The sequence below is a fragment of the Cellulophaga baltica genome (assembly GCF_900102165.1).
GTDB lineage: Bacteria > Bacteroidota > Bacteroidia > Flavobacteriales > Flavobacteriaceae > Cellulophaga > Cellulophaga baltica.
In genome coordinates this window covers 344,936-460,278 of sequence record NZ_FNBD01000003.1, presented here as the reverse complement: position 1 = coordinate 460,278, position 115,343 = coordinate 344,936, and the positions used below count along the sequence as shown (strand labels likewise).

The 115,343-nt window shown below is 34.0% G+C and carries 98 protein-coding genes (2 of these 98 running past the window's edge); 74 read left to right on the top strand and 24 right to left on the bottom strand.

Translation table 11 applies throughout. From position 1 onward, the window contains the following. The 15 genes from rfbB to purD form a co-directional block, all read left to right on the top strand. On the top strand, nt 1-886 hold the 3' portion of the coding sequence (gene rfbB / locus BLQ19_RS07730; protein WP_074537937.1) for a dTDP-glucose 4,6-dehydratase. The gene continues 125 nt to the left of window position 1, outside the view; 886 of the gene's 1,011 nt are visible here — the last part of the coding sequence; its start codon lies off the left edge, out of view; the stop codon is at nt 884-886. A gap of 4 nt (nt 887-890) precedes the next feature. Continuing rightward, nucleotides 891-1,748, top strand: coding sequence for a glucose-1-phosphate thymidylyltransferase RfbA (gene rfbA, locus BLQ19_RS07725; protein ID WP_074537936.1), 858 nt, complete (start codon nt 891-893; stop codon nt 1,746-1,748). A 4-nt stretch (nt 1,749-1,752) separates the two neighbouring features. Continuing rightward, nucleotides 1,753-2,298, top strand: coding sequence for a dTDP-4-dehydrorhamnose 3,5-epimerase (rfbC, locus tag BLQ19_RS07720; RefSeq protein ID WP_074537935.1), 546 nt, complete (start codon nt 1,753-1,755; stop codon nt 2,296-2,298). Then, complete coding sequence (gene rfbD, locus BLQ19_RS07715; protein ID WP_074537934.1) at nt 2,295-3,086, top strand: dTDP-4-dehydrorhamnose reductase; 792 nt, start codon at nt 2,295-2,297, stop codon at nt 3,084-3,086. The genes rfbC and rfbD overlap by 4 nt, the downstream gene beginning before the upstream one ends. Nucleotides 3,087-3,095: 9 nt before the next feature. After that, nucleotides 3,096-4,340, top strand: a complete 1,245-nt coding sequence (locus tag BLQ19_RS07710; RefSeq protein ID WP_074537933.1) for an oligosaccharide flippase family protein — start codon at nt 3,096-3,098, stop codon at nt 4,338-4,340. Between the two features lie 16 nt (nt 4,341-4,356). After that, on the top strand, nt 4,357-5,454 hold the full coding sequence (locus BLQ19_RS07705) for a polysaccharide pyruvyl transferase family protein (protein WP_175444411.1): 1,098 nt from the start codon (nt 4,357-4,359) through the stop codon (nt 5,452-5,454). 586 nt (nt 5,455-6,040) lie between these two features. Next, on the top strand, nt 6,041-6,775 hold the full coding sequence (locus BLQ19_RS21025; RefSeq protein ID WP_139150218.1) for a hypothetical protein: 735 nt from the start codon (nt 6,041-6,043) through the stop codon (nt 6,773-6,775). Next, on the top strand, nt 6,772-7,725 hold the full coding sequence (locus BLQ19_RS07695) for a hypothetical protein (RefSeq protein ID WP_074537930.1): 954 nt from the start codon (nt 6,772-6,774) through the stop codon (nt 7,723-7,725). The genes BLQ19_RS21025 and BLQ19_RS07695 overlap by 4 nt, the downstream gene beginning before the upstream one ends. Next, on the top strand, nt 7,722-8,963 hold the full coding sequence (locus tag BLQ19_RS07690) for an O-antigen ligase family protein (RefSeq protein ID WP_139150217.1): 1,242 nt from the start codon (nt 7,722-7,724) through the stop codon (nt 8,961-8,963). Before BLQ19_RS07695 ends, BLQ19_RS07690 begins: the two co-directional genes overlap by 4 nt. Before the next feature lie 9 nt (nt 8,964-8,972). After that, nucleotides 8,973-9,518, top strand: a complete 546-nt coding sequence (locus BLQ19_RS07685; protein ID WP_034660477.1) for an acyltransferase — start codon at nt 8,973-8,975, stop codon at nt 9,516-9,518. 2 nt (nt 9,519-9,520) lie between these two features. Beyond that, entirely contained in the window at nt 9,521-10,588 is a 1,068-nt protein-coding gene (locus BLQ19_RS07680; protein ID WP_074537928.1) for a glycosyltransferase family 4 protein, read from the top strand. Then, nucleotides 10,589-11,362, top strand: coding sequence for a glycosyltransferase family 2 protein (locus BLQ19_RS07675; protein ID WP_074537927.1), 774 nt, complete (start codon nt 10,589-10,591; stop codon nt 11,360-11,362). 128 nt (nt 11,363-11,490) lie between these two features. Continuing rightward, complete coding sequence (locus tag BLQ19_RS07670) at nt 11,491-12,537, top strand: MraY family glycosyltransferase (RefSeq protein ID WP_226989954.1); 1,047 nt, start codon at nt 11,491-11,493, stop codon at nt 12,535-12,537. Further along, nucleotides 12,534-13,514, top strand: coding sequence for a UDP-glucuronic acid decarboxylase family protein (locus BLQ19_RS07665; protein ID WP_029447424.1), 981 nt, complete (start codon nt 12,534-12,536; stop codon nt 13,512-13,514). Before BLQ19_RS07670 ends, BLQ19_RS07665 begins: the two co-directional genes overlap by 4 nt. 75 nt (nt 13,515-13,589) lie before the next feature. Next, entirely contained in the window at nt 13,590-14,861 is a 1,272-nt protein-coding gene (gene purD, locus BLQ19_RS07660; protein ID WP_074537926.1) for a phosphoribosylamine--glycine ligase, read from the top strand. Nucleotides 14,862-14,914: 53 nt separating this feature from the next. Here purD and BLQ19_RS07655 read toward each other — a convergent pair whose 3' ends face one another. After that, nucleotides 14,915-15,136: a DUF6341 family protein gene (locus BLQ19_RS07655; protein ID WP_074537966.1), complete on the bottom strand. Its 222-nt coding sequence runs from the start codon at nt 15,134-15,136 to the stop codon at nt 14,915-14,917. Between the two features lie 39 nt (nt 15,137-15,175). Between BLQ19_RS07655 and BLQ19_RS07650 the strand changes: the two genes are divergently transcribed. The 3 genes from BLQ19_RS07650 to BLQ19_RS07640 are packed head-to-tail and all read left to right on the top strand — an operon-like array spanning nt 15,176 to nt 17,796. After that, the gene (locus BLQ19_RS07650) at nt 15,176-16,108 is read left to right on the top strand and encodes a DUF6427 family protein (protein ID WP_074537925.1); all 933 of its coding nucleotides are present in this window, start codon (nt 15,176-15,178) and stop codon (nt 16,106-16,108) included. Nucleotides 16,109-16,141: 33 nt separating this feature from the next. Then, nucleotides 16,142-16,744: a DUF4254 domain-containing protein gene (locus BLQ19_RS07645; protein ID WP_074537924.1), complete on the top strand. Its 603-nt coding sequence runs from the start codon at nt 16,142-16,144 to the stop codon at nt 16,742-16,744. 14 nt (nt 16,745-16,758) lie between these two features. Next, complete coding sequence (locus tag BLQ19_RS07640; RefSeq protein ID WP_074537923.1) at nt 16,759-17,796, top strand: glycosyltransferase family 9 protein; 1,038 nt, start codon at nt 16,759-16,761, stop codon at nt 17,794-17,796. On the opposite strand, the gene BLQ19_RS07635 is transcribed toward BLQ19_RS07640, so the two are convergent. Next, nucleotides 17,793-18,407 (bottom strand): TetR/AcrR family transcriptional regulator, encoded by a 615-nt coding sequence (locus BLQ19_RS07635; protein ID WP_029447428.1) that lies wholly within the window; start codon nt 18,405-18,407, stop codon nt 17,793-17,795. The two genes, BLQ19_RS07640 and BLQ19_RS07635, sit on opposite strands and share 4 nt — an antisense overlap. Before the next feature lie 271 nt (nt 18,408-18,678). Here BLQ19_RS07635 and BLQ19_RS07630 point away from each other — a divergent pair, with 271 nt between their 5' ends. From BLQ19_RS07630 to BLQ19_RS07605, 6 genes are all read left to right on the top strand, one after another. Further along, nucleotides 18,679-19,377, top strand: coding sequence for a TIGR04282 family arsenosugar biosynthesis glycosyltransferase (locus BLQ19_RS07630; protein ID WP_074537922.1), 699 nt, complete (start codon nt 18,679-18,681; stop codon nt 19,375-19,377). Between the two features lie 99 nt (nt 19,378-19,476). Continuing rightward, the gene (locus tag BLQ19_RS07625; RefSeq protein WP_074537965.1) at nt 19,477-22,695 is read left to right on the top strand and encodes a SusC/RagA family TonB-linked outer membrane protein; all 3,219 of its coding nucleotides are present in this window, start codon (nt 19,477-19,479) and stop codon (nt 22,693-22,695) included. A gap of 5 nt (nt 22,696-22,700) precedes the next feature. Next, nucleotides 22,701-24,152 carry a SusD/RagB family nutrient-binding outer membrane lipoprotein gene (locus BLQ19_RS07620; protein ID WP_074537921.1) on the top strand — a complete coding sequence of 484 codons (1,452 nt, stop codon included), beginning with the start codon at nt 22,701-22,703 and terminating at the stop codon, nt 24,150-24,152. A gap of 4 nt (nt 24,153-24,156) precedes the next feature. Then, complete coding sequence (locus tag BLQ19_RS07615; RefSeq protein WP_074537920.1) at nt 24,157-25,212, top strand: nucleoside hydrolase; 1,056 nt, start codon at nt 24,157-24,159, stop codon at nt 25,210-25,212. A 1-nt stretch (nt 25,213) separates the two neighbouring features. Continuing rightward, nucleotides 25,214-26,200, top strand: a complete 987-nt coding sequence (locus BLQ19_RS07610) for a phosphotransferase (RefSeq protein WP_074537919.1) — start codon at nt 25,214-25,216, stop codon at nt 26,198-26,200. Between the two features lie 243 nt (nt 26,201-26,443). Beyond that, nucleotides 26,444-27,226 (top strand): patatin-like phospholipase family protein, encoded by a 783-nt coding sequence (locus tag BLQ19_RS07605; RefSeq protein WP_025616226.1) that lies wholly within the window; start codon nt 26,444-26,446, stop codon nt 27,224-27,226. A gap of 62 nt (nt 27,227-27,288) precedes the next feature. On the opposite strand, the gene BLQ19_RS07600 is transcribed toward BLQ19_RS07605, so the two are convergent. Further along, complete coding sequence (locus BLQ19_RS07600) at nt 27,289-28,338, bottom strand: ferredoxin--NADP reductase (RefSeq protein WP_025616227.1); 1,050 nt, start codon at nt 28,336-28,338, stop codon at nt 27,289-27,291. 130 nt (nt 28,339-28,468) lie between these two features. Between BLQ19_RS07600 and BLQ19_RS07595 the strand changes: the two genes are divergently transcribed. From BLQ19_RS07595 to BLQ19_RS07465, 29 genes are all read left to right on the top strand, one after another. After that, on the top strand, nt 28,469-28,807 hold the full coding sequence (locus tag BLQ19_RS07595) for a PadR family transcriptional regulator (RefSeq protein ID WP_024482279.1): 339 nt from the start codon (nt 28,469-28,471) through the stop codon (nt 28,805-28,807). A 10-nt stretch (nt 28,808-28,817) separates the two neighbouring features. Next, on the top strand, nt 28,818-29,447 hold the full coding sequence (locus tag BLQ19_RS07590) for a hypothetical protein (protein WP_074537918.1): 630 nt from the start codon (nt 28,818-28,820) through the stop codon (nt 29,445-29,447). A gap of 1 nt (nt 29,448) precedes the next feature. Then, on the top strand, nt 29,449-30,120 hold the full coding sequence (locus BLQ19_RS07585) for a hypothetical protein (RefSeq protein WP_074537917.1): 672 nt from the start codon (nt 29,449-29,451) through the stop codon (nt 30,118-30,120). Between the two features lies 1 nt (nt 30,121). Further along, nucleotides 30,122-30,814: a hypothetical protein gene (locus BLQ19_RS07580; protein ID WP_074537916.1), complete on the top strand. Its 693-nt coding sequence runs from the start codon at nt 30,122-30,124 to the stop codon at nt 30,812-30,814. A gap of 44 nt (nt 30,815-30,858) precedes the next feature. Next, nucleotides 30,859-32,331, top strand: a complete 1,473-nt coding sequence (locus tag BLQ19_RS07575) for a DUF5687 family protein (protein ID WP_074537915.1) — start codon at nt 30,859-30,861, stop codon at nt 32,329-32,331. 25 nt (nt 32,332-32,356) lie between these two features. Then, complete coding sequence (locus BLQ19_RS07570) at nt 32,357-33,052, top strand: ABC transporter ATP-binding protein (protein WP_074537914.1); 696 nt, start codon at nt 32,357-32,359, stop codon at nt 33,050-33,052. 397 nt (nt 33,053-33,449) lie between these two features. Next, entirely contained in the window at nt 33,450-33,923 is a 474-nt protein-coding gene (locus tag BLQ19_RS07565; RefSeq protein ID WP_139150216.1) for a hypothetical protein, read from the top strand. Beyond that, on the top strand, nt 33,898-34,200 hold the full coding sequence (locus tag BLQ19_RS07560) for a hypothetical protein (protein ID WP_024482286.1): 303 nt from the start codon (nt 33,898-33,900) through the stop codon (nt 34,198-34,200). Before BLQ19_RS07565 ends, BLQ19_RS07560 begins: the two co-directional genes overlap by 26 nt. 346 nt (nt 34,201-34,546) lie before the next feature. Beyond that, on the top strand, nt 34,547-37,102 hold the full coding sequence (gene porW, locus BLQ19_RS07555; protein ID WP_074537912.1) for a type IX secretion system periplasmic lipoprotein PorW/SprE: 2,556 nt from the start codon (nt 34,547-34,549) through the stop codon (nt 37,100-37,102). A gap of 3 nt (nt 37,103-37,105) precedes the next feature. Next, on the top strand, nt 37,106-37,531 hold the full coding sequence (locus tag BLQ19_RS07550) for a bactofilin family protein (RefSeq protein ID WP_024482288.1): 426 nt from the start codon (nt 37,106-37,108) through the stop codon (nt 37,529-37,531). After that, on the top strand, nt 37,509-37,736 hold the full coding sequence (locus tag BLQ19_RS07545) for an AtpZ/AtpI family protein (RefSeq protein ID WP_013550338.1): 228 nt from the start codon (nt 37,509-37,511) through the stop codon (nt 37,734-37,736). Before BLQ19_RS07550 ends, BLQ19_RS07545 begins: the two co-directional genes overlap by 23 nt. Nucleotides 37,737-37,740: 4 nt before the next feature. After that, a complete protein-coding gene (locus BLQ19_RS21770; protein ID WP_367888687.1) occupies nt 37,741-38,118 on the top strand; it encodes a DUF6168 family protein in 378 nt (125 codons plus the stop codon). A 93-nt stretch (nt 38,119-38,211) separates the two neighbouring features. Next, entirely contained in the window at nt 38,212-39,408 is a 1,197-nt protein-coding gene (gene atpB, locus BLQ19_RS07540) for a F0F1 ATP synthase subunit A (protein WP_074537911.1), read from the top strand. A gap of 39 nt (nt 39,409-39,447) precedes the next feature. After that, nucleotides 39,448-39,639, top strand: a complete 192-nt coding sequence (gene atpE, locus BLQ19_RS07535; protein ID WP_024482291.1) for an ATP synthase F0 subunit C — start codon at nt 39,448-39,450, stop codon at nt 39,637-39,639. Nucleotides 39,640-39,732: 93 nt separating this feature from the next. Next, nucleotides 39,733-40,230 carry a F0F1 ATP synthase subunit B gene (locus tag BLQ19_RS07530; protein ID WP_024482292.1) on the top strand — a complete coding sequence of 166 codons (498 nt, stop codon included), beginning with the start codon at nt 39,733-39,735 and terminating at the stop codon, nt 40,228-40,230. Between the two features lie 4 nt (nt 40,231-40,234). Beyond that, on the top strand, nt 40,235-40,774 hold the full coding sequence (gene atpH / locus BLQ19_RS07525) for an ATP synthase F1 subunit delta (RefSeq protein ID WP_074537910.1): 540 nt from the start codon (nt 40,235-40,237) through the stop codon (nt 40,772-40,774). Nucleotides 40,775-40,830: 56 nt separating this feature from the next. After that, nucleotides 40,831-42,411: a F0F1 ATP synthase subunit alpha gene (atpA, locus tag BLQ19_RS07520; RefSeq protein ID WP_024482294.1), complete on the top strand. Its 1,581-nt coding sequence runs from the start codon at nt 40,831-40,833 to the stop codon at nt 42,409-42,411. An 87-nt stretch (nt 42,412-42,498) separates the two neighbouring features. Then, on the top strand, nt 42,499-43,362 hold the full coding sequence (gene atpG, locus BLQ19_RS07515) for an ATP synthase F1 subunit gamma (protein WP_074537909.1): 864 nt from the start codon (nt 42,499-42,501) through the stop codon (nt 43,360-43,362). A 189-nt stretch (nt 43,363-43,551) separates the two neighbouring features. Next, nucleotides 43,552-44,385: an alpha/beta fold hydrolase gene (locus BLQ19_RS07510; RefSeq protein WP_074537908.1), complete on the top strand. Its 834-nt coding sequence runs from the start codon at nt 43,552-43,554 to the stop codon at nt 44,383-44,385. A gap of 6 nt (nt 44,386-44,391) precedes the next feature. Then, nucleotides 44,392-44,727, top strand: a complete 336-nt coding sequence (locus BLQ19_RS07505; RefSeq protein WP_254788276.1) for an RNA polymerase sigma factor — start codon at nt 44,392-44,394, stop codon at nt 44,725-44,727. Next, nucleotides 44,682-44,891, top strand: coding sequence for an RNA polymerase sigma factor (locus tag BLQ19_RS21765; protein ID WP_367888689.1), 210 nt, complete (start codon nt 44,682-44,684; stop codon nt 44,889-44,891). Before BLQ19_RS07505 ends, BLQ19_RS21765 begins: the two co-directional genes overlap by 46 nt. Next, nucleotides 44,878-45,432 (top strand): hypothetical protein, encoded by a 555-nt coding sequence (locus tag BLQ19_RS07500; RefSeq protein WP_074537907.1) that lies wholly within the window; start codon nt 44,878-44,880, stop codon nt 45,430-45,432. Before BLQ19_RS21765 ends, BLQ19_RS07500 begins: the two co-directional genes overlap by 14 nt. 97 nt (nt 45,433-45,529) lie before the next feature. Then, on the top strand, nt 45,530-46,048 hold the full coding sequence (locus BLQ19_RS07495; RefSeq protein WP_074537906.1) for a hypothetical protein: 519 nt from the start codon (nt 45,530-45,532) through the stop codon (nt 46,046-46,048). Between the two features lie 50 nt (nt 46,049-46,098). After that, nucleotides 46,099-47,565, top strand: coding sequence for a lipopolysaccharide biosynthesis protein (locus tag BLQ19_RS07490; RefSeq protein WP_074537905.1), 1,467 nt, complete (start codon nt 46,099-46,101; stop codon nt 47,563-47,565). 33 nt (nt 47,566-47,598) lie between these two features. Then, a complete protein-coding gene (gene dut / locus BLQ19_RS07485) occupies nt 47,599-48,033 on the top strand; it encodes a dUTP diphosphatase (RefSeq protein ID WP_025616241.1) in 435 nt (144 codons plus the stop codon). Nucleotides 48,034-48,151: 118 nt separating this feature from the next. Then, the gene (locus tag BLQ19_RS07480) at nt 48,152-49,168 is read left to right on the top strand and encodes a sugar nucleotidyltransferase (RefSeq protein WP_024482301.1); all 1,017 of its coding nucleotides are present in this window, start codon (nt 48,152-48,154) and stop codon (nt 49,166-49,168) included. Nucleotides 49,169-49,233: 65 nt separating this feature from the next. Then, nucleotides 49,234-50,181 (top strand): tetratricopeptide repeat protein, encoded by a 948-nt coding sequence (locus BLQ19_RS07475; protein ID WP_074537904.1) that lies wholly within the window; start codon nt 49,234-49,236, stop codon nt 50,179-50,181. 6 nt (nt 50,182-50,187) lie between these two features. Next, on the top strand, nt 50,188-50,958 hold the full coding sequence (gene lolB1 / locus BLQ19_RS07470; RefSeq protein WP_074537903.1) for a lipoprotein insertase outer membrane protein LolB1: 771 nt from the start codon (nt 50,188-50,190) through the stop codon (nt 50,956-50,958). Nucleotides 50,959-50,960: 2 nt separating this feature from the next. Then, complete coding sequence (locus BLQ19_RS07465) at nt 50,961-52,193, top strand: murein hydrolase activator EnvC family protein (protein ID WP_074537902.1); 1,233 nt, start codon at nt 50,961-50,963, stop codon at nt 52,191-52,193. Nucleotides 52,194-52,237: 44 nt separating this feature from the next. Here the strand turns inward: BLQ19_RS07465 and BLQ19_RS07460 are convergent, their stop codons facing one another. Together BLQ19_RS07460 and BLQ19_RS07455 are read right to left on the bottom strand one after the other, a co-directional pair. Beyond that, nucleotides 52,238-52,765 (bottom strand): acyl-CoA thioesterase, encoded by a 528-nt coding sequence (locus BLQ19_RS07460; protein ID WP_025616246.1) that lies wholly within the window; start codon nt 52,763-52,765, stop codon nt 52,238-52,240. Nucleotides 52,766-52,822: 57 nt separating this feature from the next. Further along, a complete protein-coding gene (locus tag BLQ19_RS07455) occupies nt 52,823-53,773 on the bottom strand; it encodes an HU domain-containing protein (RefSeq protein WP_074537901.1) in 951 nt (316 codons plus the stop codon). 104 nt (nt 53,774-53,877) lie between these two features. Here BLQ19_RS07455 and dprA point away from each other — a divergent pair, with 104 nt between their 5' ends. From dprA to BLQ19_RS07440, 3 genes are all read left to right on the top strand, one after another. Continuing rightward, nucleotides 53,878-54,981, top strand: a complete 1,104-nt coding sequence (gene dprA, locus BLQ19_RS07450) for a DNA-processing protein DprA (protein ID WP_074537900.1) — start codon at nt 53,878-53,880, stop codon at nt 54,979-54,981. A 40-nt stretch (nt 54,982-55,021) separates the two neighbouring features. Beyond that, nucleotides 55,022-55,585 (top strand): Crp/Fnr family transcriptional regulator, encoded by a 564-nt coding sequence (locus BLQ19_RS07445; RefSeq protein ID WP_074537899.1) that lies wholly within the window; start codon nt 55,022-55,024, stop codon nt 55,583-55,585. 67 nt (nt 55,586-55,652) lie between these two features. After that, nucleotides 55,653-55,979 (top strand): DMT family transporter, encoded by a 327-nt coding sequence (locus BLQ19_RS07440; protein WP_074537898.1) that lies wholly within the window; start codon nt 55,653-55,655, stop codon nt 55,977-55,979. Between the two features lie 367 nt (nt 55,980-56,346). Here BLQ19_RS07440 and trpS read toward each other — a convergent pair whose 3' ends face one another. Next, a complete protein-coding gene (trpS, locus tag BLQ19_RS07435; RefSeq protein WP_074537964.1) occupies nt 56,347-57,315 on the bottom strand; it encodes a tryptophan--tRNA ligase in 969 nt (322 codons plus the stop codon). 71 nt (nt 57,316-57,386) lie between these two features. Here trpS and BLQ19_RS07430 point away from each other — a divergent pair, with 71 nt between their 5' ends. Together BLQ19_RS07430 and BLQ19_RS07425 are read left to right on the top strand one after the other, a co-directional pair. Then, complete coding sequence (locus tag BLQ19_RS07430; RefSeq protein ID WP_074537897.1) at nt 57,387-58,133, top strand: lysophospholipid acyltransferase family protein; 747 nt, start codon at nt 57,387-57,389, stop codon at nt 58,131-58,133. A 1-nt stretch (nt 58,134) separates the two neighbouring features. Continuing rightward, nucleotides 58,135-59,016 carry an ExbD/TolR family protein gene (locus BLQ19_RS07425; protein ID WP_074537896.1) on the top strand — a complete coding sequence of 294 codons (882 nt, stop codon included), beginning with the start codon at nt 58,135-58,137 and terminating at the stop codon, nt 59,014-59,016. A gap of 5 nt (nt 59,017-59,021) precedes the next feature. Here BLQ19_RS07425 and BLQ19_RS07420 read toward each other — a convergent pair whose 3' ends face one another. From BLQ19_RS07420 to recA, 4 genes are all read right to left on the bottom strand, one after another. Continuing rightward, nucleotides 59,022-60,533, bottom strand: a complete 1,512-nt coding sequence (locus BLQ19_RS07420) for a porin family protein (RefSeq protein ID WP_074537895.1) — start codon at nt 60,531-60,533, stop codon at nt 59,022-59,024. 46 nt (nt 60,534-60,579) lie between these two features. Then, nucleotides 60,580-61,116 (bottom strand): RNA polymerase sigma factor, encoded by a 537-nt coding sequence (locus BLQ19_RS07415; RefSeq protein ID WP_024482314.1) that lies wholly within the window; start codon nt 61,114-61,116, stop codon nt 60,580-60,582. Between the two features lie 36 nt (nt 61,117-61,152). Further along, nucleotides 61,153-61,572, bottom strand: coding sequence for a hypothetical protein (locus BLQ19_RS07410; protein ID WP_024482315.1), 420 nt, complete (start codon nt 61,570-61,572; stop codon nt 61,153-61,155). 86 nt (nt 61,573-61,658) lie between these two features. Continuing rightward, nucleotides 61,659-62,666: a recombinase RecA gene (gene recA / locus BLQ19_RS07405; protein WP_024482316.1), complete on the bottom strand. Its 1,008-nt coding sequence runs from the start codon at nt 62,664-62,666 to the stop codon at nt 61,659-61,661. Nucleotides 62,667-63,015: 349 nt separating this feature from the next. Between recA and trhO the strand changes: the two genes are divergently transcribed. From trhO to BLQ19_RS21760, 7 genes are all read left to right on the top strand, one after another. Next, nucleotides 63,016-64,047, top strand: a complete 1,032-nt coding sequence (gene trhO, locus BLQ19_RS07400; RefSeq protein ID WP_029450380.1) for an oxygen-dependent tRNA uridine(34) hydroxylase TrhO — start codon at nt 63,016-63,018, stop codon at nt 64,045-64,047. Between the two features lie 225 nt (nt 64,048-64,272). Next, the gene (locus tag BLQ19_RS07395; RefSeq protein WP_029447466.1) at nt 64,273-65,679 is read left to right on the top strand and encodes a PSP1 domain-containing protein; all 1,407 of its coding nucleotides are present in this window, start codon (nt 64,273-64,275) and stop codon (nt 65,677-65,679) included. Then, nucleotides 65,672-66,154, top strand: coding sequence for a gliding motility lipoprotein GldH (locus tag BLQ19_RS07390; protein WP_024482319.1), 483 nt, complete (start codon nt 65,672-65,674; stop codon nt 66,152-66,154). The genes BLQ19_RS07395 and BLQ19_RS07390 overlap by 8 nt, the downstream gene beginning before the upstream one ends. A gap of 7 nt (nt 66,155-66,161) precedes the next feature. After that, a complete protein-coding gene (locus tag BLQ19_RS07385; protein ID WP_074537894.1) occupies nt 66,162-68,510 on the top strand; it encodes a penicillin-binding protein 1A in 2,349 nt (782 codons plus the stop codon). Between the two features lie 103 nt (nt 68,511-68,613). Next, a complete protein-coding gene (locus BLQ19_RS07380; RefSeq protein ID WP_025616258.1) occupies nt 68,614-69,315 on the top strand; it encodes a CoA transferase subunit A in 702 nt (233 codons plus the stop codon). Nucleotides 69,316-69,343: 28 nt separating this feature from the next. Next, nucleotides 69,344-69,997 carry a 3-oxoacid CoA-transferase subunit B gene (locus BLQ19_RS07375; RefSeq protein ID WP_074537893.1) on the top strand — a complete coding sequence of 218 codons (654 nt, stop codon included), beginning with the start codon at nt 69,344-69,346 and terminating at the stop codon, nt 69,995-69,997. A 656-nt stretch (nt 69,998-70,653) separates the two neighbouring features. Next, nucleotides 70,654-70,824 (top strand): DUF6747 family protein, encoded by a 171-nt coding sequence (locus BLQ19_RS21760; RefSeq protein WP_306413743.1) that lies wholly within the window; start codon nt 70,654-70,656, stop codon nt 70,822-70,824. A 73-nt stretch (nt 70,825-70,897) separates the two neighbouring features. On the opposite strand, the gene BLQ19_RS07370 is transcribed toward BLQ19_RS21760, so the two are convergent. The 3 genes from BLQ19_RS07370 to BLQ19_RS07360 all read right to left on the bottom strand — a co-directional run bounded on the left by BLQ19_RS07370 (nt 70,898) and on the right by BLQ19_RS07360 (nt 74,828). Next, nucleotides 70,898-71,884, bottom strand: a complete 987-nt coding sequence (locus tag BLQ19_RS07370) for a DUF4837 family protein (RefSeq protein ID WP_029447470.1) — start codon at nt 71,882-71,884, stop codon at nt 70,898-70,900. Between the two features lie 14 nt (nt 71,885-71,898). After that, nucleotides 71,899-73,521: a LysM peptidoglycan-binding domain-containing protein gene (locus BLQ19_RS07365; RefSeq protein ID WP_025616261.1), complete on the bottom strand. Its 1,623-nt coding sequence runs from the start codon at nt 73,519-73,521 to the stop codon at nt 71,899-71,901. 119 nt (nt 73,522-73,640) lie between these two features. Continuing rightward, nucleotides 73,641-74,828 carry a phosphoglycerate kinase gene (locus tag BLQ19_RS07360; protein WP_074537892.1) on the bottom strand — a complete coding sequence of 396 codons (1,188 nt, stop codon included), beginning with the start codon at nt 74,826-74,828 and terminating at the stop codon, nt 73,641-73,643. Between the two features lie 217 nt (nt 74,829-75,045). Here BLQ19_RS07360 and BLQ19_RS07355 point away from each other — a divergent pair, with 217 nt between their 5' ends. Both BLQ19_RS07355 and BLQ19_RS07350 read left to right on the top strand, forming a co-directional pair. After that, nucleotides 75,046-76,203, top strand: coding sequence for a DNA polymerase III subunit (locus BLQ19_RS07355; protein ID WP_025616263.1), 1,158 nt, complete (start codon nt 75,046-75,048; stop codon nt 76,201-76,203). Nucleotides 76,204-76,216: 13 nt separating this feature from the next. Then, nucleotides 76,217-76,612 (top strand): DoxX family protein, encoded by a 396-nt coding sequence (locus tag BLQ19_RS07350; protein WP_175444410.1) that lies wholly within the window; start codon nt 76,217-76,219, stop codon nt 76,610-76,612. Nucleotides 76,613-76,661: 49 nt separating this feature from the next. On the opposite strand, the gene BLQ19_RS07345 is transcribed toward BLQ19_RS07350, so the two are convergent. The 6 genes from BLQ19_RS07345 to yiaA form a co-directional block, all read right to left on the bottom strand. Then, nucleotides 76,662-77,168, bottom strand: coding sequence for an OmpH/Skp family outer membrane protein (locus tag BLQ19_RS07345; RefSeq protein ID WP_025616265.1), 507 nt, complete (start codon nt 77,166-77,168; stop codon nt 76,662-76,664). Between the two features lie 107 nt (nt 77,169-77,275). Then, nucleotides 77,276-77,557: a GNAT family N-acetyltransferase gene (locus BLQ19_RS07340; protein ID WP_074537891.1), complete on the bottom strand. Its 282-nt coding sequence runs from the start codon at nt 77,555-77,557 to the stop codon at nt 77,276-77,278. 325 nt (nt 77,558-77,882) lie between these two features. Beyond that, on the bottom strand, nt 77,883-78,560 hold the full coding sequence (locus tag BLQ19_RS07335) for a hypothetical protein (protein ID WP_074537890.1): 678 nt from the start codon (nt 78,558-78,560) through the stop codon (nt 77,883-77,885). 54 nt (nt 78,561-78,614) lie between these two features. Further along, on the bottom strand, nt 78,615-79,001 hold the full coding sequence (locus BLQ19_RS07330) for a hypothetical protein (RefSeq protein ID WP_074537889.1): 387 nt from the start codon (nt 78,999-79,001) through the stop codon (nt 78,615-78,617). A gap of 8 nt (nt 79,002-79,009) precedes the next feature. After that, nucleotides 79,010-80,194 carry a hypothetical protein gene (locus BLQ19_RS07325; RefSeq protein WP_074537888.1) on the bottom strand — a complete coding sequence of 395 codons (1,185 nt, stop codon included), beginning with the start codon at nt 80,192-80,194 and terminating at the stop codon, nt 79,010-79,012. A gap of 251 nt (nt 80,195-80,445) precedes the next feature. Continuing rightward, complete coding sequence (gene yiaA / locus BLQ19_RS07320) at nt 80,446-80,913, bottom strand: inner membrane protein YiaA (RefSeq protein WP_024482334.1); 468 nt, start codon at nt 80,911-80,913, stop codon at nt 80,446-80,448. 181 nt (nt 80,914-81,094) lie between these two features. Here yiaA and BLQ19_RS07315 point away from each other — a divergent pair, with 181 nt between their 5' ends. After that, complete coding sequence (locus BLQ19_RS07315; RefSeq protein WP_074537887.1) at nt 81,095-82,591, top strand: hypothetical protein; 1,497 nt, start codon at nt 81,095-81,097, stop codon at nt 82,589-82,591. Nucleotides 82,592-82,873: 282 nt separating this feature from the next. Here BLQ19_RS07315 and BLQ19_RS07310 read toward each other — a convergent pair whose 3' ends face one another. From BLQ19_RS07310 to BLQ19_RS07295, 4 genes are all read right to left on the bottom strand, one after another. Beyond that, nucleotides 82,874-83,698 (bottom strand): class I SAM-dependent methyltransferase, encoded by an 825-nt coding sequence (locus tag BLQ19_RS07310; RefSeq protein WP_024482336.1) that lies wholly within the window; start codon nt 83,696-83,698, stop codon nt 82,874-82,876. A 939-nt stretch (nt 83,699-84,637) separates the two neighbouring features. Next, a complete protein-coding gene (mnmG, locus tag BLQ19_RS07305; protein WP_074537886.1) occupies nt 84,638-86,506 on the bottom strand; it encodes a tRNA uridine-5-carboxymethylaminomethyl(34) synthesis enzyme MnmG in 1,869 nt (622 codons plus the stop codon). Between the two features lie 8 nt (nt 86,507-86,514). Continuing rightward, nucleotides 86,515-86,934 (bottom strand): rRNA maturation RNase YbeY, encoded by a 420-nt coding sequence (ybeY, locus tag BLQ19_RS07300; protein ID WP_074537885.1) that lies wholly within the window; start codon nt 86,932-86,934, stop codon nt 86,515-86,517. Further along, entirely contained in the window at nt 86,927-90,424 is a 3,498-nt protein-coding gene (locus BLQ19_RS07295) for a synaptonemal complex protein 1 (RefSeq protein WP_074537884.1), read from the bottom strand. Before BLQ19_RS07295 ends, ybeY begins: the two co-directional genes overlap by 8 nt. A 220-nt stretch (nt 90,425-90,644) precedes the next feature. Between BLQ19_RS07295 and gltX the strand changes: the two genes are divergently transcribed. Both gltX and BLQ19_RS07285 read left to right on the top strand, forming a co-directional pair. Beyond that, entirely contained in the window at nt 90,645-92,144 is a 1,500-nt protein-coding gene (gltX, locus tag BLQ19_RS07290; RefSeq protein WP_074537883.1) for a glutamate--tRNA ligase, read from the top strand. Nucleotides 92,145-92,217: 73 nt separating this feature from the next. Continuing rightward, the gene (locus tag BLQ19_RS07285) at nt 92,218-93,162 is read left to right on the top strand and encodes an SPFH domain-containing protein (protein ID WP_024482341.1); all 945 of its coding nucleotides are present in this window, start codon (nt 92,218-92,220) and stop codon (nt 93,160-93,162) included. 243 nt (nt 93,163-93,405) lie between these two features. Here the strand turns inward: BLQ19_RS07285 and BLQ19_RS07280 are convergent, their stop codons facing one another. Beyond that, on the bottom strand, nt 93,406-95,088 hold the full coding sequence (locus BLQ19_RS07280; RefSeq protein ID WP_074537882.1) for a glutamine--tRNA ligase/YqeY domain fusion protein: 1,683 nt from the start codon (nt 95,086-95,088) through the stop codon (nt 93,406-93,408). A 262-nt stretch (nt 95,089-95,350) separates the two neighbouring features. Here BLQ19_RS07280 and BLQ19_RS07275 point away from each other — a divergent pair, with 262 nt between their 5' ends. The 4 genes from BLQ19_RS07275 to BLQ19_RS07260 all read left to right on the top strand — a co-directional run. Then, nucleotides 95,351-97,609, top strand: coding sequence for a T9SS type B sorting domain-containing protein (locus BLQ19_RS07275; protein ID WP_083332213.1), 2,259 nt, complete (start codon nt 95,351-95,353; stop codon nt 97,607-97,609). A 34-nt stretch (nt 97,610-97,643) separates the two neighbouring features. Beyond that, nucleotides 97,644-99,986, top strand: coding sequence for a PorP/SprF family type IX secretion system membrane protein (locus BLQ19_RS07270; protein WP_074537880.1), 2,343 nt, complete (start codon nt 97,644-97,646; stop codon nt 99,984-99,986). Nucleotides 99,987-100,324: 338 nt separating this feature from the next. Further along, a complete protein-coding gene (locus BLQ19_RS07265; RefSeq protein ID WP_074537879.1) occupies nt 100,325-114,904 on the top strand; it encodes a T9SS type B sorting domain-containing protein in 14,580 nt (4,859 codons plus the stop codon). Nucleotides 114,905-114,924: 20 nt separating this feature from the next. Next, nucleotides 114,925-115,343 carry the 5' end (the start) of a PorP/SprF family type IX secretion system membrane protein gene (locus BLQ19_RS07260; protein ID WP_024482347.1) on the top strand. The gene runs 532 nt beyond the window's last position, so 419 of the gene's 951 nt are visible here — the first part of the coding sequence; it begins with the start codon at nt 114,925-114,927; the stop codon falls past the right edge of the window.

Genomic DNA, 115,343 nt, shown 5'->3' with positions numbered 1-115,343 from the left:
AAATCTAAGTGAAGTTAAAAATGAAACTAGATACAAATTTATACAAGGCTCTATTTGTGATATCAAATTAGTAGAATCAGTTTTTAATGATTTTAATATCCAAAGTATTATTCATTTTGCAGCTGAGTCTCATGTTGACAATTCAATTTCAAGTCCTTATAATTTTATCAAAACTAACATAGAAGGTACATTCGTTTTATTAGAAGCAGCAAAGAAATACTGGCTAAATTCATCCAATAATCGTAATATAGAATATAAAAACTCAAGGTTCCATCATATTTCTACGGATGAAGTCTATGGCTCTTTAGAGAATGATGGCTATTTCACAGAAGACACTCCGTACGCTCCAAACAGTCCTTATAGCGCCTCTAAGGCTTCTTCTGACTTCTTAGTTAGAAGTTATTACCACACATACGGATTGCCTGTTATAACCACCAATTGTTCCAATAACTATGGCCCAAAGCAACATGATGAAAAACTAATCCCTACCATAATAAGGAAAGCAATTAGAAATGAACCCATTCCTATCTATGGAAAGGGAGACAACATTAGAGATTGGCTATATGTCTTGGATCATTGCAGTGGAATTGAACGAACATTTAGAGAGGGTAATCTGGGCGAAACTTACGTCATCGGTGGAAATAATGAATTTTCAAATATAGACATTGCTAAAAAAATATGCAGTTTATTAGACGAAGTTAAGCCGAAAAAGATTGGATCTTATAAAGATCAAATTTCATTTGTTACGGATCGCTTGGGTCATGACTTTAGATATGCTATAGATGCCAAAAAAATAAAACGCGAATTAGGATGGACGCCTCAATTAAGCATGGATGAGGGTTTAAAAACCACGATATGTTGGTACCTTAATAAGTATAACAAGTAACTTTATGAAAGGGATAATTCTAGCTGGTGGCTCAGGAACACGCTTACATCCATTAACAATTACTGTAAGCAAACAGCTTATGCCTGTTTACAACAAGCCGATGATTTATTATCCCTTGGCAACACTAATGTCTGCTGGGATAAAGGATATTTTAATTATAACAACTCCACAGGACGAAAATCTATTCAAAAAACTTTTGAAAGATGGATCTCAATTAGGATGTAAATTCTCCTACGCTGTTCAGGAAAAACCTAATGGCCTAGCGGAAGCTTTTATTATTGGAGAAGAATTTATCAAAAATGACAGTGTTGCCTTAATTTTAGGGGACAATATTTTTTACGGCTCTGGTTTTGCTAAATTATTACAATCCAATACCAAACCTAAAGGCGGTATTATTTATGCATATCACGTTAATGATCCTGAAAGATATGGAGTAGTAGATTTTGATGATTCCGGAAAAGCAATTTCCATTGAAGAAAAACCCATAAAACCAAAATCCAATTATGCCATACCAGGTATCTATTTCTACGATAATGATGTTATAGAAATTGCAAAAAATATTAAACCAAGCAAACGAGGCGAATTAGAAATTACCGATATTAACAAAGTGTACCTAGAAAAAGAGCTTTTAAAGGTTAGTGTATTAGATTCTGGAACAGCTTGGCTAGATACTGGTACATTCTCTTCCTTAATGCAAGCTTCGCAATTTGTTGAAGTGATTGAGGAACGCCAAGGGTTAAAAGTTGGAGCCATCGAAGAGGTGGCTTTTAAAATGGGTTATATCACAATAAAAGAACTCCATATCTTAGCAGAACCCCTGTTAAAAAGTGGCTATGGTGAATATTTATTAAAACAGAAATAGCAATTTGAAAATAACAGAAACATTTATTAAGGGATGCTTTATCATTCAGCCTAAAATTTACGAGGATAATCGTGGCTTATTTTTTGAATCATTCAAGGAAAATGATCTTGAAATAGCTGTAGGAAAATCTATAAATTTCGTGCAGGATAATCAATCTACTTCAAAAAAAGGAACCCTCAGAGGATTACATTTTCAAAAGGGCGAATTTGCGCAATCAAAACTTGTGAATGTTCCCTATGGGGAGGTTTTAGATGTAGTTGTTGATATTCGTACAGAAAGCGCCACATACGGTAAATATTTTAAAATAAAATTATCATCAAAAAACCATACTAGTTTATATGTGCCAAGAGGTTTAGCTCATGGTTTTTTATCTTTACAGGAAAACACCGTATTCAACTATAAATGCGATAATTATTACCATAACGAATCAGAGGGAGGAATTTTATATAACGATTTAGAATTAGGAATTGACTGGGAGCATGACAATGAAAATTTAATTATTTCAGAAAAAGATCGTGGCCTCCCAAGCTTTAAAAATTTGTTGTTATGATTAACATTTTGGTTACTGGAGCATCTGGACAACTAGGCAAGACATTGAACGACGTTAAGCTTGAATACCCAAAATTAGATTTTGTATTTCTGGATTCAAAGCAATTAGATATTACTGATAACCTAAGTATTGAAAAAGCTTTTACACTAGCTAATTTTGACTTTTGTATTAATTGCGCAGCATACACTAATGTAGAACAATCGGAGAAGACTCCTGAGAATGCATTTAAAGTAAATGCAGAAGGTGTCAAGAATTTAGCCCTGGCATGTAAAGAAAATAATACTACTCTCATTCATATTTCAACAGATTATGTATTTGATGGCAAAAAATCAGAGCCTTATACTATAGAAGATACTCCAAATCCTATCAATGAATATGGAAAATCTAAGCTAGCTGGAGAAAAATATATTCAGGAAATATTAGATAGATATTACATTATAAGAACATCATGGCTGTATAGTAAAATTCATGGTAAAAATTTCTATAAAACGATTCTAGAAAAAGCAAAAAAAGGAGACCTTATAAAAGTAACAGATAGGCAGATTGGATGCCCCACTGATACTATTAATTTGTCTAAATTTATATTAGGACTAATAATTAATCATTCTAGTAAATTTGGAATGTTCCACTACACTGACAATAAACCTTTGACCTGGTATGGTTTTGCTCTTAAAATTTTAGGATCAAATAAACTAGATGAGAGCACAACACTTGTGAAGACTAATAAATATCGTAGTTTTGCTAAAAGGCCAAAAAACTCGTGTCTTACCACAACATTGATCGAGTAAAAAAAATAAATGAAAAAGAAAAATATTCTAAATCAGAATTTTAATATATTCAAAAATTTTGGATACTTATCATTTATACAAATTTTTAATCTAATTTTTCCCCTAATTCTATATCCCTATATAATAAGAATAATTGGTGCTGAAAATTATGGAGAAATTTTATATGTTCAAAGTATTGCCATATACCTATCTTTGGTCGTAAATTTTGGCTTTAATATTTATGGTACAAATGAAATATCAAAAGGAGATACATCAGAAGATATCTCAAAAATTATAAGTAACATTTTCACTTGTCAAATTATTTTCTACTGTATAACATTACTAATACTAATTTTAATTGGTTGTATTTCTCAAATGGAAATAATGTTTTTCTTTTTAGCTAGTTATTTATGCCTAAATGAAATTATGATTCCAGTATGGTACTTCCAAGGAAAGGAAAATATGAAGTATATCGCAATATGCTCTTTCATATCTAAATTAACTGCTTTAATTTTTATTTTCATACTTGTAAATGATAGCACGGATAACCTATATATTTTACTTAGCTACGCAATTGGATCTATAGTATGTGGGATGTTTGCTTTGTTTAAAATATTCAAAATTGACAAAAATAAAATACACATCCCAAAATATGAAGATATCAAAAAAGTTCTGATAGATAGCTTCCCTTTATTTGTATCACATTCCTTAGGAGGATTAACACTTAAGAGCAACGCGTTATTTATAGGAGCTTTGATAGGCAAAAAAGAATTAGCTTATTATGATTTAGCAGAAAAATTAGTTAATCTGTTATCTATATTCTTTCAGAATTTCTCGAATGCCATTTTTCCTAATGTAGCAAAAACAAAAAATCAAAAATTAACTAGAACAGCACTGAAAATAGCTTTAATTTCTTCTGTTTTTATAATTATAATAACAAATATAATATCAGAAGATCTTATAACAATAATAGGAGGTATAGATATGTTACCATCAATTGAAATCTTATATCTAATAAGCTTCACCTTAATATTTAGAGCGGTTGGCCCTATAATAAGCACCTCCATAATGGTCGTTAATAACCTAGGAAACAAACTAGGCACAAGCTTTGTATTCGGTTCTATTGTATATTTTTCTGGTATATTAATATTATATTTATGCAATGAATTTACCGTACCTTACTTAATTTACAATTTAACAATATCGTTAGCTTTTGTAGTCATTTTTAGAATTTATTATTGCATTAAAAATGGATTGTCAAAATGGATTATTTAGGATAAAATTTTTGAAAATGCAAACAAAAAAAATTACTCTAGTTGGATACTATGGATATGATAACTTAGGAGATGACATTATGTTAGATTGTATCTTAAAGGAGATTGCTAATCAAATACCAAACATTAAGGTTGAAATTATTTGTAAGAATTCAGAAAACCTAAGTTCAATACTTAGCAAATACGAATATGTAAATCATATCGAATTTAAATCAAAAAATAAATTTCAAAATTTCAAAATCTATATAAAATCCATTAGAAACTCTGACATTACTATTTGGGGTGGAGGGACCTGTTTTTCTGATGAGGATGGTATTGGAAATTTCAAATATTTTATATTTAATATATTATTAAACAAACCATTTGCATACTTGGGCATCGGGATTGGAAATTTAAATAAAGTTCGTTCAAAAATTAAAACGAAAATACTTTTCAAAACAATGTTATTTGCTACAATTAGAGATAACACCTCTTATAAATTTGCGAAAAGAAAGTATATTCAAAAAAACATATTTCTAACAAGTGATCTTTCTTATTTATTCAAAATCTCAAATAAAAGAATTGAAAAACCATATATTCTCATAAGTTTTAGAGATTTGCGTAATTTTTATTCCAGTTCAGAAATCGAAAAGCGGCATACAAACATATTAAACTTTGTTAGTGAAATTGCAATAAAAGAAAACTTGCAAGTTCTATTTCTACCGATAGATTCCGTAAAAGATAGCGCTATAAATGAGAGAAATTCTATTTACTTTAGTAATAATTATTCAATAAAATCAGAATATATTTTAGACAATAAACTTAATTCAAAAATAAATTATATCCAGAATGCCAAATATAATTTTTCAGAAAGATTACATAGTTTAGTCATATCTAAGTTTTGTCATTTAAATTGTGTCGGTTTAAGTTACAGTCCAAAGATTGATAGATTTTTTGAGGAAATCGATTCAAAATCATATATACCTTATGATAAAGAAATGAATCAAAAAGAAATTGAAAAAGCTTTTTCTTATGTTCCTGAAATAAGTAACCTAGAAGAAATTGAAAAAAAAACAAAAACAGCAAAGCAGAATATCTCATATCTAAAAAAGTTCATATATGCTGAAGAAACCTAGTTATTTAGAATGGGGGTTTTTTTTTCTACATTTAATTTGCTTGTTATTCGGTTTTGGACTAGCAAGTTATGTAATAATATTTTGCACGTCTATATATTGCTTATTTGCCATACTAAAAAGAAGCTATTTCTCACTATATCTATTATTGATTTTCGGAAGTTATCACTCAATGTTCAACAACATTTATACAAGTGACATTTTCGGGATTAATATCATTTATATATTAATAGTTACTTACTTTTTTACAACTTTAATATATTTTAAATTTAACATCAAAACTATTTTAATAAGTACACCTTTTATTTTTATGTATTTATTAAATTTAATATTTGGATTTTATTATAAATATTCCGTAAACTGGTATTTAAATGAATTATTTTCGTTTACTTGTTTATCAATATTTATAATTAACATCTTTAACCTCTCCTACGAAAAATTTCAAAAGATAATAAACATATTAGCTAATTATGTTCTATATTTCTACCCTTTATTTACATTTTTTTCAATAATTTCCGCGAACGAGGAAAATTTATACTTTGATGAATTTGAGAAATTTTATTATGTATCTATAATACCAATAATGTTTATGAAGTTTAAGAATAAAAAAATTCTTATCCCATTTCATATATTAGTCTTTATACTCAAGTCTCAATTTACATACACCAGCAGTTTAAATATAATTTTACTAGTTATCTCTGCACTAACACTTTTCTTTTTAAGTAATTTTAATATTGCAAGAAAATTTATATTCATTCTTCTAATAAGTTTATTATCTATTTTAGTCTACAACTACAGTAGTCCACTCACAAAATTTAAAGTATTTCAAGCTCAAGAAGCCATTGCTAAGATCATCGAAGGAGATGTGACTATGGTTCCAAAATCACCAAGAGTAAGAGTATTAGAATTCATGATATCATTTAATAATTTAAAAGAAGAAAACATAATTGTGGTATTAGTTGGCAAAGGTTTCGGAAGTTATATAGACGACAACAGAACTCAGTACTTTAAAAAGTTTAAAACACCATTAAATGATGATGATTATTCCAAAGAAGAGGTAGATAGTTTAAAATTTAAAAAAGGGCATGGCGGTATTCCATATATACCAATAAAAATGGGGATTTTTGGAATGATCCTATTTGTCTCAATTTTTACAACTGGATTAACTCTAATTAGAAATAAAGAATTTTCTTGGTTAGCCATAGGAGCTCCATTCTACATAGTAACAACATTTTCATTTGGTCTGAAAAATTTTATTTTTGTTGGCATACTAGTAGGAATTATCTTAGCTTTAAGATTTAGAAATAATCAATTAATCTCGTGAAACAAAAAATAACTATAGTTGATTTATTGGCCGAAAAAGGACATATTCTATTTGTTAAAAGGTTAATTGAAATTCTTCAAGAAGACTACGATGTTCGAATTATTAGCTCTAATTCTTACTGCAAGAAACTAAAAGCAAATAATTTCATAGGGATAAGCGATAAGCTGTTTCTAAAAACCAACAAATATTCTTATGTATTGCGGCAGTTAAAAATTATTAAAATGGCGACTAAAAACATTGAGACAAATTCAATTATTTTAGTTACTAGTTTTGAAAATATATCATTCAGTATTGGTTGGAATATCAAATCATTCGCTTTTATTCATAACAATCTTGATAAAAAAGGAATTAGTCTCTTTTTCTTTAAAAAAATAAAGAAGAAAATAAAATTCTGTGTTTTTGAAAAATATATTTCTGATTATTTACAAAAGCAATGTCAGCAGTCTAGAATAAAGGTAATACCGCATACTATAAATTCTAAAAAAATTGATATTAGTAAGAACTCTGAAGAAAATTCATCTTACGTCTTTGCCGTTAATGTTGATACTACAACCGAAGAGTTTCGTGAATTTTCAGAATATTTTGCAAAACAGTCTATTAAAATATTTGTAAAAAGTAAGAAAAAATTTATTGACAATAAATTTTTAACTATAAAAACATATTATGAGAATTATGAAGAAATGATATCAAATTCATTATTTGTCGTTTTAGACATTAATTATAATTACAGAGTAAGTGGTGTTTTTTACGAATGCATGTATCTTAACAAAAAAATATTTTTTATTAATTCAAATGGAATGTTCTCTACTGTAATGAAAAATAAATATTCTGAAAATTGTTTAAAAAATTATCGTAATGTCGGGACAAATAAAGCTAATAATAAAAAATTTCTAGACCTACACAACGATAAAAAATTATTGTCAATTTTCAAAAATGAAATTAAATTGTGAAAAAAAATATAATTATAATTGTTCTGATTTTACAATTAATCTTATGTATTCTGCCTATTTTACCACATGGGATAATATCTATTTGCTTAATTGCTTATAGTATAGGGGTTATAATATTATATTTGAAATCTCCAGAGGTTAATGTTTCAAAAAAAGATATCAAATATCTTTTTTCTCAAATTAGTTTTTATATTTTATTTTGTTTCTCAATTTTTTACTCTGAAAACATTACTACGTCCTTTAGAATAATTCAACATTCAATTTTACTATTAATTTTTCCCTTTCTCAGTGTTTTTGGACATTCAATCTCTAAAAAAAGGATATTTCTTTTAGGAATTTCTTTTGTAGTCTCCTCTTTGGTGCTTGCAATATACATTTGCGTTTATTTAATGTTAAATTATAATATCAGTTATATACTTTCAGGATCATTAGTTTATCATGTAATTAAAGCAAATAAATTAATATTTGAAATTCACCCCATTTATACCTCGGTGTTCTTTCTAATCGCCATATTATTAATACTAAATTATTTAATCACCGTTAGATTTGCTCTAAAAAAAAGTTTAATCGCAATTTTACCCATCACAATTTTCAGTTTAACCATTTTACTTTTAGCATCAAAAACAATAGTTTTTCTTGCGCTTATGACTTTAATAACTCTTTTTTTTTTAGATAAAAGGATATCCAAAATTCATAGAATTAGCTTAATAAGTTCACTAACATTGCTAATAATACTTGCTTCATTATCATTTAAAACTTTGAACAATAGAATTTCAGATTTTACTGAATACCTTACTACCAATAATAGAGTGGAAAAAAATCTAGAAAATTCTACAAATATCAGAGCAAACTTGTTTGTCTGTTCGAAAGATTTAATATATAACGAATTTTTGCTAGGGTATGGAATAGGGGATGTTCAGGCGGAGCTTGATAAATGCTTAGATTATTATGAAATTAAATCAAAAATAGTAAGTGCACACAATTTTTATTTGCGATTAGCTTTGAGTGCTGGAGTCCTATGTTCAATTCTGTTTATTTATTCCTTATTTTTCAACCTCAAAATCGCAATAATACAAAAGAGTATAATTTCAATTATAATACTATCAATTTTTATTTGTTTATGTTTGTTTGAAGACTATTTATTAAGAGCTTATGGTGTAACTCTTTACTCCGTATTTGTACATTTTTTATATTTGTCTGATAAAAATTGTAATAATTTCTTTCTTAGCGAAGAATAAATATTAAAAATGCTTAAAAAGTTTCTAAAATTTCCATTTTACTTCTTCATAAAATATGTTCCTAATCATATTATAAATAAGATTCCATCTTATTCAATAAGAAATTTTTATTATCGCTATATATATAAAATAAAAATTGGCAAGGGAAGCAGTATTCATCTTGGCGTTTTTTTAAATAGAAATGATATAATAATTGGAAACAACACAACTATTAATAGAAATTGTTATTTGGACGGCAGAGATAAGTTGACAATTGGAAATAACGTCTCTATTTCTCCAGACGTGCAAATCATAACTGCAACACATGACCATAATAGTGAAACATTTAAATATATTACCCTGCCAGTAGAAATAAAAGATTTTGTTTGGATAGGCACAAGAGCCATCATTTTACCCGGAATAATTTTAGGAAGGGGTGCTATAGTTGCAACCGGAGCTGTTGTAACTAAAAACGTCCCAGACAATACTATTGTTGGAGGTGTTCCAGCTAAAATTATAGGTAAAAGAAATTCGAATTTAAATTACACTTGCAATTGGAAACCTCCCTTTTATTAAATATGAAAAAAATTTTGATAGTTGATTTCAATGGAACAGCTCCTATTTATACTCATTACTTCTCCCAAGGATTATCTAAATCAAATTGGGACGTAAAAATATTAGGCTATAGAAACAGTGAACACTTAAATTTTTCTAGCACACTTACACCATATATAGGAACTCAAATTTTTGGCAAGTCTATAAATTATCTAATCAATTGGATTTATTTATTGAAAATCTGTAAAAAATATGATATTATAAATATCCAATGGTTTCAAATGTTAAACAAAACTGGATTAGAATTATATTTAATTAGAATCTTAAAGTTTTTAAATCCAAACATTTACTATACAGTTCACAATATTTACCCTCACAATTGTATAAATAAAAAATTGGTAAAGAGATATAATAGATTATACCAAATTATTGACAATTTTTTGATTCATACTCAAAAAAGTAAAAAACAAATTCAAGATATTGTCAACACAAAAAAAAAATATGTGAATATAAATCATGGTTATTTTTATAATGAATTTAGTGAAGATAAAAAAGAATTTTCACAGATTAAATTGCTAATGATCGGGTATATTTCAAAATATAAAGGAATTACAGATGCTATAAAGGTTATTTCAATTTTAAAAAAAGATAATTATAATGTAATACTTTCCATCAAAGGACTCTGCAATAATGATAATGATTATCTAAATGAAATACACGAATTAATCACTGAATTAGATTTAGAAGAAAATGTACTAATTGAAAATAAATTTATTACCACCACTGAACTTGTACAAGCATATCAATCCGCAACATTTAGCATAATGCCCTATAAAAAAATCGAACAAAGTGGAGTTCTCTTTACTTCATTAGGGCTAGGAACCCCTGTAGTGGCGTATGATATAGGGGGGTTATCAGATATTATTATTAGTGGGCACAATGGTTATCTAGCAAGACAAAATGACATTGATGATTTAAGTAAAGGAATAATTAAGTGTTTAAATAATTACGAAATGATTAAAATAAATTTAAGTAAAGGTTCTAAAAATAATCTTTGGGTTTTAAATGGCTCAATACTAAACGATATATAAATGAGCCCTATTGTTTCAATAATTACACCTGTCTATAATTCCGAAGAACATTTAAGACATTGCTTAGAATCTGTAATGTCTCAAAAATATGTTAATTGGGAACATATACTTGTTGATGATTGTTCTACAGATCAAAGCGCTGAGATAATTGAGCAATATTCTAGACGTGATTTCAGAATAAAATATATAAAGCTTGACTCTAATAGCGGTGCAGGTGTTGCAAGAAATACTGCAATGAAAAATGCCACTGGTCGTTTTATAGCTTTTTTAGATTCAGATGATTATTGGGATGAAAATAAGTTGTCAAAACAAATTACCTACATGTTAGATAATAAATACGCTTTTACATATACAGATTACTTTATTGTAGAAAAAAACAATCCTAATCCCAAATATATTATACAATCACCAAAAAAAATTGACTATAATAAAATGCTCAATAATGACTATATTGGATGTTTGACGGCAATTTACGACAAAGAATTATTAGGCTTAAATTTAATGCCAGACATAAGAAAAAGACAAGATTGGGTTTTATGGCTTAGACTACTTCAAAAATGCGATTACGCACATGCAATTAATGAACCGTTAGCAAATTATAGAATTGGCAATTCATCATTGAGTAATAATAAATTTAAACTTCTTAAGCACAATTTTAATGTTTACCATAAAGAATTAAAAATGTCTTTCTTGAAATCAGTTTTTATGATGATCAATTTTTTAATTCATTATTTCTATTTTAAATTAACATCAAAGAAAGTTCTACAGAATTAGAGTACATTAGCACAAATATTTAAATTTTGCATTTTCTAGAATCAGCCATAATATTATTTATAGGAGCCTTCCTTTTGACTTATTTGACGATACCAAAGATTATCAAAGTTGTTGAATACAAAAGGTTAATGGATCACCCTAATCATAGGAGTTCTCATAAAGGCCGAACTCCAACCCTAGGTGGTGTTGCATTTTTCTACACCCTAATTTTTGCTTTATTTTTCATAAAAAATTGGAATGATTATGACGAAGGTATGTTCATAATCCCCGGTCTTACGATTCTCTTTATTGTTGGATTAAAAGATGACTTAGTTGTTTTAGGACCTCTTTCGAAATTAATAGCTCAAGGGCTTGCCGTCTCTTTTGTATTAGCTAACGAAGGTTTTGTCATACATTCCTTAAATGGTTTTTTAAATATAAATGAAATCCCTTATTTTCTTTATTTAGCTATTGGAGGCTTTATGATGATTACCATTATTAATTCCTACAATCTTATTGATGGTATTGATGGTTTGGCTTCAATTGTAGGAATTGTTATTCTAGTGATATATACCACCATTTTCTATTTATCTGGAGAGCACTACTACGCCCTAATAGCATTGACCCTGAATGCGAGCTTAATGGCCTTTTTTGGGTATAATATATCCGGAGACAGGAAAATTTTCATGGGGGATACAGGCTCTCTTATCGTTGGTTTTATCATAAGTGTTTTAACCTTAAAATTTCTTTCTCTTACTCCTCAGGATTATACCGAGTTACCATTTCTCTTAGAAAACGCTCCACTAATTGCGATTTCTATATTAATAGTACCCCTTTTTGATACGGCTAGAGTATTTGCAATACGTCTAGCGAATAAAAGAGGGCCCTTTTCTCCAGACAGAAATCATACGCACCATGTATTAATTGATTATTGGGGCTTAAGTCATAAGCAAGCCAGTTTTCTAATTGGTTGTTTCAATTTAATTTTTGTAATGCTTTTTATTGTTTTAGGGAGTACTGCTAAAAATATAGGCATGGTGATTATGTTAGTTAGCGTAGTAGTAATTTTAGGCTATGTATTTTTCAGATATAACTACAACTTTTCCACTTTAAAGCAAAAGATAAAGATTAAGCAAAAAGTTAATAACATTAAGACTAAAATGGAGAGCCCAAAAAAGAAGAAAAAAAACCCATGAAAAGAGTACTAATTACAGGAGCAGCAGGGTTTTTAGGATCTCATTTATGTGATCGCTTTATAAAAGACGGTTATTATGTCATTGGCATGGATAATCTAATTACTGGTGATTTAAAAAATATAGAACACCTGTTTCACTTAAAACAATTTGAATTTCATCATCATGATGTGTGCAATTTTGTTCATGTTAGCGGTGAATTAGATTTTATATTACATTTCGCATCGCCCGCTAGTCCAATAGATTATTTAAAGATTCCTATTCAGACACTTAAAGTAAGCTCTGTTGGAACATTAAATTTATTAGGTTTAGCAAAACAAAAAAATGCAAGAATTCTGGTGGCATCTACTTCTGAAATATATGGCGACCCGCTAGTACACCCTCAGAATGAGGAATACTATGGTAATGTAAGCTCTATAGGTCCACGTGGCGTATATGACGAAGCAAAACGCTTTATGGAGTCGCTAACTATGGCTTACCACAGATACCATGGCTTAGACACGCGTATTGTCCGTATTTTTAACACCTACGGCCCAAGAATGCGATTAAATGACGGACGTGTAGTTCCTGCCTTTATGGGGCAAGCACTACGAGGGGAAGATATCACCGTATTCGGAGATGGTTCTCAGACACGTTCTTTCTGCTATATAGATGATCAAGTAGAAGGTATTTATCGTTTACTAATGAGTGATTGTTCAGATCCTGTGAATATTGGCAATCCACATGAAACCACCATTTTAGAATTTGCACAAGAAATTATTAAACTTACTGGTACTCAGCAAAAAATTATTTTTAAGCCCTTACCACAAGATGATCCTTTGCAACGCCAACCTGATATCACTAAAGCCAAAGAAATCTTGGATTGGGAACCTAAAGTTCATAGAACAGAAGGCCTTAAAATAGTTTTTGATTATTTTAAATCATTATCACCTGACGAACTTCAGAAAAAAGAACATAGAGATTTCTCTAGTAAAGCGTAGGGAATATATTTATCCTATAAAATTACTGGTATTATTCGTCTTCAATAGGTATTTTTGCCCAAACCTTCTAGTAGTATGAACATTCTTATTCTTGGAGCAGGTGGCCGTGAACACACCCTTGCTTGGAAACTAAAACAAAGTCCAAAATTATCTAATCTTTTTGTTGCACCTGGTAATGCAGGTACTGCAGCCATTGCTACAAACCTCAACATTGGCGTCAATGATTTTGAAGCTATCAAAACGGCTGTTCTTACCAAAAAGATAGAAATGGTTATTGTAGGCCCTGAAGATCCATTAGTGAATGGTGTTCATGATTTCTTTTTAAATGATAATGATTTAAAAAATATTCCTGTTATAGGCCCTCAAAAGGCTGCTGCAACTTTAGAAGGAAGTAAAGATTTTGCAAAAGAATTTATGATGCGTCATAACATTCCTACTGCAGCATATGAGAGCTTTACCGCTGAGAGTCTTGAAAAAGGCTATACTTTTTTAGAAAGTTTAAATCCTCCTTATGTTTTAAAAGCAGATGGTCTAGCCGCCGGAAAAGGTGTTGTAATTTTGAACAACTTACAAGACGCTAAAGAGGAACTTAAATCTATGCTAGTGGATGCTAAATTTGGTACTGCCAGTACCACTGTGGTTATAGAAGAGTTCTTGGACGGCATAGAATTAAGTGTTTTTGTTTTAACGGATGGCGAAAATTACAAAGTATTACCTACTGCAAAAGACTATAAACGCATAGGAGAAGGAGACACTGGACTCAATACGGGCGGTATGGGTGCTATTTCGCCTGTTCCTTTCGCTAGTGAGGCATTTATGGACAAGATACATAAGCAAGTAGTCATCCCTACCGTAGAAGGCCTTAAAAAGGATAATTTGCCTTACAAAGGATTTATCTTTATTGGATTGATTAAAGTTGATGATAATCCTAAGGTTATTGAATACAATGTTCGTTTAGGAGATCCGGAGACCGAAGTTGTTATTCCAAGGTTAAAAAATGATTTGGTAGAAGTTTTACAGGCAGTTGCCAATCAAACTTTGAACGAAATAGATTTACAGGTTGATGAGCGTACTGCCACAACTGTAATGGCTGTTTCAGGCGGATACCCTGAAGCCTACGAAAAAGGAAAAGAAATAACTGGATTTGAAATGATTAAAGAGGCTACCGTTTTTCATGCAGGTACCACTTTAATAGATGGAAAAGTACTAACTTCTGGAGGCCGCGTATTAGCGGTTACCGCTTTTGGATCGGACTTTAAAGAAGCTTTAAAATTATCGTATCAAAATATAGAAAAATTGAACTTTGAAAAGATGAACTATAGAAAAGATCTAGGTTTTGATCTGTAGTTTCTAAAGTTTAAACATAAAAAAAAGCCCTTTTAAAGGGCTTTTTTTAGTTCTTACAAGTAAGAATGACCTGTAACGTCTTTACGTTCTTCACCAGAATCGTTATATTTTTTCAATTGTAACATCCAATATACAAAGGCTACAGTGCCAATAACCATGAAAATCCAATTCAATGTACTAGCACCCCACCAGCTATGCATAAAACGCAATGCATCAAGAGGTATAAACAATACATTTACAAATAAATCTTCAATCGCTCTAAAAAATGATTCCATCTTAATTATATTTACCATGCAAAAATATAAAAACCCAAGATGATTTCAAGCATTTTTGGAAAAACAAAACCAATAAATTACATCTTAATACTTTCTTTTCTGTTTGTATTCTACTGGTTTACTGTTTTCATCCTTTATTCTATTCCTTATAATTCTAACACTATCCTACTGCAAATAGTAGCTTTAGGGGTCTTACTGTTTGATATATTCATTATAAATTTTATCGTAAAACGCAATAAAATAACGGCAGATCACTCCTACACTATTCTTTTTTTTACCTTATTAATTTTAATATTTCCAGAGACATTACTGGATAACTACAGTATTATATGCTCGTTTTTTCTTTTAATTGCCTTAAGGAGGCTATTAAGTATAAAATCGCTTAAGGCTATAAAAATAAAACTATTTGATGCCTCCATGTGGGTAGCTATTGCCAGTTTATTTTATGATTGGGCCATTTTATTCTTAATCCTCGTCTATATCACCATTTACTTATACAACCCTAAAAACATAAGAAACTGGATTATTCCCTTCATTGGTGTAGCTACCGTGTTTTTAATAGCATCGGCAGTCTTTATCTTAATAGACCAACCCGAATATATTCTTAATCATTATAAATTTACGGTCAGCACCACTTCCGAATACCTATTAGAATGGCGGCATAGTTTACGGTTATTAACCTACATTTTTGCCATACTTTTCTTAATTGTTCTAATGTTTATTAAATTAAGTAGCTGTGGTCAAGGGAGAATTAATACCATGCGACTTATCAATATATTTTTCTTAATAGGGATTACCATTACTCTGCTTAATTCTAATCATGAGATATCTCCAATATTAATGACCTTCTTTCCTGCCACTGTTTTTATGTCTAATTACATTGAAACGATAAAAAAGCCCAATATTAAAGAGATTGCATTGATTGCGAGTATAATTATACCTTTTATCATCTTGTTGATACGGTTTATTTAAGTCAAATAGTATCTTTGCAAGAAAGCGTAATTTATGTTTAGCGAATTTGCATTCAAAATCTTCGAGGAAAGTATAGCCAAATATCATGTAAAGGATGATGTGTATCAATCTTTTGAAAATCCGTATCCAAAGGATGATATTGCCCACCTTCTTTATCGAAAAAATTGGATTGATACCGTACAATGGCATTATGAAGATATAATTCGCGATCCCAATATAGATCCAGATGCGGCCTTAGTTTTAAAACGTAAAATTGATGCTAGTAACCAAGATAGAACAGATCTTGTGGAATATATTGATAGTTATTTTTTAAATAAATACCAATCGGTTTCTATAAAAGATGGTGCTACAATTAATACCGAAAGTCCGGCTTGGGCTATAGATCGTCTGTCAATTTTAGCCTTGAAAGTTTACCATATGAAAGAGGAAGCCAATAGAGTTGGTGCTTCTGCAGCATATTTACAAAAATGTGGAGATAAACTAACTATCCTTTTAGAACAGCAAAAAGATTTGTCTACCGCTATTGATCAATTGTTAACTGATATTGAACACGGTGAAAAATACATGAAAGTCTATAAACAGATGAAAATGTATAATGATGATGAGATGAATCCTATTCTTCGCGGCAAGAAATAAATTAGGCACCCCTTATGACACCTACCAAACATATTTTGGTCATACGATTATCTGCTATGGGAGATGTTGCTATGACAATACCTGTATTACTAGCAATACAAGAGCAGTATCCGGAACTAAAAATAAGTATTCTTACCAGAGCTTTTTTTAAACCAATGTTTTCTCAACTATCCAATGTTTCTGTTATTGAAGCAGATGTAAAAGGAAAACATAAGGGAATGATTGGCTTGTACCGTTTGCACAAAGAATTAAAAACACTAGAAATAGATGCTATTGCAGATCTACATAATGTTTTAAGAAGCAATATTCTAAGGCAGTATTTTAAGACTAGTAAAATCCCATTCATACAAATTGATAAAGGCAGAGCAGAAAAGAAGGCCTTAGTAGCCAAAACAAATAAAAAATTCGCACCCTTACCCTCTACGCATCAACGCTATGCTACCGTTTTTGAGAAACTAGGATATCCCTTAAATTTAGAAGAATCAAAACTCCTAAAAAAAGAATCCCTTAAAGAAAATACGCAAAAAGTAGTAGGTATTGGAACTAAAACGTGGATTGGAATAGCGCCATTTGCTGCTTTTACAGGTAAAATGTACCCTATTGCTTCTATGGAAAAAGTGGTTTCAGAATTGAATAAGACCAATAGGTATAAAATATTACTTTTTGGCGGAGGCGCTAAGGAAAAAGAAGTACTTTCTAAGTGGGAACATAATTACGATAATGCTGTTAATATCGCTGGCAAGATCGATTTGAGTCAAGAACTTGCTGTTATATCTCAGTTAGATATTATGATAGCTATGGATAGCGGTAATGCACATTTAGCTGCAATGTACGGCATACCAACCCTAACCTTATGGGGCGTGACGCATCCTTATGCTGGTTTCTATCCTTTTAGACAAAAAGAAAATAACGCCCTGTTATCAGATAAGGAAAAATATCCACAGATACCTACTTCAATTTACGGTAACAAAGTACCAAGCGGGTATAATAAGGTTATGGAAACCATCACTCCTGAAATGGTATTAAATAAAATAGAGGAAATTTTACACTAAGCTGTTTGCTTATTTGCCATCGCTCTAAAGAAAAATTTCACTTGTTGCATATAACGGTATCTTAATGCCGTTGCACTTCCTTCTACCATCATGGTTCTTATTCCTATATAAGAAGAGATAATATAGCTAGCAGCACCTTCACAGTCTACATGACGATCTACAAAACCATTGAACTTACCTCTTTGTAAGGCTGATACTAGATTAACTTCCCAAATTTTTAAAGTATCATTTAAATACTTCATAATTTCAGGATTTTTACCATTGAATTCTGTAATGAAATTACTCAATACAAAACCATAATCATTCTCATTATGTTCTGCCATTTGTAAGGATTCATCCAAACAAGAAGAAATTAAATCTAATGGGTTGTCATGACCTTCTATAGGCTCGATCAACATACTGTAGATTTTCCTAACAACCAATTGCTGCAAGATGCTGATAAAAAAATCTTCTTTTGATTTAAAGTGATAATAGAATGCACCTTTAGAAAGGCTAAGTTCTTTTAATATTTCGTCGACACTTGTATTGTAATATCCTTTTCTATAAAACAACTCAAGCCCTGTAACTTGCATTTTGTGCATGGTAGCCATGCGTTTTAAACTCTTTTCCATAAGATTTGGGTTTTTGGGTAAACAGACTGTAGGGTCTAATACAAAGATATTAAGTAGCTTTAATAATTATAAATATGAGAGGTAAGTGGATAGAAAATTACGGTATAACACCAAAACCTGTCGATAAATGAACAATTTTGTAAATTTACCAAACCCATTAGTCGGTTTTATCGTAATTACACCGATGGATAGTTTTAAAAGTTAGGTACATTTACAATAAAAAAACCATCATAAATTAAGTTTCTAAGCATTTCATCGACCAACCCGAAGAATGACACCAAATAACAACAAAACAGTCTTATTCGTTTTTTCTCTTTCTGCTACTATTGAAGCAGAGAGAAAACCGTTGTTTGGTGCTCATAAAAAGAACACTTCTAAGGAATTTTTTAAGCTTTTAAATAAAAAAACTCGCCAGGTAGCTCAAAATAGTGGCGTTGATGTTCTTTGGATAGATGAAACACAGCAACAAGGAGATTCTTTTAATGAACGGTATGCTAATGCCTATCAGTCCTTATTTGATCAAGGATATGAAAAAGTTATTTCTATAGGTAACGATACTCCTAATCTTACTACGCAGCATATTACAAATGCCATAAAAAGGCTTTCGCAGCAGCAACTTGTTTTTGGCCCCTCTAAAGATGGTGGTGTATATCTTTTAGGCTATTCTAAAAATACTTTTGATAAAGCAGCCTTTAAAAAATTCTCTTGGCTCACAAGCAAGGTTTCTAATGAAATAAAGGATTTCGCGATTCAAAACAATGTTTCTTTTTCGGTTTTAGAGACCTTGGAAGATATTGATTCAAAAAAAAATGCACTAGAATTTGCATATACTCATCTTAATTTTAGTATAAGTACCTACATATTGTTTCATTTAGCTACGGTTAAAACGAAATACGATAACAATACCAAAGCCTTAAGAACAAATATATTACTTCATAATTTTTTATTAAGAGGACCTCCTTCCCTATAGTTTTTCAGATTCATAAAAATCAACATAAAAAATCTGTCTAGCATCATGCTAGATTGGCGGCCTTATGTAACTATCTCATCCAACTTATATAAAACTATTATGAAAATAGCACTTATAGCTGTATTTCAGTTATTTGCCATAAGCGTATTTGCACAAACAAATACGTATCAATCTATTGTGGTTGATACTGATAATCTACCCGTACCTTTTGTTACGGTTCATCAGGTAGCAACAAATAATTACACTACTACTTCAGATGACGGAACCTTCCGTTTAGAAACTACTACAGATACTTTTGTTATCCACATTTCATCCATAGGATACAAAAGTCAAACCATTAACATTACTAGTGGTAATTTTCCTCAAAAAATACTATTAGAAACAGATACCGAACAATTAAATGAAATTGTAGTAACTGCTTTAGGTATAGAAAGAGAAAAGCAGTCTTTAGTATCAGCAGTAACAACTGTTGCTCCAGAAAAATTAACAGATGTTACCTTAACCAACGTGGTAAATAGTCTTGCGGGTCAAGTTGCCGGGGTACAAATAACCAATGGCTCATCGGGCGTAGGATCTTCTTCCAGAATAGTAATTCGTGGAGAAAACTCTTTAAGCGGTAGCAACCAGCCTCTATTTGTGGTAGATGGTGTTCCTATCAGTAATGAGCAAATAACGAGTAACTTAGTAAATAATGGGGCCTTGCAGGAAGTAGATTTTGGTAATGGAGGCTCTGAAATTAGTCCTGATGATATTGCGTCTATCTCTATATTAAAAGGAGCTGGATCTGCCGCCTTGTACGGAGCTAGAGCAGCAAACGGAGTCGTAGTTATTACCACTAAAAGAGGAAAAAACAAAAAAGGCTTTGGTGTTACAACGAGTAGCTCTTTAACTGTTGAAACATTATTAACACAACCTGATTACCAAAACGTATATGGTGGTGGTTCTAATGGTGCATATTCTTTTCAGAATGGCGCTGGAGCTGGAGTCAACGATGGTGGTTTAAGTAGTTATGGTCCAAAATTAAATGAAGGGCTATTAATCAATCAATTTGATAGTCCCTCTACAGATATTAACGGTAATTTAGTGCGTGCCGGTGATGTACTTGCAAGAACTTTTGCAGATGGCTCCTACACACCTATCACGGCCACACCATGGGTGTCTAACCCTGATAACGTGCGTAACTTTTTTGAAACCGGAATAACCAAACAAAATAACATCGCCGTAAATTCTTCTGGGGAAAATGGCAGTAGCCGTTTATCTTACAGTAATCTTAGAAATGAAGGGATTATTCCAAACACAGATTTAGATAGAGATGGTATTTCACTCAGCGTACATCAAATTTTAAGTGATAAACTTAACGTTAATGCTTTTGTAAACTACATAAATACCAGAAGTGGTAATCGCCCAAACTTAGGTTATGGATATGAAAATCCGCTATATGGTTTTAATTGGACCGGCAGGCAAGCAAATGTAGCGTCCTTAAAAGACTATTGGCAAGCCGGCCAAACCAATGTTCAGCATTTTGATATTAATTACAATTGGTTGACTAATCCATATTTAACCGTTTTTGAAAACACCAATAGCTTTAATAAAAACCGTTTTTTAGGAAACGCTTCCGCCATTTATAACATAACGAATAAGCTTGATGTGACGGTACGTGCAGGTATAGACACCTATAATGACAAAAGAGAGTTTAGGCGTGCCGTAAGTACCAATGCAAACCCTGATGGTTCATTTAGAGAAGACAATGTTTATTTTAGAGAATTGAATACGGACATCTTACTATCGTATAAAGACATCATCAATGATGATTGGAAGTATACCGTTGCTGCCGGTGCCAACCGTTTTGATCAAGACATTAAATACAGTTTTACCGAAGCCTCACAATTAGCCATTCCAGATATCTATACCCTAGCTAATTCTAAATCTGCCTTAGTTGCAGAGAGCAACTTATTTACAAAAAGGATAAATAGTATCTATGGAACAGGAAACTTATCCTACAAAAATTCCTTGTATTTTGATTTTACCTATCGTAATGATTGGAGTAGCACATTACCAGAAAATAGCAACTCTTTTGGTTATTACTCTGCAGGGTTCAGTTATGTAGTAAGTAATATGTTTACCATGCCAGAGGCAATCACTTTTTTAAACTTAAGATTTAGTGCGGCTAGTGTTGGTAATGATACAGACCCCTACCAAAACAAACAGAACTTTCTACTAAATCAAAATTATGGTGCAGATTTTAGGGTAACCAATGAAAATGTACTGAAAAACGCTAACCTAAAACCGGAAAGATTAAATGCGTTTGAAACAGGTTTAGAAGCTTGGTTTTTAGATGGAAGGCTACAAATAGATCTTGCGGGATACCAAAATACAAGTGTAGATCAAATTATATCTAGACCTATATCACAAGCTAGTGGTTTTGGAAATTTTAACGTTAATGGTGGCAAAGTCCGTACTAGGGGTTTTGAAGCCTTAGTAAGCGGAACTATTATAAAGAATGCCGATTTCCAATGGCAAAGTTCTGCCAATTTCTCTACTTCTAAAAGTATAGTCACAGAACTTCCTGAAGGCGTAGACCAATTTGTGACTGGAACAGCAAACATCTTCTCTGGTGGTGGTGGTTCTAACACCGTATTTTATATTGCTCGTGAAAATGGCCGCGTTGGTGATATGTACGGAACAGGTTTTGTAGAGGTTGATGGCCAAGTGGTTCACGATTCCAACGGGTTCCCTATTCAGGATCCTAACCTACGACTATTAGGAAATTATAATGCCGATTTTCAAATTGGATTCAATAATAAATTCTCTTTTAAAAATTTAGATTTCACCTTTTTGTTTGATTGGAGGCAAGGCGGTACCATTGTTTCTAGAACAAAAGCCTTAGGTAGCACTTCTGGTGTTTTAAAAGAAACACTTGAAGGCAGGGAAACCGGTATTGTTGGTGCTGGTGTGGTTAACGTAGGTACTGCAGATACGCCACAATATGTAGCGAATACTACAGTTGTTTCTGCCCAAGATTACAACAACACTTTCTTTGATCGTGGTAATGAAGCCAGTGCTTTGTATGATGCTTCTTATGTAAAATTAAGACAGGTAAGCATCTACTACAATTTTCCTGATCAATTGGTAAACGCTATTGGTTTTAATAACATAAAGCTAGGATTAGTAGGAAGCAATTTATTGTTATTTACTGAAAACCCTCATTTTGATCCTGAATTAAATGCACTACAAGAACAAAGTATTACCTACGGGGTAGAAGATTTTTCATATCCGTCTACAAGAAGCTTTGGTATTAGTCTAAAAACTGAATTTTAAGAAAAATGAAAAATTATATAAAGCTACTTTTAGCACTATTGGTATCTGGCACCGTTATTACGGCGTGTACGGATGATTTTAATGAAATAAATGAAAACAATAATAATCCAGAAACGGTAAGTCCACAATTTTTATTAACGAATGTACTATCTGTTTCATCAGATTTAAATGCCTACGAACAAGGGTTTAGACAGTCTAATTATTTAGCTCAGTTCTCGGCAAGTATAGAATTTGAACGTATAGATCGTTATGAAATGGGCTCCAATAGCGAATACTGGAATTCAATTTTCGGATTACTTTCAGATATTCAATCTATAAAAGCCTCTGCAGCCTCCAATGAAGCCTACAATGCGGTAGGTGATATTATGCAAAGTTATTTATTCTCACAACTCACAGATTTATGGAATGACGTACCTTATACAGAAGCTTTAGGAGCTTTAGATGGTGCATTTTTACCAAAGTACGATACACAAGAGAGTATCTATACCGATTCACAAACAGGGATTATTGCCGTGCTACAGAAATCGGTTGCTACCTTAGAAAATAGCAACGCCACTATTGAAGGTGATGTGCTGTTTAACGGCGATTTAACCAAGTGGGTAAAATTTGCTAACTCTTTACAAGTGCGTTACCTATTGCGTATTAGCAAAAGGAGTATTGATTTTAGCGCACTCCAAGCCTTAGCAGATTCTGGAAACCTAATGCAATCAAATGCAGATAATGCCGTAGTGCCTTATTTAAGTTCTGCCCCCAATCAGTTTCCTTTATTCAACGCCTCATCGGGTACGTATAATGAACACCGCATGACCGCAACAGTAGACTCTATTCTGAAATCCTGGAATGATCCACGCATGATGGTACTTTACAGTGCTTCTCCTGCTACTAGCAGCAATACAACACCAGAATATAATGGCTTAGTAAATGGGCAGTCTACAAACACCATTGCAAGTAGTGGCGTAGATTTAAATAACATTTCTTTATTTGGAAGTATTTTCCGCGATGCGCCAGATGGTGTAGATGCACAATACATGCAATACTCAGAAACACAATTTGCCTTGGCAGAAGCTGTTGCTAGAGGTTTTATCTCTGGAGATGTCAATACCTATTATGAAAACGCTATAACGGCAAGTTTTGATTATTACAACACTGTTGTACCTGCAGATTATTTTACAAGACCTGAAATAGCGTTAGATGGGAGTGAAACTGATCTTACTAAGATACTAGCTCAGAAATGGTTTAGTCTAATTTCTGTTGGGCACGAAGCTTGGTTCAATGTACGAAGAACAGGTATACCTAATTTAAAAGCAGGACCCGATAATTTTAATGAAGGAAAATATCCCGTTCGGTATTTATATCCAGAATCAGAACAAGCTTCAAACAATGCAAATTATCAAGAGGCATCGTCAAGAATTGGCGGAGACAATATAAACAGTAAAGGTTGGTGGGAAAAAGAATAAACTTATGAGAAATAAAATTAATCTAATCGGTATTTTATTAGTGGTTACAATGTTCAGTGCTTGTAATTCTGAGAAAAAGAAGGACGTTAAAGCAACAGAGCCTATTAAAACAGAAACCCAAACAGTAGAAAAGATTGAAGGCAAAAAAATGGTGTGGATTGATGCTGACTTAGCCGTTGGCAAGAAAAACATCAATAGACCTGGCTATTCTGATGTTGATGATGGCTATGCTGTATTGCAATTATTAAATGCTGAAAATGTAGAAATAAAAGGGATGAGTACCGTTTTTGGCAATACCAATATTGAAAATGCGTTTAGCATAGGAAATTATATTAACCAAGAGTTTATGGAACAGAAAATTTCTGTCTTTAAAGGTTCGGGAGTACCTATTGACCTCAACAATGTAGAAACAAATGATGCTGTAGAGGCTTTAGCAAGTGCTCTTAAAAAAAACCCTATGACCATTTTAGCCATAGGTCCTGCTACAAACATTGGTCTCTTAATGTTGAAATATCCAGAACTGAAATCTGAAATCATAGAAGTAGTTTTAGTGGCGGGTCGTAGAACTCCAAATGATATTTTTAATATTGGAACAAAAGGTGTTAAGGCTAAAGATTTGAATTTTGATTTAGACAATGCTGCATTTCAGGTCCTTTTAGATTATAAAGTGCCCGTAGTATTATGTCCGTTTGAAATTTCCAGTAAAGTTTGGATTGAACAACAAGATTTAGATACGCTCAAAACCTACAACACGCCTATGAATTGGTTGGCGACAGCATCGCAACCTTGGCTAGAACAATGGAAAACTCAAGGAGCAACAGGGTTTAACCCTTTTGACGCTTTGGCAAGTCATTATATTATAGCACCAGAAGATATTGTTTCTGAGCCTTTACTAGCACGTTTAGAACTGCATCTTGATGATACCCTAAACGAAAATGACAAACAAGTATTCAAACAATACCTACTTTGTGATGACACCAAAGGAACCCCTGTAAAATATTGCTTTGATGTGGTACCTGATTACCATCAAAAATTAATAGCTAGTTATAAAAATAAGTAAGGTGATAAAACTCAATAATACTATAGCAGCATTAAGTTCATACCTTCATTCAAAGGAATGGCTTTATGAAGATGAAACTATTCTCTCTGCAGAAAAGCCAGGAGATGGTAATATGAATTTTACACTGCGGATTACCACCAACAGAAGGTCATTTATCATCAAACAAAGTCGGGAATATGTGGAAAAGTACCCACAAGTTGCAGCACCTTCTGAACGCGTTTTACGGGAAGCAGAATTTTATAAACTAGCCGGAACCGTACCTCAGCTTAAATTAATGATGCCTAACGTTATTGGTTTAGATCAAGAAAACAGCATTATGCTAATGGATGATTTAGGAAAAGGCCTAGACTACTCTTATCTCTATGAGGACGGGAAGGTTATTCCTGAAGCAGATCTACTAACGGTTATCTATTTTATTGCAAAATTACATACCTCTATAAATTCTGAAACTACAGCCCAAAGAATATCGAACAAAAATATGCGCGAGTTAAACCATGAGCATATTTTTAAATATCCGTACTTAGAGGAAAACGGAATTAATTTAGATGATATTTTACCTGGCCTACAGCAAGAGGCAGATCTTTTAAAACAAGATGATAAATTAAAAAAAGCCGTCCTTGCCTTAGGCAAACTATATTTAGCTGATGGCAGTGTATTGTTGCATGGCGATTACTTTCCTGGCAGCTGGCTCAAAAGAGCTTCTGGAGTACGCATAATAGATCCCGAGTTTTGCTTTTTTGGAATACCAGAATTTGAAATTGGAGTTACTATTGCACATTTAAAAATGGCAGATCAACCAGAAGAGTTAATTAAAAAAGCCCTAAGACATTATAAAAATTCATGCAGCTTAGATGAAGAGTTATGCCACAAATTTGTAGCGGTAGAAATCATAAGAAGAATTATTGGTCTAGCGCAATTACCCTTACAAATACCGCTAAAAAAACGAGTTGAATTATTAAAAGAGGCACGAAAAACAATTGTCAACTAGATAAATAAAAATTTTCCTATCAGCACTCCAAAACCAACTGATTAGTTGGTTTTGGCATGCTACAAAAATGCTCATCTACATACATACTTCTCCGAGCACCTGTATTTCATCGATGAACCACCTATTTTCTTCAGATAAATGGAAAACTCCGTATGTAACAAACCAAACGGTCTGAAAAAATTGAGTCTTTAACGGCTATTTTATAGTAAATTTGAACGAAGTGCTTTCAAATTATAGCTATTTATGACCAAAGAATTGTCAAGTAATCAATCAATCGGACTTGTATTATCAGGTGGAGGTGTAAGAGGCATGGCGCACATTGGACTTATTAAAGCCATGAAAGAATTTGACATAGAAGCAAAGTACGTTACAGGGAGTAGCGTAGGCGCCTTAGTAGGTGCTTTATATGCCAATGGAAACTCTATTGATGATATGCTTAGTTTTTTTAAAACGACCCCCTTATTCAATTATCAGTTTTTAACTATCGCAAAGGCCGGCTTCATGGATACGGATAAATACATTCGCTTCTTTAAAGCATATTTCCCAGAAGACACCTTTGAAGCTTTAGGAAAAGAATTACATATTGTAGCAACGAATATTCAAGATGGTGATGCGGAATTTTTTTCTACAGGAGAATTAATTAGACCATTATTAGCCTCTGCTGCGTTACCGCCTGTATTTAGCCCAATTGAAATAAATGGGCAATTATATGCAGATGGTGGAATCATGAATAATTTTCCATCAGAACCCTTATATGACAAATGTGATTATATCATTGGCAGTAATGTTTCGATCGTGAGCAAGCTTGAAAAAAAAGACCTAAAAAACTCTTATCAATTAACAGGTAGAGTAACGGGTTTGATGATTTATGCTGCTTCAAAAGCCAAGCTAAAATCATGTAATTTGTTATTTGAATCTTCAGAATTGGAACATATTGGCATGTTAGACCGTAAGGCCATCGAGAAAGCCTATACACTAGGGTATGATCATGCATGTAGGCAATTTGAAGCGCTAGTTAAAGCATAAAAAAACAGGAATAAAATGCAAGCATTCCTATTCCTGTTCACTAAACTTTTACAACTTAAAAGCTATACATCATCAAAATCTACTTTCAGTGTTGCTGTTAATGGATGCGCTTGGCAAGTAAGGATTAAGCCTTCTGCAATTTCACCATCAGTTAATATTTGATTCTTTACCATCTCTGCTTTTCCTTCTGTCACACGAGCAATACAACTACTGCAAACCCCGCCTTGACAAGAATAAGGAGCATCTATATTTTCTTTAAGTACCGCATCTAAAACTAACATTTTTTTGTCCATTGAGAACGAAAATGTTTCATCATCAACCACCACCTCTACCTTAGTAGCACCATCTAAGCTTTCCGCCATAGTATCTACGGTTTCTGAAGCTGTAAAAAGTTCAAAATGAATTTTATCTTTAGCAATGTTTGCGGTTTGCAAGGTTTCTGAAACCAAATCGATCATTTCTTCTGGCCCACATAAGTAGAAAGCATCAAATGAAGTATCTTTAAATTTATTCTTAACAATATAATTTACAGTAGAGCCTTCTATTCTACCAAAAAGAGCACCCTCTTGATTAACTCTACTAAACACATGTTGTACAAAAAACCGATTTGCATACTGTTTTTGTAAAGCCTCTAGTTCTTTAGAAAACATAACCTCATCCGTATTTTGGTTTCCATACACCAACACAAAGGTGCTATTAAGGTGACTCTTTAATACGGTCTCCGCAATACTCATAATAGGTGTAATTCCACTACCCGCCACAAAACCAGCAACATGCTTAGCAGCATTGCTAGGCTGAAATATAAAACGACCTTCCGGAGGCATTACCTCTAAAACATCGCCCACTTTTATTTTATCATTCGCATATACCGAAAAGGTACCATCTGTTATCTTTTTAACACCTACGGTTATTTTTCCTGATGCCGGAACAGAAGATATCGAATAAGCTCTTCTAACTTCAACACCATTTATTTCCTTACTAATAGTAATATATTGACCCGCACTAAAAGTAAAGGTATCTTTTAATTCATCTGGAATAGCAAAAGTAATCGCTACAGAACTCGCAGTTAAGGGCTGTACATTAGAAACTTTTAAAGAATGAAAATCGCTCATGGATATTAATTTTCTGTAAAATTAAGCAAAGGCGAAACCATATAAAACTGAAAAAGCGTAAAATAACATGCATAAGAATCTTATACATAAGAAAATTATGTATATTTGAAGTTAAAGGAAGTAATATAAAATGGGGAATTCAAAATTGTACAAAGGGAGTTTAAATACCATCATCTTAAAACTTTTAGATGAGCAAGGTAAGATGTATGGCTATGAAATTACGCAGAAAGTAAAAGCTCTTACCAAAGGGGAACTGAATATTACAGAAGGAGCACTCTATCCGGCATTGCATAAATTAGAAGCTGAAGGCCTACTAGACGTAGAGGTCGCAAAAGTTGATAATAGATTACGCAAATATTATAAACTCACCGAACTTGGTGAAAAAGAAACCGTAAATAGATTAGCCGATCTAGAAGAGTTTATACGAAGCATGCAAAATTTGGTAAACCCAGACTGGAATATCACTTAACAGTTTTGTTGTGAAATTAGAAAAGCAAGAAATACAATTCATAAATACCTACCTCCAAAACTCAGAAATTGAGTTTACGGATGTAAGAATGGAAATGGTTGATCATGTTGCCTCTGAGGTTGAAAATAAAATGAAAAGTGAAGATTTAGATTTCTACCATGCTTTCAAGAATTACATGATGCTGTATAAAAAAGAACATCAAAAAGCTAACATCGAATTTAAGAAGGTAACAGATAAAAGAATACTAAAAGAAATCATATCCTTTTACCAAACACCAGCGACTATACTCCTATTAATTACCATGTTTAGTTTCTTAAAAATAGTAGGCTTTAATTATGATCTAAATTATTTTTTAAAATTTGGACCTGCAATTATTTTAATCGGCCTAACAATCTATTATTTCAGTATTCGCTTTTATTTAGGCAGAAAAGAACGCTATTCAGGTATAGAAAGATTGAGTATTATACTAAACTTATTTATACAGATGCATCAATTTTTACTCTACTCTTTAACCGAATTTGAAACGAATAGTAATTTAAATATTCTATTGCTCTCATTTGATTGCACTCTAGTCTACTTAATTATCGCACTCATAAATAAGTATAACCTAAAATACACCACTCTTTATAAAAAAATATAATATGAATTACTTAAGAGAAGATCAACTTTTAAACATAGAAACTTACTTGAATCAAAAAGACCTGACTCAAATTGATTTGAGAAATGAAGTTTTAGACCATATAGCCAATGGTATAGAAACCAAAATGGACTCTGAAAATCGCTCTTTTGAAGAAGCTTTTAGTAAAGAAGTAATAACATGGAATAAAGAATTAGGTAATTACTCAAGTTGGTGGCTGGGAATTGCGTGGATTGGCCCAAAAATCATGATGAAAAAATGTGTGGAAATTCTAAAACACTTTTATTTCAAGATGCTTCTTTTCACTTTATTAAGTACTCTAATCTTGTATTTGCTCTTACAATTTGTTGGCGACGTCTTGGCTTTTAGCAATATTGATAAACTATTTGGACTATTATTTTTCGCAAGCAGTATGATCTTATGTTACTTTGGATATCAAATTAACACCACTAAATATAAAACTTCATTTAGTTTTTTATTTAATAGGCATTACTTTCCTTTTATTTTGTTTTACTTAGTAATTAATCCATTTGTTCTTGAAACCCATTCTATTTTTAAAGAAGATAAAATTAACATTATGGTACTAGCCCACAATACTCTCGCTGTTTCCAATATGGCATTTTCTTATTTTCTATTAAAATCACATATGCAAGTCAAAAAAATAAAAATGGCCTAGCATGAATAAATTAACTGAAGAACAAATACAAGAGCTTTATACATTTACACACGATCATTTTGTGTATCACTTTGACCTACAAACAGAATTAGTAGACCATTTAGCTAACGGAATAGAAGTTTTACTTCTACAACATCCAAACTTGTCGTTTAATGAAGCACTACAAATGGAGTTTAAAAAATTTGGTGTGTTTGGTTTTCAAGAGGTAGTTGAAGAACGCCGAAAAGCCTTGAATAAAAAATACTTGAAAATTATTTTTAATTTTTATAAGGCATACTTTACAATACCTAAAATTATGCTTACTGTAATTCTGACGATACTACTTTATACAACACTTAGTAGTTTTACTCCAAACTACCAACATTCAATAATTATGGTTTTATACTTAAGCTTTTTTGCAATTGCGTTTATAAGACTTACAAAGTATAATACAATCCTAAAAAAGAAAAAACACAAATGGATGTTAGAAGAAATATTACTTACTCAGATGGGATTATTTAGCTTATTTCAATTACCCATCCATATTTTAAATATGCCAGTTGAAATTGAAAGTTCACACTTCTTAGGCTTAATGAGCTTTTTTAATGTGTCCATTATAATTCTATTTTATGTGATGGTATTTCAAATACCATCAAAAGCAGAAGATTTACTAGAAAAAACTTATCCTGAATATAAAATGACAAAAACCTTGTAACATTTAAAGGTATTATAGTACTTACATAACATAAATACACCATCATGTTCAAACATTTTATAACACTACAATGGAAATCATTCTTTAGAGCGGCTTCTTTAAAAAGTAGTATCGCCATTAAAATTCTAATGGGTTTTGCCGCTGTATACATGACAGCAATCTTTATTGGAATGGGTATTGGTGCCTACTTTGTTATTGAAGACATGAACATTGGTGATCCTTTTGATGTCATCAACAAATTCATAATTTACTATTTAATTGTAGATCTTGTTTTCCGGTACATGCTTCAAAAAATGCCTGTAACCAATATAAAACCACTACTCTACCTCCCTTTTAAGAAAAGCCAAGTGGTTAATTTTTCGCTTGCAAAAACAATAGTATCTTATTTTAATTGGTCTCATGCGTTCTTTTTCATCCCTCTTTCTATAATTCTATTGACTAAAGGATATTCTGCAACTGGAATTATTGGTTGGCATCTAGCCCTAATCGCTATTATCTATTGCAACAATTTCATCAATGTTCTCGTAAACAACAAGGATAGTATTTTTTATCCATTGGTGGGATTAATGGCGGTTTTAGGATTATTTCAATATTTACAATGGTTTGATATAACGACGTATACTGCACCATTTTTCAATGCGCTCTGCACCTTACCATGGATTTCTATTATTCTTTGGTTGCTAGCCTTTGGCTTATACTATGCCGCCTTCAACTATTTTAAAAAGAACTTATACTTAGATGCAGGATTGCAGACCAAGCAAACCATCGCTAAAACAGAAGATTTAAGTTGGTTGAATAGATTTGGGAATTTAGGCACCTTCTTAAAGAACGACATCAAACTAATAAAAAGAAATAAACGCTCTAAAATGGCGGTGATTACGAGTTTCTTTTTCATATTCTACGGATTCCTATTTTTCACAGGAACTATAGAAGCGTATGATGGTCCAATCTGGCGCATATTTGCAGGTATTTTCATCTCAGGCGGATTCCTTTTTAGTTTCGGGCAATTTGTACCCAGTTGGGACAGTTCTTATTACCCCCTAATGATGTCACAAAACATTAAATACAAAGAATACCTAAATTCTAAATGGTATTTGATGGTGATTGCCACTATTATTAGCACCATCATTGCCTCTTTCTATTTGTACTTTGGTTTAGATGCTTATTTGGCTGTACTTGTCGGGGCCATTTATAATATAGGCGTAAATTCTTATGTAGTTCTACTAGGCGGTGCCTATACAAGGACTCCAATAGATTTAACCTCTGCAAAAAAAGCTTTTGGAGACAAACAGTCATTTAATTTAAAAACAGTAATGCTTACCATGCCTAAGCTTCTACTGCCCCTACTTATTTACGGAATAGGACATTATCTAATTAGTCCTACAGCAGGGTACATCTTTGTAGCTATGGCTGGTGTCTTAGGATTTGCTTTTAAAGGATTTGTCTTTAAAAAGATAGAAAAAATATACAAAAAGGAAAAATATAAAACGTTGTTAGCCTACAAACAAGTAAGCTAATTATAAAACTAAATACCACAACCGCATGATAACAGTACAAAACTTAACCAAGACCTACGGGAAGAATACCGTTTTAAATATACCCTCATTAGAAATTCCTAAAGGTCAGAGTTTTGGACTGGTAGGAAATAATGGTGCTGGTAAAACAACCTTATTTAGTTTATTATTGGACCTAATTCAGCCAACAACGGGGCATATTAATAACAATGGTGTGCAAGTAAATACAAGTGAAGATTGGAAACCCTTTACCACCGCTTTTATTGATGAAACGTTTCTAATTGGTTATTTGACTGCAGAAGAATATTTCTACTTTATTGGGGAACTAAGAGGCCAGAACAAAGCAGATGTCAATGCACTACTTTCTAATTTTCAAGACTTTTTTCATGGGGAAATTCTAGGGCAGACAAAATACTTGCGCGATCTATCTAAAGGGAATCAGAAAAAAGCAGGAATTGTAGCTTCTTTCATAGGAAATCCTGAAGTAGTAATATTAGATGAACCCTTTGCGAACCTAGATCCAACCACACAGATACGTTTAAAAGGTATTATAAAAGATTTGGCCGCAAACAATAATGTAACGGTTTTAGTTTCTAGTCACGACCTAATTCATGTCACCGAAGTTTGCGAACGTATTGTAGTATTAAACAAAGGAGAACTGGTCAAAGATATTGAAACTTCTGAAGCGACTTTGATGGAATTGGAGCTGTTTTTCGCTGGATAAGCGCTTAATTTTTGGTTTTTAATTTACTACAATTGTTAAGAACTACACTTTAACGATAAAAAAAGCCGTTAACAAAATTTTAGCATCTTAAAATATAGATAATCAGGTGCTTATGTATTTAATCTATAATTAATTTAAAACCAACAACTTTCAGATGAACTACAAAGTAGATAAAAATATTAACAGGCTGTAGTTAAAAAAACCTAATATCATTACCGAGATAAAATAGTTTGAAGTCGGTGCAATTTATAGTTTGCACCCTCACTAAAAAACTATTTTATTATGAAAACTTCAAGAACATTTTTATTAGCTTTAGCCATTGTAACCTTATCATTAGCATCATGTACAAATGACACTAGCGAGAATAGTGATGATAATATATACGAACAACAGGCATATGAAAGAACTGAAATCAAGATGGGAGACGTTTAATCTAAACATATGGAAAGCAATGGGTATTATTTTATGCGCATTGCTTCCTTTTGTTCATGACATCATTACTACTAGTTCTGGGGAATTACAAATATGGATTCCCAATTTAGGGATAGTTGAGGGAATAACAGATAATGATGGCCTTTTTTTAGGCTATTCCGCATACCGTATATTTTTAGCTTTAGTTGGAATGCAACTCAGTTCTTTTATTGCGTGGTTTCTTGTTTTAGATTTTTCTAAAGGTAAATCTTACAGATTTGTTTTCATATTTCCTACGGTAATAAATGGCTATCAATTACTGCTTATGGTATTTAATCTACGTCAAACATCATTAAATAACTGGAATTATAAAATTTTTATCTTACTTTTGGTGGGAGTATTGTTGATACTCAATTTTTACTTAACCACCAAAAATGCCAAAACCCAAACAAAAAATTAAATCTCTGAGTACTGACTTCGTGACCTTTATGAAGTTTATCTCTAGTGAGATTAACCAAACCCTACTTAGTTTCTCTACGGTTGACCTACACCCGTCTATAGATGTAAATGATGCTGTTGAGAAGTTTAAGAAGTCTACCGCCTCTATAGAAGATTTTTGCAAGAGCTATATTCTTTCTAAAATGAATAATGATAAATCTTTTGAAGTGAATCATGATATGCTTTATGCTCAAGTTAGAATGCTAAAAAGGTCTCTTCAAAAGCAGACCAATAATTAAATATCTACTTTCTTCCGCCTATTTTAGGATTATTTTTTTCTTTTTCATTACCGTTTATCGATAAAATATTTAAATCTAGAAAACAAACCAATCAGTTGGTGTATGTTTTAGCGCCAATACCATAATATTACCCACCTATCGATTTTAAAGTCAAAATCCTCGATAAATAGCAAATATTTGCCTTACTAAACCCTAAAAAAATCAGTTTACAAACCACTTAGTTTGTGAAATTCGATATTTTTGGCCTGATTCATTTCTATCTATTAAAAAATAAAGCGTCTTTTATCGATGAACTACATAATAATACGCATCTTTTTAAGTTTAGTAGTTAGATAAACTTAGAATATTGAAGCTTCAGTTTAAACTTATTGCCGCTCTTGTTTTTGGAGGCGTGCTTTTCAATGCATGTTCCACGAAGAAAGATGCTTTTGTAAACCGTAATTGGCACGCACTAAATACCAAGTACAATGTTTTGTACAATGGTAATATTGCTTTTGAAGAAGGTAGAGAAGAACTCAACGCCTCTTACCAAGATAATTACTGGGAGGTTTTGCCTATAGAACGCATTACCATTCGCGAAGAAATTATTTTAGATTCAGAAAATAAGAATCCTAAATTTGAAATTGCGGAAGAAAAAGCCACGAAAGCCATACAGAAGCACAGTATGGAAATAAAGGATACAGAACGTAATCCGCAAACCGACGAGGCTTTTCTTCTACTTGGAAAAACACGTTATTTTGAACAACGTTTTCTTCCGGCCCTTGAAGCCTTCAACTACATCCTAAGAAAATACCCAAAAAGCGATAAGCTCAATGAAGCTGCAATTTGGCGTGAAAAAGTTAATATTCGTTTAGAAAATGATGAACTAGCTTTAAAAAATTTAAAAAGGCTATTTAAGTTTGAGGTTCTAGAAGACCAAGAATATGCAGATGCTAAAGCAATGATGGCACAAGCCTACATCAATCTAAGTAAAATTGATACGGCAATTCAGAATCTAAAAGTCGCCTCTTCGTACACTAAAAAAAATCCTGAAAAAGGACGCTATTACTACATTATAGGGCAACTTTACAATCAATTGGGTTATAAAGATAGTGCCAATTATGCTTTTGATAAGATAATACACTTAAATCGTAAGTCTCCACGTGAGTACATGATCAATGCACACCTTCAGAAGATAAATAATACCCAACTTACTCCTGAAAACAACTTAGAGATTTATGAATACTTGACTGGTTTAGAAGAAGACCGTGAAAACAGACCTTTCTTAGATAAGATTTTTCGTCAAGTTGCCGAGTTTCATTTAGAAAATAAATCCGATAGTTTAGCCATAGCCTATTTCAATAAATCATTGAGAGCTACACAAAATAAGCCACAACTAAATGCGTTAAATTACGAAAATCTTGGAGAGTACAATTTTGATAGAAATGATTACAAAATTGCTGGTGCTTATTATGACAGTACCCTTGTAAACTTACCCGAGAATACTAAAAAATTCCGCGCTATAAAGAAAAAGCTAGACAACCTAGAAGATGTTATTTATTATGAGGACGTAGTTCAGTATGCTGATAGTGTTATTAACATATACCAAATGCCAAAAGAAAAGCAATTAGTTTACTTTGGCGCCTATATAAAAGACTTAAAAGAGAAAGATTCCCTAGCTGCTAAAAAAGAAATTGAACGTCAAAATAGAGGCATCAGTGCTTTTGCAGAGACAAAAGCCGGCAAACAAAACAAAGGCAAGTTTTATTTTTACAACATTACTAGTTTAGGGTACGGTAAAACAGATTTTAGAACCCGTTGGGGCGATCGTACGTTAGAAGATAACTGGCGCTGGTTAGATAAAGGGAAAACTACTATCTCTGAAGAAGAGTTAGTAGCAGATAATGCAGCTACCGGAACAACCGGACTTACAGAAGAGCAAAAATATTCCATAGATTTCTATATGGATCAGATCCCTACAGAGGTTACGGTTATAGATAGTTTAAAAACAGAACGAAATTTATCCAATTACCAATTAGGTTTAATTTATAAAGAAAAATTTAAAGAAAATCTTTTAGCATCGGGTAAATTAGAAACGGTATTGAAATCTAATCCTGAAGAACGTTTAATACTGCCTTCTAAATACAATTTGTATAAAATATATGAAGAATCTGGTAGTCCGCTTATGGCTCAGATGAAAGAAAACATTATTACCAACCACCCAGATTCTCGCTATGCAGAGATTTTACTAAATCCTAATGCGGTATTAGAAGGAGACACAGATAGCCCTGATGCTAAATATGCCGAATTATATAAGCGATTTACCAATCAGGAATATTTGCAAGTAATTACGGGTGCACAGGAAAATATTACGAAGTTTACAGGAGATCCTATTGTGCCTAAATTAGAAATGCTGAAAGCAAATGCAATCGGTAGAATTCAAGGTTATGACGCTTTTGAGGAAGCTTTAAATTATGTTGCCTTAAACTACCCTAACAATCCTGAAGGCAAAAAAGCAAAAGAAATTATCGCCGATCAATTGCCTAAATTAGCTCCTAAGGAATTCTTACAACCCAATCCTGCTAAAAAAGCAGAAAACTGGAAGTTAGTATTCCCATTTAAAATGGACGCAACAGAACCCGTTGCTAAACTAAAAGCAGCATTAGAAAAAGCTATAAAAGATTTAAAATATAGAAATACGGTATCTCTTGATATGTACAATTTAGAGAATAAGTTTGTTGTTGTACACGGATTTAAAACTGAAGAATACGCTCTTGGGTTTGCTGAATTAATAAAAAACAATAAAGACTATAGAATAGCGGATGAGAATTTCGTAATTTTATCTTCGAACTACAAAATTATTCAGGTTCATAAAAATTTAACGGCTTACAAAACACACACAGTAACAATCCCAAAACCGTAGAACATGTTTTCAGACAATAAAAAGCAAAAACCTAAAACAATGACAGAACTAGGAGGACAACCAAACAGAATTGAAAAAAACACTCGTATTAAAGGAGACATTATTTCTGAAGCAGATTTCAGAATTGATGGTAAGTTAGATGGGAATGTAAAAACTTCTGGAAAAGTTGTTATTGGTAAAGATGGCTATATCCACGGAAAAGTGGAATGCGTAAATGCAGATATTGAAGGAAGCTTCAATGGTGAGCTTTTAGTATCTGATCTTTTATCTTTAAAGTCCTCTGCCGTTATAGAAGGTGTAGTTTCTGTAGCAAAACTAGCTGTAGAACCAGGCGCAACATTTAATGCCGCTTGTACTATGGGAGGTGGTAAATTACCTTCTCAAAACAAAACAGCTAATACTGCAAATGGAACCGCAAAAGCCTCGTAAAAAAATTAACAAGGGTTTACAAACTGCAACAAAACTTTCAGGAATAGGGATCCAAATGGGCCTTACCATTTATTTAGGAAACTTATTAGGTTCTTGGCTAGACGAAAAATACGCAACAAATTATTTAGAAATTTCTATCACACTTGTTGCTATCTTTGTATCTATGTATTCCATGATACGTCAAGCCAATAACCTTAACAAATAAAGTTTTGCTAAAATCTATTTTACAATACATCATTGTATTTACCTTATTATTTCTAGTGGGTACATATACCCACTTAGCCATTCTAGACAACTCAATTCCTTTTCCTTTAGGGAAAATGTATCTCTTTCATTATCTCTTCTCCTTAGGCATCTGTATACTCTTTGCCTATCTTGCTTTTTCAGATATCCTAAAAGAACAATTAGGATTAATATACCTAGCTGCACTTTTTTTAAAGCTAATTTTCTTTGCCATAGTATTTAAAAGCGCTGTTTTTAGCGAGACAGTTATACCCCGCATAGACCGGTTTTCAATGTTGATTCCTCTTATTCTATTTCTATTCGTAGAGGTACTATATATCTCAAAAATTCTAAAGAAAATCTAGTTGAATAATTATTACACTAAATTTATTTGATTTTTATTTTTAATAACTACCTTTGCGCAAAATTTTAGGAAGTCAATTTTCGAAATATTTATAATGAATATAGCATCAAAATACATTAGTAGAGTAGCTTTATTAATTATCCTTACATTCTCATTACAAGGGTTTTCCATGTCTGATCCAGAAAAGGAAGCGCATGTGGAGGCTACAGAAGGTAAGATAAACACTAAAGAGGGGATTGACAATTATATCAAGCATCACCTTAAAGATTCTCATGATTTTCACTTGTATTCGTATACAAATGATGCTGGGGAGGGAAAACATATTGGTTTTCCACTACCTGTAATCTTATGGTCAAGTAATGGATTAGTTACTTTTATGTCATCAGAATTTCATCATGATGATAACGGTCAAGTTATCGTAAATCGCGGTGGTTCTAAATTCACTAAACTTCACAGTGTTATTTATGAGTTAGACGCTAATGCAACAGCCATTAGCTTCGATGAACACCATCACCCAGAAAACGCGCATAAACCTTTAGACTTTTCAATCACTAAAAGTGTTTTCGGAATGTTATTAGCTGGTTTGTTAATGATTTTAGGTTTTAGAGCATTAGCTAGCGGTTATAAGAAAAGCCCAATCCCAACCGGATTCGCTCGCGTATTAGAGCCGTTGGTATTATATGTACGCGACGAAATAGCAAGACCAAACATTGGCGAGAAGAATTACCGTAAATTTATGGGCTTTTTATTAACGGTCTTTTTCTTTATTTGGGTATTAAACTTATTAGGCTTAACACCACTAGGATTTAACGTTACAGGGCAAATTGCCGTAACAGTTTGTTTGGCTTTATTTACCTTCTTAATCGTTCAATTTAACGGAAATAAAGAATACTGGAAGCATATTTTCTGGATGCCAGGCGTTCCTGTATTAATGAAAATAGCTTTGATACCTGTTGAATTGCTAGGTATTTTAACTAAACCATTTTCATTATTTGTACGTTTATTTGCAAACATTACCGCGGGTCACTCTGTCGTAATGGGTATTGCAGCATTGATGATCTTATTAAAAGCACAGTTTGGAACTGTTGGAGCAACAGGTATATCTGTCTTCCTTACACTATTCTTAACAGTTATAGAATTATTAGTAGCCTTTTTACAGGCGTATATTTTCACGATGTTATCGTCGCTATTTATTGGTATGGCGGTAGCAGAACATGATCACGAACACGAGCATGATGCTCATGGCCATGAAGTTGCCGATACAGAAGACGTAAGAGCAGATTTTATTTAACGAGAGTTTATTTTTTAATTTAATATAAATCAATTTAGTATGTACAATTTAATTGGAGCAGGATTAATCGTAATCGGTGGTGGTATCGGTTTAGGGATGATTGGTGGTAAAGCAATGGAAGGTATTGCTCGTCAACCTGAAGCAGCTGGTAAAATCCAAACTGCGATGATCATTATCGGAGCATTATTAGAAGGTTTAGCATTCGGTGCTTTACTTTTAGGTAAAAACTAATTTCCGATCAAAGCAAATTGAAGCACAGTACTAACGGTTGGTTATTACTGTGCTTTAAAAAGTAAACTAATAAATAACACAGAATAACATCGTATGGATATTTTTAACGATTTTCCAATAGGCTTATTTTTCATGCAAGCTTTTATCCTATTAATCTTAATTGCATTAATGGTTAAATTTGCTTGGAAACCAATTTTAAATTCTTTGAACGAAAGAGAAACTGGTATTGCTGATGCACTTGCTGCTGCTGAAAAAGCCAAAAAAGAAATGCAAAACATTACTGCTGATAGTGAGCGTTTATTACAAGAAGCTCGTGCTGAAAGAGAATCAATGATTAAAGATGCGCGTGAGATTAAAGATAAAATGCTAGCTGATGCTAAAGATCAAGCAAAAGCAGAAGGTGATAAAATGCTAGCCAATGCTCAAGAAGCAATTCTTAGTGAGAAAAAAGCAGCAGTTGCAGATATTAAAAATCAAGTAGCTACTTTATCTGTAGAAATTGCAGAAAAAGTAATTAAAGAACAATTAGCTAACAAAGACAAGCAATTACAATTGGTTGAGAATATGTTAGGTGATATCAAATTAAACTAGAAGCATGAGCGAATCTAGAGCTGCAATACGTTACGCAAAGGCTACCTTAGACCAGGCTATTGATAATAAAGCCTTAGAAGCTATGGAAGCAGACATGCGTTCTATTGTTGATACCATAAGCGAAAGCAAAGAGCTATCTGATGCTTTAAGCAGTCCTATTGTTAATAGTGCTGATAAAAAGAATATCTTGCTAGCGGTTTTCAAAGACACTAATGCAATTACAAAAGGCCTTATTGGTGTTTTAGTAGACAATAAAAGAATTTCGTTATTAAACGAAGTTGCTTTAAAGTATCTTATTATTAATGAAGATTTAAAAGGACAAGGTGTTGCGTTTGTAACTACTGCTGTGCCTTTAACAGCCGATTTAGAAAAAAAGATCCTTGATAAAGTAATAGAATTAACTGGAAAAAAAGTGGTACTTAAAAGCACTATCGACGAAAAAATTCTAGGAGGTTTTGTTTTACGCGTAGGTGATTTACAGTACGATGCAAGCATCGCTAGTAAATTAGGAAATTTAAAAAGAGAATTTACAAACAGTTTATAATTATAATAACGTAGTCGCCGGTGTAAATTTGCGCTACAACTTATATCATTAATAACATGGCAGGAGTAAAAGCCGCTGAAGTATCAGCAATATTAAAACAGCAATTATCAGGATTTGAAGCTACAGCCTCTTTAGACGAAGTAGGTACAGTTTTACAAATTGGTGATGGTATTGCAAGAGTTTACGGATTATCTAACGTACAATATGGTGAGTTAGTAGAATTTGAAGGCGGGTTACAAGGTATCGTTCTTAACTTGGAAGAAGACAACGTTGGTGTTGTACTTTTAAGTCCTTCTAGAGACATCAAAGAAGGTACTGTAGTTAAAAGAACTCAGACTATTGCTTCTATTGAAGTTGGTGAAGGTATTGTTGGCCGTGTTGTAAATACATTAGGAAAACCAATTGACGGTAAAGGCGCTATTGCTGGTGAACTATACAAATTACCTTTAGAGCGTAAAGCTCCAGGTGTTGTTTACCGTCAACCCGTTACAGAACCATTACAAACAGGTATTAAAGCAATTGATGCTATGATTCCTGTAGGTAGAGGACAACGTGAGTTGGTTATTGGTGACCGTCAAACAGGTAAAACTACGGTTTGTATTGACGCTATCTTAAATCAAAAAGAATTTTACGATGCTGGGAAACCGGTATATTGTATATATGTTGCTATAGGTCAAAAAGCATCTACAGTAGCAAACATTGCACAAACATTAGAAGACAACGGAGCTTTAGCCTATACTACTATTGTAGCGGCTAACGCATCAGACCCTGCTTCTATGCAAGTTTACGCACCATTTGCAGGAGCTGCAATTGGAGAGTACTTTAGAGACACTGGTAGACCAGCTTTAATTATCTATGATGATTTATCTAAACAAGCGGTTGCCTACAGAGAAATTTCTCTTTTATTAAGAAGACCACCAGGACGTGAAGCGTATCCAGGTGACGTTTTCTACCTACACTCTCGTTTATTAGAGCGTTCTGCAAAAATCATTGCAAATGATGCTATTGCGAAAGACATGAATGATTTACCAGATGCGTTAAAGCCTATCGTAAAAGGTGGTGGTTCTTTAACTGCATTACCAATTATTGAAACACAAGCAGGTGATGTTTCTGCATATATCCCAACAAACGTAATTTCTATTACTGATGGACAGATATTCTTAGAGCAAGATTTATTCAACCAAGGAGTACGTCCAGCAATTAACGTAGGTATATCTGTATCTCGTGTTGGTGGTAACGCCCAGATTAAATCAATGAAAAAAGTCGCAGGTACTTTAAAACTAGATCAAGCACAGTTCCGTGAATTAGAAGCGTTTGCTAAGTTTGGTTCAGATTTAGATGCTGCCACATTAAACGTTATTGAAAAAGGACGTCGTAATGTTGAGATCTTAAAACAAGCACAAAACGATCCTTTTACAGTTGAAGATCAAGTTGCTATTATCTATGCAGGTTCTAAAAACTTATTAAGAGATGTTCCTGTAGAGAAAATTAAAGAGTTTGAGCGTGATTTTATTGAGTTTTTAAATGCAAAACATAGAGACACTTTAGATTCTTTAAAAGCAGGTAAATTAACAGATGAAGTTATCGATGTATTAACTTCAGTTTGTAAAGATTTATCAGCGAAATATAAAAAATAATTTTAGGTATTAAGTACTCAGTATTCAGTACAAAGCGATTCTGAACTAACACAATCACCTTGTACTGAATATTACATACTAAGAAATATGGCAAACTTAAAAGAAATACGTAACAGGATAGCATCAGTTTCTTCAACAATGCAGATTACCAGTGCCATGAAAATGGTATCTGCTGCAAAATTGAAAAAAGCACAAGATGCCATTACTGCAATGCGTCCTTATTCAGATAAGCTTACTGAACTTTTACAAAGTTTAAGTGCTAGTCTTGAAGGTGATGCTGGTAGTGTATATGCACAAAACCGTGAGGTAAATAAAGTATTGGTAGTGGCTATAACTTCAAACAGAGGTTTATGTGGCGCTTTCAACACTAACATTATCAAGCAGAGTATGCTTTTAGCGAACCAAACATATGCAGGTAAGCAAGTAGAATTTATGGCTATCGGAAAGAAAGCCAATGATATTCTTAAAAAGAAATATACTGTTATTGAAAATCATAGCTCAGTTTACGAAGATTTAACTTTTGAAGCTGTTTCTGCAATTGCTGAAGAATTAATGGCATTATTTACGAATGGCACTTACGATAAGATTGAGATTGTGTATAACAAGTTCAAAAATGCAGCTACTCAAATTGTAATGACCGAACAATTTTTACCAATTGTTCCGGTATCAGGAGAAGCGGCTACAACGGCAGCTGATTATGTATATGAGCCTTCTAAGTTTGAAATTGTAGAGCAATTAATTCCTAAGTCTTTAAAAACACAATTATATAAAGGGGTAAGAGATTCTTTTGCTAGTGAGCATGGAGCGCGTATGACAGCAATGCATAAAGCTACAGATAATGCTACTGAATTAAGAAATCAATTAAAACTGACGTACAACAAAGCCAGACAAGCTGCAATTACTAATGAAATATTAGAAATTGTTGGTGGTGCGGAAGCGTTAAGCAATTAGACGGAACAATAGTGAAGTCAAATTTAACTATATAGACATCCTAAAAACACTGTCTATCAGAACAAACAAACACTTATAGAAAACCTCGCTTTTAGCGGGGTTTTTTTATACCCTAAAAATAAATACTATAAAATGATGTAACATTTTTAAACAAATGAATCTAAAGGGTACTTAACTAAAACTATCACAATGAAATTAAAATTATTAGTTGCCGTTTTCGCTCTCAATTTAAACATAAGCTTAAATGCTCAAGAATACCCATTTCAAGTGGAGGTTTCAGGAAAAGGAGAACCGATCTTGTTATTTTCAGGATTTACTTGTACAGGAGCCGTTTGGAACGATGTTATTAAAGACCTGTCTAAAAATTACGAATGCCATGTATTCACCTTTGCAGGTTTTGGTGATGTGCCCGCTATAAAGACTCCATGGCTAGCTGAAATTAAGAATGGCGTTTCTAAATACATTATAGCTAAAAAATTGAAAAAACCCACCGCAATTGGTCATAGTCTTGGTGGCACCTTAGCCCTTTGGATGGCTTCAGAAAAGGATTATTTTTCTATAATCATTTTAATTGATGCCTTGGCCTCTACCGGAGCCTTAATGATCCCCAACTTTAAAAGTGAATTTATCACCTACGACAATCCATATAATGCTCAGCTCTTAAAAATGAACGCTGAAGAATTTTCTACCATGGCAAAACAGATGGCACAGGGAATGACTATGAATACCGAGAAAAGACAACAAATTGTAGAATGGATGGTACAAGCAGATAGAAATACTTATGTTAATGGCTATACCGATTTACTGAAGCTAGACTTAAGGGAAACTATCGCCACTGTAAAAACTCCAATTACAATTTTAGCCGCAACACAACCTTACGACGAAGATACCTTTAAACAAACATATCAAGCGCAATACAAAAACTTAGAGGACTATACTATAAAATTTGCACCTGACTCAGCCCACTTCATTATGTTTGACCAGCCCGAATGGTTAATAAAAGAAATAAAGCTGGCCTTATAATCTCCTATGACGCATTTAGAGGACCATTTTAAAGCTATTTACCAAGATAACCACCCTAAGGTATACCGAATGTGTTTAGGGTACGCCTCCGGTGATCAAATGCTCGCTGGTGATTTTTGCCAAGAAGTATTTATTAAAGTCTGGGAGCACCTACCTTCCTTCAGGAATGATGCTTCAATCTCTACGTGGATTTATAGAATAACCGTGAATACCTGCTTGGTAAGTTTGAGAAAAAAAAGGAATATCCCATTGTCCAAAATACTGGGTACGGTAGGAATTCAAAATCCTGAAAATGAATTACAAGACAAGGAAAAAAATTTCAAACACTCTATCAATGTATAGACCAACTCAGCAAAGACAATAAAAGCATCATTCTATTAGAATTGGAAGGAATACCGCAAAAAGAAATTGATAGCATCATGGGAATAAGCCACGAAGCCATTAGAATCCGAATTCACCGAATAAAAAATGAATTAACTAAATGTGTACAAAATGACAACATTTGAGGAACTAAAAACACAGCGGGCCGAGCAAGATATTATAGCCACCCCTAGCCAAGGACATGAAGCCATTTTGAAAAAGGTGAATTTCATAAAGAAAAAACAAAAACTAACCAATGGAATATTAACGACTACAGTAATTATACTTGTAGCGTTCTTCATATATATAGCAGCATATAATCAAAGTATGACAGCTATAGGCCTGGCCTTAATGATTACAGCATTAGTAATAAGAATACTAATTGAGCTGATAAGTACCAAAAAAATAAGAAGCTTAGAAATCGCCGCAAAAGCAAGTGCATATAAGAAAAATGTAGCCTTATATTATCAAGAGCGCAAAAAAATACATTTTATATGGACTCCTATTTTAATAGTGGTTTACATACTGGGCTTTGTGCTTCTATTACCTTCTTTTAAAGAAAATTTATCTCCGGGATTTTTTCTTTACATAACAATTTCATTTCCCATTATAATGACTGTTTTAAGCACATTTATATACAAGAAAATAAATTTTGAACTTAATCTATTGCAGCAATTGAAGCAGTAAGGTCCAAAAGAATTTAATACTGAAAATTTTAATTCCTTAACCAATTGGCATCACTTTTGAATATATTCGTGTCATAAGATAATTTAAACTGTTAGAAATGAAAAACTTAGTATACATCTATTTCATTGCATTACTTGGACTTGGAAGCTGTGCATCACAAAAGAACATGGAAGCAAAACCTCCCTTTGTTATTGATCATCCCACTTCTCAAAAATGGGTTAGAGGTAAAGAAGAAAGTGCTACTGGAATTGACGTTGTATTACCAATCACGCAGATAATGGATGAAAATGTATCTTTTCAGCACCTCTATTTTAGAGGACACGTAACCACAGTAAAAAAAGAAATTATTGATGGCAAACAATTTGTAAGTGCTAAAATTACGATCAAGAAAATTCCAAGGCCCGATATTATTATGCATGCAGATCCAAGGAAAGAAGTAGGCAACCAACCTCCGCACTTAAAGAAAGAGCCTATAGCCGAATACCCTTATGAGTTAGACAATGATGAGGCGGTACTTTCTTATATAGAAAATGACGGTAAAAAAGTTAAATACACTAAAATTAGTAAGATTAAAGAAAAACAGCCCTTACTATATTCTAGCAAACCAAGGAACTAACTTTGTAGAGAGCGTTTAAATACCTACTTTTAACGCCTAATTTTCAACGGTTGAATGCATTTAAAAAACTTTTTAAACAGACCTTTGTATATGGGCTGGCAACAGTGCTACCCAGAATGCTATCGTTTATCTTGGTGCCGATATATACTGGAGTAATGCCCGACCCGGCATTATATGGTAGAATATCTGTTATTTTTTCTTGGATTGCCATTTTTAACGTGTTTCTAGCCTACGGAATGGAAACATCATTTTTTAGATTTTTCTATAAGGCTGAAGATAAAAATAAAGTGATTTCCACGTCACTGATTTCTATTCTTGCGTCTACCACCCTATTTTTTGTAGTTGCCTATATTTTTAGAAACTATTTTGCGGCTTGGAGTGATATTGATGTAACCTACATCAAATATGCTATTTACATTTTAGCCTTAGATGCTTTAGTAATTATCCCATTTTCATGGTTACGCGCCACCGAAAAATCGATGCGGTATGCCATCATAAAAATTGTAAATGTTGCCATAAATTTAGGACTGAATGTCTTCTTTCTAATTTACCTTCCAACAATCGTAGAACAAAATCCGTCTAGTGCATTAGCCTGGATGTATAAACCGGACTTTCAGATTTCCTATATTTTCATTTCAAACTTAATTGCTAGTGCTTTTACTTTAGTGGTAATGTTAGAACTCTACTTTAAAAACAACTATATATTTGACAAAGAGCTCTGGCGAAAAATGATGAAATACGCTTGGCCAATATTAATTGCCGGAATTGCATTTACCATTAATGAAGTTTTTGATCGTATTTTATTAGAAAGTTTACTGCCGGAAAACATAGCCGAATCAGAAGTAGGTAAGTACTCTGCCTGTTATAAGTTAGCTGTTTTCATGACACTATTTGCTACAGGTTTTAGATTGGGTATAGAACCTTTCTTCTTCAGCCATTCAAATTCTGAAAACCCACAAAAAGCATATGCACAAATCACCAACTACTTTGTAATACTAGGAAGTATAATCTTACTTGGCGTAATCGTATTTGCAGACGTATTAAAAGTACTTATCGTACAAAATGAAGCCTATTGGGAAGCAATGCCTGCTGTACCTTTATTAATTCTAGCAAGTTTCTTTTTAGGTATTTATCATAATTTATCGGTTTGGTACAAAGTAACAGACAAAACCCGCTATGGGGCTTTTATATCGGTAATCGGCGCTATCATTACCCTACTCATAAATTTCATCGCTATTCCCTATTGGGGCTATATGGCATCAGCACTGGCAACTGTAATGGCCTATGGCACGATGATGGTCTTATCTTATTGGATTGGAAAAAAACATTATCCAATTCCGTATAATATGCGAAAAATTCTATTTTATCTTGGGCTATCTATTCTTCTGTCTATTGTATCATTTTATATCTTTGACCAAAATTTAATTATTGGAATAATTTTACTCCTAATTTTTCTTGGTTTAGTATATAAGTTAGAGAATGAAAAGATTAGACAAATAATTTCAAACAAAAAATAGCTCTAAAAAAATAATTACATCCAAATACTTAAAATGGAAATAAAAATACTTAATAAATCTAATCACGAGTTGCCGCATTATGAAACTGGGGCCTCTGCAGGTATGGATCTTCGTGCTTTTGTACCAGAAGCCATTACTATTGCTCCTTTAGAACGTACAATTGTAAAAACGGGATTATTTATAGAACTCCCTGTTGGTTATGAAGCGCAAGTTAGACCACGAAGTGGGTTGGCTGCAAAAAAAGGAATAACTGTTTTAAACGCGCCTGGTACCATTGATGCAGATTATAGAGGAGAAATAGGTGTCATACTCGTTAATCTTTCCAATGAAGCATTTACCGTAGAAAATGGGGAGCGTATTGCACAATTAGTTATTGCTAAACATGAGCGCGCCACATGGACACTTGCTGAAGAATTATCTGAAACCAAGCGTGGTGAAGGTGGGTTTGGAAGTACTGGCGTAAAATAAGCCGTAGCTTACGGTAGAATATTTAGACGAAGCACCCGTTATCACTTTAAGTATTACATAAATAAAATATTAACTAAAAAATAAAATTCTTTTGTCTAAAAGGATTTAATATAGGATTATGAAAATTATTGTTCCCATGGCTGGTCGTGGATCACGACTCAGGCCACATAGTTTAACAGTTCCAAAACCATTAATTCCGGTAGCCGGAAAACCAATAGTACACCGTTTAGTGTCTGACATTGTTGGTGTATTAAATCAGCCTATAGAAGAAATTGCGTTTATTCTGGGAGATCCTGCTTTCTTTGGCGATGATGTTGTAGAAAGTTTAAAAGCATTGGCTGTAGAATTAGGTGCTAAACCAAGTATTTATCGTCAATTAGACCCAAAAGGTACAGGTCACGCCATTATGTGTGCAGAACCTTCATTAAGTGGACCCGCGGTAATTGCTTATGCAGATACACTCATCCGTGCAGATTTTGATTTAGACAAAGAAGCCGATAGTGTTATTTGGACCAAAAGAGTAGAAAACCCATCTGCCTATGGTGTAGTTAATCTTAATGACAAAGACGAAATCGTAGAATTGGTTGAGAAACCAGAAACCTTTGTAAGTGATCAAGCTGTTATTGGAATTTATTACTTTAAAGATGTAGCCGTTCTTAAGAACGAATTGCAGTATGTTTTAGATCACAATATCATTAATGGTGGTGAATACCAAATTAATGACGGTATTAAGCGTATGATGGCTGATGGCAAAGTGTTTAAAACAGGTACGGTAACAGAATGGATGGATTGTGGAAACAAAGCTGTAACGATAGAAACCAACCAACGTATGTTAGGTTTTCTTGAAAAAGATGGCGAACCACTAGTTGCTGCATCTGCTACTTTAGAAAATGCAAATATCATAGCACCTTGCTTTATAGGCGAAAATGTAGTGCTAAAAAATACTACTGTTGGTCCGTTTGTTTCTATTGGAAACAATACGGTTATTGAAAACTCAACTGTTAAGAATAGCTTAATACAGACCAATACTAAAATTTCAAATGCTAACTTAGACAATGCTATGATAGGAAATCATGTTGTCTTTAATGGCAATTTTGAATCGATAAGTATTGGTGATTATTCGGTATTAGAATAATTGCATTAAAAATAAACAACACTAGCCTTCTCTTGAACACGGAAGGCTAGCTTGTACTAAAACATATGAAAAGAAAGTTTTTGCTTACTTATGGTATTATAGGGATTTTTATGATCTCGAACCTAAGTATTGCGCAAAAACAAATAGATAGCGTAGAAGAAAACGCTGAGCTATTCCTTGAAGAATACTCCGATGATTTTCAAGAAAAATTCTTTGAAGGCCTTAAACAAAAAGGCATTGAAAATTATGACAAAGCCATACATCTATTCTTAGATTGTAAAAATATAGATCCTAAAGCTGAAGCTGTAGATCATGAACTTGCACAAGTATTTCGTGAGACAAAACAATTGGACTTTGCTCAAGAACATGCCATTAATGCCTTAAATAGTGACCCCGAAAACTATTGGTATTTACAGAATCTAGTGCGTATATTACAATTGAGAAGTGATGGTATCAGCTCGGTAGAATCTCAAATACCGTATGACAATCTTGCCCTCAAGAAGAATTTAGCGCTTGTGTATTATCAAATGGAAACTTACAATAGTGCTCTAACCATTTTAAATTCTTTAAAAGCATCAAAATTCACAGAAAACCTCTATTCAAAAATTAAAGCAGGCATAAAAGTTCAAGAGGAAAATAGCGAAACTTATAGTTACAGTACTACCGTTTCTAATAATACGAGAAACACAGAAAGTGGATCTATTGAGCATTATAAAAATTATATTTCTAATTTAATACGAAGTAAAAATTATATCATTCTAGACACCATCTCCAAAGAAGCATTGCAAAATTATCCTGCACAACCTTACTTCTATTACGCCAGAGGCTTAGCTTTAAACCATAAAAAAAGGTATAGAGAGGCTATTGCTGTATTGGAAGAATCTCTAGATTATATGCTAGATGACATCAGCTTATCTAACAAAATAAATAAAGAACTCTCTGTTGCCTATAATGGAATTAATAATACGGTTAAGGCAAACATGTATCTCAGAAAAATTAAACCCGGATTTTAAAACAAAATAAGCGTGTTAAAAAAAATAATATTTAGTATTTCAATTCTCTTCGTGGTTTCATGTAAATCGACAAAAATAGTAACAGGTGGTGCTATTGATGAAAGTCTGAGCTCAAAAGCAATCATCAAGGCGCATTATGCCAATGCTTTAGATTTTGAAACAATTTCGGGTAAAATGAAAATAGATTACGAAGATAAAAATGCGTCACAGGGATTCAGTGTTAGTCTTCGTATGGAAAAAGACAAGGCTATATGGATAAGTGCACCTCTAGGTATAGTAAAGGCATACATCACCCCAAAAAGAGTCTCTTTTTATAATAAGCTTGATAATACCTATTTTGATGGTGACTTCTCTTACTTAAGCAAATTATTGGGTACCGAATTAGATTTTGAAAAAGTACAGAGTTTGCTTTTAGGCCAAGCTATTTTGGATTTACGCGATGCTAAATATGATGTAAATGTGGCTAATGAAAATTACCAACTACAGCCTAAAAAAGCGTTAGAGTTATATAAAATCTTATTTCAAATAGAACCAAAATACTTTAGAGTTAGTAAAGAGCAAATTTCACAACCAAAGGAAGAACGTTTGCTGCAAATAAACTACACAAATTACCAGGAGATTGACAAAAAAATAATCCCTAATGAAATTGTCATTTCTGCTGCAATGGATGGTAATGAAAGCCTAATTGAAATTGAATACAAAAACATTGAGTTTGATCGTAGTTTAAAATTTCCTTACGATATACCAAACGGTTTTAAAGAGATTAGCTTAGATTAATTATGAGTTCAATTAAAACATATCTACCCTTTTTTGTTTTCATAGCGCTCTTACTCTGTGGCTTACAGGCAACTTATTCTCAAACCACAGAACAGAAGAACTTAGAAGCCAAGCGTGAAAGGCTTCAAAATGAAATCCGAGAAATAAACCGCCTTCTCTATGCCGAGAAGAAGGAAAAAGGAAATGTTTTAGATCAAATGAATGCGTTAGATAAGAAAATATCTGTACGCCAACAATTGATAAGAGTTACCAATGAACAATCTAATTTGCTAAACAGACAATTAAACGCAAACGTCAGAAATATTTCTAAACTAAAGAATGAACTAACAACGCTAAAAGAAGACTACGCATTGATGATTCAGAAGTCGTATCAGAACAAATCTAAACAGAGTAGACTAATGTTCTTACTTTCTTCAGAAAGTTTCTTCCAGGGCTTTAAACGGCTTCAGTACATGAAGCAATACACCAAGTTTAGAAAAGAACAAGGAGAACAGATTCTTTCAAAAACGGAAGAGCTTAATATTTTGAATGAAACACTCATTGCTCAGCGCAAAACAAAAGATCTTTTAATTGCTGAAAACACTGCCGCAAAAAAAGAGTTAGAAGTAGAAAAGAAAACTCAAGATGTACTTTTGAGTACCATTCGAAAAAATGAAAGCAAGTATACGGCTACAATTAAACAGAAAGAAAAAGAAGCCCGTAAAATTGACAGACAAATAGAGGGCTTGATAAAAAGCGCTATTGTTAGTTCTAATAAGAAAGCGGGAAACACAACCAAATCAGATAAATTTGTTTTAACGCCTGAGGCTACTGTCATTGCTAATAATTTCTCTTCAAATAAAGGAAAACTTATTTGGCCCGTAGAAAAAGGAATAAAAAGCATTGGGTTTGGGGTCTATAATGATGCGGTATATCCAGGAATAAAACACCAAAACAATGGTGTTATCATCGCAACTGATCAAGGCGCTAAAGCACGTGCCATATTTGAAGGAGAAGTTATAGCTGTCATTAGTGTGCCTGGTGGTAATAAAGGAGTGCAAATAAAGCATGGTAACTACATAAGTACTTATTACAATTTATCTTCCGTCTACGTTACAAAAGGAGATCATATAAAAGCAAAAGCTGAACTTGGCGAAGTTTTTACAAACACGAGTAGCAATCAAACGCTGTTGAAGTTTTATTTGTATCAGGATACCTCAAGACTCAACCCGGAAGAATGGATTTATAAGCTTTAAAAACAAGGCATAAAAAAAACCTCAACAAGTGAGGCTATTTTTTATTATTTAGTTGTTTCATCCGCTAAAAATAATGCTTTGAGTTCTGTAGCATCATGTGGTTTCATCTTACCCGCCAATACTAGGCTTAGTTGTTTTCTTCGTAATGCCGCCGCAAAACGATCTTTTTCTAAGTCGGTTTCCGGAAGTAATTGTGGCACCTCTGTTGGTTTCCCTGTATCATCTACAGCAACAAAGGTATAGATAGCATCATTAGCTTTAGATTTAGTCCCTGTAAAGCGGTCTTCCATCCAAACATCTATATACACCTCCATAGACGTCTTAAACGCTCTAGAAACAGCAGCCTCTACAGTTACAACACTCCCAACAGGGACAGATTGATTAAATGCTACGTGATTTACAGATGCAGTTACTGTAATTCTTCGGCTATGACGTCTTGCTGCAATACTTGCGGCACGATCCATTCTAGCTAATAATTCACCACCAAACAGATTATTTAAAGGGTTAGTTTCGCTAGGCAAAACCAAATCGGTTAAAATTGTTCTAGATTCACGAGGAGTCTTAGGCGTCATATCTTATTTTTTTGGCGAAGATACGTTCTTTAAATTGGCTTAAAAAACAGAATAATTTTATTCTTGAAACAACCAAGCATCACTAGATTCTGTCTGCTTGATTTTTCTCAAATAATTGATGGCATCGTTAGCTTCAGAAAAACTATCAAAAGCAACAACATGGAAACCAAACTTGTTTACCCCAATATAATTTGCATTATAGCCTTTAGATTGTAACTGCTCTATTTTCTTATCCGCATTTTCTTTCACCTTAAATGCACCCGCTACAATATGGTATTGTGTAGCTGCAATTGGAGCTTTAAATGATGCATGTAAGTTTACAACAGGCAATTCTAGTGGAGAAGCATCAAAGAAGGTAGCTTCCTCTATTTTTTTAGATACTTGCTTTTGAGCATCTTGTTGCACTAGCTGATCTATATTCTGATTTTCTTTATAAAAACGCAATCCAGATAAACCTAAAGATATTCCAAAGAATATAACTGCTGCATATTTCAGATAAGGTCTGAAAGAATGTTTAGCTCTTTGTTCCGGAGTGATGATAAACGGAATTTCTTCTTCTAATTTTACAACTTCTTCTTTTAGTACTTCTCTAGTAATTTTACCAGAAACACAAGAAGACAAACCAAATGAGGTCGTTAAGAAATTTACTTTTTCAAAAGGTTCAAATTGAATCTTAGCTTCTTTATTTAACCAAAGCTTACCAATATTCCCTAAGAATAAACGCTCACCTCTTTGCAATTGAGTTTTCCAATTTTTACCAATTGTTGCTAACTCCGTTAACATGGTCTCATAACTTGCCTTTTCAATATCGGCAACATAAGAAACCAACAAACCATCATTAGATATAAGCAATTCATTAAATGAAATAAACTTAGACGGCGGGTAAAATGTGTGGGTGTCTTGATCAATATAAGCAGATTTAGTCTGACTTAAAAATGCTCCAAACTCAGGTACTATAACGCAATTATACCTGTAAAGTAATTCCTCAATATGGTGTTCTAATCTCATCGTGGCAAAGATTGCAAAAAAACAAGCGGCAGAAAACCCCTTAGATTACTTTTTATTAACATTTTAAAAGATGTACCTTGTAAAGCTATAAATACATATTACAAATGACTGATAGTGAGCTAATTTCATTATTAAAATTACAGCGAATTCCTAATATTGGTGATGTTACAGCCAAAAAATTAATTTCACATTGTGGTAATCCTGATGCTGTTTTTGAAGAAAAAAATCAAAACTTATTAAAAATTGATGGTATTGGCACGCACACTATCAAGCACTTAAGGGAAAAAATATACCAAGAAGAGGCAGAAGCTGAATTTCTATTTGTAAAAAATGAAAATATTACCCCAATATACTTTCAAGAGCAAAACTACCCTAATTATTTAAAGCATTGTATTGATAGTCCCATTCTACTTTTTGAAAAAGGTAAAATAAATTTAGCCGATCGAAAAATCATAGGCATCGTTGGCACAAGAAACATTACAAGCTATGGTACTTCATTTTGCGAAAAGCTTATAGAAGATATAGCGCCTCTAAATCCTATAATTGTAAGTGGCTTTGCATATGGTGTAGATATTTGTGTTCAAAAAGCCGCCATTAAACATGGCTTACAAACTATTGGCTGTTTAGCGCACGGTCTAAACCAAATATATCCAAAAGTACATGCCAAATATATTTCTGACGTAGAAAAAAATGGTGGTTTCTATACGGAGTTTTGGTCTACAAGTAATCCGGAGCGAGAAAATTTCTTAAAAAGAAATAGAATTGTGGCCGGTATGAGTGAAGCAACTATTGTTATAGAATCTGCCGAAAAAGGAGGAAGTCTAGTAACCGCAGATATTGCCCACAGCTACAACCGTGATGTGTTTGCTGTCCCTGGTCGTGCTGGTGACAAATACAGCACAGGTTGCAATACGCTTATCAAACAACAAAAAGCACAAATGCTTACCTCTGCAGCAGATTTAATCTATAATTTAGGTTGGGAATTAAAAGATAAAAAAGCAACAACGGTTCAAAAACAGTTATTTGTTGATTTGGATGATACAGAACAAGCAATACACAGTTATTTATTAAAAGAAGGCAAGCAAGTATTAGACCTCATCGCTTTAACCTGCAACATTCCTATTTTCAAAGCCTCTTCTACCCTACTGAACATGGAAATGAAAGGCGTCATCAGACCGTTACCCGGTAAGCTATTTGAAGCGCTCTAATGACGAATCATCAATAGAAATAAATACCACGCATACACGCATGAGCTTAGAAGAAATAATAGACCAAATTTACCATTTGCAGGGTCCCTCTAAAAAGCAATTAATGGCTATTTTCGAAGAAGAAACCTATCCTAAGTCTCATATTTTAATAAGAGCCCAAAAAATAGAGCCTAAACTTTATTTTATAAAAAAAGGAATTGTCCGGGGATATTCAGAATTTGAGACCGGTGACATTACCTTTTGGTTCGGGAAGGAAGGTAACCCGATCCTTTCTATGAAAAGCTACGTAGAAAATAAAAAGGGATATGAAAATATTGAACTTTTAGAACCAAGTACGGTCTACAGCGCAGATAGCTACACCCTAAAATTATTATTCAAAAAAGACATTGCTATTGCCAATTGGGGAAGAATACTGGCAGAGCAAGAACTTATCAAAACAGAAGAAAGACTTATATCAAGACAATTGAGAACAGCAACGGAACGCTACCAAGAGTTAATTAGTAATGAGCCCGATTTGATTAAAAGAGTACCCTTAAATCATATAGCTTCTTATTTAGGCATCACCCAAGTTAGTTTAAGTAGAATCAGAGCTGCTTTGAAATAAATTGTTTTTTATCATTTGTAAAGTATTAAGCCAATCATTCTATCGAATTTTGCAAAAAATAAATACGATGAATTGGATTTTATTAGTCATAGCGGGCCTATTCGAAATAGCTTTTGCTTTTTGTTTAGGGAAAACGAAAGATACTACTGGCGCAGAAATGTATTGGTGGTATGTAGGATTTTTAATTTGTGCTACAACCAGCTTCTTATTGCTTATTTATAGCATCCGCAGCTTACCTATAGGAACTGCATATGCGGTCTGGACTGGAATAGGAGCCGTAGGAACGGTACTTATTGGCATACTCATATTTAAAGAACCTGCTAATTTCTGGAGAATATTCTTTATTTCTACTCTTATTATCTCTATTGTAGGCCTAAAGGCTGTCGCTAAATAAAACTATATATATCCGCGTCAATAACTATTGGGAAATTACAGAAGACATGACGTACAAGGATCAACAAGAACTTATGTCTTCTAAAGATCATGGATATTGAAAAACGATAAACAACTTGCGCTCCTCACCAAAAAAACTATACTAATGAGTCGTTTTTCCTTTTCTGAAGATTAAAATACACCCTTCACTTACAGACCACATAGTTTGTTCCTGTAATAAAATATGAGCCACCAGCATTAAACAGTGCTGTTCATCGACAAAATACATGCGAAAATCTGAAATATGGGGGCCTTTCGAAATTCTACAAAACCAAAAAACCGACTCATGAGTCGGTTTTTATATTTTAAGCAAAAAAGAGCAAAATGTATTAGTATCCTACTTTTTCTCTTACACGGCCTAACACTTCTTTCGCAATTTTACGCGCTTTCTCTGCTCCGATTTCTAATGCTTTATCTATTTCATCGGTATGATTCATGTAATAATCAAACTTCTCACGAGCCTCACTAAATTTAGCTACAATTACTTCATACAAGGCTTGTTTTGCATGCCCATAGCCATAATTACCATTTAGGTAATTGGCACGCATTTCTGCAATTTGCTCTTCACTTGCCAATATCTTATACAGCGCAAACACATTATCCGTATCAGGATCCTTCGGGTCTTCCATAGGTGTACTATCCGTTTGGATTCCCATAATTTGTTTACGCAACTTTTTATCTGTTTGAAAAAGATTAATTAAATTTCCCTTACTCTTACTCATTTTTGCACCATCTGTACCTGGGATATACATGGTTTCTTCTTGAATCTTACCTTCTGGCAATACAAAAGTTTCTCCCATTTGCGCATGGAAACGAGACGCCACATCCCGTGTCATTTCTATATGTTGCAATTGATCTTTACCTACGGGAACAATGTTGGCATCATACAACAAAATATCTGCCGCCATTAGCATAGGATAAGAAAACAAACCGGCATTCACATCATCCAAACGATCTGCTTTATCTTTAAAAGAATGTGCCAAAGTTAAACGTTGGTATGGAAAAAAACAGCTTAGATACCATGATAATTCTGCTGTTTGAGGAATAGCACTTTGTTTGTAAAATACCGTTTTAGATATATCTAAACCAAAAGCCAGCCAAGTTGCAGCCACTGCATAGGTATTATACCTTAATTCTTCCCCATTTTTTATCTGAGTAAGAGAATGCATGTCCGCAATAAATAGAAAAGATTCATTTTTTGGGTCATTTGCCATTTCAATAGCTGGCATAACTGCTCCTAAAATATTTCCTAAATGTGGAGTTCCTGTACTTTGTATTCCTGTTAAAATTCGCGCCATTTCTTGTAAAAAATTATCCTGCAAAGATAAAACAAATAGTATAACCTCGTAAAATTGTTACTTTTGAATTTATGATTTCATTTTCGCAAAAAATAGGAAGTGTACTATACCAAATTTGGTTCTACATTCTAGTAGCAATTCCCATCATTATTTTACTACCTGTGTTGGTAGTATTATCAGCCTCAGAAAAGTGGTATCCTCAGTTTTTTTGGGTAGCACGTAATATTTGGGCCAATTTTATTTTATACGGAATGGGTTGTATTCCTAAAATAAAGCGAGAAGAAAAGCTCGTAAAAGGAAAAAGTTATATGTTGGTAGCTAACCATACGAGTATGTTAGACATCATGATGATGCTTAAGGTTAGTCCTAATCCTTTTGTGTTTGTAGGTAAAAAAGAATTGGTAAAAATTCCTTTATTTGGATTTTTCTATAAGCGTGTTTGTATTCTGGTAGATCGCGGTGACAGCAAGAGTAGAACGGCAGTATACAGAAGAGCACAAAAGCGACTGAGCCAGGGATTGAGTATCTGCATATTTCCAGAAGGTGGTGTTCCAGACGAACATATTATTTTAGATAGCTTTAAGGATGGCGCTTTTAAAATGGCAATTGCACATAAAATTCCGGTAGTGCCTATGACTTTTTATAACAACAAAACCCGTTTACCATTTACCATCACGAAAGGAAAACCGGGAATGAGTAAAGTTACCGTGCATCACTTCTTTAAAACCGAAAACCTAGACGAAGCCCATAAGGCAAGTTTACGAGACGAAGTTAGAACGGTTATTTTAAATGAATTAACAATTTCTGCTAACAAATAAAATGAACAACAAGTTTTTCCTTTGCTTTCTAATCCTTTTAGGGATAAAACTCCAAGCACAAAATAACAAGCCAGAAATTGTCTTAATAGAATGTATTTACACTAATTATTCTGATGACGGTATTGCATTGAAACAATTAATTTCAAATTTTGAAAATCAGCTACTGGAAGAAAAAATACTCGCAGACTCTAGTGGGTCTAGCTATAGGAGGATTATTAAACAAATGGCGAATGACACTTTTCTCTCTAACCATTTTTTTTCGAATTTTTCTGATGAATGGGAAAAAGTCGGAAACTCTTTTGACAGACTAAACAAGAACTGCCGTAATACTATTCTAAAAGAAAATTTACTACCTTTTGAATTAAAAGTTAGCGACTTAATCACAAAAAAAAACATACAAAGCTCATCTGATATTGCCCAGATAATGCTGCAGGTCTTTTCAGATAAAGATTTAGAATTAGAGTATATTAAATTAAACCTATTTCTTTTTATGGCAACAGCTGCCACCACTAATACTAATGGATCAGATAAGCTATTACCTCCTATTTATGATGCGGAGAAGGCATTTCAAATAGCCATAAATAGCGACAATGAAATTTTTATTTCTAAGCACCTGGTTTCAATAAGTCAACTAAGCGAGTTATTGAGAACTTATGTAGTAAAAAACACCTCAAATTCTACCATTCTCCTTAATTACAATAAGAACACAACTTATGGAGATTACATGAAATTACAACAAGTTATTCTAAGCAATATAGAGGCGATAAAACATGAATACGCTTTAGAAACTTATAGTCTCAACTATGAAGCATTAAGCATTAATGAAAAAGATAAAGTAGATACAATGTATCCATTACATGTTATTGCAATAGAAATTAAATAAAACTTCTAAAATCTAAAACTCACACCACTATATACGCCCACGGAGAAAGGTTGAAAATCTCCTGCAGTATTAGAAAAGGTATTTAGTTGATATTTAAAAACAGGTTCTAGGTTAAAAAGGAGCTTTTGTGTAAGCTTATAATTAAACCCGAATCCGAAATTTGTACTAAAATTAATGTCGTTGATATTGTTTGCCTCCCCTACTTCCGTAGTTTGATCTCCTGAATTTAAAAACACATCATTATTCAACAAGAATAAAGAGCTTACACCTCCAATTACATTAATCCCGAAGCGTTTGTCCAATAAAGCATAGTTCAACTCTAAGGGCACTTCTAAATAACCAAACTGCTGTGATAAATCGCCATTTAAACTCGGAGACTTTGCCGTAACATCACTTGCTACAAATCCTGCTTTAGAATCAAGATTCAATTCGCTCTGAACCACAATATTTTTCGAAGTTGTTTTATAATCTATATTAGCTATTTGCACTGTTGCAGCACCATTTACAGAAGAACTAAATTCAATTTGATTGGTGTTATACCCATAATCTACTTTATGAACCCCAGATCTTACTTTTAATCTTTTTGTTACTTCATAAGCAACAGCTACGCCATAACTTAAATTTACATTACCCGTCTTAGAATTAGAAATAAAAGCGGAATGTATCGGAGATCCCTCCCCTAAACCATTAAAATAAACAGGCGCAATACTAGGGCTCACAGACCATTTATTTGCTTTATGTTCTGCTACAAGCACTTCCTCATCTTCTATTTCATCAAAAATAGACTTCTTCTTTCCTTTAGGATTATTTGCTTCTTTTTCCACGCTAGGCGTTATAGCAGCAACGTCACCCCTACTTTCATGAACGTTTGCATCTGTATGTTTCTCACGAAGATGAGAATTATTTTGATTCTTCGTATTATTCGCAATACCCACTGCATTTTGAGTTGTACCACTAGATGTATTTTTAGCTACACTACCTAAGTTTGAAGCCTTTCCACCTGCACCGCGATTATTTTCTTGTTGATGATTCTCTGCCCGTTTAGTTGAAGCTTCTGCGTAAGACCTAGTTGCGTTTGGAGCATAATTCCCAGCCCCTGTCGCTTTCTTTACCTTAGTACGTGTTTCATCACCCGCTACATAAGAAGGTACCGCAGAAGAATTGTTTTCTTTTACCGCTTCCGTATCAAAAACTTCCTGGTTCGTAGTACCAGAAGTTTCTACTACTGGTGATTCTCCTGTTTTTTCAATAAGCTCCTTAGAATGTTCTTCTACTGGTTGTTCAATATCTACCACAGGAACACTATCTATCTCATTTGAAAACGGATTTATTACATACAGCAATAGTAATGATGCCGCAGCAATGCCTCCCAGTTTCCACCACCACACCGGAATTAATTTGCGTGATTTCTTTTGATCAAGAGATGCTTCAATAGCGGTCCAGACTTTATCATCAGGAACTTCATCAAAATCTCTGAACTGTTCACGAAACAATTCATCTAAATTCTTTTTACTCATTTCTTACTAATTATCTTCAAAATTGGCAGTATCACAAACAAGATGGTTATAAAATAACCTCTCGTTTTATATCTGCTTCTATTTTTTCTTTTAAAATCATCCTAGCTCTCGCTAAGTTAGATTTTGAGGTCCCTAATGAGGTTCCTAACATTTCACTAATCTCTGCGTGAGAATATCCGTCTAGAACATATAAATTAAAGGTTAGTCTATATTTATTGGGCAATTCTTGTATGTATTGCAATAAACTGGCTAAACTAATCTCAGAAAAGCTAGACGCTTCCACTTCTTCTTCCTCAATATTATCATGCACAAGACTAAGATTAGTCTCTTTCCTGTATTTCTGAAGAATGGTATTTACCGTAATACGCTTTATCCACCCCTCAAAAGAACCCTTAAACTTAAACTGGCCTATCTTATTATAAATAACCATAAAACTATCATGCAAATTATCCTCGGCCTCCGTTTTATTGCGAGAATACTTAAGACAAACCCCAAACAATACCCGAGAGTAATCTCGATATAATTGCTCCTGGGCTTTTCTATTGCCTTTTTTGCAGTTGTTAATGAGTTCTTCTAGACTCAAAATTGAGTAGTGTATTTAAGGTTGATAACTTTATTGCTATTCGTTCACCGGCACTTCTATTTCTAAATACTCCGCTTCACCATTTGCATCTTCTCCTGTGTAAAATTTAAAAAGATAGGTGTCTGGATATAAAACAATAAAATTAAACGAAGTTTCTACTTCCTCCAAAACTTCTTTACAATCATCAGAATCACTTAACATAGAGCCAATAGCTGCTACAGTTCTTATGGTAGTATCTTCTTTGACAATATCAAAACCTTCAAAAAAAGCACAATCTGATGTTCTCAGATACGTTACTTTGATTTCATAGGTTTCGTTTAAATCAAAAGATTCTGGAATTTCTACACTTTCTATTGGAAGCGTCACAAAGTGGAAATTTTCAGTTTCATCTAAGCTACATCCTGTAAAACTTAGTACTGCCAACAACATCGTGAAGAGCGCAAACAGATTTCTCATACTTATTTTTTTAATAAGATGTTAGAGCTCGTCAATGGTTGCGTTTAAAAAAAGAAAATCCCAATTTTTACATCGGGATTTTTAATTTAGCTTTTTACAGTTTTTATGGCTTCTCTAATTTTTGCGTCGAGTTCCTCTTGTAATTCAGGATTATCCTGCAGTAAGTTTTTAACGGCATCACGCCCTTGTCCTAATTTGGTATCGCCATAACTAAACCAAGAACCGCTTTTCTTAATAATCTCATATTCCACTCCTAAGTCAATTACCTCACCAACTTTAGAAATACCTTCTCCATACATAATATCAAATTCTGTTTGACGGAAAGGCGGAGCCACTTTATTCTTAACTATTTTTACTCTAGTCTTGTTTCCTTGAACATTACCATCTGAATCTTTTATTTGAGTAGATCTTCTGATATCTACACGTACTGATGCATAAAATTTCAATGCGTTACCACCAGTAGTTGTTTCAGGATTCCCAAACATAACTCCAATTTTTTCACGCAATTGGTTGATAAAGATTACCGTACATTTTGTTTTACTAATAGAACCGGTAAGTTTACGTAAGGCTTGAGACATTAAACGTGCGTGAAGACCCATTTTAGAATCTCCCATTTCACCTTCAATTTCACTTTTAGGCGTCAATGCCGCAACAGAATCTATTACTACAATATCAATAGCACCAGAACGAATTAAATTGTCAGCAATTTCCAAACCTTGCTCCCCGTTATCTGGTTGTGAAATAATTAAATTATCAATATCTACACCTAATTTTGCTGCATAAAAACGGTCAAAAGCATGCTCCGCATCAATAAATGCTGCAATACCGCCACTTTTTTGAGCTTCTGCAATAGCGTGTAACGTTAAGGTTGTTTTACCTGATGATTCTGGTCCGTATATTTCAATAACTCTTCCTCTAGGATATCCTCCAACACCTAAAGCTACATCTAATCCTAAAGATCCAGACGGAATTACTTCAACGTCTTGAACCACACTATCCCCCATTTTCATAACGGCACCTTTACCGTATGTCTTGTCAAGTTTATCTAGGGTTAGTTTTAATGCCTTTAATTTTGCTTCTTTTTCCGAACTCATTTTTTTTGTATTAAGGAAGGCTAAATTACCAATTCTTTTCGCATATAACAATTTGAGAAGCAACCTTTTTAGAAATCACACACCTTAGTATTAGTGAACGCTTTCACAGATGCTATTACTTTGTTGTAGTGCGCAGTGATGATCACTACATTTCTAATAAATTTCTATGAAAAAGATTATTTCAGTGATCTGGTAATGGCCTTGAAAATTTTCAAGGCCATTTTAGTTTTTAGCTCTAAGCGCAAGTCTTAATTACAAGAACTTGATGCATAATTGCTTGGTATAACTTTTCAAAACCTTTAAATTTGCATTCTTTAAATAAATCTTTAACTCATAAAATTAGTATAGCATGCAACTGTACAATACGTTGAGCGCAAAAGAAAGAGAAGCTCTTATCGAAGAAGCTGGTAAAGAACGACTTACAATCTCTTTCTATCAATATGCGCATATTAAAAATCCAGAACTTTTTAGAAATCACCTTTTCATTACATGGAATGAATTAGATGTTTTAGGCAGAATTTATGTTGCTTTTGAAGGCATAAATGCGCAATTATCAGTGCCCGCAGAAAATTTTGAAGCCTTTAAAAAACATTTAGATAGCATAAGTTTTTTAGAAAATGTTAGACTTAACATTGCTATTGAACAAGACAACAAATCGTTTTTAAAATTAAAAGTGAAGGTCCGCGATAAAATTGTTGCAGATGGTCTTGATGATAATTTGTTTGATGTAACCAAAAAAGGGATACATGTTGATGCTGAAAAATTCAATGAGCTTATTGAAGATCCGGATACAGTTTTAGTAGATATGCGTAACCATTATGAAAGTGAAATTGGACATTTTAAAAATGCCATTACTCCAGATGTAGATACGTTCAGAGATTCTTTAGATATTATTGAAAACGATTTAAAAGACCATAAAGAAGATAAAAAACTAGTGATGTATTGTACCGGAGGAATTCGCTGCGAAAAAGCTAGTGCCTATTACAAGCATAAAGGCTTTAAACAAGTTTATCAGTTAGAAGGCGGAATTATTGAATATACGCGGCAAGTTCAAGATAAAAAATTAGAGAATAAATTTATGGGTAAAAACTTTGTTTTTGACCATAGAAGAGGCGAACGTATTACCGATGATGTTATTGCAAATTGCCACCAATGTGGTAAACCATGTGACAATCATGTAAACTGTGCCAACGAAGCTTGCCACTTATTATTTATACAATGTGAGGAATGCGCGACCAGTATGGATCAGTGTTGTTCTACAGCGTGCAAAGACATCCACGCGCTGCCTTTTGAGGAGCAAAAAGCATTGCGCAAAGGTAAAACTGTGAGTAATAAAATATTTAAAAAGGGTAGGTCGGAAGTTTTGAAATATAAAAAATAAGACTACAAATTACTTTAGTACTCTAAGTACCATAGGATAAAAACCTCATCATCAATATGGTGAGGTTTTTAATTCTAATTTCAAAGCCTCTGAAAAATTTATTACAGCTCTCCTTTTTTAAAATTTTCGTCACATCGAAAAATCACTATCTTTACGGTTATTAAATTTTAGTATGAACCTTTTTTCTTGCAGACTACTGGTTTTCAAGAAATCAATATAAAAAATATGGGTTGTAGCAGTTGTTCAACTGGTAAAGACGGACAACCAAAAGGCTGTAAGAATAATGGAACTTGCGGAACTGATGGTTGTAATAAACTTACAGTTTTTGATTGGCTCTCAAATATGTCACTTCCAAATGGAGAAAAACCATTTGATTGTGTCGAGGTCCGATTTAAAAATAGCAGAAAAGAATTTTTTAGAAATTCAGAAAATTTATCTCTTTCAATTGGTGATGTTGTAGCTACTCAAGCACAATCTGGCCATGATATTGGTATGGTTACTTTGACAGGAGAACTTGTAAAAGTTCAAATGAAAAAGAAAAATGAAGACCACACCAATCAAGAATTACCAAAATTATACCGAAAAGCCTCTCAAAAAGATATTGATATTTGGCAAAAATGTAGAGATCGCGAAGCAGAAATTCAGAAGCGTTCTCGAGAATTAGCTATTGCTTTAAATCTGCAAATGAAACTTTCTGATGTTGAGTTTCAAGGAGATGGGTCTAAAGCAACTTTTTATTATACAGCAGAGGAGCGCGTAGATTTTCGTCAGTTGATAAAAGATATGGCCAAGGCATTTGGTATTCGAATAGAGATGCGCCAAATTGGATACCGCCAAGAAGCTCAACGCTTAGGAGGTATTGGCTCTTGTGGTCGTGAACTTTGTTGCTCTACATGGCTTACAGATTTCAGATCTGTAAGTACCTCAGCAGCACGGTACCAGCAACTATCTCTAAATCCGCAAAAATTAGCAGGTCAGTGCGGAAAACTTAAATGTTGTTTAAATTACGAATTAGATGTTTATTTAGACGCTTTAAAAGATTTCCCTGCATCAGACACCAAAATTATCACAGAGAAAGGTGTGGCTTTATGTCAAAAAGTAGATATTTTCAAGGCTACTCTTTGGTTCTGTTACAAAGATGATTGGGCTAATTGGCATGCACTATCAAAAGAGCATGTAAATGAAATGCTCGAGAAGAACAAGCGTAATGAGAAAGTTACTAGTCTTGAGGAGTATGCTATTGAGGAGTCTGAAGAAAAAGAACAAGAGAAAGTTTTTGAAAATGTAGTGGGTCAAGATAGTTTAACCCGTTTTGACAAACCAAAGCAGCCCAAAAACAACAGAAACAAAAAACGTAGTCCGGCAAGAAAACAGCAACCGAATGCGAATGCAACTAAAACTGCAACGCCAGAAAGAAAGCAAAATAAGCCTGCAAACAATCAGAATCCTAATCAAAAGCCTAAACCAAATAGGAATAAACCAAGAAAACCTAGACCACCAAAGCCTGCAAACGCTGAAGGTAAACCAAGTGAACAGAAAAATCAGAATTCACCTAGTAAGGAGGCTACAGGACCAAAGAAAAATAACAAGCGAAGAACTAATAATAAAAAAAGACCTACCGACAATGGCTAAGTATTTGTTTTGTTTTTTATCTCTCGTACTCCTGGCATCCTGTGATACTACTACCGTAAGCTCTGAGTATAAATCAACACCCAATGGGAGTTGGGATAAAGATGATATCAAAGAATTTCAGATCACAGAACTAGATTCAACACAACATTATGATATTTTTATCAATCTTAGAAATGATGAAAAATATGCCTATAGCAATATCTTTTTAATTGCAGAGTTAGAATATCCTAATGGTGCATCTGTAAAAGACACCTTAGAATATGAGATGACTCTCCCTGATGGGCAGTGGTTAGGTAAAGGATCTGGAAGTATTAAGGAAAGTAAGCTTTGGTATAAAGAAAACATCGTTTTACCCGTCAAGGGCGTATATAATTTAAAAATTGCTCATGCCATGCGAAAGAATGGACGAGTAGAAGGAATCGTAGATTTAGAAGGCATTACAGATGTCGGTTATAAAATTGAAAAACATCAATAATTAAGGAATGGCAAGGGCTCCCAAAAAAAAACAAAAGAACAATTTTTTTAAATTCATAAAATGGTTCTGGATACTATTCTTAACTGGATTGTTAAGTGTAGTTTTAATTTTCTTAGCTGCTTCATGGGACTGGTTTGGGGAATTACCAACTTTTGAAAGATTAGAAAATCCGCAAACAAATTTAGCGACAGAAATTATTTCTTCTGATGGGGAAACCTTAGGAAAGTATTACCTAGATGACAACCGTACGCCAATACCTTTTGAGGAATTACCAAAAAATTTAGTTGATGCTTTAGTTGCTACAGAAGATGCTCGTTATTTTGAGCATTCTGGTGTGGATGCTCGCGGTACGCTACGTGCTTTTGCTTACTTGGGTTCTAAAGGAGGGGCAAGTACTATTTCTCAACAATTAGCAAAACAATTATTTACAGGGACAGCTTCTCGAGGATGGGGACGTTACACTCAGAAAATAAAAGAATGGGTTATTGCAACGCGTTTAGAGCGCCAATATACCAAAGAAGAAATCATAGCCATGTACTTTAACATCTATGATTTTGGGAATAATGCCGATGGGATTCGTTCTGCTGCAAAAATATATTTTACGAAAGAACCAAAAGACTTAAATGTTTCTGAATCTGCTATGTTGGTAGGAATGTTCAAAAACTCATCTTTATACAACCCGAGACCTAAACGTAACCCAGAAGGCACCAAAAACAGGCGTGATGTTGTTTTGGCTCAAATGGCAAAATATGAGTTTATATCAGAAAAAGTAAAAGACTCTTTACAGAAACTACCATTAGGTTTACGCTATTCTCCAGAATCTCACAGTGATGGTTTGGGTACCTATTTTAGAATGCACTTACAAAGTTTTTTAAATCAATGGATTTCTAAAAACCCGAAACCGGCATTAAAAGGAGAAAGAGATAAATGGAACATATATTTAGACGGATTAAAAGTCTATACTACCGTTGACTCTAGAATGCAACAAAATGCAGAAGATGCTGTGCAAGAGCATATGAAAAATTTGCAAGCGGAGTTTTTTAATCAAAATACACCAGAACGTAATAAGACAGCTCCTTTCTTAGACATAAATACCAAAGAGATAAATAGTATTATGGAGCGCGGTATGAAAGTTTCAGACCGTTGGAGAAAGATGAAAAAGTTAGGAAAGTCTGAAAAAGAAATCACAGCTTCCTTCAAGGAACCTACACCTATGGTAGTTTTTGATTGGAATAGTGAAGGTAATGAGAAAGATACCATTATGACTCCTTTGGATTCTATCCGCTATTACAAATCATTTTTACGTACAGCTATGATGTCTATGGAACCACAAACAGGCCATGTAAAAGCATGGGTTGGTGGTCTAAATTATAAACATTTTCAATATGATAATGTAATTCAAGGTGCGCGCCAAGCAGGGTCTACTTTTAAGCCTTTTGTATACGCTGCAGCCATTGATCAATTACGTCTTTCGCCTTGCGAAACTTTATACGATGATGAATATTGTATTGAAGCAGGCAAACATGGAAACCAAGAAGCATGGTGCCCTAAGAACTCTGATGGTAAGTATTCATTAAAAAATATGAGTCTTAAGACGGCTTTGGCAGGATCTGTAAATACTGTTACTGCGCAATTGATGGACAAAGTAGGACCAAAACCCGTCGTGGCTATGGCTAAAAATATGGGAATCTCAAGAGATATTCTTGAAGTTCCTTCGATCGCTTTAGGTACTGCAGATGTAAATGTATACGAAATGGTAGGTGCTTTCGGGACCTTTGCCAATGAAGGTGTCTATGTAAAACCAGTTCTTGTTACCAGAATTGAAGATAAAAACGGAACGGTTCTTTATGAATATGTACCTGAAACTAGAGATGTAATGAGTAAAGATGTTGCTTACGCTATGGTAGATTTAATGCAAGGTGTAGTACAATCTGGTTCTGGAGGAAGATTAAGACACAGCTACGCAAAAAATAATGCCGTTTACAAGGAAGTAGTTACAGGATATCCTTATAACTTAACTAATCCTATTGCTGGTAAAACAGGAACCACACAAAAAAATAGTGATGGTTGGTTTATGGGTATGGTACCTAACTTAGTTACTGGCGTTTGGGTTGGCGGTGAAGAAAGAGCTACCCACTTTAATAGAACAGCTTATGGTCAAGGAGCTTCAATGGCCTTACCTATTTGGGGGCTATATATGGTTAAAAATTATGCCAATAAAGAATTAGATATTTCAGATGGAAATTTCAAAAAGCCGTCTGGTATGAGTATCGAATTAGATTGTTCAAAATTTCAGGATGATAAAAAGGATAGTACCAGTCCTGAAGAAGATGATTTAGATGATTTAGATTTCTAATCTCAGAGAATCAATTTCAAAATGCCCTTAGCTTTTACTAAAAAGTTAAGGGCATTTTTCATTTAAAAAATAGTAATTTAGAGGCAACTCAATTTATATTAAAATGATTAAGAAAACTGTTTCTAATGTTCATGAAGCTTTAGAAGGTGTAAAAGATAAAATGACTTTTATGCTTGGCGGCTTTGGCTTGTGTGGAATACCGGAGAATGCTATTGCAGAATTGGTGTCTTTAGAAGTAAAAGATATTACCTGCATTTCTAATAATGCTGGAGTAGATGATTTTGGCTTAGGTTTATTATTGCAAAAGCATCAAGTAAAAAAAATGATCTCCTCTTACGTAGGTGAAAATGATGAATTTGAAAGGCAAATGCTGAGTGGCGAACTAGATGTAGAATTAACCCCACAAGGAACTCTAGCCGAGAAATGTAGAGCAGCTCAATCTGGATTTCCTGCATTTTATACTCCTGCAGGTTATGGTACTGAAGTGGCTGAAGGAAAAGAGACCCGAGAATTTAATGGGAAGATGTATGTTTTGGAAGAAGCCTATAAAGCCGATTTTTCTTTTGTAAAAGCTTGGAAAGGTGACGAAGCAGGAAATTTAATTTTTAAAGGAACTGCCCGTAATTTTAACCCTGTCATGTGCGGTGCTGCAAAAATTACGGTTGCAGAAGTTGAAGAGCTTGTTCCTGCAGGAGCATTAAACCCTAACGAAATACATGTGCCTGGAATTTTTGTTCAGCGTATTTTTCAAGGAAAAGATTATGAAAAAAGGATTGAACAACGTACCGTAAGAACAAAAAATTAATTCGTTTTCAAATTTTCAAATTAAAAAAATGTTAGACAAAACAGGGATAGCGAAACGTATCGCAAAAGAAGTAAAAGACGGATATTATGTAAACTTAGGAATAGGAATTCCTACGTTAGTGGCTAATTATGTTCGCGAAGATATAAGTGTAGAATTCCAGAGTGAGAATGGTGTTTTAGGTATGGGACCTTTTCCTATGGATGGCGAGGAAGATGCAGATATTATAAATGCCGGTAAGCAAACCATTACAACACTGCCAGGAGCGTCTTTCTTTGACTCTGCTACGAGTTTTGGTATGATTAGAGGTAAACATGTAGACTTAACCATTTTGGGCGCTATGGAGGTCTCTGAAGAGGGCGATATTGCCAATTGGAAGATTCCGGGTAAAATGGTCAAAGGAATGGGAGGCGCTATGGACCTTGTTGCCTCTGCAGAAAATATTATTGTAGCCATGATGCACACCAATAGAGCTGGGGAGTCTAAATTATTAAAGCAATGCAGTTTACCACTGACTGGTGTAGGATGTGTAAAGAAAATTATAACCAACCTTGCCGTATTAGAAGTTACTGAAAAGGGTTTTAAACTTTTAGAACGTGCTCCAGGGGTTAGTGTGAATGAAATTATTGCAGCAACAGAAGGCACCCTAATTATTGAAGGTGATGTTCCTGAGATGAGCCTTTAACACACGCTTTCATTGAAAAAGCAACGATTGCCAACGTTTTTTTAGAATTTCACAACACTTATATTTAAAATTCTAATGTTTTTTATTAGATTTACGGAACAACAACTATAAACCCCAAGTTTATAAATTTAACAACCTTATTAGCACTATGGAAGCACAGATCAGTCATTCATCTCAACAAGAAGAAATTCAAGTTTACAGAAACAATTTTATTAGCGGAATTATCGTACTAGTTAAAAAACTATTTATGGTATAAATTGTTAATTAAAATTAGAAAAAGAGCAACTCAACAGTTGCTCTTTTTTTTGCACTAAACTTTATGCATAAATACCTTATACAAGCAATTTAAAGCCCATTAGAGAACTTTAACGCCTTTTACTACACAATAACCCTATACTTAGAAATGATTTCGCAAAAAGGCGCTATTACACCCTTATTGTATGGTATATAATTATAACTCATAGAGAATAATAAGCTCCGTTTAAAAACACCAAAATCTAACTGTCAGCCATTTAAACGATTAAAATTGCACTTTAAAGATAGAACGCAATCTCAGAAATCTCTACACCTGATTTATACCCATTTCAGCCATTATAATTTATTAAAGTACTGAATTATACAATATTGCGGTATTGTTAATTTATAATTTGGGGATTATGAGGAATATTTTACTCGTTAAAGAAATTTATTTTGAAGCTTTTAGGAATTTGGGGAATTTCCTAATCAAAAACTATTTGCAGATGTATGCATGGTTTTGTTTTGCATTAATCGGTGTAGCAATTTTTGCGTTCATATTTAGAGCGTCTACCGGTTTTGCGTTTCAATAATTAAAATTTCGACAAAAATTAACCCCTATTGCTTTCGCAATAGGGGTTTTTTATTGGTTGAAACTAAAAAAGTTTATGATTTGAGGAAGGTAATGGTTTTTAGAATAGCTTCTAACTCAAACATATTATCTCTTTTTCTAGAGGCAGGAGCAAAAGTAAAGCCTTCTATTATCAACTTCCTGTTGTTCTCCTTATCGTTTATGATATACATTAAGTAAGGGCCACCCATAGGATAATCACTCATTTCCCAAAGACCTCTTACTTCTACCGCTTTTTTACCCGCAATCTCTGCAGGGTAAACATGTGGCGCAAATATCTTTTCGGTAACCATGTGGTTCTTTTTGCCTGGAATATCTTCTCCTGGTATATAAACACTCCCAATAGAATCACGCATTCTAAGAATATCTCGTACCAGAGTAGAATCGTTTTTAAAATAATCTTCTGGCATAGCATACATAATAACGTTCATAGTTCCCTTCGGAACTTGACGATCATACCAAACAAAATTATCTTCTTGTCTCCCTACTTTATAAGCCGATGGAATCTCTAGATTCACATTAAAGGTTTCTTTCAATACTCCTTCTCTATTAAGAGACCTTCTAAACCGTTTTTGTGCCTCAGTAATTTCTAAACCTCTAAAGGCTTCAATAATTTTACCTGCATTAGCATCAATCTCTTTTTTAATGTCCTGAACATTTTTACCAGATATAACCGCAACCTTTTGAGGCTTCGCATACACATCTGTTTTAATTAATGTTTTATTGGTACTGTCTCTAGTAACATACAGTACAGATCTTGAATGCTGTATACTCCCTGTAAAAACGGATGGAGGCATATAGTTTATGGTAAAAAGAGGTTCTTCTAATGTAAGACCTACAACCGGTGCCGCAAAGTACTCTCGTACCTTATCACCTACTTCTCCTTGCCATAACTCATTATCTATAACTACAGAAAGTGAATTTATGGCTCCAATAGATTCTGGAACATACTTAACACTTTTATCATCTTTGCAAGACAATAAGAGTAAGGAAATGACTAAAATACTTGCTATTTTTTTCATAGAAATGTTAATAGTTAGGGTTGACAATCACACAGCACAAGTTTCGTGCCTAATTTTAAATTGTTTCCACTAATTCCATTCCACTTCTTTAAATTATCTACAGAAATACCCGGATATTTTTTAGAGATTGTCCAAAGTGAATCGCCTGAGCGCACTGTATGTATTTTTGTACTTGCCGAAATAGCGCTTTTTGTGGTAGTCTTAGTACTTCTACTTGCTACACTAACAGGTTTTTTAGAATGAATAGTAAGACGTTGACCAATTTTTAAATTATTGCTCCTAAGATTGTTCCATCTTTTGATATCACTTACCCGAACACCGTGGCGTTCTGCAATCTTACCAAGAAAATCTCCACTACGCACCTTATACCTCACCTGGTTTTTTGTTTCTACCAACTGTGGCAATACTTTTTCTTCAACTTTTAACTGCTCTTCTACATGAGCGTAAATAGCATCTTCATTAGCTACAAACTTACCAATAGCTGCAATAGGCAAACGAAGTGCATAATCTTCCCCATCTATGTAGGGAATAATATTTAGTTTATAAGAAGGATTTAGAACTTCTAGCTCCTCCATAGAAACGTCTACGAGTTCTGAAATTTGTTGGAATGTAATTAATCGTTTTACATGAATCGTATCCGTTTCAAAATATGGACGTTCCGCGTTTTTAGGCTTCAGTCCGTGCTCATCCGCATATTCAAACAAATACATAGTAGCTAGAAAGGCCGGTACATAACCCGCAGTTTCACGAGGCAAATTATTTCTAATATTCCAATAGTTCGTAAGACCACCAGATCTTCTTATGGCTTTATTTACATTTCCTGGACCTGAATTATAAGCCGCTAAGGCAAGATCCCAGTCGTCATAAATATCATGTAATTTTAAAAGGTAAGCACAAGCCGCTTTGGTTGCTTTTATAGGATCACTACGATCATCAACATAACTACTTACATCAAGATCATACATTTTACCCGTAGGATACATAAATTGCCATAGTCCCGTAGCACCTACTCTAGATCTTGCTCTAGGGTTTAATGCTGATTCTACAATAGCCAAATATTTTAATTCTAATGGAATATTGTAACTGGCTAATTCTTGCTCAAACATTGGAAAGTAAAACTGACTCAGGGTAAGCATACGTTCCATCAAGCCCCTTTTTCTTTTTAAGAATGACTGAATTACACTCTCTAAAGAAGGGTTGTACTCAACATTAAAAGGCGTTTTCTGATTTAGTTTTTCTAAACGAAGCTTAAGCGTTTCTGTATCTACAGAAGCTAAAAAGTTCTCATCTACTTCTAGAGTTGAAACCTCTTCATACATTTCATCAAAAAGAGAAGCATTATCTGCCATTTCCTTAAGCCAAAGACTGTCGTATTTAGCAGACTCAAGATTGTCTAGTAGATTGTATTTTTCATCCTTTTTTACAATAAAGTTAGGATGTTCTATAGTGCCATTCGGAGCTACTTGTATGACATTGTTTTGGGTGTTTTTCAGAACTTTTACTGTAGTGTCTAAAGGAATATCTTTAGCTTCAATAATTCTGATAGTATTCTCCTTTGGTGTAGTTTGCGCATACATAGCTGTACTGCACACCGCTACAGAAAAAAGAGTTAGTATTTTACTGTGTTTATACATCATAAAAAGACCTTTATTAGAAAGCAATGGACGAAAATCGTCTTTTTTTTACAAAAATAAAATTTTTTACTCCTAATTTAACCTTTCTAACAAAGGTCTGTTTAACGATAAAATGTTAAATATTATAGTATTGCAGCAATACCTGGTAACGTTTTACCCTCTAAACTTTCTAACATGGCACCACCACCGGTAGACACATAACTAACTTTGTCCTCAAAGCCAAATTGTTTCACCGCAGCAACAGAATCTCCGCCTCCTACAAGAGAGAAAGCACCATTTTCTGTAGCTTCAGCAATATAATTACCTATAGCAATGGTTCCTTTTGCAAATGTTGGCATTTCAAAAACACCAATAGGACCATTCCATAAAATAGTTTTAGATTTTAAAATTACTTCTTTGAAGTTTTCTAAAGTTTTTGGTCCGGCATCTAAACCTTGCCAGCCCTCAGGAATTTCTGTTACAGGAACTACTTTTGTATTTGCATCATTGCTAAAATCATCTGCTGCTAGAACATCAACAGGAATATGAACTTCTACTCCTTTTTCTTTAGCTTTCTTTAAAATTTCTAATGCTAATTCTTGTTTATCATCCTCACAAATAGAATCGCCTACTTTTCCACCTTGTGCTTTTATGAACGTATACGTCATACCACCACCGATGATTAAATGATCTACTTTGTCTAAAATATTTTCAATAATAGTAATTTTAGAAGATACTTTAGAACCTCCTAAAATAGCACAAACTGGTTTTTCGCCAGTTGCCATTACTTTATCAATAGCTTCAATTTCTTTTGCCAATAAATAACCGAAACATCTATTTTCAGGAAAAAACTGAGCAACAACAGTTGTAGAAGCGTGTGCTCTATGCGCAGTACCAAAAGCATCATTTACATACACATCTCCTAATTTAGACAATTGTTCTGCGAATGTTTTATCTCCTTTTTCTTCTTCTGCATGAAAACGAAGATTTTCTAATAAAAGCACTTCACCACTTTTTAAATTAGCAGCAGCAGCTTCTGCCTTTTCGCCAACACAATCTTCAACAAACTTTACACTAACACCGACTATCTTAGAAACTTCATCGCAAATATGTTTTAATGACATATCAGGATTAACCTGTCCTTTTGGCCTTCCTAAATGGCTCATAAGAATTGCGCTACCACCATCTTCTAATATTTTTATAATAGTTGGTTTTGCAGCTTCAATTCTACTGGTATCGGTTACATTTAAATCCCCATCAAATGGTACATTAAAATCTACCCTTACTAATGCTTTTTTTCCTTTGAAATTAAAATTATCTACAGTCTTCATGTTAATTCGTTGTTTGAATAGCAACAAATGTAAAAATTTATGTGCTCCATGCAGTATCCTATTGCCGTAATTATCGTTGATTTAACAAATTACCTAAGATTTCGTAAATACATTATGAAATTTATAAATTTTACTAGAACTATGTAATTCAGTTTTAAAGCATTAGCATAGCATATAATTTAGAATTGATTGTGCTAAAATACCTTATATTTGACCCATGTTATTCGATTCTATTTTAGGCCTATCACACATAAAAAACCATTTGGTATCTAGTGCAAAAGCAGGAAGAATTCCGCATGCACAGCTATTTATTGGACCAGAAGGCTGTGGTACTCTACCTATGGCCATTGCCTATGCGCAACATGTTCTTTGTGAAACTTCTGAAAAAGCAACAGACCAAGAAAAACAAGCCTGCCACATTAAATGTAATACCCTTACACATCCAGATTTACATTTTGCTTTTCCAGTGGCTAATTCTGATAAAGTAAAAAGTCACGCAGTAAGCGATAATTATATACAAGATTTTAGGCTTTTTGTAAAGGAGCAGCCCTATGGCAATTTGTTTGACTGGTACCGGCTCATTGATATTGAGAAAAAGCAAGGACAAATTGGTGTTGATGAAGCCCAAGAAATTGTAAAAAAGCTGTCCTTGAAATCTTACGAAGGTGGCTATAAAATTTGCATTATCTGGATGGCAGATAAGCTGAATATTTCTGCCTCCAATAAGCTTTTAAAACTTATAGAAGAGCCCCCTGAAAAAACGGTGTTTATATTAATTGCAGAAGATGAAGAGCAGATTATACAGACTATAAGGTCTCGTTGCCAAGTGCTACATTTTCCGCCACTTTCTGAAGACGCTATTGCCAATGGCCTTATAGATCTTGGCATTGCACAAGAACAGGCTTTACGTTTGGCTAATGAAGCTAATGGTAATTACAACAAGGCGCTAGATTTAATGAATAATGATTCTGAAGATTTAGTTTTTGAAAAATGGTTTGTTCAATGGGTACGAAGTGCGTTTAAAGCCAAGGGGAATAAAGCAGCCATTCATGATCTTATTTCTTGGAGCGCAGAATTAGCAAAAACAGGAAGAGAAACTCAGAAAAAATTTATTTTGTACTGTATTGCTATTATGCGTCAAGCCATGCTAATTAATTTTAATGCAAAAGAATTGGCCTATATGCGTATCCATGTAGATGGTTTTGACATTAATAAGTTTGCCCCTTTTATTCACGAAAATAATATTATCGAAATTACGGAAGAATTAGAGCGCGCCATTTATCATATTGAACGGAATGGAAACGCTAAAATTATTTTCACCGACTTATCTATCCGATTAACTCGTTTATTACATAAAAAAGCAGGCGTAGCCTAAAACCAACTATATAATGAAACCATTTATGAATAATGCCACAGAAATAATTTTACTAATTTTTCTAATCATCACGTTTCTGCAGAGCGGCGTTGATAAAATCTTAGATTGGAAGGGAAACCTAGGTTGGCTAAAAGAACACTTTTCAAAATCGCCTTTAAAAAATAGTGTTCCCCTACTCTTAAGTATCGTATTAATCACAGAAATGATTGCCGCATTCTTATGTATTGGAGGTATTTACCAACTGCTGGTAGAAAACAAAACGGTTTTAGCCTTTTACGGCGCATTGTTCTCCTGTATCTCCCTCTTAATGCTATTGTTTGGGCAGCGAATGGCTAAAGATTATGAAGGCGCAAAAACTATCGCGGTTTATTTTATTCCCGCCATGTTTTTATTGTTTTTACTGCAATAAAAAAAGCCTCAACACATGTTGAGGCTTTTTTTATAGATACTAATGAGAACTAGTTTTTATACTTATCATTCAACGCTTTAACAATTGGCGCAGTAACTTCTTGTGCTTCTGCCCCGTAAAGAACACTACCACCATCACCACCACCTAAGATAAACGTATACCCGTTATCTTTACCGTATGCTTTAACTTCTCTTTTTACTTTGCTTACAATACTATCCATTTCTGTTTGGCTTTGTACTTGTAATTCTTGCTCTTGCTTTTGCAATTGCTGGCCCATAAACTGACCTTCTTGTTGTAATTGACCGTACTCTTCTTGTGCCTGTGCTTGTGGCATTTTTTGAGCTTTAGCCTGAAAAGCTTGTAATTTCATCTGAAACATTTGAGAAATACTATCTCTCTGTTGCGTTAAAGCATCTATTTTAACTTTGAATTTAGCTTCAACGTCAATTTTTTCTTGATACTCTTCCATTAGCTTTTGATTATCAACAAAACCAATTTTACTCTCTTGGCATGCAAAAACACTAAATAGTGCTAAAGCCATTACAATTTTTTTCATGTTTTATTTTTAAGTGTGTCGCAAAAATAGAAAAGGTTTTGGATTATTTGCAAAAAGTTAGCCCTAATGCGCTAATATCTGATATTCTATTTTTCTGAGTGGAGTCTTTAAGCTAGAATATCTTGAAGATCTGGGGTTTTATCAATCACCGCTTTAGCGTAAGTGCACAATACTTTTATTTTAGCATTTTTTTCCCGAGCAAAATCAATAGCAGCTAGTACCAGTTTTTTACCAATACCCTGCCCACCAAAATCTGGATTTACTTCGGTATGATTGATACTTAAGGTTTTGGGACCTAGCCAAGCATATTCCAAATGGCCAACCTCCTGATCTTCTATCACAGCTTTAAAAACTCCGTTTTTATCCTGTTCTGATTGTTTTATAGTCATAATAATTTTCGTCTTATTTTCCTTAAAAATAAGGTTTAGGTTTACTTTTTTGAACTTATTTTCAACTTTTTAGTTTTTTTATCCTTTTACATCCCCCGCCCTGCGGGCACCCCCTTCCAAGGGAGAATATCAGCGCTAACCATTGTCCCCTTAAGGGGACTGTCGATAGGCTGGGGTATTTTACGCTTGGTTATTGTTTTATTTTCATATTGCCCTGTTTACTGTTGCGGCCACGAGCCTGACGCTCGCGCTAGCGGGGAGAATTTTTTGCATTAAATTTTACACCCGCTAGTTGATAAAGACGAGCTTAAGCCGTGTAGTCTTTTTATATTATTTTTAAATATGAACCACTGTCTAAGTAATCCAAGAATGACAAAAAAGTAGTGTAATCTTCTTGATATAAAGCAGGTTGTTTTTCTACAAAGGATAAATAAACTTTAACTCTTTTATTTTTATATTCTTCATATTTTGAATTGTCACAAAGTTTCATAATAATTAGGATTTTAAATATCGCTACGCCAGGAAACCATTCAAAATAATCTTCCTCTGGGACTTTATTAATAATTTTCTGGTTAATGGTTTCCATAGTGGGGTATTTATTGAAAAACGGGAGGTCTATTTTTTTTATATGGTCCATTATAGCCATTATATAATCTCCCGTGTTTTTGGTTTTCAATTGCTCATTTATCTTTTTAAAATCTTCTTGTTTTCCATCGATATCACAATTCTTTAATGTTATCAGCTCATTGTTATCTGATAAATCTGGTATAAACTGTTTAAGTATTTTGTTGACTGAATTAATCATAATATCACCATAAACATAACTTAAAGAAATACCTTTTGAGGACAGGTGAATACTTAATATATAAGTAAGTTCTCCCACATTTTTTTTTGCATCCAATAAATAATTATGAGGGCGATAAGTAAATTCAGAAAATCCTAACTTTTCTAATTCAACTTGTACTAGACTAAATACTTTTTTATGCTGGTTTAAAATACTCATTATTCTAATTTGTTTTTAAAGCGGTTTTTAAGGCACCTCCCTCGTTGAACAGTTTTACTTGAATAAATCGTACAATAAGGCAAATATTAAAATGGGCAAAATTAGTCCTAAGGTCGTTACCGTAATATTATATACCCGATCTGCGAATATTCCTGATTGCCAACTATAACCTGTATCAATCGGTTTTCTATTATATCTAGCAACAAAAATTCTTGTAGCGATATCATACAATGAGAAAAAAAATAAAGGCCCTAACATACATAAGAACATTGGTATTTTATATCGTATGACCATTATTAACCCCAGAATTACAAGAATAATTGATAGAATATACATAGCCGTTAAGCCCTTTTTATTTTCTAAAAAAATTCTATAAAACATAAAAATGGTGAATGGAAATAACCATATGGTCATCATCATAAAAATTAATGCTTGATTCATTGTAGTGGCTAATTTTTACGTAACAAAATTCTAGGTTTAACAACACTTGTCTTATCTATTTTGACATTTCTAAGTTCAAGTAATTTTTTTTCCTGTATTTCTTGTACAAACTCTATATTAAATTCTATTTCATGATTATACTCAAATTGATTAAAATTATAAGGGACTCCGTCAGAACGAATGCCACTAGGTTTTCCCCAATCTCCAAAAGCTCCACTAATATCCAGAATAAAATAAGTTCCAGACACTAACCAACCTATAGGTCCTCCATAAAAGCCAATTAAACCCATGGTTATATCAATACTAGCCTTAGTCGTTACATTCCATTTATTAGAATCGTCATTAACCAAAACATCTGTAACTTCATAAAAGCTAATCGCTGCACTTACCCACAACATTTTTTTTCCAACAGCTTTAAACTTTGAAGCTCTTTTCATTGCATTTCTGGTGCCTACTTGATGACCTCCTGCTCCTAATCCTTTTTGGCTACTTAGTTTTCTATAAATTCCTTCTTTATTGCGATACCAACCCTTTGCAAATTCTATATTGCTACCGGTTCTCCATGGTGTTAAATTTCCAATATTACGTGCTCCAAGCGCCCCTGCTGTTTTACCTGTTATTGAGACTCCCTTTTTAACAGTGGCATAAAAAGGATCTTCCCAGTACATATATCTTGAAGGTAAAGCGGGAGATGTTTGCTCGCTACCCATTTTATCACCGGTATAAGAATAATCAAATCCCTTTGTAAAAACATCTTTATCCACATAGCGCACATAGGTGTTTGTTTTAGGATCACTAGCACTAAGGATTACTGCAGCTTTATTCGCTGTTTCCCAGTTTGATTCAATTTTTAAATCAATCCGCGCTTCATTCGAAAGTTGTATCCATTTCATCCCATTAAACACTTGATAACCTCCATTAGATTCCCGCACATATTTTTTAGAATCTACTTTAGGCTGTTTAGGCTTTGCCGAAGACTTTCTTAAACTAGCATTATGCTGCATTAACTTGTCAATTTTATAAAACTGACTAGATATTGCAACTCTGGTATTATCAATTTCAACTTGAAAATGTTCTAAAATTGATTTCCCGGAGGGAGTTCCATTATAGGATTCGCGTTTTGCTGCTTGATAACTCCTCTCTATAATAGGTTTTAAAATTTTATCTAACTCTTGTAGGCTGTCTTCTTCCATAAATAAACACTTAAAAATTGTTATTAGTTTGGCTGTTATTTTACAATGGAATATCAGATTTTAAATACACTCTGTAAACATCTTTAGTAAACGTTCAATACACGCTCGTATTGTTAATATCAACCTAAAATACATCACATATTGCCTACAATATAAATTATTTTACGAAAAAAGGCAACTACATGCCTGCAGTTGCCTTTTCTAATCATCAAAAAAAGGAAGCACCTTATGAGTACTTCCTTCTTTTGAAATTAAACCTCTTCTGTACTTTCTATAAACTTCTTATCACGTGTGTTTTTTTGTACTGCAATAGCGGCAAATAAGCTTAAGGTGAATGACATTCCGTAAAATCCTTTTTCACTCAATTCTAAATCGGCATTCCATAAACCAATAACCAGTAAGGTTATAGATGCTAACGCAGCAAACCAGCTTATGCCATAGTACATATCTGTTACCTCTGTACCTTCTAATCGGTCTCGAACATTTTTTTGTACGGATACTGCAGAAAACAATCCGAACAATAAAATGGTTAAGTAATACCCTTTTTCATTCAATAGCATGGCTGCATTGGACAATCCTACACAGAAAGCAAGCATACCTGCTACTAGTGCCACCCAAGAAGCGCCTATAAACGCAGGGGTTGGTTTGTTATCAAATTCTTTCTGAATTTTTTTCTTGTTCTTTTCTTCTCCGGTATCGTTACTAAAATTGTAATTCATACTAATTGATTTTTGATGATTAATTATTTTGTTGATTTAGTTTGTTTCAACGGTACAAAGATGGGGAGCCTTCCGTGTTTTAGAAAGTCTACTTAATGTAATCACTGACGATATAAATTGTGATAAAAATAAGATTACTATTGTATTTATTATCTTTATCTCACTTATACCTTACGATATAATGAATATAAATACAAGCTTAATAGCTACATTAACAGCAGAAGAACAAAAAGCTTTTGTAACTCGCCTACGCCAAAAGAACAAAAGACACGACACCAAAAATGTGGCTTTATTCAAAATACTGGCAACAAACCCTAATGTTGAACATATTGATGTGCTCCTTTACGGTAAAAAGGCCAAAGGCGCCTACCACGCCTTGAGCAAACGCCTGCTTGATGGTTTAATAGATTTTATAGCGACTAAAAGTTTTAAAGGAGAACAATCTGAAGAAATGGAAATTATTAAGCTTTTGCTAGCGAGTAGAATACTCTTTGAGCAAAAAGCGTATAAGGTTGCTTTAAAAATCGTAAAAAAGGCAGAAATAAAAGCGAAACAGCATGAACTCTTTGGGATATTAAACGAGATATACTACACCCGTATACAATATGCGCATTTGGATAGAAAAATTGACTTAGAAACGCTAATCACACAGTTCAAGACCAACAAGCTCTTATTTCAACAAGAAGAAAACTTAAACCTTTTCTACGCAACCATTAAAAACGAATTAATCACAAAAAGTAAGAATGTTACCCAAACTATAGCCAAGACCTTATCTGATTTTGATATTTCTATTGAGAATGGCTTAAGCTATCGGTCTTTATATAAAATTGTAGCGATTAATAACGAGGCAGCTCATATTACCCGTGATTTTTACACCCTACTTCCTTTTATAGAAAAAGTAAATAAAGAAATAGAACACAAACAAAATCTTTCTGAAAAACATTTGTTCTATCACATTCAAATATTGTATTACATCGCCAATTCACACTTCAGAAATAAAGACTTTGAGCAGTCCAGGAAGTACTTGGAGCGGATGGAGACAGAAATGAAAAAACAAAACAATTGCTACTACCAACGTTTCACACCTCAATACACTTTGTTGCTGGTCTTAAACTTAAACTACTCTGGTAAGTACGAAAAAGCCTTAAGGTGTTTAGAACAATTTGATTTTGAAAAACACAAACAGCAGATTGCTTATGTCATGGATTTAAAATTAACAGCTGTAGTTCTCTTATTTCAGCAAAATAGATGTAAAGAGGCGCTACAAATTTTCAAAGAATCGCGGCATAGCGATACTTGGTACGCAGAGAAAGGGGGAGAAATTTGGGTGGTGAAAAAGAACCTAACAGAAATAATGCTTTATATAGAAATGGAGCATTTGGATTTGGTGGAATCTAGAATAAAAAGTTTCCGTAAAAAATATAGCAAACGGTTAAAGGAAAACAACGAACAAAGAGTTTTAGAATTCTTGAGTTTAGCAACCCATTATTTTTATCATAAAGAAACGATCAATCAAAATGAATTTATGTTGAAAGTGAAAAAATCATTACTGACCTCACGGGAAGAAAAAGAGGATTTGTTTGTATTAAGTTTTTATGCGTGGTTAAAATCAAAAATAATGAAAACCGATCTGTATAAAACTACCTTGGAAATTATGAAACAAAAAAATGATAGGTAGTAAACTATTTTTAAAATCTCTCTAAGGCTTCAATAAATTAATATTGGGCACAAAAAATATTTTCAAGATTGACAAAACTTTCAGTTCAATATTTTCGTAAAATTCAAAAATAAACCTCCAAAAAACCACTATAAATAATATCTATCCTAAAATCAAAATCAATCAAGGGTTTCGATTAAAAACAGCCTATTTTAAATAGGCTCTGACTCGATTTTGAAAAATAAACAACTACTAACTCGATACAGGGGCAAAAACCCTCTCAAAAGAGCTTAAAATGATTATTTAGGCTTTTTTTAGGACATATATTAGAGAAGAATACTCCTTAGTCCTCCATGCTTTCATATTTGAACGTAAACCCACAAAAAAAGCCGTTAAAAAGTTTTGCTTACCAGATTTATATTTTTCTGATAATAGGGAAACATAAAATGCATCAAAGACCATAGGATAAATTTTTGAAATTTTTAAATCTTCTTTTGAAAAAAGTTTAGTGATTGATGATTTAGAAAAATGCCAAAGATGTCTTGGCACATCAAAAGCAGCCCAATGCTCTTTATAGTATTTTGCATCGAAAGATTTATAATTCGGAACAGCCACAATTAAAATTCCATGGTCCGATAATAAAGCAGATAACCTAGTTACCTGATCGGTTAAATTGGGTACATGTTCCAAAACATGCCACAAAGTAATGACATCAAATTTTTCATCAGTAAAATCTTCTAGAACAGTTTTTAACTCTAAGCCTTTTTCGAAAGCTTTATCTCGCGCTTTTTTATTTGGTTCTACTCCTACTCCGCTCCAACCATTTTCTTTTGCCACCACCAAAAAATCTCCAGTACCAGCACCAACATCCAAAAGACGTTTTCCTTTTGCATGCTTAGACACAATTTTAAGCTTGTTCTTTAAATTAATCTTTTTTACAGTTTGGTAGATTTTGTCCATCAACGATACATTAGCATCGGTATGAGAAATATAAACCTCGCTATCATAATACGAATCCAAAACCTGAGGTTCTGGTTTTGTAACTAACATATCTAATTCCTGATCCAGAAATAATTCAAAGGTTTCTTGACTAACAGAATAGTCTTTAGTTTTTAAATAAAATTTCATTGTAATTGTGTGTCGCTAAATATTCTTTCTTAGCTGACGAAGATACTTTAAAACTGAAGTAGCTAAAAAATAATTTTTAAACAAAAAGTATTTTCAAGAATTCGACAATACTTAAATGGCAATTTCAATTAAGGATTTATATGTTCCATTTATTTTTGAAAATACAAACTTCTATACTAATTCTTTGAGGATGTAATCAAATGAAAACTTAAACTAACCATCAAAAAAAATAGACCTAAAAAATATTAAACACAATCGCGCAATAATGAAATAAATGATTTTGTATCCTCTATTCAAAAAAAGAAAACATCTTTCAAATTTAAAATTGGAGAACGCCCAGATTATTTCTAAAAAACTATTAGCAACAAACATCGCTAGATTCAAAAAAATTCAATTTTGAAAAGATCAGCTAATTTTCTCCTCCGCAATTTTCTTACAATCTATTCTGCTATAAATCACAAATTATATTGCTTCCAGAAAGGGAGAAAAAAATACCGTGTAAACAATTTTGTACTTACGCCCTTTCACCAAAAAGTATTAAAAAACGCAATAGCAATTTTCGACTTTAACCTTCCCACCACAATTTTTAGAATGCTCACAACATTTATTTGTACAACATATTTAATTAAACTACGGACCAAATATTTTATTTGAAAACCTAATTACCGAAACAATTAAATTGTTCCACGTGGAACAATTTGATTGTTCCATTAAAATAAAAGACATAATTGCATACATCTATAATGAACCCAGATAGACCATCAACCGATAACAACTACTAAAAAAAATAGCTTTTTACATACGAAAGCACTAACCAGAATGAGAAAGATTAAAAACCATTAAATAAAAAAAAGTTGCCGAAACCAAAATATACACCTAAAGAAAAAGCCTCTAAAAATGAATTTAGAGGCCTTATATGTTTTAGAAAAAGAAACGTTATTATCTGCCTAGAAATACTAAAAGCACACTTATATCGCTAGGAGATACTCCGCTAATTCTGGAAGCTTGAGAAATAGAAACCGGTTGAATCTTAGTTAACTTTTGCCTAGCTTCTGTAGAAAGGGACTTCAATTTAGTATAATCAAAATTAGCTGGAATCTTCACATTCTCTAAACGATGTAATTTATCTGCATTAGTTTTTTCTTTTGCTATGTATCCAGAATACTTTACTTGTACTTCGGCCTGTTCTAAAACCTCTCTATTCAAATTGTTTTCAGTCACAAATTTAGCTACAGTATCTATAGACATCATATGGTCCATGGTAACATTTGGCCTTGAAAACGCTTTAAACATTTTAAAGGATTGATCCACTACTGCCGAATTTACACTTTCAAAAATCGGATTAATTTGATCTGGAAGCACACTCGTATCTTTAAAGAACTGCATAAATTTTTCAGACTTTTCTAGCTTGTCCTCCATTCTTCTCAATCTATCTTCACGAGCCAAACCTATTTCATATCCTCGAGGGGTCAAACGCAAATCCGCATTATCTTGACGCAATAAGGTTCTATATTCTGCCCTAGAAGTAAACATACGATATGGCTCTTCTGTACCTTTTGTAATTAAATCATCAATCAAAACTCCAATATAAGCCTCATCTCTTTTAAGGATAAAATCTTCTTTTTCATTAATTTTTTGGTGCGCATTTATACCCGCCATAAGACCTTGAGATGCTGCTTCCTCATAACCAGTGGTTCCGTTTATTTGTCCTGCGAAGTATAAATTAGAAACCAATTTAGTTTCTAAAGTATGCTTTAATTGCGTTGGCGGAAAGTAATCATATTCGATTGCATACCCTGGTCTAAAGAATTTTACGTTCTCAAAACCGACAACAGAACGCAATGCTTTGAACTGAACATCTTCCGGCAAAGATGTAGAAAAACCATTTACATAGACTTCAACCGTTCTCCAACCTTCTGGCTCGACAAACAATTGATGACTATTTTTATCAGCAAAACGATTAATTTTATCTTCGATAGATGGACAATATCGAGGTCCTAAACTTTTAATTCTACCATTAAACATTGGCGACCTATCAAAACCTTCACGCAATAAATCGTGAACTAATTCACTCGTATGGGTCATATGACAATCTCTCTGATGCTCTAAAGCCTTGGTTGGAGAGTAACTAAATTTCTCCGGAATAGCATCTCCAGGTTGCAAAATCATCTTAGAATAATCTAAAGACCTGCCATCAACTCTTGGCGGTGTGCCCGTTTTCATCCTTCCTGAATCAAAAGCTAAGCCCAATAATTGCTCTGTAATTCCTGTTGCAGCACGTTCACCTGCTCTACCCCCACCAAAATTTTTATCCCCTATATGAATTAAGCCATTCAAGAAAGTACCATTAGTAAGCACTACAGACTTTGACTTTATCTTAATGCCGAGTGACGTAGTGACACCAACTGCCCTATTATTTTCCACTAAAAGACCTGATACCATCTCCTGATAAAAATCAACATTTGGCGTATTCTCCAAAGCCAATCGCCATTCCTCAGCAAAAACCATACGATCGTTTTGAGTTCTAGGACTCCACATAGCAGGACCTTTTGACTTATTCAACATCTTAAACTGTATCGCTGATTTATCAGAAATGATTCCACTATACCCGCCAAGGGCATCAATTTCCCGAACAATTTGTCCTTTTGCAATACCGCCCATAGCTGGATTACAAGACATTTGCGCAATATTCTGAAGGTTCATTGTGACCAATAAAACTTTAGAACCCATATTTGCAGCAGCAGCAGCGGCCTCACATCCTGCGTGGCCAGCACCAACAACTATAACATCGTACTCTTTATCAAACATAATTTTCCTTAATGTTCCACGTGGAACAATTTAATTTTCTCCTCTTCTTTCTTACGCATAAGCGCAGCGTCCATAACTGTTTTATCATTATAGCCTGCTAAATGCAAAACTCCATGAGACATAACTCTATGTAATTCTTCTAAAAAATCTACATTATATTCTTTAGCATTCTCTAACACTCTATCAATAGAAATAAATAAATCTCCCGAAATAGTATCGCCCTCACAATAATCAAAAGTTACAATATCTGTATAGGTGTCATGATTAAGATACTTCATATTAATATCTAAAAGATAAGCATCATCACAAAAAATATAACTTAAAGTACCCAAGGATTTACCCTCAGAATCTATAACCCTAGTTAACCAATCTATATAATAGGGTTCATTAGTTAACTCAAAATCTAACTCGTAATTAAATTCAATCATTTGTATTAAAATATTCTTTAATTCTATTCTGATAATTTTGCCGCAAAGGTAGTGCTTGTCTATTTAAAATTTCGTTCTGATTTTTGTAATTATCAAAGATTGCTGGTTGCGTAAGTACGGGGTTTGTAAACGAATTAGAATTAGTATTACTTTCTCGTTCTTTTTTCTCCCCTTGTTTCATAGCAGCACCTTCCAATTTTATCAATTCATACTGAATAATTGTTGCTTTGTCAATAGTACTTCTTGCAACTCCATTCTCTAATAAACTATTTTGAAAGTCATTCATTTGACGGATTAATTTTTGACCTAAACTTCGATCTTCCTTATTAATCATATTCGATAATTGCTGCTCTAGTTTATTCTTTAAAAGCTCTTGTTCCTTATAGATTTCATATATTTCCTTTAAGGCGTCTTCTGATAATCCGGTGTTGCCATTCCCCATAGCGCCACCTTTACCATTACCTTTACCGTAACTTTGCCCATTTCCTTCACCATCTCCATTAGAATCACCTTCGCCAGAACCAGAAGTACCCCCATTAGACTCTTTTCCATTAGACCCAGAAGAACCAGATTCACCATCTTTACCTCCCTTACCTTGTTTTCCAGAAGTGCCATTTTTACCTTGACTACCCTGCTGACCTTCTTGACCATTTTTACCAGATGAACCACTTTCGCCCTTAGTTGAATCTTTTCCTTGACCAGCCTGACCCATTTTTTTATTGAGATCTGATTGCCCTTTAATAATATCTGGCAATTGAAAATCTTCGCCAGAACCCTCACCTTTCCCAGACTTCATACTTTCCTGCATATTATCCAGAATATTGGCTAAAAGATCTGATAAGATATTACCTGAATTCAACACATATTTTTGATAGGAAACACTTTGATAGATCCTAGATTCAGAAAGGTTTTCCACCACATTATCCAAATTATAATAGAGCTCCGTAACCTCTCTATTAATAGTTTCAGATATTTCAGGAACACGAAGCGATAAAGCAAAAAGGCTATCATCTACATGTGCAAATAAAGTTTTTAGTTCTTGCTGTTTTAGAATTACCTTGGAAGTATTTGCAAAAGCATTCTCCTTATCACTTAAATCATCAATCATAGCCTCTTGCTTAAATGTAAAAATGATTAGATTATCTAAAATTTGACGCAAAACCTCTGCGTCTTCAGTCACATTAGAACCACCAGATGTAGATGAAGATTCCGATAAAGCTTCCGATAATTCCTTAATTTTTTCAGCCGCAGATTTTTGCTTGGCACTACTGGATGATGACTTCTGACCATTAGCTTCCTTATCTAATTGTTCAGATATCTTATTTAAATCTTTATTTAAACTATCCGTATCCGATTTCTCAATACCCAAAGAAATAGGTTTTTTTAGATTATTATTATCTTTTTTAAGTTCTTCTAGTTTATTAGAAGCCGACCGAAAAAGCTCATTAATCTTTTCTTGATCTGCTTTTGAAGGTATATCATTCAACTTAGATTTAGCTAAAGCCATCTCCTTCCTCGATAATTCGTTAAAATCTTTAGATAATTGTGAGGCCGCCTCAGTTACATAATAGCGCTTTGTCAATTCTAATAACTGCTCCAGATTACGTTGCCCGCTTTTTTGGTTTTTAGCTAAATCATCCAAACGTTTGGATAAATCTTCTTTATTAATCTTATCAGCAACCTTCTTTAAACTTTCTATTAATTCCTTATTTTTTTTGGCTTGCAATTCCTGACGCTCCAACCGTTCTTGCAAAAGTTTATTTAAACCATCATCCCTATTCGCCTTATTTAGATTATCCTTAAGTTGTTTAGAGAACTTTTGCATTTGATTTTCCTGCAACTCTTGTTTCTGCAATAAAGAATTTAATTTAGATTTATCATTAAAACTAAGAATAGATTTTTCTTTCTGGCTTCCAGAAAGTTCTTCCATGGCTTTTGTTTGATTTTTTAACTTTTCAACGGTCTTATCTAAAGAAGAAATGATAGTTTGCTGAGACTCTAACTCTTTGTTTTTCAATTGATTATCACCCAGAATCGTAGCAGTAAAGGTTTGCGACTTTGAATGCTTTGAACCATTAACTTGGTCATTATCAGATACTTGAAAATAATAAGCATATGAATTGTCTGAAACAATATTTACACCAGAAGGAAAAGTATAATAAAAAGAACTAACAGGACTATTAGGCTTAAGAAGTTCCAAACTCATAATACTATCAGGTGAAAGTATATTATAATAATAAAGTTTTAAACTAGAGACCCCATAATCATCAGATAAATTACCACTATAATAAGCCTTATTGTGTACAAGACTATCCTTACGTTCTATTACCGTAATTTTTGGAAATTCATCTTTAATAACCTCAAAGGAATACTCTAAATTTTCAAAATCTGAAACATTTTTATTAGAAGTAGAAATACTATACTTCAGCGAATTATAAACAGCCTTAGACAAAGAAAACATACCAGCAGCACTAGACATAAAATACTGAATAGTATCCGCGCCTTTAAACAATAAACAATCTGTATCTGCTGTAGCCACCTTCCAAGATACTTTGGTTCCTTCTAATACAGTGGCCGATCCAACCCCAGAAAGCGTTTCCTTCTTTTTATGGGTATACTTTGGATAAGACAATTCTAAAATAAAATCTAATATTGTAGGGGTTTTTATAACTTCAAAATTATAAGAATTTGAAGTAAACCCATTCGCACTAAAATAAAAAGTAAAGGATTCCTTAGGTGACTTAATTTCATACTGGAAAACACCATTATTATTTTTCATAAGGTACTCCTCCCCTGCTAAATTAATTGCAATAGCTTCCGGTTGCAAATCTCCGATAGTTTCAACGGAAATTAGTGTAGATTCATTCTGTAATGCAAGCAAATCGTCATTTAATAAGACAAAATTAAAAGGAGCTGGTTTTGCATACGCCAAATCATAATTTATGACACGTTGATAACTTTGAAAAAATGATCTGATATCGCCAAAAAAATAAATAACCGAAAAGATGAACAGTGGAATCGCTATCCATTTAGCATAACTAAACGATTTACTAAAATCTATAGCTTTAGAAAAATTAAAAGGTTTTAACTCCTCTGCCCTTTGATGAATGCTAGCCACAAGCAATTCTGATTGCTCATCATTTGCTTCTAAATCTAATAAGTTAGACAATCTATCATCAATTTCAGGAAAATGCTTTCCTATACTATTGGCAGCCTGCTTATCTGTTAATCCGTTTTTAAGCTGAAATAAGTAAATAAGAGGAACTATAATAAAGCGATAAAGTAAATAAAATTCTACCAGGAGAATACTTATAAGAAAACCCAACCGAACCTTAGAACCCAACCACAAAAAATATTCAAACCCTAAAACCAAAAACAAAAAAAGACTACCTAATGCAAGAAACAGAATAAAACCCCGCAATAACTGGGCAGTATAATAGCTTTTTACAAAGGCTCTAAGATTGTTCTTAATTTGATCTAATGCAGTCAATTGTAGGATTTTAATACCAAGATAGTCGAAAAAAAACCAGTTGCATAACTTGCTCCTGAATTAAGTACAAAGGTAAATATTCAAAAATAGAATAATACCATAACAATGTTAATTGTAAGCAGCTCACTATCTGATGCTTAAAATTAAATTACTACCTAAGTTATTTAAACAATTAGTTCTAATTTTCACCTTTTAGTATCTTTACAACAAATACAAAAATATGAGTACTAAAGTTCGTGTAAGATTTGCTCCTAGCCCAACAGGACCCTTGCATATTGGTGGTGTAAGAACTGCATTGTTTAATTATCTTTTTGCAAAGAAAAACAATGGCGAATTTATTTTGAGAATAGAAGATACCGACCAAAATAGGTATGTAGAAGGTGCAGAACAATATATCATAGATGCCTTAAACTGGTGTAATATTCCTTTTGATGAAGGCCCAGGAAAAGAAGGGAAATTTGGACCCTACAGACAAAGCGAAAGAAAGCCCCTTTATGAAGAATATGTTAAAATTCTTTTGGAAAAAGGAAAAGCATACTACGCTTTTGATAGCTCAGAAAGCTTAGATACTCATAGAAAAGAACACGAAGAACAAGGAAAAACTTTTATCTATAACTGGCATAACAGATTAAAACTAGATAATTCTCTTTCTTTGATGCCTGAAGAAGTAACAAAAAGAATTGCCAATGGTGACGCCTATGTAATTCGGTTTTTAACCGCACCAGATGAAAAAATTGCCCTAAATGATATTATCAGAGGCAACATGACCATTGATTCTAATGTCTTAGACGATAAGGTTTTATACAAAAGCGATGGTATGCCAACCTATCATTTGGCGAATATTGTAGATGACCATTTAATGGAAATAACCCATGTAATACGTGGCGAAGAATGGCTACCTTCTTTAGCTTTACACCAACAATTATATGAGGCATTTGGATGGCAAGCGCCAGAATTCGCGCACTTACCATTAATCATGAAACCTGTAGGTAAAGGAAAATTAAGCAAGCGCGATGGCGAAAAGTTAGGTTTCCCCGTTTTTCCATTAAATTGGAACGAGTCTGTTGGGTACAAAGAAGAAGGTTATTTCTCTGAAACTGTAGTAAATTTTCTTGCCTTGTTAGGATGGAATCCTGGAACAGAACAAGAAATATTTAGCTTGCAAGAACTAACCAACCTATTTAGTTTAGAACGTGTAAATAAATCTGGCGCTAGATTTGATCCAGATAAGACCAAATGGTATAATCAACAATATCTACAACAAAAAACGGATGCCGAATTGGCAGAATTATACCTTCCAATACTTCAAGAAAAAGGAATAGAAGCACCTATTTCCAAAATAGAAAAAGTAGTTTCGTTAATAAAAGAAAGAGCTGTTTTTGTAGCAGATTTTTGGGAGCTATCTGATTATATGTTTGTTAGCCCTAATTCCTATGATGAGAAAGCAAGCAAAAAACAATGGAAAGAAGATACTTCCAGTATTATGTCTGAAGTACATGATGTACTAGCATCTGTGGCTGAATTTTCATCTGAAAAAACAGAACAAATTGTTAAGAAATGGATCGAGGACAAAGAATTATCTTTTGGAAAAGTAATGCCGCCCCTAAGACTAATCATCGTAGGTGAAATGAAGGGTCCTCACCTATTTGATATCTTGGAATTTATAGGAAAAGAAGAAAGCTTACAGAGAATAAAAACTGCAATTAACCAATTAAAATAAATTAATTGTAACAAAAGTAAGAGAATTGCTACCTATATTGTAAAGAACTATTAATCAACCTAAAAATAAACGTATGAGCTACTTATTAATACCCTTACTATTTCTTGGTGCAGTGATTTTATTTTCATCCTTTTTTACGGTGAAACAACAAACAGCTGCTATAATTGAACGATTTGGAAAATTTCATAGCGTAAGAACATCCGGTTTACAAATGAAATTACCGATAGTAGATAAAATTGTAGCCAGAGTTGGTTTAAAAATTCAGCAATTGGATGTAATTATTGAAACAAAGACATTGGATGATGTATTTGTTAAATTGAAAGTTTCAGTACAATATGTTGTATTGCGTGAACAAGTTTATGATGCTTTTTACCAATTAGAATATCCACATGAGCAAATTACCTCTTTTGTTTTTGACGTAGTTAGAGCTGAAGTTCCAAAAATGAAATTGGATGATGTTTTTGTTAAAAAAGATGATATTGCTATTGCAGTTAAAGGTGAATTACAACAATATATGTCTGTTTACGGGTATGATATTATCAAAACTTTAGTAACAGATATTGATCCTGATGCACAAGTAAAACAGGCAATGAACCGTATTAATGCTTCTGAAAGAGAGAAAATAGCAGCCCAATTTGAAGGTGATGCCGCACGTATTCTTATTGTGGAGAAAGCAAAAGCTGAAGCAGAATCTAAAAGATTACAAGGTATGGGTATTGCAGATCAACGTAGAGAAATTGCTCGAGGTTTGGAAGAATCTGTTGAAGTTTTAAATAGAGTTGGAATTAATTCTCAAGAAGCTTCTGCCCTAATTGTTGTAACTCAACATTATGATACGCTACAATCTTTAGGAGAAGAAACTAACAGTAATTTAATTTTATTACCAAATTCTCCACAAGCAGGAAGTGATATGTTAAATAATATGGTTGCCTCATTTACTGCCAGCAATATGATTGGTGAAACCATGAAAAAGCAAAAGAAAGAAATTGCCGCTAAGAAAAAAACGGATAACCAATAGTTTTTAAAACTATAGATAATACCAATAGGTTTCGTGATTTATATTTCAAAATCTTATATAGAATTCTAAAAATAGACTGATTGGCATAAATTCTTATTTTAAGACGTTTTAAAACAAAAAAACCATCAATACATAAAATCGTATTGATGGTTTTTTTTTATGCACTACAACTAAATTATGAAGGTGGTTTTCAATAGTTTATACCAATCATTATTTTATAAACAATAGCCATAAACTATACTTCTATTTCTGTTGCATTTTGGCCCAAGTATCTCTTAAACCAACGGTCTTATTAAAAACTAATTTTTCCGCAGAAGAATCTGTATCTACATTAAAATATCCCAAACGTTGAAATTGGAAAAAATCTTCTGGTTGCGCTGTTTTTAAACTTGGTTCTAAATATCCCGTAATTACCGTTAAAGAATCTGGATTTATGAATTCCATAAAATCTTTGTCTTTATGTTGGTCAGGAGTTTCATCTGTAAAAAGACGATCGTACAAACGTACTTCTGCTGGAATAGCATGTTTTATAGAAACCCAGTGTAATGTACCTTTTACTTTACGTAAACTTTCTTCCGTACCACTTCCACTCCTACTTTTAGGATCATAGGTACATTGTACTTCTAATATATTCCCATCGGTATCTTTTGTACAAGACTCAGCCTTAATAATATATCCGTTTTTTAGACGAACTTCATTTCCTAATTTCAAACGAAAGAACTTTTTATTTGCCTCTTCTCTGAAATCTTCTTTTTCAATATATAATTCTCTAGAAAAAGGTACCGTTCGGTATCCAGCACTCTCATCTTCTTGGTTATTTTCTGCTTCTAACCATTCTTCTTGATCCTTTGGATAATTAGTAATCACCACTTTTAAAGGATCTAAAACAGCCATAACCCTAGGAGCAACTCTGTTTAAATGTTCCCGAATCGAGAATTCTAAGAGACTTACATCCACTACGTTTTCTCTTTTAGCGATCCCTATTGTATTGGAAAAATTACGAATAGCTTCGGCCGTATATCCTTTTCTGCGCAACCCTGAAATGGTTGGCATACGTGGATCATCCCAAGAGGTAACTACTTTCTCTTCAACTAATTGCAATAATTTACGTTTACTTACAACGGTATGACTAAAATTTCTCCTAGCAAATTCTCGTTGTTTAGGACGTACCTTATCTGAAGCAACAACTTGGTCTAAAAACCAATCATAAAGCTCTCTATGCATTGCAAATTCTAAGGTACAAAAGGAGTGAGAAACTTGTTCTAAATAATCACTTTCTCCATGGGTCCAATCATACATTGGATAAATACACCAATCGGTATTTGTTCTATGGTGTGCCTTATGAAGTATGCGGTACATAATAGGATCCCGCATAAGCATGTTACTAGAAGTCATGTCTATTTTAGCTCTCAACACATGTTCTCCTTCTGCAAATTTACACTCTTTCATTTCGTTAAAAAGAGCAAGGTTTTCTGCTACCGATCTATCTCTATAAGGACTAGCAACTCCGTGTTCTGTAGGTGTCCCTTTTTGCTCTGCAATTTGAGCAGCACTTTGGCTGTCTACATAGGCTTTACCTTCTTTAATAAACGTTACTGCCCAGTCATATAATTGTTGAAAATAATCTGAAGCATAAACTTCTTCTGCCCAGTTAAATCCTAACCATTCTACATCTCTTTTAATAGCATCTACATACTCTTGTTCCTCTTTTGCTGGGTTGGTATCATCAAAACGTAGGTTTACAGGAGCGTTATAGCGCAATCCTAACCCAAAGTTTAAACAAATAGAACTTGCATGGCCTATATGTAAATACCCGTTAGGCTCTGGTGGGAAACGGAATCTAAGCTTGTTTTTAGAAAAACCATTGGCTAAATCATCCTCAATAATATGCTCTATAAAATTCAGAGACTTTGTATCATCGCTCATTGCAAAATTTTTGAAATACAAAGTTACTAAAAAAGGAATTGTTGCGCTCTATAAAAGATACAGACCATGCAATAATAGGGTTTCACAACACTTTTAATCAACGCTACAACATTAAATACAATTAGGAACAATTTAATAAGATATTTGATGTTAATTACTGTAGCTGTGTAAGATATGGATAGGAAGTACATAAATCCGACTAACGGTAAAAACTCCTAGAAGCAAGCTACAGACCCAAATAGTAACCTAAAGTTGCAGCAACATGAACAGACCTACTACACACTCAAAAAAAACCTTCTTTTTCTTCACATTCTTAATGTGCAGTATAGGACTAATGGCTCAAACATTAAACAAACCTACCGCAATTGCGAATCCAAATTTTGGAACTGGCGGCAGCCCATGGACAGCAGTATGTGCATCATCTACTTTTAATGAATATTATGTGAATTTTAAATGGAGTGCATCACCTAGTGTACTAAGTGATAACACTTTTGTTTTAGAGTTATCAGATGCTACTGGAAGTTTTGCTTCTCCTACGGCATTAACTACAGTAACAGACAAGAACAGTACAACAGATTTTGACATACGTTTTGAGATTCCAATTACGTTGAGAGGCACTGGATACAAATTAAGAGTAAAAAGTACAAGTCCTGAACTATACAGTCCGGCTACTCAGGCCTATAACATGTACTATATTGATTATAAAAACCCTATTCAAATTACTGAAAATGGAAGCGGAAGTATCGGAGATGGTACAATATCTATTTGCAATGGTAGCACCGCAATTATAGCTGTTGATAACGTACCCAATTCAGAAACGTATCAATATATATGGAGAAAGAGTTCAACGATACTTTCTGAGACGGGCCCATCTTTAACTGTTTCTGAAAGTGGCATGTATTCTGTTGAGATCGATTATGGATCTGTTTGTTCTGGTTCTGCCGGTACACTTTCAAATATGATTACGGTAGAAACGGGTACTGCTTTAGGCGTAACGATAAATACACCAACAAAAACTTCTTATTGTGAAGGCGAAACAGCTAGCGCATTGGAAGCTACCATCGCAAATTCTGATATCTTTTATACTTGGTATAAAGATGGTACTGTTGTACAAGCTAAAGCTCAAGGAAGTTATACCTACGCCTTTGATACTAATGATCCTGATTTTGCAGGGGCCTATACTGTAAAAGTAGAAGGTGATGGTATCTGTGCAGAAACTACTCCTGCGTTAAGCATTTCGAAAACTGGAGCATTTACAGTTACAGAAAATACACCATTAGAAATGGTCATACTTCCTGGTGAATCAAAGACATTAAGTGTAACATCAACAGCCGTATCTCCAACATACCAATGGTATAAAAATAATACAGTAATTAGTGGTGCTACTACAAGTACCTTAGCAATATCAGAAGAGGCAGAGTATTATGTGGCCGTTTCACAAGGTGGTGCATGTCCTTCATCCCTAAATTCTAATAAGATAAATGTTGTTGCTCCAAGTTCTTTTGAATTAATTGCAAACTATACTACTACCTATAGTGATTGTGACTACAGCGAAATAGTACTAGATGTAGCCACGATAAATGCTGTAGCTGCAAATGGCAGCAAAACAGATGTTACTGCCGATTTAAAGGCTTCTATGAGCTACCAATGGAAGAAAGATGGCACGGCTATAAGTGGAGCTACTTCGTCTAGTATCAGTTTAACCGATATATCAGAAAACGGATCATACCAAATTGATGCTACGATAGAATCTTTCAATACGAGTTCTAATAGCTTACCTGTAGTCCTTAGAAGTAATGAATTAATTACAATAGAAGCAAGCAGCTTAGTAGCTTGTAACAGCACAGATTTTATTACCATAAGTACCAACGTAGATTTAACTGGAGCCACATTTGGTTGGGCTAAAGACGGAACTATTATAGATACAACTTCTTTAGACTTGAATACAACAGATGCTGGTACCTACCGCTTAATGGTGACTAGAAACGGATGTTCTATTCCTTCAAATGAAGTTACTATTAGTCCGTTAGACGAGTCTCTAATCACTTTAGACAGCCCTCTTAACATTGTATTTCCAGAAGGAGGATCTAAGACCATTACGGCAAGCGGAGGAACTGCTTACGAATGGAGAGATGCTAACAATACAAGTATTAGCAACAGCGCTTCTATAAGTTTAACTACAGAAGGTACCTACACCTTAACAGCCTATGTAGGAAACTGTGTAATTATAAAAGAAGTAAATGTGAGCTACAAAGACACATTTAAAATACCGAACGTTATAACAGTAAATGGAGATGGCATCAATGACCTATGGTTAATACCAAACAGTTATTCATACCAAGCCGATGTTAATGTGATTATCTATAATGATAAAGGAGAAGAAGTATACAATGTTTTTGAGTACCAGAACAACTGGCCAGAGTCTTCTACAGGCTTTACTTCACAAAATATGGTATTCTATTACAAGATTAAAAAAGGCTCCGATACAATAAAGCAAGGTACTATTACCGTTATTAAGTAACCAAGTTTTACCAACAAACCATTTTAACCACAACATGCTTAAAAAATATATCATATACCTGTTTCTGTTCATCTCAGCGCTTACCAAGGTAAGCGCTCAAGATGACAATCCATTCATCACTTATGATGTACCTTCTCAGAACCTATTGAAATTCAACAGATTCTTACTGAATCCTACATTTTCAACAGTTAGAGAGGATAAATCATATATCAACTTATTACACAGAAATCAATCGGCTACCTTTAACGATAACAACCAAACTTATTTCTTGAGTTATAGTGGTCGTATGAGTGATAGAACGGGTTTAGGTCTTAGCTTATATTCACAACAATCTGGAGCTATATCTAACTATGGTATATTAGCAAACTATGCATATGGAATTAAATTAAGTGATAAAAGTAACTTTACATTTGGAGCCAACTTTTCTTATTATAGAAGTGGGTATGACAGTAGTAGAGGAAATACAGTAGATCCGGATGATCCTTTATTAAGTGGGTTGCAGAATAGTAATTTAATTTCTTTTCAACCCGGTTTTAACCTTTCTTATGGTAGGTTTGACTTTGGAGTATTTGCAGAAAACTTATTTGATTATAATATTAAAACCAATGAATCTGTCACTGAATTTGGTGCTAAAACATATTCTGGTCACTTACAATATACCTATCCTTTTGATTCTGGTGATGGTGTATTAGAAGGTGCGCGTTTAATGCCTTTATTACGTGTAAAAAAAGGTGGAGAAAAATATGAGGTTGCCGGAAAAGACTTTATTCTTGGCGGAAGTTTAATCTTAGATTTACCAAAACTAGGTTGGGCACAAGCAGGCTATGATAGCTACTATGGTGCAGCTGCAGGTATTGGTTTTAACTTAAACAAAAGAATCTCTATTGGTTATACGATGGAGAAAGGGCTATCTAATACTTTTAATGATTTTGGCCTTACTCACGAAATATCTTTTGCCTATTCTATTACTCCTAATCTTACAGAAGATAGAGTATTGTTAGAAGATTCTGATGAGTTAGCAGATATAGAAGAATTGAAAAAAGATGTAGAATCGCTTACTTCTAGAGATGAAGAAATAGAAAAGTTAAAAGCAGCATTGTCAGAAAACGATGAAATTGTGGCAGAACTTATGTTTCGTCAAGATTCTATTGAAGCTAGTAGAAATAGTGATTTAGAGCGTCGTTTTGATATGGTGATGCGTATGGTACGTAGAGAAACCAATGGCGAAAATCCTGATTTAGAGGAAAAAGCAAAACAACTTTACTTATTGAATAACTTAAAAGAAAGAGATGCCACTCAAGTAGCTTCAAATACTACCAATGCCGAAACAGATCCTACGGTACGGACCGATGGTACTGAAAAGTACAATAATCCAAATGGTATAATTAATCCTTCTCAAGGGAAAGATACAGATGCTTTAGTGCAAAACATTAAAAATTCTGTTGATACTTCTAATGATGGTACAACAACTGGAACTTCTGGAACAAATGGAACTACTCGTGCAAACGGAAGCAACACGGCAACAGATGCTACCGCTTCAAATACTACGGATGCAACAAATGGAAGCATAAAAACGCCTAAGCAAACCCAGACTACAGATGCTATTGCAAAGACAGATTATATAAAGACTCCTAAAACAAATACCACACAATCTGGGCAAACCAAAGATGCTTTTACAGAAATTGCTAAAAAGAATAATATTAAGAGTAGAAAGTTTAGAAACTTAGAAGGCGTAAATGATGGTTACTATGTTGTTGCTAATGTATATAAAAGCGAACATTACATGAACAAGTTTATAGACGAACTTAAAGCCAAAGGGATTAATGCAGATTACTTTGAAAATAAGAACAATGGTTTAAAGTATGTGTACTTAATTCATGAAGATTCTTGGGACAACGCACTAAGCTCTTACAAGTATGAAAAAGAAGCGAATTACACGGGCGATTTATGGATTATGAATGTAGATAATGATAATTATACAGATACGGCTTATGCAAACAACTCCACTAGATTAAAAGAAAAATCAGCAAAATATAATAATGTTAATTTAAGAAAGAATGTCATAGAGAAAGATAATGTTGCAGCTACAGGAACGCCAGCCTATAAAAAATATAATTTAAATGGGGTAGATGGGGGTTATTACATTATCGCCAATGTTTTTGCCAGCCCTAAAAACGCTAATAATTTCGTGAAACTTTTAAATTCAAAAGGCCTAAATGCAAGTTACTTTATCAACCCAGAAAACAATTATCGTTACGTTTACCTTAAGAAACACGGTTCTTGGAATAATGCTTTAATGTCTTATTATTCAAAAATAAATAATGCATACGACCAAAAAATGTGGATCATGAAAGTAAGTTCGGGCTTACTCACATAATAACACAAAACAAAAATATATAAAGGCTTTCAGGTTACTTCTGAAGGCCTTTTTCTGTGTTATCAACTTTCAAAAAACATCACTTTTGGTGGCCAAATGGCTTAAAAATTCAAAGCATTAAAATTATGGCTAGAAAGTAGGTTAAAATCAGGGAGACCATCGATAAAATGCAGTACACCACATAAAAATAACAAGCCACAACAATAAATTCATCAACATATCAATTTATATCATATTTGTTATGCAGACCCTTTAGTTGCGCGTAAAAACGTGATTATTAGCAGATTTCAATCCATTTAAACGTGTATTGATCATTTATATACCAAACTAAATAACAAATGAAAACTTTGTTTCAAAAAAGATTATTCTACTTCATTCTATTTCTAGCTTTTTTCAGTATTTGTAATGCCGGCTATAGCCAAGTAGAAGTACCCTTTAGCCCCCGTTTACAAGATGGAGGTAATTCATACGTGAAAATAAAAGGGGATTATACCTTTTTAGCTAATAGTATTCTAAATAGAAGAGATAACTCCAACACGGCGAATGATCCATATAACGGAGGTTCAAACAATAACGGATTCCATAGAGAATATATCGATATTGATACTGATGCAAGTACATTTAGTTCTAGCAGCTCATCACTATCCTTACCAGATTGTTCAAAAATTTATTATGCTGGTTTGTATTGGTCTGCAAATTACGAACGTGAAGTCAAAAGCACAAGGTACTCATCATTACCAAATGATTCCAGAAGACTAGATTTTACAACGGTAAAATTAAAAGTACCCGGAGGTTCTTATATTGATATAGTTGCAGATACAAATGCAGATCCAGTAGGTGAAGAAGATGATGTAATTTATGACAATGTCAATTTCAATGATTCACCATACGTTTGTTACAAAAACGTAACAAATCAACTACAAGCTTTAGCAGATCCTACGGGTGAATATACCGTTGCAAACATCAGAGCAACAAGAGGTGTGAGTGTAGGAGGAGCAGGAGGTTGGACTTTAGTAATTATCTATGAAAACCCTACATTACCAGGTAGATATATATCTACTTTTGATGGGTATGCTGGCGTTCGCGGAAGTTCTACTGCAGATATAACCGTAAGCGGATTTAACACCATTCCTTCTGGAACCGTAAAAGCTAGATTAGGAGCAAGTGTTGTAGAAGGAGATAGAGGTATTACAGGAGATGCCTTTCAAATAGAAACGCCCTTAAGACCTGGATTTACAAACCTTTCAAATGCTGCTAATAGTTCTACAAATTTCTTTAATTCAAATATAACCATTGATGGCTCAAATGTTACCACAAGGAATATAGCGAGTACCAATACCTTAGGGTACGATGCTGATATATTTCAAATAAGTAATAACGGAAATACTGTAATTGCAAATGATGAAACCTCAGCAACGCTTAGGTTACGAACACAAGGAGATGCCTTTGGAGCATTTCTTGTAACCTTTGGTGTAGAGATCATTGAACCAGAAATTATTCTTGAAAAAAAGGTCACTAATTTATCAGAAACTGTAGATTTAACGGGATCCGGAGTAAATTTAGGAGACAACCTTAAGTATATATTATCCTTTGAAAATATAGGGAATGATGATGCTACAAACTATACCATTCGTGATGTTTTACCTCAAAATGTAACTTTAGATGAAGCAGCTTTGTCAAACTCTGGAAACCTACCTCTAGGAGTTACTTACATCTATGACGCTGCTACACGAACTATCGTTTTTACCATACCAAACAATTTAGTGATAGAAGGGGCTCCCGAAGCATCTATTCGTATGCAAGTTAAAGTAGCAGAAAACTGCTTCGATTTTGTAAATGCATGTACCAACCAAATTCAGAATTTAGCGTATTCTACCTATCAAGGTGTAGACAATAATAATGTAATTAGTGATGATCCAAGTGTTACAGATTTTGATGCTTGTGGTTTTACAACACCTGGAGCTACCAACTTTTTATTAGATGATTTATCTGATTGTGACTTTTCTAGAACGGTACAACTTTGTGGCGAAGACGTGTTACTAAGTGCCGGAGATAATTTTGATGATTACATTTGGTACCGAGATGTTAATGAAAATAATGTCATAGATTTAGGAGTAGATACCGTTTTAAATGATGGCAACCCAGATGGAGATTTAAGTACCTTAACCGTTACAGAACCAGGAATTTATATTGTAGATAAAATTGTTGCAGATCCTTGTAAAGGATTTCAAGAAATTATTACGGTAGAATTCTTTGGAACAACACAAACAAATCCAATCATTGACTTTTTTAATGATAGAAATAGCGATGCAGATATCACCAATGATATTCAAGGAGAAATTTTACGATGTTCCATTGATGGCGAATATTTAGCCAATATTTTCTTATGTGGCTCTACAGATACGGAGCTAATACAAGTCAACATTCCAGATGCGGTAAGTTTAGAATGGCAAGAATTAAATTCTAGTTGTACTTCTTCAGATCCTTCATGCCCTAATAAAGGAAATAGCTGTTATTCAACAGTTGCAACAGGAAATGCATTTACCTTAACAGATACAGGCGATTATAGATTAGTAATCAACTATTTAAATGGATGTTCTAGTCGCTATTATTTTAGTGCCTTTAAGAATGATTTACCAGTAACCACAACTTCAACCGATATTTTTTGTGATACGGACGGAAATATTACGGTGACTAACTTAGGTTCAGGATATGGTTTTGAATTAATCAATTTAGATACCAATAGTATACAAGTACCTTTTAGTGCTAATAATGGCAATAGCTTTGATATTGATGTAGCTGGTAATTATAGAGTGGACATCCGTCAATTAGATGCTTCAGGAAATCCAATTGCAAATTCTTGTGAGTTTCAATCGCAAGAAATAGGAATTAGAGACCGGGACTTTACAGTTAATTTATCTACCACACCAGAAAACTGTTATGTCTTAGGAACGATAACAATTCAAACCTTAAATGTAAGAGCTAATTATAGCTATGACTTAAGGTTTAATGATGGAACTACGCATCCTTATGGAACAGGAACACGTGTAAATCTTGTTACAGCACAGACCACCAATAATTACACCTTTAACAATTTAAATCCTGATGATTATACCGTAATTGTTACTACCCAAGATGGATGTACTGACACTCAAAATATTACGGTTACAGCGGTAGAAGATATTGCATTAGCTGCAGTAACAACACAAAATATAGGCTGTACCCCAGGAACTGTTCAACTTACGGCAACTGGTGGTTTCATAGATCCCGAATATACCTATGCGATATGGAGTAAAGATGGCACTGAACTTTATACGGACATTAGTGATATTCCTGCAAGTAATTTTCAAACAACAGATATTTTTGAATTTGGATATACCACAACAGGTGGTCCTACCGAGACTGACACAGATGCACCATATGTATATACCAAAGTCCCCAATGAAGATGGTGTGTATACATTCGTTGTTGTAGATGCAAATGGGTGTTATATAGAATCCAATAGCGTAACAGTAGAGGATCTTGGTAGCATGACCATTAGCATTACAGATGATTCTCCAGTAACCTGTAGCGGAAACAACGATGCGAGTATTACCATAAACACCACCAATGGCGTTGGTCCATTTGAATATAGTATTGATGGTGGAACATCAACTCAAGATACTCCAAACTTTGTTGGTTTAGGAGCGGGTACTTATGATGTTGTTGTTACAGATAGTTCTGGTTGTAATATAACTGAAACACATACCATAACAGAAACTGCAACCTTATCTGCTTCTGCAGGTGTTTCTAGAGACGTTACCTGTGATCCTGCAGGTGCAGAAGTACGTATTACCAATGTTGTTGGTGGTCAAGCGCCATACACCTATAGTTTTAATGGTGGAACAATTTTTGGAACGGCAAGTACTGCTATACTTCCTCCAGGAAACTATAATACCGTAGTGGTAAAAGATGCTCTTGGGTGCGAATTTGCAATGGATGTTTACGTAGAAGATTATCCTGTAGAACCTGTAATAACTCCAGTAGTAGATTACAATTGCGATGGTTCAGGAAACATAACTTTAAACTCAGATATTAGTACGTATAATTATACGTATGCTATAGATGGTGTGTTAAATACTCCAGATGCTGACTTAAATATTTTCTCAGATATAGCTGCAGGTACCTATACAATTACTACAAATTATACCTCTCAAACACCTCCAACACCAAGTTTATTATTGGTAGAAAATTTTGGCTCTGGTTCCACTACTTCTAGCACAAATACTGTTGGATATACGTATGAAGATCAAACGGGAAATGCACCAGGAGATAGTAATAGTAATATTGATGACTATGAATATACCGTAACAAGTCAGCTTGTTGCTCCTTACGGTACATGGATTAACCCAGTAGACCATACTACCGGTACCAGAACAGGTAATGGCCGTTATTTAGTTATTAATGTTGGTACACCAGCTACCGGACAAGTAATTTATACAAAAACCATAAATGATATTATTCCAAACCAACCTTTAAGAGTTTCGTTATGGATACTAAACCTCTTGAAAAGTACTAGTTCTGGATTGGATCCTAACTTAATAATTGAAGTACAAGAAACGGGCACAGGAACTCCTGTCCAAACCATATATACCGGAGATATCGCTAAAAATACCGGCGCGAGTGATTGGACTGAATTTTCAGTAGATTTAAACCCAGGTAGTAATACCACATTAGAATTTGTTATAAGAACAGATAAAGTGGGTAATGATGGTAATGATTTAGCTATTGATGATATAGAAATTTTTCAAATACCAGAGGTATGTGAATTGTTTGTAGAAAACTTAGTAACTGTTGAGGATGATAAAGCTTTTGAAGCAAATTACCTATCTTCTACCAACGTAACTTGTTTTGGAGATACCAATGGTACCATCACTTTTGAAGTAGCAAACTTTGATCCTACTACTGGATTTGAGTATACTACAGATGGTGTAAATTATACTACATCGTTAGTTTCTCCAGTAACCACACCACAAGTATTGGGTGCTGGTGTAGCCACTATTGATATTAGAAAAGTAGATGATGTTACGTGTGTTCAACAAATAACTAGAACAATTACGCAACCAACCGCTGTGAATACCACAGCTGTAGTGTCAAATCCTTTTACCTGCTTAAATACAGGAGCTACCATTTCTGCAAATGCAACAGGAGGTACTCCAACTTATGTATATCAATTAGAAGATACCGCAGGAACAATTATAGGAACCTATGATTATGCGACCAACGGTACTAATAAAATATTTACAAATGTTACCGCTGGTGATTATATAGTTAGAGCAAGAGACAATAGTGGTTGTGAAGATCCTATAAATACTGCTATTACGATTACAGCACCAACAGCATTAACATTTACAGCAGCTCCTTCTGTTTGTTATTCTGGAGCTAGTGACGGAACTATTACCGTAAATGCTTCCGGAGGTAATGGCGGTTTATTATTTAGTATTGACAACGGCCCGTTTGTAGCACCAACACCTACCACAGCCAGTTCATATGTATTTAACAACTTAGCTTCAGGAACGTATATCATCAATGTAAAAGATGAATTAGGGTGTACAACAACTCCTAAAAATATTACTATTGCCCCAGAATTAAGTGTTACAGCTTCGGCTAGTGCTATTACTACGTGTGCTTCAAGTACGGATGTTACTATTACCGCTACGGGTGGTGATGCTAATTATGTCTATGCTATTGTAACAGATGGGGTAACTCCTGTAGCTGGTGATTTTGCTGTAACTAATCCTATCGCTATTGCTGCAGCAGGTGATTATGATGTATATGTACGTGATCATGCAGGGGCAACGGGATTCTGTTTCGATATGTTTGATATTACCATCATCAAAAATGCACCTATTGCCATCACAGAAACACTAACAGATGTTACTTGTTTTGGTGGGAATGATGGTGCTATTGCTTTAGCAGTAACTGGTGGGAATGCACCATATCGTTATAGTATTGATAATGGAACTTCTTATCAAACGACATCTTCAAACTTTCCAAATTTAGCAGCTGGAACCTATCAAGTGTTAGTTCAAGATGCCGATTTATGTACACAACCCTTAAGTGTTGTAATAAACGAACCTAATGCAATTACTGCAGAAGCCGTTCAAACAAAAGACTATACCTGTTTACCTGTCGGTGAAGCAGAAATAACAGTAGGAAGCATAACCCCAACTACTGGTGGTTCTGGTGATTACCAATACAGTATTAATGGAGGAACTTGGACTGCTTCAACTACCGGTGGAACTGTATTTACAGGATTAACCGATGGAACTTATACCATTCGTGTAAGAGATGCAGCAGCAACTACCTGTGTTGTTACTTTAAGTGATGTTATTATTGATCCATTACCAATTGCACCAACATTAACAAGTAGTGTAACTTACAACTGTGAGGGAACAGGAAATATAACCATCAGTCCTTTTGATGCTTCTTATACCTATTCAATTGATGGAGCAACACCACAAACAGGAGCTACAGCAAATGTATTTAATACTATTGCAGCAGGAAACCATACCATTGAAGTAAACTACGGAAACGAGTGCACCACACAAATTATAGTGAATGTAGCTAGCGGTAGAGCTTTTACAGCTTCTATTTCTACACCCATAAATATTACTTGTTTTGGAGAAAGCAATGGAGGGTTTACTATTAATGCTTCTAATTTTGGAGCAGGTGGATTTGAATATTCTTTAGACGGTACCAATTTTTCAGGTCCGTTTACAAGCGCTGAAACCGTTACCGGTTTAACTGCTCAAAACTATTCAATTACCGTTAGAGATTTTAATAGTCCAACAACATGTACTATTCCTTTAACACAAGATCTTACACAGCCTAATGCGATTACAGCAACTGCTAGTATAACAACACTGTTTACTTGTGCTAATACGGGTGCAACAATTACAGCAGTAGCTAATGGAGGTACTCCAACATATACCTACCAATTAGAAACTAATTCAGGGTCAGTAGTTAGAGCATACCAACCTACAGCTACATTTAACAATGTACCTGCCAATGCAAGTGGTGAAAATTATGTGGTACGTATCTTAGATAGTAAAAATTGTACCAATGTAACCTTACCAGCAGTAACCGTAGATGCTCCAGAAGTACCTACGTTTACCGCAACTCCTACAGCTTGTTATTCAGGAGCTAATGACGGTACCATACAAGTAGATATCACCTCTATACCTGGGAATGAAAATTTCCAATTCAGTATCAATGGTGGCACATGGATTACTCCTTCTCCAGTGAGTGCAACAACCTATACCTTTACAGGTCTAGCGAATGGATCATATACCATTGATGTAAAAGATGGTTATGGTTGTGATGCCTTACAAGAAACAGTGGTATTGAGTCCACAATTAGTAGTAACCACCACTGTTGTAGATGTTAGTTCATGTAATGATGGTAGTATTACGGTAAATGCTACGGGTGGGAATGGAACATTAGTATACGCTATCGTTCCTGCCAATACTGATCCTACTGGATTATATACAACATCAAATAGCTTAACGGTAACCAATGCTATGGCAACGGCTAATCCTGCTGGTTATGATGTGTATGTGCTTGATAATAATGGTGTGAGTTCTTTATGTTCGTATACGGAAGAAGATATCATCGTCAATACGGCAGCCACATTAACTATTTCCGGAACGCCAACAGATCCTGAATGTTATGATGGTTTAGGTTCTATTGATGCTCTTGCTGCTGGTGGAAACATGCCATATACCTATGCCTTAACAGATTTATCTCCGGCAGATGGTATTGATTACAGTGTAAGTTATTCGAACATCAACTCAACAACAAATGCTTTTAATGGAATTGGTGCTGGTGATTATGAAATCACGATAACCGATGTTAATGGATGTGCTGTTACTTCAACCACAATAACCATTAATAATGCAGTTGAAATTACGGCTGATATTGCGCCTTTATTACCTGTAAATTGTGATGATCCAGATCCTTTATTATATGGATTTGAATTTATAAATGTAGTTACTCCAACTGGTACAATAGAATATAGCGCTGATGGTGGTACAACTTGGCAGAACTCCAACGAATTAAGAGGTTACCCTTCTGGAACTGCAGTTAATCCATCTATTCGTGTTACCCTAGCAAGTGGTACAATTTGTCAAAAAGATTTTGATAGATATATTATTCCTTATCCTTTAGATAGCTTAGATATTACCTTATTTCCACAAATACTAGATTGTAATGATTTACAGGTTACTGTTAGAGGTAGTAATGGAGATGATACAAACGGATATAGATATACATATACAGATGATCCTGCTAATTTTGGAACATCCACACCTGTATGGACTGCAAGGATTCCTGCAGGAACATCTCATACATTTGCTAATATTGATCCTGCAACACCTCAACTTCCTGGATTACCTTTATTAGTACCAGGTAGAACCTATGTGTTCTACGTTGAAGATACTGCTGGTTGTATTAGACAAAGTAATGTTAATGTTAATGATGTTGTTACAAATATTCCAATTGAAATTACTACTGAAGTAATACCAAGTTGTTTTAATACTACTCCAGGTGTTGGCAATGGTGAAATAACATTTATTCTTAACCCAAGTGCATCAAGTACACAAATGCGATGGGAAGTGTACCAATTAGGAAATTCAAGTCCTATTGCGGTTAGTGGTGCTATTGTTCCTTCCCCCGCTAGTAATGTCCCTTATAACAATACTATTACCGTTCCTGGTTTAGCCGAAGGAGAATATTATATAGAAGTTTGGCAAACAGATGGAACCACAGATTCTTGTAGAGGTGGTAGTGAAAATGTTTTAATAGATCAACTTAGAGAATTAACTGCAACCGCTGCGCCAACAAGAGATATTTCTTGTAATTTACCTGGTTTAATTACGGTAAGTAACATTCCTGGAGGCGGTGGAGCTCCGTACACTTTTGATGTAACTGGTCCTGCTGGATTTACAGCAGTAACTGGCTTAACAAGTAATCCAATACAAATACCTGTAAATTCTCCTGCTGGAGATTATACTGTAACCTTAAATGATCAGTATGGATGTCCAGTAACACTAGCTCCTGTTACCTTAGGATTATCTCCTAATCCAACAATTGCAGTAACACAAGATAATTGTGCTGCTCCAATAAGCCTTACAGCTACAGGGACTTCAGCCGCTGGAAATTTACGTTATGCTATTGTTGCTGCAGGTGATCCTATGCCAACAAACTATTTAGATAATAATGGTTTATTTACCAATGTTACTCCTGGAACCTATGATGTTTATGTAATTGATGGTAATGGTTGTACCGCAGTAGAGCCTGCCTATATTGTAAACCCTGTGTTATCGGCGAAAGCAGAATTAACTAAATTACTAGATTGTACCGGCACGCCTGATGCAACTATTACGATAGAAGCCTTAACAGGTTCAGGAAATTATGACTATTCCATTTCAGGTGCGGCAACAGTTACGCAAACCACTTTAACAAGTCCGTTTGCTTACGATGCCTCTGTAGCTGGTGATTATGTAATTACTATTTATGATACCGCAACGCCTAATAGTACTAATTGTAATAGAGTGTTTACAGTAAACGTTCCTGTTAGAGTGGAACCAGTAATCAGTGCAACAGCTGCTACACCAATAACGTGTATTGGTGATAATGATGGTACTATAACCATTACCGCAGTAGATAATGGAACAGGTCCTTATACTTTTGAAATTACCTCTTTAGATGGTGTTGCAACAAGTATTGCACCAACAAGCTTTACGAATACCACTGCAGAATTTACAGGACTTGTGCCAACAACAACTGCAGATGGGTACGTGGTAACCGTTACAGGTGATGCTACGACAAATGCTTGTACAACAGATAGCGCTGCCATATTAATTGCAGAACCTGCAGCCGTGGTCGTAACTATTGATCCATTGGTAGATGTAGTACAGTTTACCTGTACACCAAGTACAAATACCGAGAACAATGCAAGTATTACAGTAAATTCAGTAACTGGTGGTTCCAACAGTTTTGTACGCTACGTATTTGTAAATAATGCCACTCCTGGTACTCCAGTTCAAGACGGTAGTAATGCATCTTATGTTGAAACCAATAGAGCAGGAGGTACCTATACCATTTCTGTTTACGATGATAACGGATGTATTGGAACTGCAACAGCAACTATTGATGCTTTTGATGAGTTATTAACTGCTGATGCTATTATTTCTAGCGCTATTACGTGTAGTCCTGGAAATGATGGAGAAGTAACTATTAATGTTACCTCAACCACCAATGACGTTTCTAAATTTGAATATAGTATAGACAATGGTGCCACATGGCAAACGAGTCTTTCTCACACCAATCCAGAAATATTTACAGGATTAGGCGTGGGTACGCATAACTTCTTAGTAAGACATACGGATACCGATTGTGAACTATTTACATCCATAAATATTACAGATCCAAATACATTTACCATAGCTACTCCGGTAACTACAGATGTAATATGTATAGGAACTGCAACAGGAACTGCAACGTTTACAGTCGCTGATGCTACGTACACTGGTACTTATTCTTGGGAAGTATTTGATGATAATGATACCCCTACAAACTATTTAGATGATACCTCTGTGCAAACAGGTACTTCTGCAGATTTCACAGCAACAGCTTTACTTGCTGGTGGATACTATGTAACCTTCTCTCAAGATGGCGTGCCTACTTGTGATAATAGAGAGCCATTTAGTATTGCAGAACCTACAAATGCTTTAGCGGCAGGTACTCCTATTGCATCGCCTATTACTTGTGTTCCAGGTAGCGATGGTAGTATTGAAATAGTTAATGTTACTGGCGGATGGGGTGGCTATGCATACTATGTAAGTACTACAGCCAATCCAGATCCAACAGATGCAAGCAACTATGTGGCTACTCCTAAGTTTGAAAACTTAACAGCAGGTTCTTATGAAATTTGGGTGATTGATAGTCGTGGTTGTTCTTTACAATTAGCAGACATCACTTTAAGTGTACCAACTGCGATTACGGCAGACCTGCAATTAAACAATGAAAACTGTTCTAATTTTGAAGGAGAAGTACAAGTAATTAACCAAGCAGGTGGTCAAGGAACTAACTATAGCTACCAATTACAACGTTTTGATGGTACTGCTTATGTAAACGTAAGACCTATACAAACTACAGCTACCTTTAGCAACTTAGGAGCTGGAGAATATCAAGTAATCGTTAGTGATCAATGGGGTTGTTTTGCTCCAACTGCAAATGCTATTACGTTATACGAAGAAATGGTGCCTTTAGCTACTATTGTTAAAGCTATCGATTGTACGGTAGATCCTGGTGGACAAATCACCATATCACAAACAGGAGGTAACGGACCTTTTAACTACACAGGAACATTCCCTGACGGAACGCCCTTAACAGCAAATACAGACGGAATCTTCTCTGCTCTAACACAGAACGGAACGTATTCTTTCACTATAACAGATGCAACATTATGTTCTGTAGCTATTAGTCAAACACTAGAAGCTGCCGTTATTCCTGCAACACCAACTATTGATGCCTTTACCAATGTAACGTGTTTCAATGCAGCAGATGGAACCATCTCTGTAAGTATCTTGGCGAATGGTTTTGATCCGTATACTTTCCAAATTACAAGTATGGACGGTGCCGTAGCCACGATTAATCCAACAAGCACAACTAATACAAGTGCTGTATTTACAGGATTAGCAAATACTACAGGAACAGGATATGAAATTACGGTGACAGGTACCAATAGCTGTACAACGACAATTACACAAACCATAGCACAACCTGCGGCTGCATTAACTGCTGGAACTCCAACAGTATCTCAGTTTAATTGTACTACTGGAAACACAACGAACTATGCAACTATAGATCTTACCGGATTAGTAACTGGTGGTTCTGGTAACTATGTACGTTACGTTTTTGTAAATGATGCTACTCCTGGTACACCAGTACAAGATGGCAGCAACGCAAATTATATAGAAACCAACTTAGCAGGTGGTACGTATACCATAACGGTGTATGATGATATGGGTTGTTCAGATATAACCACAGCAACGATCACTCCTTTTGTAGGAATAAGTACGCCTACAGTAGTTATAGATAATACCGTAACCTGTAACGGTAATGATGAAGATATTACAGTAGGTGTCACCATCACACCAGCAACTGCATTACCTAATTTAACTTATGTGGTTACTAGTGCTAACGGATATACTCAAACTAGAAACACAACGAATAGTTCAGAATCGTTTGTTGGATTAGGAATAGGAAACTATACCATTACAGTTACCAATAATGATACAGGATGTTTTGTAAGCACAACACATAGTGTAAAAGATCCTAAAGTTATAGAAATAACTGCGGTAAAAGTTACCGATGAAACCTGTATCAATGATGGTATAAATGGTGGTAGCTTTAACGTTACTATAGCCAACTATACAGGAGGCTATGATTACCAAGTATTCTTAAGTAATGGCACTGCATATTCTGGAATTTTATCAGGAAATACAGGTACCGCACTTGTTATTGATGATTTACCAGGAGGTAGTTATTATGTACAGATTACAGAAACAGATGCTACAAGTACCTTATGTGCTGATAATTCTAACGTAGTTACAATCAACGCACCTGAATTTCCTATTACAGCAGTAGTTAGTGAACAAGCTAATGTAAGTTGTGATAATGATAGGGGTAGTATTTTAGTAGATCCTTCAGGAGGAAAAGGGCCTTATACAATTACGATAGCTTCTGCTACACAAACATTTACACAAGTAGGTGTACAGGCGTATATCTTCACAGGCTTATCTGCTGGCAATTTTGCAATTACTATTACCGATGCCCTGGGTTGTGTTAATGATACCTATTCTCAAACACTAGTGCAACCAGCACCATTAGTAGCAGCCATTTCTGCAGATATTGCTTTGGAGTGTTATGGTGATGATACTGGTTTTGTAACTGCTACAGTTACTTCTGGCGGACTTGGAACTTTACAATATCGATTAAATACTTACGATCCAACAGGAACTGTAATTGTAACGACTTCTGCAGCGCAGACGTCAAATACCTTCTTAGGATTATTCTCAGGATTGTACAGCATATCTGTTTTTGATACAGTAAGATGTTTTACGGAAACACCTATTGCAACCATTACAGATCCTGTAGATGTTTTTGGTTCATTGACCATGACACAATCTATCACATGTGTAGATGATTTAGAATTATTATTAACAGCAAATGGAGGAACTGCACCGTACAGTTTTAGTACAGATGGTACCACGTTTACTGCTTTTAATAATGGTAATGAACATATTTTTAATGCCCTACCTTCTGGTAACGCAGGTGCAGGAACGTATAGATACTATGTACAAGATTCATTTAACTGTACTTCTACACTTTCTAATGAAATACAAGCAGATCCTGTAGCACCAATTACTATAACTGTAGATGAAACTGCTGCAACAATTAGTTGTAACGGTGATAGTTCTGCACAGTTAATTGCTAGAGCAAGTGGTGGATTAGGAAATTATTTCTATGAATTATTAGATACCCCGGCAAGTACCACACCACTGCAAGGACCTAATACTAATGGAATCTTTAGAAACTTAGCCGCTGGGAATTACTACATTAAAGTAACTAGTGAAGATTGTGAAGAAACCACCACGGTAATTACTATAGCAGAACCAACGCCTTTAGTATATACAGATGATTATACTGCGGTAATTTGCGCGGGAGATACGAACGGATATATTAATGTTTCGTTAGCGGGCGGATCTGGTGATTATATCTATGCTATTTCTCCAAACTTAGCACAGTTTGATACTATCAATTCATTCACAGATCTAGCGCCAGGTACCTATACGGTTATTGCGCAAGACAAAAACGGTTGTTTTGTACAAACAGAGTATACTATTACTGCGGCAACACCGATAGTGATAGATGCTACCCCTACAGGAGAAACTTGTTTAGGTAGTGATGACGGTACCATAGATTTAATTCTTTCAGGTGGTACTGCTCCGTATAGTACACGATTAGAAAATACAAGCTATGTTGCAGATATGATCAGATATACTGATTTACCTTCTGGAATACATACCGTGTATGTCCTAGATGATTTAGGTTGTGAAACAAGTATTGAGGTGACAATTGCCGAAGGTGTAAACCTAAAAGCAACCGTACTTCCTGTATATGAATGTACTGGAGATACTCCAACTAATTATTTAGCAGTAACGCATGAAGATACAAGTGTAGAAGGTTTAGCCTTATATCAATTAGATGATGAAAATTCTGCTGATGTACGTCTAGAGCCTAATTTCACAAATATTGCGCCTGGAACACATACGTTGATTATCTCTTTAAATGGTTGTATAGAAATAATACCATTTACGATAGCAGATTTTGATCCGCTAGTATTGAGCTTAGAAAATAATAATATCAATGAAATTACAGCAATTGCTGCTGGTGGAGATGGTAATTATACTTTCTATTTTGGTGATAAAAACAATGAAGAAGACAATACAATGTACATCAATGAATCAGGTACATACACTGTAACTGTTGTAGATGGTAATGGTTGTGAGGCCATTGCAAGCATTGAAATGGAATTCATAGATATTGAAGTTCCAAACTTCTTTACACCAAATAATGATTTACAAAATGATACCTGGATTCCTGAAAATTTAGAAGGCTTCCCTAATATACTAATGATCATTTTTGACCGTTATGGTAGAGAGGTTTATAGAATGGGTGCAAACGACCCAGGATGGGATGGCCTTTACCAAAACACTGAGCTCCCAACAGGTGATTATTGGTACATAATAAAGTTACAAGGTGAAAACGATGAAAGAGAATTTGTCGGACATTTTACCCTGTATAGATAAAAAATTAACCTACAAGTGCAATGAAAAAAATTGGAATTACTTTAGTGCTCTGTTTGTGCAGTTTATTTGCAAAAAGCCAAGAGTTAAACTCACCTCAACTCTCGCAGTATTTAGCAGACAATCCGTTTGTGCTATCACCTACCTATGCAGGTATTGGTGATCACGTAAAAATACGTATCAACGGACTTACACAGTGGGTGGGTATTGAAGATGCCCCAGATACACAATCTTTAGCAGCAGATATGCGTATTGGTAATAGATCTGGTGTAGGTATCTTTTTATACAACGATAGAAATGGTTATACCAAACAACAGGGGGCACGACTTTCTTTTGCGCACCATTTAACCTTAGACAGGTATGATGATGAATTTTTATCCTTCGGTTTATCCTATAACTTTAATCAATTTAGAATAGACATTCAAGAATTTGTTAACGCTGG

Coding starts and splice junctions, on each gene's coding strand:
- rfbA (WP_074537936.1), top strand. CDS start 891: ATGAAAGGGATAATTCTAGCTGGTGGCTCAGGAACACGCTTACATCCA.
- rfbD (WP_074537934.1), top strand. CDS start 2,295: ATGATTAACATTTTGGTTACTGGAGCATCTGGACAACTAGGCAAGACA.
- BLQ19_RS07710 (WP_074537933.1), top strand. CDS start 3,096: ATGAAAAAGAAAAATATTCTAAATCAGAATTTTAATATATTCAAAAAT.
- BLQ19_RS07705 (WP_175444411.1), top strand. CDS start 4,357: ATGCAAACAAAAAAAATTACTCTAGTTGGATACTATGGATATGATAAC.
- BLQ19_RS21025 (WP_139150218.1), top strand. CDS start 6,041: ATGAAGTTTAAGAATAAAAAAATTCTTATCCCATTTCATATATTAGTC.
- BLQ19_RS07685 (WP_034660477.1), top strand. CDS start 8,973: ATGCTTAAAAAGTTTCTAAAATTTCCATTTTACTTCTTCATAAAATAT.
- BLQ19_RS07680 (WP_074537928.1), top strand. CDS start 9,521: ATGAAAAAAATTTTGATAGTTGATTTCAATGGAACAGCTCCTATTTAT.
- BLQ19_RS07675 (WP_074537927.1), top strand. CDS start 10,589: ATGAGCCCTATTGTTTCAATAATTACACCTGTCTATAATTCCGAAGAA.
- BLQ19_RS07670 (WP_226989954.1), top strand. CDS start 11,491: ATGGATCACCCTAATCATAGGAGTTCTCATAAAGGCCGAACTCCAACC.
- BLQ19_RS07665 (WP_029447424.1), top strand. CDS start 12,534: ATGAAAAGAGTACTAATTACAGGAGCAGCAGGGTTTTTAGGATCTCAT.
- purD (WP_074537926.1), top strand. CDS start 13,590: ATGAACATTCTTATTCTTGGAGCAGGTGGCCGTGAACACACCCTTGCT.
- BLQ19_RS07655 (WP_074537966.1), bottom strand. CDS start 15,136: ATGGAATCATTTTTTAGAGCGATTGAAGATTTATTTGTAAATGTATTG.
- BLQ19_RS07650 (WP_074537925.1), top strand. CDS start 15,176: ATGATTTCAAGCATTTTTGGAAAAACAAAACCAATAAATTACATCTTA.
- BLQ19_RS07645 (WP_074537924.1), top strand. CDS start 16,142: ATGTTTAGCGAATTTGCATTCAAAATCTTCGAGGAAAGTATAGCCAAA.
- BLQ19_RS07640 (WP_074537923.1), top strand. CDS start 16,759: ATGACACCTACCAAACATATTTTGGTCATACGATTATCTGCTATGGGA.
- BLQ19_RS07635 (WP_029447428.1), bottom strand. CDS start 18,407: ATGGAAAAGAGTTTAAAACGCATGGCTACCATGCACAAAATGCAAGTT.
- BLQ19_RS07630 (WP_074537922.1), top strand. CDS start 18,679: ATGACACCAAATAACAACAAAACAGTCTTATTCGTTTTTTCTCTTTCT.
- BLQ19_RS07625 (WP_074537965.1), top strand. CDS start 19,477: ATGAAAATAGCACTTATAGCTGTATTTCAGTTATTTGCCATAAGCGTA.
- BLQ19_RS07620 (WP_074537921.1), top strand. CDS start 22,701: ATGAAAAATTATATAAAGCTACTTTTAGCACTATTGGTATCTGGCACC.
- BLQ19_RS07615 (WP_074537920.1), top strand. CDS start 24,157: ATGAGAAATAAAATTAATCTAATCGGTATTTTATTAGTGGTTACAATG.
- BLQ19_RS07605 (WP_025616226.1), top strand. CDS start 26,444: ATGACCAAAGAATTGTCAAGTAATCAATCAATCGGACTTGTATTATCA.
- BLQ19_RS07600 (WP_025616227.1), bottom strand. CDS start 28,338: ATGAGCGATTTTCATTCTTTAAAAGTTTCTAATGTACAGCCCTTAACT.
- BLQ19_RS07595 (WP_024482279.1), top strand. CDS start 28,469: ATGGGGAATTCAAAATTGTACAAAGGGAGTTTAAATACCATCATCTTA.
- BLQ19_RS07585 (WP_074537917.1), top strand. CDS start 29,449: ATGAATTACTTAAGAGAAGATCAACTTTTAAACATAGAAACTTACTTG.
- BLQ19_RS07580 (WP_074537916.1), top strand. CDS start 30,122: ATGAATAAATTAACTGAAGAACAAATACAAGAGCTTTATACATTTACA.
- BLQ19_RS07575 (WP_074537915.1), top strand. CDS start 30,859: ATGTTCAAACATTTTATAACACTACAATGGAAATCATTCTTTAGAGCG.
- BLQ19_RS07570 (WP_074537914.1), top strand. CDS start 32,357: ATGATAACAGTACAAAACTTAACCAAGACCTACGGGAAGAATACCGTT.
- BLQ19_RS07565 (WP_139150216.1), top strand. CDS start 33,450: ATGAAAGAACTGAAATCAAGATGGGAGACGTTTAATCTAAACATATGG.
- BLQ19_RS07560 (WP_024482286.1), top strand. CDS start 33,898: ATGCCAAAACCCAAACAAAAAATTAAATCTCTGAGTACTGACTTCGTG.
- BLQ19_RS07550 (WP_024482288.1), top strand. CDS start 37,106: ATGTTTTCAGACAATAAAAAGCAAAAACCTAAAACAATGACAGAACTA.
- BLQ19_RS07545 (WP_013550338.1), top strand. CDS start 37,509: ATGGAACCGCAAAAGCCTCGTAAAAAAATTAACAAGGGTTTACAAACT.
- atpB (WP_074537911.1), top strand. CDS start 38,212: ATGAATATAGCATCAAAATACATTAGTAGAGTAGCTTTATTAATTATC.
- atpE (WP_024482291.1), top strand. CDS start 39,448: ATGTACAATTTAATTGGAGCAGGATTAATCGTAATCGGTGGTGGTATC.
- BLQ19_RS07530 (WP_024482292.1), top strand. CDS start 39,733: ATGGATATTTTTAACGATTTTCCAATAGGCTTATTTTTCATGCAAGCT.
- atpH (WP_074537910.1), top strand. CDS start 40,235: ATGAGCGAATCTAGAGCTGCAATACGTTACGCAAAGGCTACCTTAGAC.
- atpA (WP_024482294.1), top strand. CDS start 40,831: ATGGCAGGAGTAAAAGCCGCTGAAGTATCAGCAATATTAAAACAGCAA.
- atpG (WP_074537909.1), top strand. CDS start 42,499: ATGGCAAACTTAAAAGAAATACGTAACAGGATAGCATCAGTTTCTTCA.
- BLQ19_RS07510 (WP_074537908.1), top strand. CDS start 43,552: ATGAAATTAAAATTATTAGTTGCCGTTTTCGCTCTCAATTTAAACATA.
- BLQ19_RS07505 (WP_254788276.1), top strand. CDS start 44,392: ATGACGCATTTAGAGGACCATTTTAAAGCTATTTACCAAGATAACCAC.
- BLQ19_RS07500 (WP_074537907.1), top strand. CDS start 44,878: ATGACAACATTTGAGGAACTAAAAACACAGCGGGCCGAGCAAGATATT.
- BLQ19_RS07495 (WP_074537906.1), top strand. CDS start 45,530: ATGAAAAACTTAGTATACATCTATTTCATTGCATTACTTGGACTTGGA.
- dut (WP_025616241.1), top strand. CDS start 47,599: ATGGAAATAAAAATACTTAATAAATCTAATCACGAGTTGCCGCATTAT.
- BLQ19_RS07480 (WP_024482301.1), top strand. CDS start 48,152: ATGAAAATTATTGTTCCCATGGCTGGTCGTGGATCACGACTCAGGCCA.
- BLQ19_RS07475 (WP_074537904.1), top strand. CDS start 49,234: ATGAAAAGAAAGTTTTTGCTTACTTATGGTATTATAGGGATTTTTATG.
- BLQ19_RS07465 (WP_074537902.1), top strand. CDS start 50,961: ATGAGTTCAATTAAAACATATCTACCCTTTTTTGTTTTCATAGCGCTC.
- BLQ19_RS07460 (WP_025616246.1), bottom strand. CDS start 52,765: ATGACGCCTAAGACTCCTCGTGAATCTAGAACAATTTTAACCGATTTG.
- BLQ19_RS07455 (WP_074537901.1), bottom strand. CDS start 53,773: ATGAGATTAGAACACCATATTGAGGAATTACTTTACAGGTATAATTGC.
- dprA (WP_074537900.1), top strand. CDS start 53,878: ATGACTGATAGTGAGCTAATTTCATTATTAAAATTACAGCGAATTCCT.
- BLQ19_RS07445 (WP_074537899.1), top strand. CDS start 55,022: ATGAGCTTAGAAGAAATAATAGACCAAATTTACCATTTGCAGGGTCCC.
- BLQ19_RS07440 (WP_074537898.1), top strand. CDS start 55,653: ATGAATTGGATTTTATTAGTCATAGCGGGCCTATTCGAAATAGCTTTT.
- trpS (WP_074537964.1), bottom strand. CDS start 57,315: ATGGCGCGAATTTTAACAGGAATACAAAGTACAGGAACTCCACATTTA.
- BLQ19_RS07430 (WP_074537897.1), top strand. CDS start 57,387: ATGATTTCATTTTCGCAAAAAATAGGAAGTGTACTATACCAAATTTGG.
- BLQ19_RS07425 (WP_074537896.1), top strand. CDS start 58,135: ATGAACAACAAGTTTTTCCTTTGCTTTCTAATCCTTTTAGGGATAAAA.
- BLQ19_RS07420 (WP_074537895.1), bottom strand. CDS start 60,533: ATGAGTAAAAAGAATTTAGATGAATTGTTTCGTGAACAGTTCAGAGAT.
- BLQ19_RS07410 (WP_024482315.1), bottom strand. CDS start 61,572: ATGAGAAATCTGTTTGCGCTCTTCACGATGTTGTTGGCAGTACTAAGT.
- recA (WP_024482316.1), bottom strand. CDS start 62,666: ATGAGTTCGGAAAAAGAAGCAAAATTAAAGGCATTAAAACTAACCCTA.
- trhO (WP_029450380.1), top strand. CDS start 63,016: ATGCAACTGTACAATACGTTGAGCGCAAAAGAAAGAGAAGCTCTTATC.
- BLQ19_RS07395 (WP_029447466.1), top strand. CDS start 64,273: ATGGGTTGTAGCAGTTGTTCAACTGGTAAAGACGGACAACCAAAAGGC.
- BLQ19_RS07390 (WP_024482319.1), top strand. CDS start 65,672: ATGGCTAAGTATTTGTTTTGTTTTTTATCTCTCGTACTCCTGGCATCC.
- BLQ19_RS07385 (WP_074537894.1), top strand. CDS start 66,162: ATGGCAAGGGCTCCCAAAAAAAAACAAAAGAACAATTTTTTTAAATTC.
- BLQ19_RS07380 (WP_025616258.1), top strand. CDS start 68,614: ATGATTAAGAAAACTGTTTCTAATGTTCATGAAGCTTTAGAAGGTGTA.
- BLQ19_RS07375 (WP_074537893.1), top strand. CDS start 69,344: ATGTTAGACAAAACAGGGATAGCGAAACGTATCGCAAAAGAAGTAAAA.
- BLQ19_RS21760 (WP_306413743.1), top strand. CDS start 70,654: ATGAGGAATATTTTACTCGTTAAAGAAATTTATTTTGAAGCTTTTAGG.
- BLQ19_RS07370 (WP_029447470.1), bottom strand. CDS start 71,884: ATGAAAAAAATAGCAAGTATTTTAGTCATTTCCTTACTCTTATTGTCT.
- BLQ19_RS07365 (WP_025616261.1), bottom strand. CDS start 73,521: ATGATGTATAAACACAGTAAAATACTAACTCTTTTTTCTGTAGCGGTG.
- BLQ19_RS07360 (WP_074537892.1), bottom strand. CDS start 74,828: ATGAAGACTGTAGATAATTTTAATTTCAAAGGAAAAAAAGCATTAGTA.
- BLQ19_RS07355 (WP_025616263.1), top strand. CDS start 75,046: ATGTTATTCGATTCTATTTTAGGCCTATCACACATAAAAAACCATTTG.
- BLQ19_RS07350 (WP_175444410.1), top strand. CDS start 76,217: ATGAAACCATTTATGAATAATGCCACAGAAATAATTTTACTAATTTTT.
- BLQ19_RS07345 (WP_025616265.1), bottom strand. CDS start 77,168: ATGAAAAAAATTGTAATGGCTTTAGCACTATTTAGTGTTTTTGCATGC.
- BLQ19_RS07340 (WP_074537891.1), bottom strand. CDS start 77,557: ATGACTATAAAACAATCAGAACAGGATAAAAACGGAGTTTTTAAAGCT.
- BLQ19_RS07335 (WP_074537890.1), bottom strand. CDS start 78,560: ATGAGTATTTTAAACCAGCATAAAAAAGTATTTAGTCTAGTACAAGTT.
- BLQ19_RS07330 (WP_074537889.1), bottom strand. CDS start 79,001: ATGAATCAAGCATTAATTTTTATGATGATGACCATATGGTTATTTCCA.
- BLQ19_RS07325 (WP_074537888.1), bottom strand. CDS start 80,194: ATGGAAGAAGACAGCCTACAAGAGTTAGATAAAATTTTAAAACCTATT.
- yiaA (WP_024482334.1), bottom strand. CDS start 80,913: ATGAATTACAATTTTAGTAACGATACCGGAGAAGAAAAGAACAAGAAA.
- BLQ19_RS07315 (WP_074537887.1), top strand. CDS start 81,095: ATGAATATAAATACAAGCTTAATAGCTACATTAACAGCAGAAGAACAA.
- BLQ19_RS07310 (WP_024482336.1), bottom strand. CDS start 83,698: ATGAAATTTTATTTAAAAACTAAAGACTATTCTGTTAGTCAAGAAACC.
- mnmG (WP_074537886.1), bottom strand. CDS start 86,506: ATGTTTGATAAAGAGTACGATGTTATAGTTGTTGGTGCTGGCCACGCA.
- ybeY (WP_074537885.1), bottom strand. CDS start 86,934: ATGATTGAATTTAATTACGAGTTAGATTTTGAGTTAACTAATGAACCC.
- gltX (WP_074537883.1), top strand. CDS start 90,645: ATGAGTACTAAAGTTCGTGTAAGATTTGCTCCTAGCCCAACAGGACCC.
- BLQ19_RS07285 (WP_024482341.1), top strand. CDS start 92,218: ATGAGCTACTTATTAATACCCTTACTATTTCTTGGTGCAGTGATTTTA.
- BLQ19_RS07280 (WP_074537882.1), bottom strand. CDS start 95,088: ATGAGCGATGATACAAAGTCTCTGAATTTTATAGAGCATATTATTGAG.
- BLQ19_RS07275 (WP_083332213.1), top strand. CDS start 95,351: ATGAACAGACCTACTACACACTCAAAAAAAACCTTCTTTTTCTTCACA.
- BLQ19_RS07270 (WP_074537880.1), top strand. CDS start 97,644: ATGCTTAAAAAATATATCATATACCTGTTTCTGTTCATCTCAGCGCTT.
- BLQ19_RS07265 (WP_074537879.1), top strand. CDS start 100,325: ATGAAAACTTTGTTTCAAAAAAGATTATTCTACTTCATTCTATTTCTA.